The organism is Solibacillus daqui, assembly GCF_028747805.1.
Lineage (GTDB): Bacteria > Bacillota > Bacilli > Bacillales_A > Planococcaceae > Solibacillus > Solibacillus daqui.
In genome coordinates, this window is sequence record NZ_CP114887.1 from 1 (window position 1) to 112,500 (window position 112,500).

92 protein-coding genes, 3 tRNA genes, 11 rRNA genes, 1 other RNA gene, 2 riboswitches and 1 other annotated feature (1 of these 110 only partly in view) are annotated in these 112,500 nt (G+C 40.1%); of the genes, 93 read left to right on the plus strand and 14 right to left on the minus strand.

The genetic code is table 11. From position 1 onward, the window contains the following. Positions 1-18 precede the first annotated feature (18 nt). The 11 genes from dnaA to O7776_RS00055 all read left to right on the plus strand — a co-directional run bounded on the left by dnaA (position 19) and on the right by O7776_RS00055 (position 16,200). The gene (dnaA, locus tag O7776_RS00005) at positions 19-1,362 is read left to right on the plus strand and encodes a chromosomal replication initiator protein DnaA (RefSeq protein ID WP_274308667.1); all 1,344 of its coding nucleotides are present in this window, start codon (positions 19-21) and stop codon (positions 1,360-1,362) included. A 170-nt stretch (positions 1,363-1,532) separates the two neighbouring features. Continuing rightward, positions 1,533-2,669, plus strand: coding sequence for a DNA polymerase III subunit beta (gene dnaN / locus O7776_RS00010; RefSeq protein ID WP_274308669.1), 1,137 nt, complete (start codon positions 1,533-1,535; stop codon positions 2,667-2,669). Between the two features lie 203 nt (positions 2,670-2,872). Beyond that, a complete protein-coding gene (gene yaaA / locus O7776_RS00015; protein ID WP_274308670.1) occupies positions 2,873-3,109 on the plus strand; it encodes a S4 domain-containing protein YaaA in 237 nt (78 codons plus the stop codon). Positions 3,110-3,112: 3 nt separating this feature from the next. Next, a complete protein-coding gene (recF, locus tag O7776_RS00020; protein WP_274308671.1) occupies positions 3,113-4,228 on the plus strand; it encodes a DNA replication/repair protein RecF in 1,116 nt (371 codons plus the stop codon). 74 nt (positions 4,229-4,302) lie between these two features. Further along, on the plus strand, positions 4,303-6,228 hold the full coding sequence (gyrB, locus tag O7776_RS00025; RefSeq protein WP_274308672.1) for a DNA topoisomerase (ATP-hydrolyzing) subunit B: 1,926 nt from the start codon (positions 4,303-4,305) through the stop codon (positions 6,226-6,228). Between the two features lie 20 nt (positions 6,229-6,248). Further along, positions 6,249-8,714 carry a DNA gyrase subunit A gene (gyrA, locus tag O7776_RS00030; RefSeq protein ID WP_274308673.1) on the plus strand — a complete coding sequence of 822 codons (2,466 nt, stop codon included), beginning with the start codon at positions 6,249-6,251 and terminating at the stop codon, positions 8,712-8,714. A 226-nt stretch (positions 8,715-8,940) separates the two neighbouring features. Continuing rightward, positions 8,941-10,035, plus strand: coding sequence for an HD-GYP domain-containing protein (locus O7776_RS00035; RefSeq protein WP_274308674.1), 1,095 nt, complete (start codon positions 8,941-8,943; stop codon positions 10,033-10,035). 414 nt (positions 10,036-10,449) lie between these two features. Continuing rightward, positions 10,450-12,001: ribosomal RNA gene (locus O7776_RS00040) — 16S ribosomal RNA — on the plus strand. Positions 12,002-12,304: 303 nt separating this feature from the next. Further along, a 23S ribosomal RNA gene (locus O7776_RS00045) occupies positions 12,305-15,232 on the plus strand. 64 nt (positions 15,233-15,296) lie between these two features. Beyond that, positions 15,297-15,412, plus strand: a 5S ribosomal RNA gene (rrf, locus tag O7776_RS00050). Between the two features lie 491 nt (positions 15,413-15,903). Further along, positions 15,904-16,200 carry a hypothetical protein gene (locus tag O7776_RS00055; protein WP_274308675.1) on the plus strand — a complete coding sequence of 99 codons (297 nt, stop codon included), beginning with the start codon at positions 15,904-15,906 and terminating at the stop codon, positions 16,198-16,200. A gap of 203 nt (positions 16,201-16,403) precedes the next feature. Here the strand turns inward: O7776_RS00055 and O7776_RS00060 are convergent, their stop codons facing one another. After that, positions 16,404-16,784: a VOC family protein gene (locus tag O7776_RS00060; protein WP_274308676.1), complete on the minus strand. Its 381-nt coding sequence runs from the start codon at positions 16,782-16,784 to the stop codon at positions 16,404-16,406. Positions 16,785-17,229: 445 nt separating this feature from the next. Here O7776_RS00060 and O7776_RS00065 point away from each other — a divergent pair. From O7776_RS00065 to asnB, 6 genes are all read left to right on the plus strand, one after another. Beyond that, positions 17,230-18,782: ribosomal RNA gene (locus tag O7776_RS00065) — 16S ribosomal RNA — on the plus strand. A 303-nt stretch (positions 18,783-19,085) separates the two neighbouring features. Then, positions 19,086-22,012 (plus strand): 23S ribosomal RNA (locus tag O7776_RS00070). A 64-nt stretch (positions 22,013-22,076) separates the two neighbouring features. Further along, a 5S ribosomal RNA gene (gene rrf, locus O7776_RS00075) occupies positions 22,077-22,191 on the plus strand. The 16S, 23S and 5S rRNA genes sit together here, the layout of an rRNA operon. 385 nt (positions 22,192-22,576) lie before the next feature. Continuing rightward, positions 22,577-24,043, plus strand: coding sequence for an IMP dehydrogenase (guaB, locus tag O7776_RS00080; RefSeq protein ID WP_274308677.1), 1,467 nt, complete (start codon positions 22,577-22,579; stop codon positions 24,041-24,043). Positions 24,044-24,182: 139 nt separating this feature from the next. Continuing rightward, positions 24,183-25,517, plus strand: a complete 1,335-nt coding sequence (locus tag O7776_RS00085; protein WP_274308678.1) for a D-alanyl-D-alanine carboxypeptidase family protein — start codon at positions 24,183-24,185, stop codon at positions 25,515-25,517. A gap of 114 nt (positions 25,518-25,631) precedes the next feature. Next, positions 25,632-27,455, plus strand: coding sequence for an asparagine synthase (glutamine-hydrolyzing) (asnB, locus tag O7776_RS00090; protein WP_274308679.1), 1,824 nt, complete (start codon positions 25,632-25,634; stop codon positions 27,453-27,455). Positions 27,456-27,498: 43 nt separating this feature from the next. On the opposite strand, the gene pdxR is transcribed toward asnB, so the two are convergent. After that, positions 27,499-28,893 carry a MocR-like pyridoxine biosynthesis transcription factor PdxR gene (gene pdxR / locus O7776_RS00095; protein WP_274308680.1) on the minus strand — a complete coding sequence of 465 codons (1,395 nt, stop codon included), beginning with the start codon at positions 28,891-28,893 and terminating at the stop codon, positions 27,499-27,501. Positions 28,894-29,122: 229 nt separating this feature from the next. After that, positions 29,123-29,337, plus strand: a binding site (T-box leader). Positions 29,338-29,434: 97 nt separating this feature from the next. On the opposite strand from pdxR, the gene serS reads away from it, so the two are divergent. The 3 genes from serS (at position 29,435) to O7776_RS00110 (ending at position 32,168) form a co-directional block, all read left to right on the plus strand. Further along, entirely contained in the window at positions 29,435-30,727 is a 1,293-nt protein-coding gene (gene serS / locus O7776_RS00100; protein WP_274308681.1) for a serine--tRNA ligase, read from the plus strand. Between the two features lie 66 nt (positions 30,728-30,793). Continuing rightward, positions 30,794-31,228 (plus strand): GNAT family N-acetyltransferase, encoded by a 435-nt coding sequence (locus O7776_RS00105; RefSeq protein ID WP_274308683.1) that lies wholly within the window; start codon positions 30,794-30,796, stop codon positions 31,226-31,228. Positions 31,229-31,316: 88 nt separating this feature from the next. After that, positions 31,317-32,168 carry a hydroxymethylglutaryl-CoA lyase gene (locus O7776_RS00110; RefSeq protein ID WP_274308684.1) on the plus strand — a complete coding sequence of 284 codons (852 nt, stop codon included), beginning with the start codon at positions 31,317-31,319 and terminating at the stop codon, positions 32,166-32,168. Between the two features lie 189 nt (positions 32,169-32,357). Here O7776_RS00110 and O7776_RS00115 read toward each other — a convergent pair whose 3' ends face one another. Both O7776_RS00115 and tadA read right to left on the minus strand, forming a co-directional pair. Further along, the gene (locus O7776_RS00115) at positions 32,358-33,041 is read right to left on the minus strand and encodes a YwaF family protein (RefSeq protein WP_274308685.1); all 684 of its coding nucleotides are present in this window, start codon (positions 33,039-33,041) and stop codon (positions 32,358-32,360) included. A gap of 10 nt (positions 33,042-33,051) precedes the next feature. Then, the gene (gene tadA / locus O7776_RS00120) at positions 33,052-33,552 is read right to left on the minus strand and encodes a tRNA adenosine(34) deaminase TadA (RefSeq protein WP_274308686.1); all 501 of its coding nucleotides are present in this window, start codon (positions 33,550-33,552) and stop codon (positions 33,052-33,054) included. Positions 33,553-33,776: 224 nt separating this feature from the next. Here tadA and O7776_RS00125 point away from each other — a divergent pair, with 224 nt between their 5' ends. Together O7776_RS00125 and O7776_RS00130 are read left to right on the plus strand one after the other, a co-directional pair. Next, a complete protein-coding gene (locus O7776_RS00125) occupies positions 33,777-34,412 on the plus strand; it encodes a deoxynucleoside kinase (RefSeq protein WP_274308687.1) in 636 nt (211 codons plus the stop codon). Further along, a complete protein-coding gene (locus O7776_RS00130; RefSeq protein WP_274308689.1) occupies positions 34,412-35,080 on the plus strand; it encodes a deoxynucleoside kinase in 669 nt (222 codons plus the stop codon). The genes O7776_RS00125 and O7776_RS00130 overlap by 1 nt, the downstream gene beginning before the upstream one ends. Positions 35,081-35,128: 48 nt before the next feature. On the opposite strand, the gene O7776_RS00135 is transcribed toward O7776_RS00130, so the two are convergent. Next, positions 35,129-35,506 carry a sodium:proton antiporter gene (locus O7776_RS00135; protein WP_274308691.1) on the minus strand — a complete coding sequence of 126 codons (378 nt, stop codon included), beginning with the start codon at positions 35,504-35,506 and terminating at the stop codon, positions 35,129-35,131. 154 nt (positions 35,507-35,660) lie between these two features. On the opposite strand from O7776_RS00135, the gene O7776_RS00140 reads away from it, so the two are divergent. Next, positions 35,661-36,278, plus strand: a complete 618-nt coding sequence (locus O7776_RS00140; protein ID WP_420802165.1) for an RraA family protein — start codon at positions 35,661-35,663, stop codon at positions 36,276-36,278. Between the two features lie 51 nt (positions 36,279-36,329). Here O7776_RS00140 and O7776_RS00145 read toward each other — a convergent pair whose 3' ends face one another. The 4 genes from O7776_RS00145 to O7776_RS00160 all read right to left on the minus strand — a co-directional run bounded on the left by O7776_RS00145 (position 36,330) and on the right by O7776_RS00160 (position 40,103). Continuing rightward, positions 36,330-37,568 carry a cation:dicarboxylate symporter family transporter gene (locus O7776_RS00145; protein ID WP_274310421.1) on the minus strand — a complete coding sequence of 413 codons (1,239 nt, stop codon included), beginning with the start codon at positions 37,566-37,568 and terminating at the stop codon, positions 36,330-36,332. Between the two features lie 110 nt (positions 37,569-37,678). Next, the gene (locus tag O7776_RS00150; protein WP_274308693.1) at positions 37,679-38,557 is read right to left on the minus strand and encodes a response regulator; all 879 of its coding nucleotides are present in this window, start codon (positions 38,555-38,557) and stop codon (positions 37,679-37,681) included. Between the two features lies 1 nt (position 38,558). Then, positions 38,559-39,818 carry an ATP-binding protein gene (locus tag O7776_RS00155; RefSeq protein ID WP_274308694.1) on the minus strand — a complete coding sequence of 420 codons (1,260 nt, stop codon included), beginning with the start codon at positions 39,816-39,818 and terminating at the stop codon, positions 38,559-38,561. 192 nt (positions 39,819-40,010) lie between these two features. Beyond that, positions 40,011-40,103, minus strand: a tRNA-Ser gene (locus O7776_RS00160). 154 nt (positions 40,104-40,257) lie between these two features. On the opposite strand from O7776_RS00160, the gene ffs reads away from it, so the two are divergent. The 24 genes from ffs to thiW all read left to right on the plus strand — a co-directional run bounded on the left by ffs (position 40,258) and on the right by thiW (position 61,233). Beyond that, positions 40,258-40,525, plus strand: an RNA gene (gene ffs, locus O7776_RS00165) — signal recognition particle sRNA large type. Positions 40,526-40,723: 198 nt separating this feature from the next. Further along, positions 40,724-42,466: a DNA polymerase III subunit gamma/tau gene (gene dnaX / locus O7776_RS00170; protein WP_274308695.1), complete on the plus strand. Its 1,743-nt coding sequence runs from the start codon at positions 40,724-40,726 to the stop codon at positions 42,464-42,466. 27 nt (positions 42,467-42,493) lie between these two features. Further along, positions 42,494-42,808 carry a YbaB/EbfC family nucleoid-associated protein gene (locus O7776_RS00175; RefSeq protein ID WP_241371204.1) on the plus strand — a complete coding sequence of 105 codons (315 nt, stop codon included), beginning with the start codon at positions 42,494-42,496 and terminating at the stop codon, positions 42,806-42,808. Positions 42,809-42,877: 69 nt separating this feature from the next. Next, the gene (recR, locus tag O7776_RS00180; RefSeq protein WP_274308696.1) at positions 42,878-43,474 is read left to right on the plus strand and encodes a recombination mediator RecR; all 597 of its coding nucleotides are present in this window, start codon (positions 42,878-42,880) and stop codon (positions 43,472-43,474) included. A 16-nt stretch (positions 43,475-43,490) separates the two neighbouring features. Next, positions 43,491-43,706 (plus strand): YaaL family protein, encoded by a 216-nt coding sequence (locus O7776_RS00185; RefSeq protein WP_274308697.1) that lies wholly within the window; start codon positions 43,491-43,493, stop codon positions 43,704-43,706. Positions 43,707-43,770: 64 nt separating this feature from the next. Continuing rightward, positions 43,771-44,043 (plus strand): pro-sigmaK processing inhibitor BofA family protein, encoded by a 273-nt coding sequence (locus O7776_RS00190; RefSeq protein WP_274308698.1) that lies wholly within the window; start codon positions 43,771-43,773, stop codon positions 44,041-44,043. A 267-nt stretch (positions 44,044-44,310) separates the two neighbouring features. Then, positions 44,311-45,863 (plus strand): 16S ribosomal RNA (locus tag O7776_RS00195). A gap of 304 nt (positions 45,864-46,167) precedes the next feature. Continuing rightward, a 23S ribosomal RNA gene (locus O7776_RS00200) occupies positions 46,168-49,095 on the plus strand. Positions 49,096-49,159: 64 nt separating this feature from the next. Next, a 5S ribosomal RNA gene (rrf, locus tag O7776_RS00205) occupies positions 49,160-49,275 on the plus strand. A gap of 404 nt (positions 49,276-49,679) precedes the next feature. Next, the gene (locus tag O7776_RS00210) at positions 49,680-51,101 is read left to right on the plus strand and encodes an aminotransferase class I/II-fold pyridoxal phosphate-dependent enzyme (protein WP_274308699.1); all 1,422 of its coding nucleotides are present in this window, start codon (positions 49,680-49,682) and stop codon (positions 51,099-51,101) included. A gap of 20 nt (positions 51,102-51,121) precedes the next feature. Beyond that, entirely contained in the window at positions 51,122-51,748 is a 627-nt protein-coding gene (gene tmk, locus O7776_RS00215; RefSeq protein ID WP_274308700.1) for a dTMP kinase, read from the plus strand. A 69-nt stretch (positions 51,749-51,817) separates the two neighbouring features. Continuing rightward, on the plus strand, positions 51,818-52,147 hold the full coding sequence (locus O7776_RS00220) for a cyclic di-AMP receptor DarA (RefSeq protein WP_108711162.1): 330 nt from the start codon (positions 51,818-51,820) through the stop codon (positions 52,145-52,147). Between the two features lie 20 nt (positions 52,148-52,167). Then, positions 52,168-52,605, plus strand: coding sequence for a YaaR family protein (locus O7776_RS00225; protein WP_241371057.1), 438 nt, complete (start codon positions 52,168-52,170; stop codon positions 52,603-52,605). 120 nt (positions 52,606-52,725) lie between these two features. Then, positions 52,726-53,730 (plus strand): DNA polymerase III subunit delta', encoded by a 1,005-nt coding sequence (gene holB / locus O7776_RS00230; RefSeq protein ID WP_274308701.1) that lies wholly within the window; start codon positions 52,726-52,728, stop codon positions 53,728-53,730. Next, the gene (locus O7776_RS00235) at positions 53,723-54,538 is read left to right on the plus strand and encodes a PSP1 domain-containing protein (protein ID WP_274308702.1); all 816 of its coding nucleotides are present in this window, start codon (positions 53,723-53,725) and stop codon (positions 54,536-54,538) included. Before holB ends, O7776_RS00235 begins: the two co-directional genes overlap by 8 nt. 24 nt (positions 54,539-54,562) lie before the next feature. After that, positions 54,563-54,922: a DNA replication initiation control protein YabA gene (gene yabA / locus O7776_RS00240; protein ID WP_274308703.1), complete on the plus strand. Its 360-nt coding sequence runs from the start codon at positions 54,563-54,565 to the stop codon at positions 54,920-54,922. Between the two features lie 205 nt (positions 54,923-55,127). Further along, positions 55,128-55,877: a tRNA1(Val) (adenine(37)-N6)-methyltransferase gene (locus O7776_RS00245; protein WP_274308704.1), complete on the plus strand. Its 750-nt coding sequence runs from the start codon at positions 55,128-55,130 to the stop codon at positions 55,875-55,877. Then, positions 55,861-56,139 carry a GIY-YIG nuclease family protein gene (locus O7776_RS00250; protein ID WP_274308705.1) on the plus strand — a complete coding sequence of 93 codons (279 nt, stop codon included), beginning with the start codon at positions 55,861-55,863 and terminating at the stop codon, positions 56,137-56,139. The genes O7776_RS00245 and O7776_RS00250 overlap by 17 nt, the downstream gene beginning before the upstream one ends. After that, entirely contained in the window at positions 56,120-56,995 is an 876-nt protein-coding gene (gene rsmI, locus O7776_RS00255; RefSeq protein WP_274308706.1) for a 16S rRNA (cytidine(1402)-2'-O)-methyltransferase, read from the plus strand. The genes O7776_RS00250 and rsmI overlap by 20 nt, the downstream gene beginning before the upstream one ends. Positions 56,996-57,102: 107 nt before the next feature. Beyond that, a riboswitch (TPP riboswitch) is annotated at positions 57,103-57,190 on the plus strand. Between the two features lie 107 nt (positions 57,191-57,297). Next, a riboswitch (TPP riboswitch) is annotated at positions 57,298-57,385 on the plus strand. A gap of 95 nt (positions 57,386-57,480) precedes the next feature. Beyond that, positions 57,481-58,167, plus strand: coding sequence for a thiaminase II (tenA, locus tag O7776_RS00260; protein WP_274308707.1), 687 nt, complete (start codon positions 57,481-57,483; stop codon positions 58,165-58,167). Between the two features lie 24 nt (positions 58,168-58,191). Further along, entirely contained in the window at positions 58,192-58,929 is a 738-nt protein-coding gene (locus tag O7776_RS00265) for an ABC transporter ATP-binding protein (protein ID WP_274308708.1), read from the plus strand. Beyond that, a complete protein-coding gene (locus tag O7776_RS00270; protein WP_274308709.1) occupies positions 58,916-59,686 on the plus strand; it encodes an ABC transporter permease in 771 nt (256 codons plus the stop codon). Before O7776_RS00265 ends, O7776_RS00270 begins: the two co-directional genes overlap by 14 nt. A 14-nt stretch (positions 59,687-59,700) precedes the next feature. After that, entirely contained in the window at positions 59,701-60,705 is a 1,005-nt protein-coding gene (locus O7776_RS00275; RefSeq protein WP_274308710.1) for an ABC transporter substrate-binding protein, read from the plus strand. A gap of 21 nt (positions 60,706-60,726) precedes the next feature. Beyond that, positions 60,727-61,233: an energy coupling factor transporter S component ThiW gene (gene thiW / locus O7776_RS00280; RefSeq protein ID WP_274308711.1), complete on the plus strand. Its 507-nt coding sequence runs from the start codon at positions 60,727-60,729 to the stop codon at positions 61,231-61,233. Positions 61,234-61,352: 119 nt separating this feature from the next. On the opposite strand, the gene O7776_RS00285 is transcribed toward thiW, so the two are convergent. Then, the gene (locus tag O7776_RS00285) at positions 61,353-61,631 is read right to left on the minus strand and encodes a transition state genes transcriptional regulator AbrB (protein ID WP_420802140.1); all 279 of its coding nucleotides are present in this window, start codon (positions 61,629-61,631) and stop codon (positions 61,353-61,355) included. A 329-nt stretch (positions 61,632-61,960) separates the two neighbouring features. Between O7776_RS00285 and metG the strand changes: the two genes are divergently transcribed. The 17 genes from metG (at position 61,961) to mfd (ending at position 80,257) form a co-directional block, all read left to right on the plus strand. Next, the gene (metG, locus tag O7776_RS00290) at positions 61,961-63,934 is read left to right on the plus strand and encodes a methionine--tRNA ligase (protein WP_420802141.1); all 1,974 of its coding nucleotides are present in this window, start codon (positions 61,961-61,963) and stop codon (positions 63,932-63,934) included. A gap of 249 nt (positions 63,935-64,183) precedes the next feature. Beyond that, positions 64,184-64,960 carry a TatD family hydrolase gene (locus O7776_RS00295; RefSeq protein ID WP_274308713.1) on the plus strand — a complete coding sequence of 259 codons (777 nt, stop codon included), beginning with the start codon at positions 64,184-64,186 and terminating at the stop codon, positions 64,958-64,960. A 242-nt stretch (positions 64,961-65,202) separates the two neighbouring features. Then, positions 65,203-66,402 carry a G5 and 3D domain-containing protein gene (locus tag O7776_RS00300; protein WP_274308714.1) on the plus strand — a complete coding sequence of 400 codons (1,200 nt, stop codon included), beginning with the start codon at positions 65,203-65,205 and terminating at the stop codon, positions 66,400-66,402. 171 nt (positions 66,403-66,573) lie between these two features. Continuing rightward, positions 66,574-67,137, plus strand: a complete 564-nt coding sequence (rnmV, locus tag O7776_RS00305) for a ribonuclease M5 (RefSeq protein ID WP_274308715.1) — start codon at positions 66,574-66,576, stop codon at positions 67,135-67,137. Beyond that, positions 67,130-68,017, plus strand: a complete 888-nt coding sequence (gene rsmA, locus O7776_RS00310) for a 16S rRNA (adenine(1518)-N(6)/adenine(1519)-N(6))-dimethyltransferase RsmA (protein WP_274308716.1) — start codon at positions 67,130-67,132, stop codon at positions 68,015-68,017. The genes rnmV and rsmA overlap by 8 nt, the downstream gene beginning before the upstream one ends. Positions 68,018-68,157: 140 nt before the next feature. Beyond that, on the plus strand, positions 68,158-68,415 hold the full coding sequence (veg, locus tag O7776_RS00315; RefSeq protein WP_241371042.1) for a biofilm formation stimulator Veg: 258 nt from the start codon (positions 68,158-68,160) through the stop codon (positions 68,413-68,415). A gap of 107 nt (positions 68,416-68,522) precedes the next feature. Then, the gene (locus O7776_RS00320) at positions 68,523-68,714 is read left to right on the plus strand and encodes a small, acid-soluble spore protein, alpha/beta type (RefSeq protein ID WP_241371041.1); all 192 of its coding nucleotides are present in this window, start codon (positions 68,523-68,525) and stop codon (positions 68,712-68,714) included. A gap of 192 nt (positions 68,715-68,906) precedes the next feature. Next, positions 68,907-69,773 (plus strand): 4-(cytidine 5'-diphospho)-2-C-methyl-D-erythritol kinase, encoded by an 867-nt coding sequence (ispE, locus tag O7776_RS00325; RefSeq protein ID WP_274308718.1) that lies wholly within the window; start codon positions 68,907-68,909, stop codon positions 69,771-69,773. 69 nt (positions 69,774-69,842) lie between these two features. Continuing rightward, positions 69,843-70,670 carry a pur operon repressor gene (gene purR / locus O7776_RS00330; RefSeq protein WP_274308719.1) on the plus strand — a complete coding sequence of 276 codons (828 nt, stop codon included), beginning with the start codon at positions 69,843-69,845 and terminating at the stop codon, positions 70,668-70,670. 1 nt (position 70,671) lies between these two features. After that, a complete protein-coding gene (locus O7776_RS00335) occupies positions 70,672-71,046 on the plus strand; it encodes a RidA family protein (protein ID WP_241371038.1) in 375 nt (124 codons plus the stop codon). Between the two features lie 331 nt (positions 71,047-71,377). Continuing rightward, positions 71,378-71,677, plus strand: a complete 300-nt coding sequence (spoVG, locus tag O7776_RS00340) for a septation regulator SpoVG (protein WP_274308720.1) — start codon at positions 71,378-71,380, stop codon at positions 71,675-71,677. 285 nt (positions 71,678-71,962) lie between these two features. After that, a complete protein-coding gene (gene glmU, locus O7776_RS00345) occupies positions 71,963-73,333 on the plus strand; it encodes a bifunctional UDP-N-acetylglucosamine diphosphorylase/glucosamine-1-phosphate N-acetyltransferase GlmU (protein WP_274308721.1) in 1,371 nt (456 codons plus the stop codon). Between the two features lie 26 nt (positions 73,334-73,359). Then, positions 73,360-74,319 (plus strand): ribose-phosphate diphosphokinase, encoded by a 960-nt coding sequence (locus O7776_RS00350; protein ID WP_274308722.1) that lies wholly within the window; start codon positions 73,360-73,362, stop codon positions 74,317-74,319. Positions 74,320-74,453: 134 nt separating this feature from the next. Beyond that, the gene (locus O7776_RS00355) at positions 74,454-75,653 is read left to right on the plus strand and encodes an MFS transporter (protein WP_274308723.1); all 1,200 of its coding nucleotides are present in this window, start codon (positions 74,454-74,456) and stop codon (positions 75,651-75,653) included. A 160-nt stretch (positions 75,654-75,813) separates the two neighbouring features. Continuing rightward, positions 75,814-76,377 carry an aminoacyl-tRNA hydrolase gene (gene pth / locus O7776_RS00360; protein ID WP_241371033.1) on the plus strand — a complete coding sequence of 188 codons (564 nt, stop codon included), beginning with the start codon at positions 75,814-75,816 and terminating at the stop codon, positions 76,375-76,377. Positions 76,378-76,434: 57 nt separating this feature from the next. Beyond that, entirely contained in the window at positions 76,435-76,662 is a 228-nt protein-coding gene (locus O7776_RS00365; protein ID WP_241371032.1) for an anti-sigma-F factor Fin, read from the plus strand. 82 nt (positions 76,663-76,744) lie between these two features. Next, positions 76,745-80,257, plus strand: a complete 3,513-nt coding sequence (mfd, locus tag O7776_RS00370; RefSeq protein WP_274308724.1) for a transcription-repair coupling factor — start codon at positions 76,745-76,747, stop codon at positions 80,255-80,257. A 64-nt stretch (positions 80,258-80,321) separates the two neighbouring features. Here the strand turns inward: mfd and O7776_RS00375 are convergent, their stop codons facing one another. Beyond that, the gene (locus O7776_RS00375) at positions 80,322-80,648 is read right to left on the minus strand and encodes a hypothetical protein (protein WP_274308725.1); all 327 of its coding nucleotides are present in this window, start codon (positions 80,646-80,648) and stop codon (positions 80,322-80,324) included. 235 nt (positions 80,649-80,883) lie between these two features. On the opposite strand from O7776_RS00375, the gene spoVT reads away from it, so the two are divergent. The 8 genes from spoVT (at position 80,884) to O7776_RS00415 (ending at position 86,942) form a co-directional block, all read left to right on the plus strand. Then, a complete protein-coding gene (gene spoVT, locus O7776_RS00380) occupies positions 80,884-81,420 on the plus strand; it encodes a stage V sporulation protein T (protein ID WP_274308726.1) in 537 nt (178 codons plus the stop codon). A gap of 208 nt (positions 81,421-81,628) precedes the next feature. After that, positions 81,629-83,233: a putative polysaccharide biosynthesis protein gene (locus tag O7776_RS00385; RefSeq protein WP_274308727.1), complete on the plus strand. Its 1,605-nt coding sequence runs from the start codon at positions 81,629-81,631 to the stop codon at positions 83,231-83,233. Between the two features lie 9 nt (positions 83,234-83,242). Further along, the gene (gene yabN / locus O7776_RS00390) at positions 83,243-84,709 is read left to right on the plus strand and encodes a bifunctional methyltransferase/pyrophosphohydrolase YabN (RefSeq protein ID WP_274308728.1); all 1,467 of its coding nucleotides are present in this window, start codon (positions 83,243-83,245) and stop codon (positions 84,707-84,709) included. Between the two features lie 4 nt (positions 84,710-84,713). After that, positions 84,714-85,004, plus strand: a complete 291-nt coding sequence (locus tag O7776_RS00395) for an RNA-binding S4 domain-containing protein (protein WP_274308729.1) — start codon at positions 84,714-84,716, stop codon at positions 85,002-85,004. A gap of 84 nt (positions 85,005-85,088) precedes the next feature. Continuing rightward, entirely contained in the window at positions 85,089-85,388 is a 300-nt protein-coding gene (gene yabP / locus O7776_RS00400) for a sporulation protein YabP (RefSeq protein WP_241371025.1), read from the plus strand. Next, on the plus strand, positions 85,388-85,843 hold the full coding sequence (gene yabQ / locus O7776_RS00405; protein WP_337999458.1) for a spore cortex biosynthesis protein YabQ: 456 nt from the start codon (positions 85,388-85,390) through the stop codon (positions 85,841-85,843). The genes yabP and yabQ overlap by 1 nt, the downstream gene beginning before the upstream one ends. Positions 85,844-85,890: 47 nt before the next feature. Beyond that, on the plus strand, positions 85,891-86,328 hold the full coding sequence (locus O7776_RS00410; protein WP_274308730.1) for an FtsB family cell division protein: 438 nt from the start codon (positions 85,891-85,893) through the stop codon (positions 86,326-86,328). A gap of 185 nt (positions 86,329-86,513) precedes the next feature. Further along, positions 86,514-86,942, plus strand: coding sequence for a S1 domain-containing RNA-binding protein (locus O7776_RS00415; RefSeq protein ID WP_008408265.1), 429 nt, complete (start codon positions 86,514-86,516; stop codon positions 86,940-86,942). A 187-nt stretch (positions 86,943-87,129) separates the two neighbouring features. On the opposite strand, the gene O7776_RS00420 is transcribed toward O7776_RS00415, so the two are convergent. The 3 genes from O7776_RS00420 to O7776_RS00430 form a co-directional block, all read right to left on the minus strand. Next, on the minus strand, positions 87,130-87,351 hold the full coding sequence (locus tag O7776_RS00420; protein ID WP_241371023.1) for a sodium:potassium antiporter: 222 nt from the start codon (positions 87,349-87,351) through the stop codon (positions 87,130-87,132). A gap of 215 nt (positions 87,352-87,566) precedes the next feature. Beyond that, positions 87,567-87,638: transfer RNA gene (locus tag O7776_RS00425), tRNA-Glu, on the minus strand. Positions 87,639-87,647: 9 nt separating this feature from the next. Then, positions 87,648-87,724, minus strand: a tRNA-Met gene (locus tag O7776_RS00430). A 278-nt stretch (positions 87,725-88,002) separates the two neighbouring features. On the opposite strand from O7776_RS00430, the gene O7776_RS00435 reads away from it, so the two are divergent. The 21 genes from O7776_RS00435 to O7776_RS00535 form a co-directional block, all read left to right on the plus strand. Further along, the gene (locus O7776_RS00435; protein WP_274308731.1) at positions 88,003-90,363 is read left to right on the plus strand and encodes a SpoIIE family protein phosphatase; all 2,361 of its coding nucleotides are present in this window, start codon (positions 88,003-88,005) and stop codon (positions 90,361-90,363) included. A gap of 144 nt (positions 90,364-90,507) precedes the next feature. Beyond that, the gene (gene tilS / locus O7776_RS00440) at positions 90,508-91,914 is read left to right on the plus strand and encodes a tRNA lysidine(34) synthetase TilS (RefSeq protein ID WP_274308732.1); all 1,407 of its coding nucleotides are present in this window, start codon (positions 90,508-90,510) and stop codon (positions 91,912-91,914) included. 32 nt (positions 91,915-91,946) lie between these two features. Continuing rightward, entirely contained in the window at positions 91,947-92,489 is a 543-nt protein-coding gene (hpt, locus tag O7776_RS00445; RefSeq protein ID WP_241371020.1) for a hypoxanthine phosphoribosyltransferase, read from the plus strand. A 286-nt stretch (positions 92,490-92,775) separates the two neighbouring features. After that, positions 92,776-94,803 carry an ATP-dependent zinc metalloprotease FtsH gene (gene ftsH, locus O7776_RS00450; protein WP_274308733.1) on the plus strand — a complete coding sequence of 676 codons (2,028 nt, stop codon included), beginning with the start codon at positions 92,776-92,778 and terminating at the stop codon, positions 94,801-94,803. Positions 94,804-95,230: 427 nt separating this feature from the next. Beyond that, a complete protein-coding gene (locus O7776_RS00455; RefSeq protein WP_274308734.1) occupies positions 95,231-95,653 on the plus strand; it encodes a MarR family winged helix-turn-helix transcriptional regulator in 423 nt (140 codons plus the stop codon). A gap of 12 nt (positions 95,654-95,665) precedes the next feature. Then, positions 95,666-96,292, plus strand: a complete 627-nt coding sequence (locus O7776_RS00460; protein ID WP_274308735.1) for a nitroreductase family protein — start codon at positions 95,666-95,668, stop codon at positions 96,290-96,292. Positions 96,293-96,374: 82 nt separating this feature from the next. Beyond that, complete coding sequence (locus O7776_RS00465) at positions 96,375-97,142, plus strand: type III pantothenate kinase (protein ID WP_274308736.1); 768 nt, start codon at positions 96,375-96,377, stop codon at positions 97,140-97,142. Between the two features lie 17 nt (positions 97,143-97,159). After that, positions 97,160-98,041 carry an Hsp33 family molecular chaperone HslO gene (hslO, locus tag O7776_RS00470; protein WP_274308737.1) on the plus strand — a complete coding sequence of 294 codons (882 nt, stop codon included), beginning with the start codon at positions 97,160-97,162 and terminating at the stop codon, positions 98,039-98,041. After that, complete coding sequence (locus O7776_RS00475) at positions 98,025-98,981, plus strand: peptidyl-prolyl cis-trans isomerase (protein ID WP_274308738.1); 957 nt, start codon at positions 98,025-98,027, stop codon at positions 98,979-98,981. The genes hslO and O7776_RS00475 overlap by 17 nt, the downstream gene beginning before the upstream one ends. 167 nt (positions 98,982-99,148) lie before the next feature. Then, positions 99,149-100,084, plus strand: a complete 936-nt coding sequence (gene cysK, locus O7776_RS00480) for a cysteine synthase A (protein WP_274308739.1) — start codon at positions 99,149-99,151, stop codon at positions 100,082-100,084. A gap of 229 nt (positions 100,085-100,313) precedes the next feature. Next, a complete protein-coding gene (locus O7776_RS00485) occupies positions 100,314-101,723 on the plus strand; it encodes an anthranilate synthase component I family protein (RefSeq protein ID WP_274308740.1) in 1,410 nt (469 codons plus the stop codon). Next, positions 101,720-102,289 carry an aminodeoxychorismate/anthranilate synthase component II gene (gene pabA, locus O7776_RS00490; protein ID WP_274308741.1) on the plus strand — a complete coding sequence of 190 codons (570 nt, stop codon included), beginning with the start codon at positions 101,720-101,722 and terminating at the stop codon, positions 102,287-102,289. The genes O7776_RS00485 and pabA overlap by 4 nt, the downstream gene beginning before the upstream one ends. Before the next feature lie 11 nt (positions 102,290-102,300). Next, positions 102,301-103,164 (plus strand): aminodeoxychorismate lyase, encoded by an 864-nt coding sequence (gene pabC / locus O7776_RS00495; protein ID WP_274308742.1) that lies wholly within the window; start codon positions 102,301-102,303, stop codon positions 103,162-103,164. After that, on the plus strand, positions 103,148-104,008 hold the full coding sequence (folP, locus tag O7776_RS00500) for a dihydropteroate synthase (protein WP_274308743.1): 861 nt from the start codon (positions 103,148-103,150) through the stop codon (positions 104,006-104,008). The genes pabC and folP overlap by 17 nt, the downstream gene beginning before the upstream one ends. Positions 104,009-104,018: 10 nt before the next feature. Further along, on the plus strand, positions 104,019-104,387 hold the full coding sequence (folB, locus tag O7776_RS00505; RefSeq protein ID WP_274308744.1) for a dihydroneopterin aldolase: 369 nt from the start codon (positions 104,019-104,021) through the stop codon (positions 104,385-104,387). Next, positions 104,384-104,905, plus strand: a complete 522-nt coding sequence (gene folK / locus O7776_RS00510; protein WP_274308745.1) for a 2-amino-4-hydroxy-6-hydroxymethyldihydropteridine diphosphokinase — start codon at positions 104,384-104,386, stop codon at positions 104,903-104,905. The genes folB and folK overlap by 4 nt, the downstream gene beginning before the upstream one ends. Beyond that, positions 104,857-105,060 (plus strand): helix-turn-helix domain-containing protein, encoded by a 204-nt coding sequence (locus O7776_RS00515; protein ID WP_274308746.1) that lies wholly within the window; start codon positions 104,857-104,859, stop codon positions 105,058-105,060. The genes folK and O7776_RS00515 overlap by 49 nt, the downstream gene beginning before the upstream one ends. A gap of 21 nt (positions 105,061-105,081) precedes the next feature. Further along, entirely contained in the window at positions 105,082-106,101 is a 1,020-nt protein-coding gene (gene dusB, locus O7776_RS00520; RefSeq protein WP_274308747.1) for a tRNA dihydrouridine synthase DusB, read from the plus strand. Between the two features lie 171 nt (positions 106,102-106,272). Continuing rightward, a complete protein-coding gene (lysS, locus tag O7776_RS00525; RefSeq protein WP_274308748.1) occupies positions 106,273-107,775 on the plus strand; it encodes a lysine--tRNA ligase in 1,503 nt (500 codons plus the stop codon). A gap of 584 nt (positions 107,776-108,359) precedes the next feature. Next, positions 108,360-109,912, plus strand: a 16S ribosomal RNA gene (locus tag O7776_RS00530). Positions 109,913-110,215: 303 nt separating this feature from the next. Then, positions 110,216-112,500, plus strand: a 23S ribosomal RNA gene (locus O7776_RS00535); it runs 644 nt beyond the window's last position.

Here is a 112,500-nt window from a genome sequence, read left to right on the forward strand (position 1 = left end):
ATGAAAGGAAGAACGAGCTTGGAACATTTAGAAACTCTATGGAACGCAGTACTTTCCCAAGCTGAACAAAAAATTTCAAAACCGAGCTTCGATACGTGGCTAAAATCGACGAAATTATTGGCGCATAACGGCACAAATGTAACGATTTCAGCACCTAACTCTTTTGCCCGTGATTGGCTTGAGCAATACTATATTCATATGATTACAGGAATTTTAAACGAGTTAACTGGGGAAGATTTGGTCATTAAATTTGTCGTTCAGAAGGATCAAATCGCAGATGATTTTGAACTACCACCACCAATTACGCAAGTAAAACCAAATGAACATGCAGATAATTCACCGGGCATGCTTAACCCAAAATATACATTTGACACATTCGTTATTGGTTCAGGAAACCGCTTTGCACACGCTGCCAGCTTGGCTGTAGCAGAGGCACCTGCAAAAGCATATAATCCCTTCTTCATCTATGGGGGAGTTGGATTAGGGAAAACACACTTAATGCACGCAATTGGTCACTATGTAAAAGAACATAATCCTAATGCTAATGTCGTGTATCTATCATCTGAAAAATTTACAAATGAGTTCATTAACTCAATTCGTGACAATAAAGCAATCGACTTCCGTAACAAGTACCGCAACGTCGATGTTTTATTAATTGATGACATTCAATTTTTAGCTGGGAAGGAATCGACGCAAGAGGAATTTTTCCATACCTTTAATACATTACATGAAGAATCAAAACAAATTGTCATTTCAAGTGACCGTCCACCTAAAGAAATCCCAACATTAGAGGATCGTTTACGTTCACGCTTTGAATGGGGTTTAATTACAGATATTGCACCACCTGATTTGGAAACGCGTATTGCAATTTTACGCAAAAAAGCGAAAGCTGACGGTCTAGATATTCCAAATGAAGTAATGCTATATATCGCAAATCAAGTTGATACAAACATTCGTGAATTAGAGGGCGCATTGATTCGTGTAGTAGCTTATTCGTCTTTAGTAAATAGAGATGTATCACCAGAGCTTGCTGCAGAAGCATTAAAAGATATTATGCCAAACTCAAAACCGCGTATGATTTCAATTTTAGATATTCAAACAGCAACCGGCGAACACTTCAATATTCGTTTAGAAGATTTTTCCGCAAAGCGCCGGACAAAGTCTATTGCATTTCCACGCCAAGTGGCTATGTACTTATCGCGCGAGCTAACTGACTTCTCTTTACCTAAAATCGGTGAAGAATTCGGTGGTCGCGATCATACAACGGTTATTCATGCACATGAAAAAATTTCTTCATTACTTAAAACAGATCAACAATTACAGCAGGATATTAAACAAATCCGTAGTATGTTAGGTAAATAATGCTGTGTATAAGGTTCTTAGTTTTTCACACGATTACTCACAACTTATTAACATGTGAATAATCGTGTTTTAAAGCTCCGAACTATAGTTATCCACAAATCCACAGCCCCTATTACTATATCTATATATATCTTTTAATAAATAATTAATTATATAAGAGAGGTAAAACAATGAAATTTGATATTTTACGTGATCGTTTATTAGACGGTTTAAACGATGTTATGAAAGCAGTAAGTTCAAAAACTACAATTCCAATTTTAACGGGGATCAAAATTGATGTAACGAACGAAGGGATAAGCTTAACTGGTAGTGACGCAGACATTACCATTCAAACATTTATTCATGCAGAAGAAGATGGTCAACAAATCATTAACATTACACAAACAGGCTCAATCGTTTTACAAGCACGTATGTTCAACGAAATTATTCGTAAACTTCCAACAAACGAAGTAGAAATTGAAATTACAAATGGTTTTGCTACGATTATTCGCTCTGGTAAATCTGAATTTAATTTAATTGGCTTAGACTCAACAGAATATCCACAGCTGCCAGAAGTAGCAGCAGATAAACAATTTGCAATTCCTACAGATCTTTTAAAATCAATTATCCGTGAAACGGTTTTTGCAGTAGCTACTTCAGAAAGTCGTCCAGTGTTGACAGGTGTAAACTGGAAAGTAGAAGATAATGAATTAATATGCGTTGCAACGGATAGTCACCGTTTAGCTCGTCGAAAAGTAAATCTTGAAAATTTACCAACTGATATTACTTCAGTAGTTATTCCAGGGAAAAGTTTAAATGAACTAAACAAAATTTTAGAAGATACAAACAACCCAGTTCAAATTGTATTAACGAACCAGCAAGTACTATTTAAAACGGACGATGTGTTATTCTTCTCGCGATTGCTAGAAGGTAATTATCCTGATACGTCTCGTTTAATTCCTGATGAATTCAAAACAATGATTACAATCAACGGTAAATCATTATTACAAGCCATCGACCGTGCTTCTCTTTTAGCACGTGAAGATCGCAATAACGTTGTTCGTTTTGAAACATTAGAAAATCAAACAATTGAAGTTTCATCAAATTCACCTGAAATTGGTAAAGTGGAAGAACAAATTCAAGTAGAGAATCTTGAAGGTGAAACACTTAAAATTTCCTTCAGTGCGAAATACATGATGGAAGCTTTAAAAGCTATTGATAGTCAAGATGTTGTCATTGAATTTACTGGTGCTATGCGCCCATTCATCTTACGCTCTGCTCTAGACGATTCAATTTTACAATTAATTTTACCTGTACGTACGTACTAATTTTGTACAAAAATAAGTTAAGAACTGTGTAAAAAAACTTTCGCATAGTGCGCGCTTCTGCAGTGGGGAGAGTAGATTTCCACCATCCTCGAATCAAAGGGAGTGTCCCAGAATTATTTCTCGGACACTCCCTTTTTTACTTATGGACAATTTTTAGGTATGATAGAATGATAAGACTTTATTTTAGTGGAGGTAGGATTACGTTGAATGATTTAGTAATTGATACAGAATTTATTACGCTTGGTCAAGCTTTAAAAATGACAGATGCCATTAGTTCTGGTGGTATGGCAAAGTGGTTTTTAAGTGAACATGAAGTGTTTGTTAATGGTGAAGTAGAAGATCGCCGAGGAAAAAAATTACGTCATGGTGATGTCGTTAATATTCCAGGTGTTGGTCGATTTAAAATTGTTGATGCATTTATTGCAAATGGAGAAATGTAATTCATGAATATCGAGCGCTTGCAGCTAACAAATTACCGTAATTATGAATCGCTCGCATTAGATTTTTCAGACAAAATTAATGTTTTTATTGGGGAAAACGCTCAAGGAAAAACAAATGTTATGGAATCGATTTATGTTTTAGCGATGGCTAAATCTCACCGCACCGCGAACGATAAAGAATTGATACGTTGGGATGCGGATTATGGTAAAATAGAAGGTGTAATCAATAAGCGTTACGGTAGTGTTCCGATTGAATTAACGGTTTCCAAAAAAGGCAAAAAGGGCAAGATCAATCATCTCGAGCAAACGAAGTTAAGTAATTACATTGGCCAGATGAACGTTGTCATGTTTGCACCTGAAGATTTAAATATCGTCAAGGGAAGCCCGCAAATTCGTCGGCGATTTATCGATATGGAAATCGGGCAAATTTCGCCAGTTTACTTACATGACTTACTAACATTTCAAAAAATATTAAAGCAACGTAATCATTTATTAAAAAGTAATCAAGGAAAAGCATCACTCGCTAACGACGTGATGTTTGATATTTATACGGAGCAATATATTGGGGCGGCTGTACAAATTATCCGAAAACGATTTCAGTTTATGGAGTTACTGCAAGCTTGGGCAGAGCCGATTCACCATGGAATTTCACGCGGTTTAGAAAAGCTTGTTATTACATATCGTCCTGTATCAGGAATGGATGCAAGCTGGAGCGCAGAACAAATGAGTGATTATTTAAAACAAAAGCTCAATGAAATCAAGCAACGTGAAATCGATCGCGGCGTAACATTAATTGGGCCACATCGTGATGATTTGCAATTTTTTGTTAATGACTATGATGTGCAAGTGTATGGTTCGCAAGGCCAGCAGCGCACAACAGCACTGTCATTAAAATTAGCAGAAATAGAGCTCATCAAACAGGAAACAAAAGAAACACCGATATTATTATTAGACGACGTATTGTCAGAGTTGGATGATTATCGTCAATCGCATTTATTGAATACGATTCAAGGTGAAGTACAGACATTTGTTACGACTACAAGCGTTGAGGGCATTCATCATGATACAATTCAACATGCGAAACTTTTCCGTGTAAGACAAGGTACAATTGAACAATAATAGCGCATTTTTAATGCATGAAAATAATCAAAAAAGAAGCATACTAATCGTTATGAAAGAGTAGGTGAACTATAGTGACTTTAGAAGATAGTAAAGTCCAGCAATCTTATGATGCCGAACAAATACAAGTACTGGAAGGTTTAGAAGCTGTTCGTAAACGTCCAGGTATGTATATCGGTTCTACAAGCTCAAAAGGATTGCACCATTTAGTATGGGAAATCGTTGATAATAGTATTGATGAAGCATTAGCTGGTTTTTGTACAGACATTAAAGTAACAATTGAACAAGATAATTGGATTCGTGTAGAAGATAATGGCCGTGGAATCCCTGTAGATACGCAAGAAAAAATGGGTATGCCTGCTGTTGAAGTAATTATGACCGTATTACACGCTGGTGGTAAATTTGGCGGTGGGGGCTATAAAGTTTCAGGTGGTCTTCACGGTGTAGGTGCTTCTGTAGTAAACGCATTATCTATCGAGACAATCGTTCAAGTACACCGTGATGGAAACGTACACGAAATTAAATTCGAACGCGGTCACACAAAGCAAAAACTAACAGTAATCGGTGAAACAGATCGTACAGGTACGACAACACGTTTTAAAGCCGATGCTGAAATCTTTAAAGAAACACAAGTGTACGAATATGACATATTAGCAACACGTATTCGTGAATTAGCATACTTAAATCGTGGCATTCGTATTTCGATTGCTGATGAGCGTGAAGGTCAAGAGCGTGTAGAAGCATTCCACTTCGAAGGTGGTATTCGTGAATACGTTGAACACATTAACGAAAACAAAGAACCGATTCATGCACCAATCGATGTATTTGGCGAAAAAGACGGTATTTCAGTTGAAATCGCAATGCAATACAATGCAGGCTTCAATTCAACAATTATGTCATTTGCTAACAACATCAATACCTATGAGGGCGGTACTCACGAATCAGGCTTTAAAACTGCATTAACACGTGTCATTAATGACTACGCACGTAAAGCGAATATAATTAAAGAAGCGGATACCAACCTTACTGGAGAAGACGTGCGTGAAGGATTAATCGCAATTGTGTCGGTGAAACACCCAGACCCACAATTCGAAGGTCAAACAAAAACAAAACTTGGTAACTCAGAAGTTAGCCAGATTACGAACTCATTATTTTCAGATGGCTTTGAGCGTTTCTTATTAGAAAACCCAAGTGTGGCACGTCAAATAGTTGAAAAAGGAACAATGGCAGCGCGTGCGCGTGTTGCTGCGAAAAAAGCGCGTGAATTTACACGTCGTAAATCAGCGCTAGAAGTATCCAATTTACCTGGTAAATTAGCAGACTGTTCATCAACAAACCCTGCTGAGTCAGAAATTTACATCGTAGAGGGTGATTCTGCCGGTGGTTCTGCAAAATCTGGGCGTGACCGTCACTTCCAAGCGATCTTGCCACTACGCGGGAAAATATTAAATGTTGAAAAAGCACGTTTAGATCGTATTTTATCAAATGCTGAAATCCGTGCGATGATTACAGCATTCGGTACAGGTATCGGTGAAGACTTTAACTTAGAAAAAGCCCGTTATCACAAAATCATCATCATGACCGATGCCGATGTCGATGGTGCACATATTCGTGTATTATTATTAACATTTTTCTTCCGCTTCATGCGTCCATTAATCGAGGCAGGATATGTATATGCAGCTAAGCCACCGCTTTACCAAGTGAAACAGGGGAAACATGCGGAATACTGCTATTCTGATGCAGAATTAGATGAAATTTTAGAACGCCTGCCTAAATTACCAAAGCCAAATGTACAGCGTTACAAAGGGTTAGGAGAAATGAATGCAGAGCAATTATGGGATACAACAATGGATCCGGAGCACCGTACATTAATTCGAGTAGAATTAGATGATGCCATTGAAGCCGATAAAATATTTGACCACTTAATGGGTGATGAAGTAGGACCACGTCGTGACTTTATCGAGGAAAATGCAGTTTACGTGCAAGACTTGGATGTTTAAATTGGAAGGGGGTCCTTATTTTGTCTGACATTCAACATGGACATATTGAATCTAGAAATATTACATCCGAAATCAAAACATCCTTTTTAAGTTATGCGATGAGTGTTATTGTTTCACGTGCATTACCAGATGTACGTGACGGGCTTAAGCCTGTACACCGTCGTATTTTATACGGGATGCAGGAACTAGGAAACACTTCGGATAAACCATATAAAAAGAGTGCGCGTATCGTCGGGGACGTAATGGGTAAATACCACCCTCACGGTGACTCTTCAATTTATGAAGCGATGGTACGTATGGCGCAAAATTTCAGTTACCGCTATATGCTTGTCGATGGACACGGTAACTTTGGTTCTGTCGATGGCGATGGAGCGGCTGCGATGCGTTATACAGAATCGCGTATGTCAAAAATTGCAATGGAAATGTTGCGAGATATTAACAAAGATACAATTGATTTCGAACCAAACTATGATGGTAGTGAAAACGAGCCAAAAGTGTTACCAGCACGTTATCCGAACCTTTTAGTGAATGGAGCATCAGGAATTGCCGTTGGTATGGCCACGAATATTCCACCACATCAGCTTGGTGAAACAATCGATGGTGTATTAGCATTAGCAGATAACCCAAGTATTACAACTGAGGAGCTAATGGAAATTATTCCAGGACCAGACTTCCCAACAGGGGGGTTAATTTTAGGGCGCTCAGGAATCCGTCGTGCCTATGAAACAGGGCGCGGTTCATTAACAATTCGTGCAAAAGTAGAAATTGAGCAAGCTTCTAATGGGAAAGAAACGATTTTAGTTCACGAATTACCATACCAAGTAAACAAAGCAAAATTAATCGAAAAAATTGCCGAATTAGTACGCGACAAAAAAATTGATGGGATTACAAAACTTCAAGATGAATCAGACCGTAATGGGATGCGTATCGTTATTGAAGTTCGTCGTGATGCCAATGCCAATGTTGTGTTAAATAATTTATATAAGCAAACAACTATGCAATCTAGCTTCGGTGTGAACATGCTTGCATTAGTAGATGGTCAACCGAAAGTATTAGGCTTAAAAGAAGTGCTATATCATTACTTAGAACACCAAAAAGTAGTTATTAAACGACGTACTGCATTCGAGCTTCGAAAAGCAGAAGATCGCGCACATATTTTAGAAGGCTTACGTATTGCACTTGATCATATCGATGAAATTATTTCAATTATCCGTAGCTCTCGTAGCGGAGAAGAAGCAAAGCCGCAATTAATGGAGCGCTTCAATTTATCGGAACGCCAAGCACAAGCGATTTTAGATATGCGTCTTGTACGTTTAAGTGGTTTAGAGCGTGAAAAAATTGAAAATGAATACAATGAATTGCTAGTGTTAATTGCCGAGTTAAAAGCAATTTTAGCTGATGAAGCTAAAGTAGTAGAAATCATTCGTACAGAAATGACAGAAATTAAAGATCGCTTTAATGACGCACGTCGGACAGAAATTACTGCTGGTGGCTTAGAAATGATCGAAGACGAAGATTTAATCCCTCGTGAAAACTCAGTGTTAACATTAACGCATAATGGGTACATTAAGCGTTTAGCAGCGAACACATACCGCTCACAAAAACGTGGAGGGCGCGGTGTACAAGGTATGGGTACGAATGAAGATGACTTCGTAGAACATTTATTATTCACATCAACGCATGATACAATACTATTCTTTACTTCAAAAGGGAAAGTGTTCCGTGCGAAGGGGTATGAAATTCCGGAGTTTGGACGCCAAGCAAAAGGGTTACCAATCGTTAACTTATTAAATATTGATAAGGGCGAAAAAGTAACAGCGATGATCCGCGTTTCTGAATTTAAAGAAGATGCTTACTTCATTTTCACAACGAAAACGGGTGTAACAAAGCGTACTCCTGTTGATCAATTCGCCAATATCCGTACAAATGGGTTAATTGCCATTACTTTACGTGAAGATGATGATCTAATTTCTGTACATTTAACAGATGGCACGAAGGAAATTATTATTGGTACTGGTGAAGGGATGCTTGTTCGTTTCAAAGAGGATGATATTCGTTCAATGGGACGTTCGGCTGCTGGTGTTCGCGGAATTAAATTACGCGAAGGTGACCATGTTGTTGGGATGGAAATTATCGAACCAGGTCAGGAAATTTTAGTTGTAACAGAAAAAGGTTACGGTAAACGTACACCTGAAGCAGAGTACCGCTTGCAAAGTCGTGGTGGTCTAGGTCTAAAAACAATGCAAATTACTGATAAGAACGGTAAGATGTGCGCTATGAAGGCTGTAGATGGCACAGAGGATATTATGTTAATTACGATTAATGGTATGTTAATTCGTATGGATGTAAACGATATTTCTATAATCGGTCGTAGCACACAAGGTGTTCGTTTAATCCGTCTTTCAGAAGATGAGTCAGTAGCAACAGTTGCACGTGTGAAAAAAGACGAAGATACAGAAGATGAAGAAATAGAAGAAACTGAATAAATAGAGTAATAATTTTTCAAAAGTAGCCTAGGTTGAATTAACTACCTAGGCTACTTTTTTATATTTGTATTTTAGAGTGTATTCGTTATAATAGTATAAAAGACATTCGTATTAGGTTTAAATAACTATATTTATTGAAATATGTAGTCATTAGGGTGATTTTCTTCCCATCAATTGAAATTTTCGATACAATTATATTAATTCATTTACGCAAGGGGTTGTGAAGTTGGAAGCAATAGATATGAAGGTCGAAGAATTACGTTTAGGTAAAGTCATCGCAGAAGACATTTTTGCCAATACACAATATCCAATTATTTATAAGGATACAAAAATTAAGCCAGAGCATTTACGTGTATTTGAATTATTTAATTTAAATACAGTTTCAGTTTATAACGATGCAAGTATAGAAAACCTAATAGAAGACAACCTAGAAATTCAAGCAAAATCAGTTCCATTACCAAAATACACTTCATTTGAAAAGCATTATAATGATGCAATTGTTCAATTGAAAAAGGAATTTATAAATTGGGAGGCTGGAGGCAAGATTGATATTACGAAAGTTCGTGGTATGATCATCCCGTTAATCGAAATAATCTTAGAGGATCGCTCCTATATATTTGATTTAAACAGCTACTCCAACCCGAAAGATTACTTGTATCATCATTGTATTGCAACAGGTTTAATCGCTTCTATTATGGCTAAGAAATTAGGCTTCGAGCGTGGTATTACAATACAATTAGCAATTGCAGGAATGTTAGCAGATAGTGGAATGGCGCGCATTTCACCTCGTATTCGTGATAAAAAAAGTGCATTATTAAAAGAAGAATTTGATGAAGTAAAAAAGCATCCTTACCACAGTTATATGCTTGTAAAAAATGTACCTGCTATTAAAGAAGTGATGAAAGAGGCAATCTATCAACACCATGAGCGATTAGATGGCAGCGGTTATCCTAAAGGGGAACGCATCGGGTCCATTTCGAATTTCGCTCAAATTATAGCAGTCGCTGATGTATTCCATGCTATGACAAGTGAACGTTTATATCGTACAAAACAATCACCATTCAAAGTAATCGAAATGATTAAAGAAGAAGAGTTCGGTAAGTTTGATATAAAAGTTGTACAAGCTTTAATGGATATTGTTGTTGATTTACCGATTGGTACGAAAATTGAAATATCCAATTTCGAATTAGGTGAAGTTATGTTCATTAATAAATATTCTCCTACTCGTCCGCTTGTTAAATTAATAAGATCAGGTGAAATTATTGACCTTTCAACAAAACGAAGCTTTTATATATCTCGGGTTATTACAAAAAATAATTAGTTTATAATTGAAATGATTTTTAGTTGATTAGTTATCAATTAAAGGTCATTTATTTATTTGAACTTTTTTTATAAAAATGTATTGACGATATTTGATACATTTGTTAATATATTAAATGTCCTTAAGAGAATTGAGTTAAATCAAATGCAAATAAATGAATTTGAATTTCGAATTAAAGGATGCTATAATTTAGTGACTGTCATTTCAAATCGAGAATGAAAACTTTTTAAAATAAAGTATTGACTTCGGAATTTTAAAGTGATAAGATATAAAAGTTGTCACAAACGACAACAACATGAACCTTGAAAACTGAACAAGCAACGTTAATGAATATAGCTTCTTAAATGAAGCAAAAAAAGATTTCTAACTTAATTGTTAGAATCGCTAGCAAAGCAAATGAGCTTTCAAACTACTTTTATGGAGAGTTTGATCCTGGCTCAGGACGAACGCTGGCGGCGTGCCTAATACATGCAAGTCGAGCGAATGGATTTGGAGCTTGCTCCAATGACGTTAGCGGCGGACGGGTGAGTAACACGTGGGTAACCTACCCTATAGACTGGGATAACTTCGGGAAACCGGAGCTAATACCGGATAATACTTTGAACCACATGGTTGGAAGTTGAAAGATGGTTTCGGCTATCACTATAGGATGGACCCGCGGCGCATTAGCTAGTTGGTGAGGTAACGGCTCACCAAGGCGACGATGCGTAGCCGACCTGAGAGGGTGATCGGCCACACTGGGACTGAGACACGGCCCAGACTCCTACGGGAGGCAGCAGTAGGGAATCTTCCACAATGGACGAAAGTCTGATGGAGCAACGCCGCGTGAGTGAAGAAGGATTTCGGTTCGTAAAACTCTGTTGCAAGGGAAGAACAAGTAGCGTAGTAACTGGCGCTACCTTGACGGTACCTTGTTAGAAAGCCACGGCTAACTACGTGCCAGCAGCCGCGGTAATACGTAGGTGGCAAGCGTTGTCCGGAATTATTGGGCGTAAAGCGCGCGCAGGTGGTTCCTTAAGTCTGATGTGAAAGCCCCCGGCTCAACCGGGGAGGGTCATTGGAAACTGGGGAACTTGAGTGCAGAAGAGGATAGTGGAATTCCAAGTGTAGCGGTGAAATGCGTAGAGATTTGGAGGAACACCAGTGGCGAAGGCGACTATCTGGTCTGTAACTGACACTGAGGCGCGAAAGCGTGGGGAGCAAACAGGATTAGATACCCTGGTAGTCCACGCCGTAAACGATGAGTGCTAAGTGTTGGGGGTTTCCGCCCCTCAGTGCTGCAGCTAACGCATTAAGCACTCCGCCTGGGGAGTACGGTCGCAAGACTGAAACTCAAAGGAATTGACGGGGGCCCGCACAAGCGGTGGAGCATGTGGTTTAATTCGAAGCAACGCGAAGAACCTTACCAGGTCTTGACATCCCATTGACCACTGTAGAGATACAGTTTTCCCTTCGGGGACAACGGTGACAGGTGGTGCATGGTTGTCGTCAGCTCGTGTCGTGAGATGTTGGGTTAAGTCCCGCAACGAGCGCAACCCTTGTTCTTAGTTGCCATCATTTAGTTGGGCACTCTAAGGAGACTGCCGGTGATAAACCGGAGGAAGGTGGGGATGACGTCAAATCATCATGCCCCTTATGACCTGGGCTACACACGTGCTACAATGGACGGTACAAACGGTTGCCAACCCGCGAGGGGGAGCTAATCCGATAAAACCGTTCTCAGTTCGGATTGTAGGCTGCAACTCGCCTACATGAAGCCGGAATCGCTAGTAATCGCGGATCAGCATGCCGCGGTGAATACGTTCCCGGGCCTTGTACACACCGCCCGTCACACCACGAGAGTTTGTAACACCCGAAGTCGGTGAGGTAACCTTTATGGAGCCAGCCGCCGAAGGTGGGATAGATGATTGGGGTGAAGTCGTAACAAGGTAGCCGTATCGGAAGGTGCGGCTGGATCACCTCCTTTCTAAGGATATTTTCGGAATTCATTCCTAGGGAATGAAACATTAACGGTTGCTGTTCAGTTTTGAAGGTTCATTCTTAATTGAATGGAATACTTCAAAAAATATTTGCTCCTGCCGCTAGCGCTTTTGTCGCAAGATTGCATGAAGCAAATTCAGTGAAGCTTAGTCACGATGTGATGGAAGTTCGCTGTCTTGTTCTTTGAAAACTGGATAAAACGACATTGATAAGTAATAAACAAACATAGATCAAGAAATTGATCGTGCAATATCCTTAAAATCTTACTTTTTAAGTAAGTTTAACTTTTGGTTAAGTTAATAAGGGCGCACGGTGGATGCCTTGGCACTAGGAGTCGATGAAGGACGGCACTAACACCGATATGCCTCGGGGAGCTGTAAGTAAGCTTTGATCCGGGGATTTCCGAATGGGGGAACCCACTATCTTTAATCGGATAGTATCTACACGTGAATACATAGCGTGATGAGGACAGACGCAGGGAACTGAAACATCTAAGTACCTGCAGGAACAGAAAGAAAATTCGATTCCCTGAGTAGCGGCGAGCGAAACGGGAAGAGCCCAAACCAAAGAGCTTGCTCTTTGGGGTTGTAGGACACTCTATACGGAGTTACAAAAGATTGGATTAGACGAAGCGACTTGGAAAGGTCCGCGAAACAAGGTAAAAGCCCTGTAGTCAAAAGTTCAGTCCCTCCAGAGTGGATCCTGAGTACGGCGGAACACGTGAAATTCCGTCGGAATCCGGGAGGACCATCTCCCAAGGCTAAATACTACCTAGTGACCGATAGTGAACCAGTACCGTGAGGGAAAGGTGAAAAGCACCCCGGAAGGGGAGTGAAATAGATCCTGAAACCGTGTGCCTACAAGTAGTTAGAGCCCGTTAATGGGTGATAGCGTGCCTTTTGTAGAATGAACCGGCGAGTTACGATTACGTGCGAGGTTAAGTTGATAAGACGGAGCCGCAGCGAAAGCGAGTCTGAATAGGGCGAATTAGTACGTGGTCGTAGACCCGAAACCAGGTGATCTACCCATGTCCAGGATGAAGGTGAGGTAACACTTACTGGAGGTCCGAACCCACGCACGTTGAAAAGTGCGGGGATGAGGTGTGGGTAGCGGAGAAATTCCAATCGAACTTGGAGATAGCTGGTTCTCTCCGAAATAGCTTTAGGGCTAGCCTCGTGATTGAGAATACCGGAGGTAGAGCACTGTTTGGACTAGGGGGCATCTCGCTTTACCGAATTCAGACAAACTCCGAATGCCGGATATTTATACACGGGAGTCAGACTGCGAGTGATAAGATCCGTAGTCAAAAGGGAAACAGCCCAGACCACCAGCTAAGGTCCCAAAGTAATCGTTAAGTGGAAAAGGATGTGGCGTTGCTTAGACAACCAGGATGTTGGCTTAGAAGCAGCCATCATTTAAAGAGTGCGTAATAGCTCACTGGTCGAGTGACGCTGCGCCGAAAATGTATCGGGGCTAAACGATTCACCGAAGCTGTGGATGCATACCGTTGGTATGCGTGGTAGGAGAGCGTTCTAAGGGCGTTGAAGTCAGACCGGAAGGACTGGTGGAGCGCTTAGAAGTGAGAATGCCGGTATGAGTAGCGAAACATGGGTGAGAATCCCATGCACCGTATGACTAAGGTTTCCTGAGGAAGGCTCGTCCGCTCAGGGTTAGTCGGGACCTAAGCCGAGGCCGATAGGCGTAGGCGATGGATAACAGGTTGATATTCCTGTACTACCTCCCCACCGTTTGAGAAATGGGGGGACGCAGTAGGGTAGGGTAAGCAGAGCGTTGGTTGTCTCTGTTCAAGCAGTAAGGTGTGTGCGTAGGTAAATCCGCGTACTTTAACATTGAGCTGTGATGACGACTCCGTATGGAGGAAGTTCCTGATCTCACACTGCCAAGAAAAGCCTCTATCGAGGTGGGAGGTACCCGTACCGCAAACCGACACAGGTAGTCGAGGAGAGAATCCTAAGGTGTGCGAGAGAACTCTCGTTAAGGAACTCGGCAAAATGACCCCGTAACTTCGGGAGAAGGGGTGCTCTGGTAGGGTGTATAGCCCGAGAGAGCCGCAGTGAATAGGCCCAGGCGACTGTTTAGCAAAAACACAGGTCTCTGCAAAACCGTAAGGTGACGTATAGGGGCTGACGCCTGCCCGGTGCTGGAAGGTTAAGAGGAGTGGTTAGCGCAAGCGAAGCTGCGAATTGAAGCCCCAGTAAACGGCGGCCGTAACTATAACGGTCCTAAGGTAGCGAAATTCCTTGTCGGGTAAGTTCCGACCCGCACGAAAGGCGTAACGATCTGGGCACTGTCTCAACGAGAGACTCGGTGAAATTATAGTACCTGTGAAGATGCAGGTTACCCGCGACAGGACGGAAAGACCCCGTGGAGCTTTACTGTAGCTTGATATTGAATTTTGGTACAACTTGTACAGGATAGGTAGGAGCCAGAGATCTCGGAGCGCCAGCTTCGAAGGAGGCGTCGGTGGGATACTACCCTGGTTGTATTGAACTTCTAACCCATGCCCCTTAGCGGGGTAGGAGACAGTGTCAGGCGGACAGTTTGACTGGGGCGGTCGCCTCCTAAAAGGTAACGGAGGCGCCCAAAGGTTCCCTCAGAATGGTTGGAAATCATTCGTAGAGTGTAAAGGCATAAGGGAGCTTGACTGCGAGACCTACAAGTCGAGCAGGGTCGAAAGACGGGCTTAGTGATCCGGTGGTTCCGCATGGAAGGGCCATCGCTCAACGGATAAAAGCTACCCCGGGGATAACAGGCTTATCTCCCCCAAGAGTCCACATCGACGGGGAGGTTTGGCACCTCGATGTCGGCTCATCGCATCCTGGGGCTGTAGTCGGTCCCAAGGGTTGGGCTGTTCGCCCATTAAAGCGGTACGCGAGCTGGGTTCAGAACGTCGTGAGACAGTTCGGTCCCTATCCGTCGTGGGCGTAGGAAATTTGAGAGGAGCTGTCCTTAGTACGAGAGGACCGGGATGGACACACCGCTGGTGTACCAGTTGTCTTGCCAAAGGCATCGCTGGGTAGCTATGTGTGGACGGGATAAGTGCTGAAAGCATCTAAGCATGAAGCCCCCTCAAGATGAGATTTCCCATTACGCAAGTAAGTAAGACCCCTGAAAGACGATCAGGTAGATAGGTTCGAGGTGGAAGTGTGGCGACACATGTAGCTGACGAATACTAATCGGTCGAGGACTTAACCACATGTTTATGAATATCAATGAAACGTTTATCCAGTTTTGAAAGAACAATCTTTCAATTGAATAAGTGAAGTGATGATGGCAAAGAGGTCACACCTGTTCCCATACCGAACACAGAAGTTAAGCTCTTTAGCGTCGATGGTAGTTGGGGGTTTCCCCCTGTGAGAGTAGAACGTCGCTTCGCACGAATAAAAACCACTGAGTAATCAGTGGTTTTTTTGTGTCTTATATTAAACATTAAAACGCATTTTAGTTATAATTAAATCGAAATTTATACTCATTAGGATGACTTATCTAATAATATAATGGGTGTTAAAGTAGATTAATTAATGGATGAGTGAACCATTACGAAGAAATTGAGTTGATAAAGTCAAAGGAAATTGATTAAGTACATAATTTTATTGTAATTATTATTATTTTTATTATTAAGTATTACAGGATGATTTGGAATTTCGTACACCTGTAATCCTTTAAATGAAATCGATAGTTTAGGAAGAGATTCAGACAGGATTAGCTATTATTGTAATAATAGTTGGTTTTTATTTTGTAATTAATTTCAAACCACCCAAACCAAACATAACCATTGAAAATAAGAAAGTAGAAGTAATACAAGGGTCTTATTGTTGGGATGGGCTTATTTATGGGCAATGCATTGATAAGATTTCTCCGCCAGATATGATATTACATAAGAAACTAAAACCTGTTGTTGTATCGCCTGGTGCTAAATTAAAAATAGAATTTAACCGTGAGCTTCAAGAAAATTCTTTGTATTTGAGTGTATGGATGGATAATGATGAATTAGAGGGTGTCTTGTTAAAAGATAATACGTATTTAGTATCAAAAGAAAATGGGATTTATGTTTATAGTGTTTCTGCACATTGGGAAAAAGGAAGCTCAAGTTATAATTTTTTAGTTGAAGTTAAGTCATTCATTATATTAAGCTTACTTAACTTTTTTAAATTGTTTTTATAAGTCATTAAATAAGATCATACTAAAATGAGTATCTTGAGGAATTTAATACTATAAGCCAATTTAATAATTTTTTAAGAGAGAAGAAATTTTTAATTACTTTAAATAAAAAGTTTAATTTAATAGGAGATTAATAGTAAAGGCACTGAAACAAAACTTTAATATCGAATAGTTTGTTTCAGTACTATATTTTGTAAGAGTAAATATCAGATTTCTGAACAAATCTCAATGAAATGACCGTCTGGATCTGCGATATATGCTACGGTTTGTCCCCAAGGTTTTGTAATAGGTTCTTTTATAATTATGACGCCCTGTTGTTTTAATTCATTAATAGTAGATTGTACGTCTTCTACAACAAAGCCAACTTCAAAGGTTTGTGTCGTAAAAGCTGACTCTGGTATGTTTAACCCAGTGATTTCTTTAACGGATTTACGAGTATTAATTGCAAGAATAGTGTTACCTGTGTCAAATTCAACATATGTATCTTGCTGCATTTTAATAGGTAATTTTAAGACAATATTATAAAACTGCATTGCTTTATCAAAATCATTAACATATAGAATAATATACTTCATTGAAAACTTCATTGTTCAGTCCTCCTCAAAATAATATTAGTAAGATTATTTTAACACATTAAAATTTGGGGACCATTAAAAATTTATATGGGTAGATCAAATATTAGTATTAATAAGGATGGCCATGATATAGTAATTTAATCGTAGGAGTAAAAATTACTAGATATCTAATTTAAACAAAAAAAGATTAAAATTTATGTTGCCAAAATGATAATATAGTGATATATTATTATAAGTCGCAAGGGCGACAAACAATATCGAAAATATCATCTAAATAAAATGTTGACATAACGTTATAAAGATGGTAAGATATAAAAGTTGTCACAAACGACAACAACATGAACCTTGAAAACTGAACAAGCAACGTTAATGAATATAGCTTCTTAAATGAAGCAAAAAAAGATTTCTAACTTAATTGTTAGAATCGCTAGCAAAGCAAATGAGCTTTCAAACTACTTTTATGGAGAGTTTGATCCTGGCTCAGGACGAACGCTGGCGGCGTGCCTAATACATGCAAGTCGAGCGAATGGATTTGGAGCTTGCTCCAATGACGTTAGCGGCGGACGGGTGAGTAACACGTGGGTAACCTACCCTATAGACTGGGATAACTTCGGGAAACCGGAGCTAATACCGGATAATACTTTGAACCACATGGTTGGAAGTTGAAAGATGGTTTCGGCTATCACTATAGGATGGACCCGCGGCGCATTAGCTAGTTGGTGAGGTAACGGCTCACCAAGGCGACGATGCGTAGCCGACCTGAGAGGGTGATCGGCCACACTGGGACTGAGACACGGCCCAGACTCCTACGGGAGGCAGCAGTAGGGAATCTTCCACAATGGACGAAAGTCTGATGGAGCAACGCCGCGTGAGTGAAGAAGGATTTCGGTTCGTAAAACTCTGTTGCAAGGGAAGAACAAGTAGCGTAGTAACTGGCGCTACCTTGACGGTACCTTGTTAGAAAGCCACGGCTAACTACGTGCCAGCAGCCGCGGTAATACGTAGGTGGCAAGCGTTGTCCGGAATTATTGGGCGTAAAGCGCGCGCAGGTGGTTCCTTAAGTCTGATGTGAAAGCCCCCGGCTCAACCGGGGAGGGTCATTGGAAACTGGGGAACTTGAGTGCAGAAGAGGATAGTGGAATTCCAAGTGTAGCGGTGAAATGCGTAGAGATTTGGAGGAACACCAGTGGCGAAGGCGACTATCTGGTCTGTAACTGACACTGAGGCGCGAAAGCGTGGGGAGCAAACAGGATTAGATACCCTGGTAGTCCACGCCGTAAACGATGAGTGCTAAGTGTTGGGGGGTTTCCGCCCCTCAGTGCTGCAGCTAACGCATTAAGCACTCCGCCTGGGGAGTACGGTCGCAAGACTGAAACTCAAAGGAATTGACGGGGGCCCGCACAAGCGGTGGAGCATGTGGTTTAATTCGAAGCAACGCGAAGAACCTTACCAGGTCTTGACATCCCATTGACCACTGTAGAGATACAGTTTTCCCTTCGGGGACAACGGTGACAGGTGGTGCATGGTTGTCGTCAGCTCGTGTCGTGAGATGTTGGGTTAAGTCCCGCAACGAGCGCAACCCTTGTTCTTAGTTGCCATCATTTAGTTGGGCACTCTAAGGAGACTGCCGGTGATAAACCGGAGGAAGGTGGGGATGACGTCAAATCATCATGCCCCTTATGACCTGGGCTACACACGTGCTACAATGGACGGTACAAACGGTTGCCAACCCGCGAGGGGGAGCTAATCCGATAAAACCGTTCTCAGTTCGGATTGTAGGCTGCAACTCGCCTACATGAAGCCGGAATCGCTAGTAATCGCGGATCAGCATGCCGCGGTGAATACGTTCCCGGGCCTTGTACACACCGCCCGTCACACCACGAGAGTTTGTAACACCCGAAGTCGGTGAGGTAACCTTTATGGAGCCAGCCGCCGAAGGTGGGATAGATGATTGGGGTGAAGTCGTAACAAGGTAGCCGTATCGGAAGGTGCGGCTGGATCACCTCCTTTCTAAGGATATTTTCGGAATTCATTCCTAGGGAATGAAACATTAACGGTTGCTGTTCAGTTTTGAAGGTTCATTCTTAATTGAATGGAATACTTCAAAAAATATTTGCTCCTGCCGCTAGCGCTTTTGTCGCAAGATTGCATGAAGCAAATTCAGTGAAGCTTAGTCACGATGTGATGGAAGTTCGCTGTCTTGTTCTTTGAAAACTGGATAAAACGACATTGATAAGTAATAAACAAACATAGATCAAGAAATTGATCGTGCAATATCCTTAAAATCTTACTTTTTAAGTAAGTTTAACTTTTGGTTAAGTTAATAAGGGCGCACGGTGGATGCCTTGGCACTAGGAGTCGATGAAGGACGGCACTAACACCGATATGCCTCGGGGAGCTGTAAGTAAGCTTTGATCCGGGGATTTCCGAATGGGGGAACCCACTATCTTTAATCGGATAGTATCTACACGTGAATACATAGCGTGATGAGGACAGACGCAGGGAACTGAAACATCTAAGTACCTGCAGGAACAGAAAGAAAATTCGATTCCCTGAGTAGCGGCGAGCGAAACGGGAAGAGCCCAAACCAAAGAGCTTGCTCTTTGGGGTTGTAGGACACTCTATACGGAGTTACAAAAGATTGGATTAGACGAAGCGACTTGGAAAGGTCCGCGAAACAAGGTAAAAGCCCTGTAGTCAAAAGTTCAGTCCCTCCAGAGTGGATCCTGAGTACGGCGGAACACGTGAAATTCCGTCGGAATCCGGGAGGACCATCTCCCAAGGCTAAATACTACCTAGTGACCGATAGTGAACCAGTACCGTGAGGGAAAGGTGAAAAGCACCCCGGAAGGGGAGTGAAATAGATCCTGAAACCGTGTGCCTACAAGTAGTTAGAGCCCGTTAATGGGTGATAGCGTGCCTTTTGTAGAATGAACCGGCGAGTTACGATTACGTGCGAGGTTAAGTTGATAAGACGGAGCCGCAGCGAAAGCGAGTCTGAATAGGGCGAATTAGTACGTGGTCGTAGACCCGAAACCAGGTGATCTACCCATGTCCAGGATGAAGGTGAGGTAACACTTACTGGAGGTCCGAACCCACGCACGTTGAAAAGTGCGGGGATGAGGTGTGGGTAGCGGAGAAATTCCAATCGAACTTGGAGATAGCTGGTTCTCTCCGAAATAGCTTTAGGGCTAGCCTCGTGATTGAGAATACCGGAGGTAGAGCACTGTTTGGACTAGGGGGCATCTCGCTTTACCGAATTCAGACAAACTCCGAATGCCGGATATTTATACACGGGAGTCAGACTGCGAGTGATAAGATCCGTAGTCAAAAGGGAAACAGCCCAGACCACCAGCTAAGGTCCCAAAGTAATCGTTAAGTGGAAAAGGATGTGGCGTTGCTTAGACAACCAGGATGTTGGCTTAGAAGCAGCCATCATTTAAAGAGTGCGTAATAGCTCACTGGTCGAGTGACGCTGCGCCGAAAATGTATCGGGGCTAAACGATTCACCGAAGCTGTGGATGCATACCGTTGGTATGCGTGGTAGGAGAGCGTTCTAAGGGCGTTGAAGTCAGACCGGAAGGACTGGTGGAGCGCTTAGAAGTGAGAATGCCGGTATGAGTAGCGAAACATGGGTGAGAATCCCATGCACCGTATGACTAAGGTTTCCTGAGGAAGGCTCGTCCGCTCAGGGTTAGTCGGGACCTAAGCCGAGGCCGATAGGCGTAGGCGATGGATAACAGGTTGATATTCCTGTACTACCTCCCCACCGTTTGAGAAATGGGGGACGCAGTAGGGTAGGGTAAGCAGAGCGTTGGTTGTCTCTGTTCAAGCAGTAAGGTGTGTGCGTAGGTAAATCCGCGTACTTTAACATTGAGCTGTGATGACGACTCCGTATGGAGGAAGTTCCTGATCTCACACTGCCAAGAAAAGCCTCTATCGAGGTGGGAGGTACCCGTACCGCAAACCGACACAGGTAGTCGAGGAGAGAATCCTAAGGTGTGCGAGAGAACTCTCGTTAAGGAACTCGGCAAAATGACCCCGTAACTTCGGGAGAAGGGGTGCTCTGGTAGGGTGTATAGCCCGAGAGAGCCGCAGTGAATAGGCCCAGGCGACTGTTTAGCAAAAACACAGGTCTCTGCAAAACCGTAAGGTGACGTATAGGGGCTGACGCCTGCCCGGTGCTGGAAGGTTAAGAGGAGTGGTTAGCGCAAGCGAAGCTGCGAATTGAAGCCCCAGTAAACGGCGGCCGTAACTATAACGGTCCTAAGGTAGCGAAATTCCTTGTCGGGTAAGTTCCGACCCGCACGAAAGGCGTAACGATCTGGGCACTGTCTCAACGAGAGACTCGGTGAAATTATAGTACCTGTGAAGATGCAGGTTACCCGCGACAGGACGGAAAGACCCCGTGGAGCTTTACTGTAGCTTGATATTGAATTTTGGTACAACTTGTACAGGATAGGTAGGAGCCAGAGATCTCGGAGCGCCAGCTTCGAAGGAGGCGTCGGTGGGATACTACCCTGGTTGTATTGAACTTCTAACCCATGCCCCTTAGCGGGGTAGGAGACAGTGTCAGGCGGACAGTTTGACTGGGGCGGTCGCCTCCTAAAAGGTAACGGAGGCGCCCAAAGGTTCCCTCAGAATGGTTGGAAATCATTCGTAGAGTGTAAAGGCATAAGGGAGCTTGACTGCGAGACCTACAAGTCGAGCAGGGTCGAAAGACGGGCTTAGTGATCCGGTGGTTCCGCATGGAAGGGCCATCGCTCAACGGATAAAAGCTACCCCGGGGATAACAGGCTTATCTCCCCCAAGAGTCCACATCGACGGGGAGGTTTGGCACCTCGATGTCGGCTCATCGCATCCTGGGGCTGTAGTCGGTCCCAAGGGTTGGGCTGTTCGCCCATTAAAGCGGTACGCGAGCTGGGTTCAGAACGTCGTGAGACAGTTCGGTCCCTATCCGTCGTGGGCGTAGGAAATTTGAGAGGAGCTGTCCTTAGTACGAGAGGACCGGGATGGACACACCGCTGGTGTACCAGTTGTCTTGCCAAAGGCATCGCTGGGTAGCTATGTGTGGACGGGATAAGTGCTGAAAGCATCTAAGCATGAAGCCCCCTCAAGATGAGATTTCCCATTACGCAAGTAAGTAAGACCCCTGAAAGACGATCAGGTAGATAGGTTCGAGGTGGAAGTGTGGCGACACATGTAGCTGACGAATACTAATCGGTCGAGGACTTAACCACATGTTTATGAATATCAATGAAACGTTTATCCAGTTTTGAAAGAACAATCTTTCAATTGAATAAGTGAAGTGATGATGGCAAAGAGGTCACACCTGTTCCCATACCGAACACAGAAGTTAAGCTCTTTAGCGTCGATGGTAGTTGGGGTTTCCCCCTGTGAGAGTAGAACGTCGCTTCGCACGAATAAAAACCACTGAGTAATCAGTGGTTTTTTTGTTTTCTTATAACTAAGTTACATAATGTACTTAGACAAATATGACTTTTTACTATAATAGATGTACACGCTTACACTTTTTATAGTAGAATTAATAAATCAGAATTATTATTGTAAGTAAAATAATAAATTTTTATAAAATAATAGTAATATTTTGATTATACTCTAAGTTCTAACTAGAAAATCGTGAATTAATATAAAAGAGTCTTGGTTGTTGCTTTTTAAAATGTAAATGTAAAATACGACGGTAATATTCCGAATTATTTTACTTCTTTTAGATTCTTGACAGTCGAGGTTTACGTTGTTAACCTTACAATAATATTCTTTTCTAATAGGAGGCATTCTCAAAAATGTGGGAAACAAAATTCGCTAAAGAAGGTTTAACATTTGATGACGTATTATTAGTACCAGCACATTCTGAAGTATTACCGAAGGATGTTAATTTATCTGTACAATTAACTGGTAACATTAAGTTAAACATTCCAATGATCTCTGCAGGTATGGACACAGTTACAGAAGCAAAAATGGCGATTGCAATGGCACGTCAAGGTGGTATTGGGATTGTTCATAAAAACATGAGCATTGATGAGCAAGCAGAAGAAGTAGAAAAAGTAAAACGCTCTGAGAACGGTGTTATTACAAATCCATTCTTCTTAACGCCAGAACATCAAGTGTTCGATGCAGAGCATTTAATGGGCAAATACCGCATTTCAGGTGTTCCTATTGTTAACAACATGGAAGACCAAAAATTAGTAGGAATAATTACAAACCGTGATTTACGCTTCATTTCAGATTATTCTTTAAAAATTGATGACGTTATGACAAAAGAAGATTTAATTACAGCACCAGTAGGAACGACTTTAGAAGATGCTGAAAAAATTCTTCAACAATACAAAATCGAAAAATTACCAATCGTTGACGATGAAGGTAAATTAAAAGGTTTAATTACAATTAAAGATATCGAAAAAGTAATTGAATTCCCAAATGCCGCAAAAGACAAGCATGGTCGATTAGTGGTTGGCGCAGCAGTAGGCGTTTCTAAAGATACAATGTTACGTATTGCAAAACTTGTAGAAGCACAAGTAGATATTATCGTAATCGATACAGCACACGGCCACTCTCAAGGTGTATTAAACACAATTAAAGATATCCGCTCTGCTTATCCAAATTTAGATATTATTGCAGGAAATGTAGCAACTGCTGAAGGCACTCGTGCATTATTTGAAGCAGGCGCAGACGTAGTAAAAGTAGGTATCGGACCAGGATCTATTTGTACAACACGTGTTGTTGCAGGTGTAGGTGTTCCACAAATTACAGCCGTATACGATGCAGCTTCAGTAGCTCGTGAATATGGTAAAACTATTATCGCTGATGGCGGTATTAAGTATTCAGGTGATATCGTAAAAGCATTAGCAGCTGGTGGGCACGTAGTAATGCTTGGTTCACTTTTAGCAGGTACTTCTGAATCTCCTGGTGAAACTGAAATCTTCCAAGGTCGTCGTTTCAAAGTTTACCGTGGTATGGGTTCACTAGGCGCAATGGAAAAGGGTTCAAAAGACCGTTACTTCCAAGAAGATGCAAAAAAATTAGTGCCAGAAGGTATTGAAGGGCGTCTTCCTTACAAAGGACCTTTAGCAGATACAATTCACCAGTTAATTGGTGGTATTCGCGCTGGTATGGGTTACTGCGGTGCACCGGATTTAGAGTATTTGCGTGAAAAATCACAATTCATTAAAATGACAGGTGCCGGCTTACGTGAATCACATCCACATGATGTACAAATTACAAAAGAAGCACCAAACTATTCACTCCAATAATTACTAGGCAACTTTCAAACGTTACTATCGTCACAATTGATGATAGTAACGTTTTTTTTATTTATAACAGGGCACATTCATCGAGATATGTATGATAAAATGACGTAGACAAGAATTTAATAATTTTGGAGGTAGCTTTGTGAAAAAAGTAAGTAAACAAACGATGTTAAGCTTGATGTTGATTCCGATGTTATTACTGAGCATGTTGACGTTAGCACCTGCTACGACAAATGCAGCGGATGACTTAGGTTTAACAGTAGATGCGGCAATTTTAATTGATGCAGACACAGGAAAGATTTTATATGAGCAAAATGCAGAAACAGCTTTAGGTATCGCAAGTATGACGAAAATGATGACGGAATACTTATTATTAGATGCCATTAAAGAGGGTTCAGTGACTTGGGATCAGCAATATAATGTAACTGAATATACACATAAAATTTCGCAAAATCGTTTATTAAGTAATGTTCCACTACGTGCGGATGGTACATATTCGATTAAAGAGTTATATGAAGCCATGGCAATTTATTCGGCAAACGCAGCGACAATTGCTATTGCTGAAACAATTGCGGGTACTGAAACAGAATTTATAAAGTTAATGAATAAAAAGGCAGAAGAGCTTGGATTAGAAAATTATAAATTCGTAAACTCAACAGGTTTAAATAACTCAGACTTGTTAGGAATGCACCCAGCAGGTACAGGAGAAAATGATGAAAATGTAATGCCAGCTCGTTCAGTGGCAAAGTTAGCGTATCATTTATTAAAAGATCATCCTGAGATGTTAGAAACAGCGAAAATCCCGAAAAAAGTATTCCGAGAAGGTACATCGGATGCAATTAACATGTCAAACTGGAACTTCATGTTACCAGGACTTGTATATGCATACGAGGGCGTTGATGGGTTAAAAACAGGGACAACGGATTTTGCAGGTCATACATTCACTGGTACGGCAAAACGTGGGGATACACGTTTAATCGCCGTTGTAATGAAAGCGGTAGACTCAAAAGGTGTAGGTTCATATAAAGCACGCTTTGATGCAACAGCAAAATTATTTGACTATGGTTTCGGTCAATTCTCGAAACAAGAAATTATTCCAGCAAACTATAAATTTAAAGACCAAAAAACAATTGCTGTTACTAAAGGGAAAGCAGATGAAGTAAACATCGCTGTGAAAGAACCAATTACAGTAATGGTAAAAACAACAGACAAAGAAGCGTATACACCATCATTAGTGTTAGATACAGAAGAGCTTGAAGCTGGTGTTGAAAAGGATCAAGTAGTTGGTCAAGTCATCGTTGAGCGAACAGAAGGCACAGATTACGGCTATATCGACGGTTCTGAAATTACAGCAGAAGTAGTTACAACAGAAGCTGTAGAGCGCGCAGGTAAGGTGTCATTATTCTTCCAAGGAATCGGTAATTTCTTTAGCAATTTATGGAACGGCGTATTTGGCTTTGTAAATCCAACTTTATAATTTAAAAAGGGCGTTTTTATAAGTGAGTAGCTTATAAAAATGCTCTTTTTTTTCGGACAAATTTTATTCGTGGCATCTAGTTCATACATTATTGTTATGGAGGGATGTATATACATGTGTGGTATTACAGGCATCGTTGATTTTTCGCAAGATCTTTCGAAGCAACGTGCACTCATTACAAATATGACGGAAACAATAGCACATCGTGGACCTGATAGTGATGGTCATTTTCTATCACGGCACGCACTTTTAGGTCATAAACGGCTAGCGATTATTGATTTGGTGACAGGTGCGCAACCTATGACAAAGGGCGCCTATACAATTGTTTATAATGGTGAGGTTTATAATGCGAATGAGCTTCGCGCACAGTTACAACAATTAGGCTATCACTTTTCTTCGACATCGGATACAGAAGTAATTTTAGTCTCTTATATCCAATGGAAAGAACATTGTGTTGATTATTTAAATGGTATTTTTGCCTTTGCAATCTGGGATGAAGAAAAGGATCAATTATTTTTGTGTAGGGATCGTCTAGGTGTGAAGCCGCTGTTTTATGTAGAGCTTAGTACAGGACTGTTATTTGCTTCAGAAATAAAGGCACTGCTCGTACATCCTTCTGTAAAAGCAGAAGTCGATAGTGATGGTCTGGCGGCGCTATTTAGTTTAGGACCATCACGGATACAAGGACATGCAATTTTTAAAGGCATCAAGGAGTTAAAGCCGGGGTATATATTATGTATGAACCGTGAAAAAATGGTGAGTTGGCGCTACTGGGATATTGAAAGTAAGGAGCATATGGACAATGAACAACAAACGATTGAGCAAGTACGACAACTAGTAACAGATGCAGTATGTCGGCAGCTAGTAAGTGATGTCCCGATTTGTACAATGCTTTCAGGCGGACTAGATTCAAGTATATTAACAGCTATCGCAGCAAAGCAGCTTGCATTTCATGATAAAACATTAGCAACATACTCAGTAGCCTATGAGGACAACAATAAACATTTTCAAACGAATGCCTTTCAAACAACGCAAGATGAATATTGGATAGAAATAATGCAAAAGCGTTATGGTACGAAGCATATGCAAATTGAATTACAGCAAAGGCAGCTTGTCGATGCCTTAACGGATGCGATGCGTTTAAAGGATATGCCGAGTATGGCGGATGTCGATAGTTCACTCTATTTATTTTCTAAGGAAATAAAAAAGAATCATGTTGTCGCATTATCAGGTGAATGTGCAGATGAAGTATTCGGAGGTTACCCATGGTTTTATTCACAACAACAAGCATCATTTCCTTGGTTGCGTGCAACAAGTGAGCGTGAAGGATTGTTGAAAAAGAATTGGCAAAAGCAATTACGGTTAGCAGATTATTTACAAAATACCTATGAGGAAGCAGTCGCACAAATGCCGTCATTTGTAGGGGATGAAGAGCAACGTAAACGTCAGCAATTATTTTATTTAAACAATCAATTCTTTATGCAAACATTATTAGAACGCAATGACCGGATGTCGATGGGAGCAGGTGTAGAGGTGCGCGTTCCATTTGCGGACCATACTATTATTGAGTATGTGTGGAATATTCCTTGGGAAATGAAAAATAGTGGTGCAATGGAGAAAGGTATATTGCGCCAAGCATTTCGTGAAGTGTTACCGTTAGAAGTCGTAGAACGTAAAAAAAACCCGTACCCGAAAACATACCACCCACTTTATACAAAGTTGGTGTCTCAACGTTTAACTGAAAATTTGCAGCAAAAAGACTCCGTACTTCATGAGCTATTTGAACGCGATCAACTTGAACAGTTAATCGCAAGTGGTGGCAAGTCGTTTCAAGTGCCTTGGTTTGGTCAGTTGATGGCTGGGCCACAATTATTAGCATACTTAAATCAAGTACATGAATGGGTGGAGCATTACCGAATTAATATTATTTCCACATAAAGGATCACCTATTGTGCAATATCAATAGGTGATCGAGGCTATGCTATTTTTTGGGAATCATCCAAACGGCCATTAAATGATGTAATTTTATTTCAATTTCATCAAGAGGTAAATAGCCAAAGCCTAATAAAAAGGAGCGCTTAGAAGGTCGTTTTGCAGTTAAAAAATAGTTTGATAACGGCAAAATATTAATCCCCTTTTCGTTAGCGATTGTTTGTAATGTTAATTCGGTATGTTCATGATCAAATGAAATTAGTATGTTCGTCCCAGCTGCATCACCTGAAATGGTTATTTGCGGATAGTAGTTTGTGAACACATCAATGCATTTATCGTGCTTTTTACGATAGGTTTTACGCATGCGATTTAAGTGTTTTGCAAAATGCCCATCTTTCATAAATTTCGCCAAAATATGCTGTTCAAAGCGTGGCACGGTGGATGAATAATAATTAAAATGCTCCTGATAACGATAAACAAGTGTCGGGGGTAACACAAAATAGGCAACACGCATTGAAGGCATAAGTGATTTTGTGAATGTACTTAAATAAATGACTCGATCATGCCGATCCAAGCCTTGCAGTGCAGGAATTGGTTTTCCGATATAACGAAATTCACTGTCATAATCATCTTCAATAATATAGCGGTTTTCACCTTTAGCCGCCCATTTTAAAAGTTGTGTACGTCGGTTAGCTGAAAGTACAGCTCCGGTAGGGAATTGATGAGATGGTGTGACATACACAACGTTGGCATTCGTAGTTTGAAGTTGTTCAATAATGAGCCCGTCTTGGTCAACATCAATAGGGATTGCTACTTGTTCAAGTTGTGTTCTTGGTATGGGTGAGTAGCCTGGATTTTCGAGTGCCAATAGCATATCATCGCCAAGTAGTTTTAAAATCATAGGTAAAAGCTGCTCCGTACCAGAGCCGATGACGATTTGTTCAGGCTGACACTTTATGCCGCGTGATTGATGGAGATAGTTTGCGATTTCAATGCGCAGTGCAAGTTCCCCTTGGCGTTCACCGGTTTGGAGTAAATGCTTAAAAGGGATATCAAGTACATCTTTTGCGTACTTACGCCAAATTGTAAACGGAAAGGCATCTTCGTCAATTTTTGCCGTAGAGAAATCCGTCGCAAATGAAGTTTGTGTTACGGATTGCTGTGGAGGCAATACCGATGTGATTTCGCGGATTGGTAATGTATCTACTTCTTCAACGAAGTAGCCGACGCGTGGTTTGGACATTATATACCCTTCAGCAAGTAATTGCGCATAGGCGAGTTCAACAGTTGTTTGGCTAATATTAAAAAATTCAGCTAGCTCGCGTTTGGAAGGTAGGCGTGCACCGACATGGAGCTGTTTATTGGTAATGGCATTTTTTATACCAATATAAAGTTGTTCGTATAGTGGAATTGTTTGTTCTTTATCTAGTTGAAAAAATAGCATGAACAGTCCTCCTTAACTGGCATGGTTAAAATATTAAATTTAATGATAATGAACAATGTTAGAGATGTATACTATTTTATTTAAATTAGATGAATTTGGCAGTGAAATGATGAAGGTGTTATTTTGTTTGAAATCAACAATTTGACTACATTATTGTGAACAACATGCGTTTTCTAAGCAAAACTTGCATTAACGTATGGTTTATAGTACAGTAAGTTTAAATTTATAAATGAATTCGATGATAGGAAGTAGTAGCAAGCTCGTTTTTCCAAAGAGAGTCAGCGGCAGGTGGAAGCTGATAAAAGCACTTGTGAATCCGTCCTTGAGATGCCTTTTTCGAAATTAAGTAGGTTAAGGCCGGCTTACCAAAGTCGTTATTATTTAAGTGGAATAGAGTTTTTCTATTCAATTAGGGTGGCAACGCGGGTAGCTCTCGTCCCTTTTATGGGGATTGAGGGCTTTTTTGTGTTCACTACGCTAATAGATTAACGTGCGAAAGTGCTCGGGATCATCAATTTCATAAACTTTAGGAGGAATAAACATGTTAGATATTAAACGTGTCCGTGAAAATTTTGACGGCGTAAAGAAAATGCTTCTTACACGTAACGAGGATTTAGGGAACTTAGATAACTTCGAAAACCTTGATACGAAGCGTCGTGAGTTAATCGCTAAAACAGAGGAATTAAAAGCTGAGCGTAACAAAGTGTCTGAACAAATTTCTGTTATGAAACGTAATAAAGAAGATGCAACAGAGGTCATCGCTCGCATGCGTACAGTAGGTGATGAAATCAAAGCGTTAGATGCCGAATTAAACGCCATCGAAGAAGAATTCAATGATATGATGATGCGTCTACCAAACATTCCACATGAGTCTGTGCCAGTAGGTATGGAAGAAGATGATAATGTTGAGGAATATACTTGGGGTAACGTGCCACAATTTGATTTCGAAACAAAAGCACACTGGGATATCGCAAAAGAATTAGATATCGTAGACTTCGAACGCGGCGCAAAAGTTACGGGCAGCCGTTTCTTATTCTATAAAGGTTTAGGTGCCCGTTTAGAGCGTGCGTTAATTAACTTCATGATGGACTTACATGCCGACAAACACGGTTATACAGAAATGTTACCACCACAAATCGTTAACCGCGATTCATTAACAGGTACAGGTCAATTACCGAAGTTTGAAGAGGATGTATTTAAGCTAGTGCGTGAAGAGGATGAAATGGATTACTTCTTAATTCCAACAGCTGAAGTACCTGTAACGAACTATTACCGGGATGAAATTTTAGCAGCCGATGTGTTACCACAGGCATTTTCTGCATATAGCGCAAACTTCCGTTCAGAGGCAGGTTCTGCAGGTCGTGATACACGTGGTTTAATTCGTCAGCACCAATTCAACAAAGTAGAATTAGTACGCTTTGTTAAACCTGAAGAATCTTACGAGCAATTAGAGCTTTTAACAGGTCATGCTGAAAAAGTATTACAACTTTTAGGTTTACCTTACCGCAAATTAAAAATGTGTACAGCTGATTTAGGTTTTACTGCTGCGAAAAAATACGATTTAGAAGTATGGATTCCAGCACAAGCTATGTACCGTGAGATTTCTTCTTGTTCAAACTTTGAAGATTTCCAAGCGCGTCGTGCCAACATCCGTTTCCGTCGTGAAGCAGGTGCAAAACCAGAATACGTACACACTTTAAATGGTTCAGGCCTTGCAATTGGTCGTACAGTGGCAGCGATTTTAGAAAACTACCAACAGGCTGATGGATCAGTAGTAGTTCCAGAAGCGTTACGTCCATATATGGGTGGCGTAGAAGTGATTGCTGCAAAATAAGGAATATAAACACCAACTTGTTTTTTAGCAAGTTGGTGTTTTTTCCTAATACTGGGAGGTAGGAGCTTGAGGTATTTATTATTTGAACAGCTGTTTCCAGAAAACTATTTAGCAAGCTTTCAAGAGGTGCATAAAGCAGTATTTGAAGGCGATGAATTTAAATTTGAAAAGCTACAGCATAAACAAAATTTACTCGCCATTCTAGCGGTGGATGGTTCACGAGTGGCTGGATTTAAGCTAGGGTATGAGCATCCTGATGGCGTATTTTATAGCTGGCTTGGCGGGGTACATCCGGATTATCAAAAGCAGGGTATTGCAGCAACTTGTATGGAAATGCAGCATTTTTGGTGTAAGCAGCAAAGCTATACACGTGTTCGCACATATGGCCGCAATGAAAAAAAGGGGATGTTGATTGTCAATATAAAAGCGGGATTTGATATTGTGAAAACATTCGTTGATGATAAAGGTCGCCATAAAATTGTATTTGAAAAGGAACTGTAAGGATGTTTATTTTACGTGCTCAATAAAATTTGTTATATTCTAGAAAATTATTGTATTTTTGAATAGATTTTGGTGAGGAGTGTATAACATGCATTTTCCGAGGCAAGTAGAAATCATTGAAGTGGGTCCTCGTGACGGCTTGCAAAATGAAGCAACATTTGTCGCAACTGAACAAAAAAAACAGTTCATTGAAAAGCTTGCGCAAGTTGGGTTTAAGCGAATAGAAACAGCGTCATTCGTACACCCCAAAGCAGTGCCACAAATGGCGGATGCTGCTGAAATTGCGGCATTTAGCACTGAGCTTGGCCTAACATTTTTAGCGTTAACACCAAACGTAAAGGCATTAACCCGTGCAACTGAAAAAGGCGTTCCACAAATTGCTGTTTTTGTTGGTGCAAGTGAAACATTTAACGAAAAGAATATTAAACGCTCGATAGCAAAGTCATTAGAGGAATGTGTGGAAGTATTTCAACTGGCAAAGACGCATCGTTTATTTATTCGCGGTTATGTGTCAATGTGTTTTAGTTGCCCGTATGAAGGGGATGTTTCATATGAACAAGTGAAGCGTGTTGTTGGTCATTTTGTAATGCACGGAGTCGATGAAATATCAATTGGGGATACAAATGGGCAAGCTAATCCCAAAATTGTTTATGAGCGCTTCTCGCAACTTAAAAAGGATTTCCCAGAAGCAACATTTGTCGCACATTTTCATGATACAAATGGCTTTGCCTATGCGAATATCCTTGCTGCATTGCAAGCGGGGGTAACTAAATTTGATAGTTCGGTAGCAGGGCTTGGCGGTTGTCCCTTTTCACCTGGAGCAACGGGTAATGTTGCGACAGAAAAAGTCGTACAGCTATTTCATGAAATGGGGATTGCAACTGGGGTTAATGAGGAGAAGCTAAAAGAAGCCGTACAGTTTGCAAAAACACTTCGATAAAGACGAAGGTATTTTCTAAAAAGTGTTCACATTTAGGACAGTGCGTATCTCATGTATTACTAATCAGCTTACGGCAGTGCTTCTACGGTGTTCGCAAATAAAGAACATATGCAAAAGTAATAACGCATTTGTGACCAGCGTCGCACGGGCCTCCATCCTCTGCACAAAAGGAATGACCCAGAATTATTTCTAGGTCATCCCCTTTTTCATCCCTTTTAATAGATAAAGAACGATCCAAATACTAAAGATAACTGTGGCTAAACTAACTAAATACCCCGATGCACCAAACGTATCATACAGCCATTGCAGCGGGGTATGTTTAACCGGCATATTCAAAAACATAAAGTTCGTGTTAAGGGCGGCATTATAGGCATAAATAATCGGTACAGTTAATGCTAAAAAAACAACAGCACGCCAGCAATCTTTAAAAGCTGTTTGTAGTTGGCGTACAAGTACTAACACAAATACAATAAGTAGCGTATGGAACACAAAGCTATGAACATGTAAAAAGCCACCAACCACGTCATTTGTCCAACCAGGGAAAATTAGGGCAATCGCAGCACCAGGCAAAGTCAATGTAAATAGCAAAGTCGCAGATGTACGGTCAGGAAAATAAGCATGCCAACCGATAATAAAGATACCGAGTCCACATAAATGGAGTGGCGGACTCCAATAGGAATATTGATTTGTGCTTACTAAGTAAACTTGTTTTGCAAGTTCTAAAAACAGTAGTAGCCAAAAGATGGTCTTTTGAAAAAGTAGTTGCTGTTTGTAAGAAAAATAACGATAGAAATAGAGTGAAATAATAAAAAACAAACTAATGGCAATAAGCCATGTGAGATGTACAGAATCAAAAAGGGTAAATCCATTCATGTAAAATCACCTACTTGTTTTGCTGTTGTTGTCTTAATAATTTCTCCTGTTTTTTACGTTCGCGTAAGGCGCGGAAAAAGTCTGTTAAAATTTGACCGCATTCATCTGCTAACACACCTTCTGTTACCTCGCATTCGTGGTTGAAGCGTGGGTCATTTAATAAACGATATAACGAATCGACGCATCCGGCTTTTATATCGCGCGCTCCGTACACAACTCGTGGTACGCGTGATTGTAAAATGGCACCTGCACACATAGGGCAAGGTTCTAATGTTACATAAAGTGTTGTCTCCTCTAAACGCCAGCTACCTATTTTCTCGCATGCCTGTTGGATTGCCATACTTTCCGCGTGAGTTAATGCGTTTTGTGTTGTTTCTCGTAAGTTATGAGCACGTGCAATAATTTCGTCGTTGTATACTATAACGGCACCAATCGGAACTTCGCCAAGAGCGGCTGCTTTTTGTGCTTCTTCTAATGCATATTGCATGTAATATTGATCTTTTGTGAGCATGAATTTATCACTCCTTAACATTAGTGTAGCATGATTTGAAATACGCGGGCGACTTTCTATTGAATCATACTATGAACAAGCACTAGCCTTGTTTGACTAAAGTATTCTAGTAAAAGAAGTGTTCTTTCGTGAATTCGGCTAAATGGAATTGTTTATTTTGTTGTATAAAGGGCGTTATGATAAAATGAAACCCATTGACTATAAAAAGAGAAGGAGCACTTCTAATGTCTGTGCCATTTATAACAGTAGAAGGTCCGATAGGTGTCGGGAAGACCTCATTATCTAAGGCCGTTTCACAAATGTTTAATTATCATTTATTAAAAGAGATTGTAGATGAAAATCCATTTCTAGGAAAGTTCTATGAAAATATCAATGAGTGGAGCTTCCAAACGGAAATGTTTTTCCTGTGCAATCGTTATAAGCAACTGTCTGATATCCATCATATATTAGAGGAGCAGCACCCAGTTGTGGCAGATTATCATATATTTAAAAATTTAATTTTTGCAAAGCGTACGTTAAAGCCTGCTGAGTATGAAAAGTACGAAGCGATCTATAAAATTTTAACGGATGATATGCCAAAGCCAAATATGGTCATTTATTTACATGCAAGCTTAGATACGTTAATGCAGCGAATTGCAATGCGTGGTCGTGAGTTCGAAAAAAACATTACACGAGAATATATGGAGCAACTATCAAGCGACTATCATGAGTTTATTGGTCATTTTGAAAAGATGCACCCTGAAATTCCGGTAATTCAGCTAAATGGTAATGAGCTTGATTTTGTAAAAAACGAAGAAGATTTACAGTACGTTCTACAGTTAGTAGAGAAAAAGTTACAACAAAGGAGTTTGCATCAATAATGAATTTACGAGAGAAATATAATATTCCTGCCAACGCGGTGATTACGATTGCAGGAACAGTTGGTGTTGGGAAGTCCACAATGACTAAGGCACTAGCAGACGCATTAAAATTCCGCACGTCTTATGAAAAGGTTGATACAAATCCTTATTTAGATAAATTTTACGATGACTTTGAAAAATGGAGCTTCCATTTACAAGTGTACTTTTTAGCAGAGCGCTTTAAAGAACAAAAACGTATTTTTGAATATGGCGGTGGTTTTATTCAAGATCGTTCCATTTATGAAGATACAGGGATTTTTGCCAAAATGCATTTCGATAAAGGTACAATGACCCCAACAGATTACGAAACGTATACGAATCTATTCGATGCGATGGTGATGACACCATACTTCCCACATCCTGATTTACTTGTGTACTTAGAAGGTCCAATTGATGATGTCATTGGCCGAATTCAAGAGCGTGGACGTGAGATGGAGCAGCAAACACCACATACATACTGGGAGGAAATGCACGGTCGTTATGAAACATGGATTAACAATTTTAATGCATGTCCCGTATTACGAATCGATATTAACGACTATGACCTATTGAAAAACCCAGATCAAGTGGAGGATGTTGTAGCACGCATTGGTCATATGCTAGAGCAAACAACTCACTTACGTAAATGATAAAAAGGGCACCATTCTATGATACAACTTCATAAAATGGTGTCCTTTTTATTTTATCCATAATATGATAAACACCGGGGTCATAATAAGTAAGAATACGAAGAAGCTCCACAAAATTTGCTTCCCAGGTGACATATTTTTAGGCTTTATGCTAATTGATTCATAGAGTGCATTAATGGCGTGTTGCTCTTTTTGATAGAGCATTGTTTGAAAGTCTGCATAATTTTCAATATAGGACGCAGGATTTTCGAAATGAAAACGAATGGCACGAATATCATCAGTGATATCTTGATCCTTATGCATGTATGTTATCGTTGGGGCGATCCCACCTGTTAAGCGTGCAATAACATCGATGTCGAGTGTTTTCATTTGGTATATTGTTTCGCCTGCATCATTGATAGTGTGTTCAATGAGTGGATTGTTCATCGAAATTCCCCCTTTTTTTCATTGTAGTATGCCCTTAACGGATATATTTGTAACGTTTTAGGAAAAAAATATTGCGAGAGAAAAGTTGTATCACGTATGCTAAAACTGTCTATAAGTTTAGACAGTATAGTCAAAAGGGGATGAGATTATGACAATGGCAACGATAGAACATCGCTTATTAGAACTACCAACAACGGCGATTTCTGATGCAACAGGGGGACATACAAATGTTACTGCAAATATTCGTCCATTGGCGGATCATTTTAAAATTGCGGGTCGCGCATTAACAGTGCGCTTACCAGACGGGGAAAATGGCGCGGTGCTAGAAGCAATCAGCAAGGCAAGTAAAGGGGATATTTTAGTTATTGATGCAAAAGGAAATACCAATCGTGCAGTAGCAGGGGATTTTGTTATGCAGCTTGCACAAGGGGTTGGCGTGCAAGGTTTTGTAGTAGATGGGGTAATCCGTGATTTAGCAGCAGCGCGTCTGATTGATTTCCCGGTATTTTCATTAGGTACAACAGTCGCTGCAGGGAATAAAAACGGCGGCGGTGCGGTAGGTGTATCAGTGGCAGTTGGTGGTGTAGTTGTACAATCAGGTGACTATGTAATTGGGGATATTGATGGGGTGATTATCGTGCCACAAGCAGATATTGAGCACGTTATCGAAATTGCAGAAGCAAAAGTACAAAAAGACGAAGCACGCGAACAAGAGGCACTACATAATGGGGAAGAATCAATTCGTACCTATTTAGCAAAAGTCGTAAAATAATTAAAACGCCGAGTGTAGAGGCCTCACCTCATACACTCGGCGTTTTGTAATTTACTTTAAGTTAGCTGCTTGGTATTCAGCAAATTGCTTCTCGTCGAAACGTTTTTCCCATTTTGCGATAACAAGGGTTGCTAATGTGTTTCCTACTACGTTTACAGCTGTACGAGCCATATCTAAAATACGGTCAATACCTGCGATAAACGCTAAACCTTCAACTGGAATTCCTACAGAGCCTAATGTTGCAAGAAGTACAACGAATGATACCCCTGGAACACCAGCAATCCCTTTAGATGTCACCATTAATACAAGCATTAATGTAATTTGTTCCATAATTGAAAGGTCAATACCATACATTTGCGCAATGAAGATGGCCGCGATTGCTTGGTAAAGTGTCGAACCATCTAGGTTGAATGAGTAACCTGTTGGAATAACGAACGATACGATATCCTTTGGTGCACCCATTTTTTCTGTTTTTAACATAATGCGAGGCAATACCGTCTCTGATGAAGAAGTAGAATATGCCAGTAATAACTCATCTTTAATCATACGTATTAATTTGAAAATATTAATACCGAAAATACGTGCTGTGATACCTAGTACAACGATTACGAAGAAAATCATCGTTGCATATACTAATACTGCTAATTTCCCTAACGGTACTAGCGAAGATAAACCAAATTTGGAAACGGTTACACCAATCAGTGCAAAAACCCCGATTGGAGCAAACTTCATGACTAAGTTTGTAACCCAGAACATCGCATCTGCTGTACCTTGGAAGAATGCGAGTACAGGTTTTCCTCGTTCTCCAATTGCTGCTACCCCTAAACCGAAAATAACAGAGAAGAAGATAATGGCAAGCATATCACCTTCAGCCATTGCATTTATAATGTTTTTCGGTACGATATCCACGAGGATTTGTAAGTGACCTTTATCTTCCTGGGCTTCAGTAGTTTCTACATAAGAAGAAATATCCGTTTGCTGTAGCTCGGTCATATCGATGCCAGCACCAGGTTGGAAGATATTCGCCGATAATAAACCAACAACAATTGCCACTGTTGTAATGACTTCAAAATAAATAAGTGTTTTACCGCCAAGACGACCTAGTTGTTTCATATCGCCCGTTCCAGCAACACCAACAATTAATGTCGAAATAATAATCGGTACAACGATCATCTTAATTAAGTTTAAGAAAATATCGCCAAGTGGTTGTAGGTAAGTTTGTACGTTTGTGTTGCCATAAAACACAGCACCTACAATAATACCTAGAACTAAACCAATTAAAATTTGCATAGCTAAACTAATTTTAATCTTTTTCAATAGTAGTACCTCCTAGAAAGTGATAGTTAGGTCAAGCCTAGTATTAAGTTTATAGCATGGTTACAAAATCCGACAAAATCCGACTAATTTACTTTACTAATAATTTCTGAATATAAGACTTGAATGAATTTTTTAATATTTACCTTCGCTTTCCGCTGGTCATTATTTTCGATTTGCTGCATTAAATAACGGATATCGGTTAAGTCGAAATAGCGCGGTGTATAATATTCAAATTCTGCATTCGTATAGTCCACGATACCAAGGTTTGCTAAGTTAATCATCGCGGCTAAAATCGTTCGGCGCACTCGTTGCTCAATCGCTTTAATTTCTTTTGCGATATCATCAGGTGTTGTTTTTGTGAGCATCGCTACTTTTTCATATACCTCTTTTAAAGGAGGGAGAGGCGCAATTTTATGCTTTTCAATTAATAGCTGTTCAATAATATTTATAATCTCTTCACTGCCGACCTCTGCGACGATGCCCATGTCATTTAAAATCGATTGAATATGTTCGCGTGTTGTCTTTTTTGAATGTTCTATTTCAGGAACTTCAAAATTATTTAAGGATTGGCGAATGATCTGGAGTGAACTTTTTAAGCGAAATTGTTCTGCCGTGCGCTGCAAAACCATTTGTACTTCCACTTTATTAATGGGTTTATGAATAAAAAACTCGATGCCTTTTGCGTAGCTTTCTGCAACCATGTCCTTATTAACAACTTGCGAAAGCATAATGAAAAGCCCTTTAAAGCCGTTTTGATGTAGTCGCTCAATCGTTTCAATCCCATCTAAATTTGGCATTAATAAATCAATAAGCACAAAATCTGGATGCATCATTAAAATTTGAGGGATGGCTTCGGCACCATCAACTGCTTCACCAATAACGGTACCTAATTCACAATCATTAATAATAGCACTTAACATAACACGGCTTGCTCGATCATCATCTACAATAAAATAGCGCATGTTAAAACCCCTTTCTTAAATTAATCGTTGGGATATTGATGACAAAGCACGTTGTATTATCACTTGCAACAGTAATCGTACCCTCTAGGTTTTCAATAATTGTTTTTGTATGAGATAGGCCAATTCCTGTAGATGCCTGGCCTTGCTCGTTAAATTTCGATGTATAACCAACATCAAAAATAATCGGTAGTAATGTAGGTTCAATTCCGACGCCGTTATCTTCTATTACAAAGTTTGTAATGTTTTCTTGAATTAATACGCTTAGTGTAATGAAACCTTGCTTTGGAATGGCTTCGACCGCATTGGCCATGATGTTATTTAATACAGCTAATAGCGCGATATGCTCCTTCGTAATGAAGTCATCTGGACAAATGAGCGTAAATGAAATGTTTTTCTTCAAATGAATTGCGTAGTTTTCGTTTGCCTCTACAATAAAACTTAGTAAATCTGACAAATAAAAATGTGTTTTATACTCGGTATCCGTTATTTTAGCAAGCCCTGCGTATATGCGTTCATGATCCTTTTTTATTTCATGTATTTCCTGCGCGATGGTCAGTGCTTCTTTACTAAGTGCACTATCCAGGGGCATTAGTTTTTTGTATAACTGATAACTATTGGCGGTTAGCTGCTCGACTTGGTTCATCGATTTTTGAATATAAAGTGTCTCTACATAAAGCTCAGAATGAATTGCCATTAATTGCTGTAGCTGCTTTTTTTGTTCACTTAGTGTAATCATGCTATAAACGCCGACAACGAAGAAGCTACGTAGTAATCCGACGATAATAAAAATTAATAACGAAGAAAAGGTCTCTTGTTCAGTTGTGAGTAGAAGTTCTGTTGTGACATGTTCCAATGTATTAGATATTACTTCAAAAGCCGTTCCACAAAGACCAAGTAAAATTGGTTGCTTCTTTAAATCGTCTAACTGAATAAATTTAAAGCATAAAGCATAGGTCAAATAAAATACGCCTGCAGGTAAATGCTCAATAACTTGGGTACTAAATGAAGCATTATGTAATAATACATCTAAAAAAGAGCGTTCAATGATGACAAAAAGTGCTGTAAAGATGCCAGTCCACAAAATTGGTAAAGAATAGACTAGCAATGCAAAGAAGAAAATAACACTCCCTAAACCAAAGCGGAAGGGCACATTTTCAAACGGAATAATTTTGATTTCGCCACCAAGTGCTGTTAATAAGGCAATGAGTAACATAAATAATAAAGATTTCGTTGTTTTTATGCGCGGTTGTGATGTTTCCAAAAAATAACCACCTTATCATTGTTGACTGAATAACTAATTGTACAAGAAAAGCCTCAAGAAATACAAAAAAGTACTACTTCTCTGAGATAGAAATAGTACTTTTTGATTTATATTAAAAGGATACTTTAGCGTATTTGAATTTGAAGACATAAAAAAAACCGTTACATCGTTGTAACGGGTTAAAATCAAAAATGGAGGAGGTAGAGGGATTCGAACCCCCGCGCGGTGTTACCCGCCTGTCGGTTTTCAAGACCGATCCCTTCAGCCAGACTTGGGTATACCTCCAAAATATAAAATGTCTTTTCGACAAGATTTAATTTATCACGAATCAAAACCAGCGTCAAGACGATTTTTTAATAATGTCGTTGTTTTTACAAACTTAAAAATTATAAGGACAATTCGTTGCATTTTATGATGGTGCTTAGTATACTAATAATTGCCGTGCTAGATGGGGAGGTAGCGGTGCCCTGTAACTTGCAATCCGCTCTAGCAAGATTGAATTCCTTTTCTGAGGCTGTCCGTATTGTTTGGTCTGCCTTCTGCACGTAGTGTTGACGGTTGGGTCCTGCGCAATGGGCATCCATGAACCATGTCAGGTCCGGAAGGAAGCAGCATTAAGTGGTCCCGCCCATGTGCCGCGGGGTAGCCTAACTTGAGCTGTCGACAGGAGTAACGCTTATGTGCGGCAGTCGAAGAAAGGTGCACGGTATATATTTTCTAATAATCACGCATTCACTTTTAGGAGTGAATGCGTTTTTTCTATTTTAAGCGTGTTTGTAGTCTCGAATTAATAGAGATACAAGTGCTCTTTTTAATTTGTATTCTGTGCGTTATATTTCAAAGAGTTTCGTATGACTTTATGCTATACTTATTGTATGAATTTTTAACGAAGGGAGAGGGAAAGGTTGACATATCAAGCGTTTTATCGTGTGTATCGGCCACAGTCATTTCGTGAAATGTCAGGGCAAACACATGTAAAGAGAACCCTTCAAAATGCTCTCCTTGCTAGCAAGACTACGCATGCCTACTTATTTTCTGGCCCACGTGGTACCGGAAAAACGAGTACAGCTAAAATTTTTGCCAAAGCATTAAACTGCGAAAATGCACCTGCCAAAGAACCATGTAATGAATGTGCGACATGTATAAGTATTACAGAGGGCTCCCATACAGATGTCATCGAGTTTGATGCGGCATCGAACTCACGTGTAGAAGAAATGCGTGACATCATTGAAAAAGTCCGCTTCGCACCGGCTGACGCACGCTTTAAAGTGTATATTATCGACGAGGTGCATATGCTTTCTACAAGTGCCTTTAACGCGCTATTAAAGACGTTAGAGGAGCCACCTGAGCATGCAGTCTTTATATTAGCGACAACCGAACCTCATAAACTTCCAGCGACGATTATTTCTCGTTGTCAACGTTTTGACTTTAAGCGACTTTCTTCTATAGATATTGTAGAACGTATGAAGGTTGTGTTAGAGGATATCGAAATGGGTTATGATGAACAAGCATTAAAGTCGATTGCGCAGGCTTCTGCAGGGGGAATGCGTGATGCGTTAAGCTTACTTGATCAAGTCGTTTCATTTAGTAACGAAACGGTACAGCTTGAAGATGTACTACTTGTCACAGGTTCAGTTAGCCAAGACGCATTTTATGAAATCACATTGTCACTTCAACAAAAAGAAGTTGCACAAGTATTAAGTCGTGTGGAAGAACTGATTTCAGATGGTAAGGAGCCGCTACGTTTAGCAGAAGACTTTATTACTTTTTTCCGAGACTTACTACTATTAAAGACAGATGGAACACTAGAAGATTTATTAGAATTTATTTCACCTGAAGAAAAGTTTGTTATATTAGCACAAGATTTTGATGCAGATACATTATACGGATTTATTGATATTTTGGCTAAGACGCAGCAAGAAATGCGTTTTTCACATCATACAAAAATCTATTTAGAAACAGCGCTATTAAAAATGGCCCAGTATAAAGCGAGTGGTAATACACAAGGTGTAGCCCTTGCCCCGGAATTAGAAGGAAAGGTAGCCTCACTTGAAAATCGTTTAGGTCAGCTTTCTCAGCAACTACAAAATGGTGGAGGACCAGCTGTAGCTAAAGAGCAACCTCGCCAGCGCGTACGTCCACAAGGCAATCAGTACAATGCACCAACTGGTCGTATTCAAGAAGTACTAAAAACAGCAACAAAATCTGATTTACAAAAAATAAAATCGACTTGGGCGCTCGGCTTATCGAGCTTACAAAAGTCACAGGCGGCTTTACTTGCTGATGCAGAGCCTGTAGCGGCAAATGCGAGTGCTTTTGTGGTAAAATTCAAGTATGATATACATTGTCAAATGGTAGCAGATAACAATGCGCTTGTGGCGTCATTTACTGGCCGTATCGCTTCAGAAGCGGGTGTACAGTATGAGTTATTATGTATTCCAGAACCAGCATGGGGCACATTGCGTGAAAATTTCATTCGCGATAACGGTTTAGATCAAAAAAATCCAACGCAAGATGAATCAGCCGATGGATTAATAGAAGAACCTGCTTTTGCCGATGAAGCCGAGCTTAATGCAGCACTAGATCCGCTAGTTATAGAAGCAGAACAGCGCTTCGGAAAAGACTTTGTTGATGTTGTCGAAGAATAATTTCAAATTTAAAGGAGGAATTTTAATATGCGTGGTATGGGTAATATGCAAGGCATGATGAAAAAAATGCAAAAAATGCAAAAAGAGATGGTTGAAGCACAAGAGGCTTTAAACGCTCAAACATTTGAAGGTGCTGCTGGTGGCGGTATGGTGAAAGTGGTAATGAACGGTCAACGTGAAATGTTAGAAATTAACTTAGATGATTCTGTAGTAGACCCAGAAGATATCGAAATGTTACAAGACCTAATCGTAATCGCAACAAACGAAGCGTTGAAAAAAGTTGAAGAAACAACAAATGCGACAATGGGTAAATTCACACAAGGAATGAACCTTCCTTTCTAATTTGAATCGTGTCATAAGTAGTGCACATCTCAACATTTTGGGGTGTGCCTTTTTAAAGGAGGGAAATGGATGCACTATCCAGAGCCAATATCAAGACTAATTGATAGCTTTATGAAACTACCGGGAATCGGACCCAAAACGGCTGCTCGCTTAGCCTTTCATGTATTAACGATGAAGGAAGATACAGTCACAACATTTGCAAAGGCCTTAGTCGATGCAAAACGTAATTTAATGTACTGCTCGCAATGCGGTCACATCACAGATATTGACCCATGTCATATTTGTTCCGATAAACAGCGTGACGTAACTACGATTTGTGTTGTACAAGATCCAAAAGATGTTATCGCTATGGAAAAAATGCGCGACTATCAAGGTTTATACCATGTATTACATGGGGCAATTTCACCGATGGATGGCGTAGGTCCTGAAGATATTAATGTCGCTTCATTGTTAGGGCGCTTACATGATGAGCGTGTTCAAGAGTTAATATTAGCGACAAACCCAACAATTGAAGGGGAAGCAACGGCTATGTATATTTCACGTCTTGTAAAACCATCAGGCATTCGTACGACACGTATTGCTCACGGCTTACCAGTAGGTGGAGACTTAGAATATGCAGATGAAGTAACATTATCAAAAGCATTGGAAGGCCGTCGCGAATTATAACCAGGAGGCTACATAGATGTTTTTTTCGCGTAAAGGGAAACTTAAAAAAGAGTTTGATGATAAACTAGTTTCTTCTTTTAAAGAAACAAAAGAAGCATTACACAGTGCAAAAGTAATTGAAGAATTAATGGATGACTATAGCTTAGATGTCATTGCAGAACGGAAAAAGGCCGAAAGCATTCACTTCTACTTGTATAAAGAAGCGCGCTTACGTCGTGTGTTAATTAAATAAATATTATTGAAATAAGAAACAAGCCAGTCGCATAAGCTACCATTAAAAAAACAAGGATGGTGCTGTGCGTTACATAGTAATCGCGATATGTTTTGTTTTCTTATTTCTTTTTTTTATGAATAAAGAAGCTCGTGGGAAAGTAATTGAATATTTAGCGTGGTTTTGGTTTAAATTCGCCGCAGTCATTGCTTTATTGTTTGTTATTAATTATATTTTTAGTTTTGTAAAATGGGGGGTACAGCTTCCAATTAACCTATTTTCAGTAGCAACAATCACAATTTTAGGACTTCCAGGAATCATTTGTGTGAGTTTTTTAATGATAATGAAAAAAATTTAACAAAAAGTGTTGCAGCATTTAAAAAATAATGTTATATTATTTTAAGTCGCAAAGGGCGACAAACAATATCTGAAAAATCATCGAAATAAATTATTGACACAATACTTTAAAGGTGATATGATATAAAAGTTGTCACAGAAGATAACAACATGAACCTTGAAAACTGAACAAGCAACGTTAATGAATACAGCTTCTTAATTGAAGCAAAAATGATTTCTAACTTAATTGTTAGAATCGCTAGCAAAGCAAATGAGCTTTCAAACTACTTTTATGGAGAGTTTGATCCTGGCTCAGGACGAACGCTGGCGGCGTGCCTAATACATGCAAGTCGAGCGAATGGATTTGGAGCTTGCTCCAATGACGTTAGCGGCGGACGGGTGAGTAACACGTGGGTAACCTACCCTATAGACTGGGATAACTTCGGGAAACCGGAGCTAATACCGGATAATACTTTGAACCACATGGTTGGAAGTTGAAAGATGGTTTCGGCTATCACTATAGGATGGACCCGCGGCGCATTAGCTAGTTGGTGAGGTAACGGCTCACCAAGGCGACGATGCGTAGCCGACCTGAGAGGGTGATCGGCCACACTGGGACTGAGACACGGCCCAGACTCCTACGGGAGGCAGCAGTAGGGAATCTTCCACAATGGACGAAAGTCTGATGGAGCAACGCCGCGTGAGTGAAGAAGGATTTCGGTTCGTAAAACTCTGTTGCAAGGGAAGAACAAGTAGCGTAGTAACTGGCGCTACCTTGACGGTACCTTGTTAGAAAGCCACGGCTAACTACGTGCCAGCAGCCGCGGTAATACGTAGGTGGCAAGCGTTGTCCGGAATTATTGGGCGTAAAGCGCGCGCAGGTGGTTCCTTAAGTCTGATGTGAAAGCCCCCGGCTCAACCGGGGAGGGTCATTGGAAACTGGGGAACTTGAGTGCAGAAGAGGATAGTGGAATTCCAAGTGTAGCGGTGAAATGCGTAGAGATTTGGAGGAACACCAGTGGCGAAGGCGACTATCTGGTCTGTAACTGACACTGAGGCGCGAAAGCGTGGGGAGCAAACAGGATTAGATACCCTGGTAGTCCACGCCGTAAACGATGAGTGCTAAGTGTTGGGGGGTTTCCGCCCCTCAGTGCTGCAGCTAACGCATTAAGCACTCCGCCTGGGGAGTACGGTCGCAAGACTGAAACTCAAAGGAATTGACGGGGGCCCGCACAAGCGGTGGAGCATGTGGTTTAATTCGAAGCAACGCGAAGAACCTTACCAGGTCTTGACATCCCATTGACCACTGTAGAGATACAGTTTTCCCTTCGGGGACAACGGTGACAGGTGGTGCATGGTTGTCGTCAGCTCGTGTCGTGAGATGTTGGGTTAAGTCCCGCAACGAGCGCAACCCTTGTTCTTAGTTGCCATCATTTAGTTGGGCACTCTAAGGAGACTGCCGGTGATAAACCGGAGGAAGGTGGGGATGACGTCAAATCATCATGCCCCTTATGACCTGGGCTACACACGTGCTACAATGGACGGTACAAACGGTTGCCAACCCGCGAGGGGGAGCTAATCCGATAAAACCGTTCTCAGTTCGGATTGTAGGCTGCAACTCGCCTACATGAAGCCGGAATCGCTAGTAATCGCGGATCAGCATGCCGCGGTGAATACGTTCCCGGGCCTTGTACACACCGCCCGTCACACCACGAGAGTTTGTAACACCCGAAGTCGGTGAGGTAACCTTTATGGAGCCAGCCGCCGAAGGTGGGATAGATGATTGGGGTGAAGTCGTAACAAGGTAGCCGTATCGGAAGGTGCGGCTGGATCACCTCCTTTCTAAGGATTTTTCGGAAATCTTCTCTTGGAGAAGATACTCATTAACGTTTGCTGTTCAGTTTTGAAGGTTCATTCTTAATTGAATGGAATACTTCAAAAAATATTTGCTCCTGCCGCTAGCGCTTTTGTCGCAAGACTGCATGAAGCAAATTCAGTGAAGCTTAGTCACGATGTGACGGAAGTTCGCTGTCTTGTTCTTTGAAAACTGGATAAAACGACATTGATAAGTAATAAACAAACATTGATCAAGAAATTGATCGTGCAATATCCTTAAAATCTTACTTTTTAAGTAAGTTTAACTTTTGGTTAAGTTAATAAGGGCGCACGGTGGATGCCTTGGCACTAGGAGTCGATGAAGGACGGCACTAACACCGATATGCCTCGGGGAGCTGTAAGTAAGCTTTGATCCGGGGATTTCCGAATGGGGGAACCCACTATCTTTAATCGGATAGTATCTACACGTGAATACATAGCGTGATGAGGACAGACGCAGGGAACTGAAACATCTAAGTACCTGCAGGAACAGAAAGAAAATTCGATTCCCTGAGTAGCGGCGAGCGAAACGGGAAGAGCCCAAACCAAAGAGCTTGCTCTTTGGGGTTGTAGGACACTCTATACGGAGTTACAAAAGATTGGATTAGACGAAGCGACTTGGAAAGGTCCGCGAAACAAGGTAAAAGCCCTGTAGTCAAAAGTTCAGTCCCTCCAGAGTGGATCCTGAGTACGGCGGAACACGTGAAATTCCGTCGGAATCCGGGAGGACCATCTCCCAAGGCTAAATACTACCTAGTGACCGATAGTGAACCAGTACCGTGAGGGAAAGGTGAAAAGCACCCCGGAAGGGGAGTGAAATAGATCCTGAAACCGTGTGCCTACAAGTAGTTAGAGCCCGTTAATGGGTGATAGCGTGCCTTTTGTAGAATGAACCGGCGAGTTACGATTACGTGCGAGGTTAAGTTGATAAGACGGAGCCGCAGCGAAAGCGAGTCTGAATAGGGCGAATTAGTACGTGGTCGTAGACCCGAAACCAGGTGATCTACCCATGTCCAGGATGAAGGTGAGGTAACACTTACTGGAGGTCCGAACCCACGCACGTTGAAAAGTGCGGGGATGAGGTGTGGGTAGCGGAGAAATTCCAATCGAACTTGGAGATAGCTGGTTCTCTCCGAAATAGCTTTAGGGCTAGCCTCGTGATTGAGAATACCGGAGGTAGAGCACTGTTTGGACTAGGGGGCATCTCGCTTTACCGAATTCAGACAAACTCCGAATGCCGGATATTTATACACGGGAGTCAGACTGCGAGTGATAAGATCCGTAGTCAAAAGGGAAACAGCCCAGACCACCAGCTAAGGTCCCAAAGTAATCGTTAAGTGGAAAAGGATGTGGCGTTGCTTAGACAACCAGGATGTTGGCTTAGAAGCAGCCATCATTTAAAGAGTGCGTAATAGCTCACTGGTCGAGTGACGCTGCGCCGAAAATGTATCGGGGCTAAACGATTCACCGAAGCTGTGGATGCATACCGTTGGTATGCGTGGTAGGAGAGCGTTCTAAGGGCGTTGAAGTCAGACCGGAAGGACTGGTGGAGCGCTTAGAAGTGAGAATGCCGGTATGAGTAGCGAAACATGGGTGAGAATCCCATGCACCGTATGACTAAGGTTTCCTGAGGAAGGCTCGTCCGCTCAGGGTTAGTCGGGACCTAAGCCGAGGCCGATAGGCGTAGGCGATGGATAACAGGTTGATATTCCTGTACTACCTCCCCACCGTTTGAGAAATGGGGGGACGCAGTAGGGTAGGGTAAGCAGAGCGTTGGTTGTCTCTGTTCAAGCAGTAAGGTGTGTGCGTAGGCAAATCCGCGTACTTTAACATTGAGCTGTGATGACGACTCCGTATGGAGGAAGTTCCTGATCTCACACTGCCAAGAAAAGCCTCTATCGAGGTGGGAGGTACCCGTACCGCAAACCGACACAGGTAGTCGAGGAGAGAATCCTAAGGTGTGCGAGAGAACTCTCGTTAAGGAACTCGGCAAAATGACCCCGTAACTTCGGGAGAAGGGGTGCTCTGGTAGGGTGTATAGCCCGAGAGAGCCGCAGTGAATAGGCCCAGGCGACTGTTTAGCAAAAACACAGGTCTCTGCAAAACCGTAAGGTGACGTATAGGGGCTGACGCCTGCCCGGTGCTGGAAGGTTAAGAGGAGTGGTTAGCGCAAGCGAAGCTGCGAATTGAAGCCCCAGTAAACGGCGGCCGTAACTATAACGGTCCTAAGGTAGCGAAATTCCTTGTCGGGTAAGTTCCGACCCGCACGAAAGGCGTAACGATCTGGGCACTGTCTCAACGAGAGACTCGGTGAAATTATAGTACCTGTGAAGATGCAGGTTACCCGCGACAGGACGGAAAGACCCCGTGGAGCTTTACTGTAGCTTGATATTGAATTTTGGTACAACTTGTACAGGATAGGTAGGAGCCAGAGATCTCGGAGCGCCAGCTTCGAAGGAGGCGTCGGTGGGATACTACCCTGGTTGTATTGAACTTCTAACCCATGCCCCTTAGCGGGGTAGGAGACAGTGTCAGGCGGACAGTTTGACTGGGGCGGTCGCCTCCTAAAAGGTAACGGAGGCGCCCAAAGGTTCCCTCAGAATGGTTGGAAATCATTCGTAGAGTGTAAAGGCATAAGGGAGCTTGACTGCGAGACCTACAAGTCGAGCAGGGTCGAAAGACGGGCTTAGTGATCCGGTGGTTCCGCATGGAAGGGCCATCGCTCAACGGATAAAAGCTACCCCGGGGATAACAGGCTTATCTCCCCCAAGAGTCCACATCGACGGGGAGGTTTGGCACCTCGATGTCGGCTCATCGCATCCTGGGGCTGTAGTCGGTCCCAAGGGTTGGGCTGTTCGCCCATTAAAGCGGTACGCGAGCTGGGTTCAGAACGTCGTGAGACAGTTCGGTCCCTATCCGTCGTGGGCGTAGGAAATTTGAGAGGAGCTGTCCTTAGTACGAGAGGACCGGGATGGACACACCGCTGGTGTACCAGTTGTCTTGCCAAAGGCATCGCTGGGTAGCTATGTGTGGACGGGATAAGTGCTGAAAGCATCTAAGCATGAAGCCCCCTCAAGATGAGATTTCCCATTACGCAAGTAAGTAAGACCCCTGAAAGACGATCAGGTAGATAGGTTCGAGGTGGAAGTGTGGCGACACATGTAGCTGACGAATACTAATCGGTCGAGGACTTAACCACATGTTTACGAAAATCAATGAAACGTTTATCCAGTTTTGAAAGAATAATCTTTCAAATTAATATGTGAAGTGATGATGGCAAAGAGGTCACACCTGTTCCCATACCGAACACAGAAGTTAAGCTCTTTAGCGTCGATGGTAGTTGGGGGTTTCCCCCTGTGAGAGTAGAACGTCGCTTCGCACGAATAAAAACCACTGAGTAATCAGTGGTTTTTTTGTTTTGTTAATCTTCGCTAAAACGCCATTAACTAAAAACAGTTTTACTTTTGTGAATTATGAAATGAAATATACCTTAACTCTAAAGTTAGTAAGCATCATGATCTTATTACTACATTTTCAAGTGCAGTAGATGATCCAACGGTAAACGATGAAAATAGTGTCGTAAATGATATCATATTGAAGTATGTATAATAAATCAGAAGTTTTTTAGTAGATAGGGAAACAAAATTGGCATAATAGGAAACATCAAAACGAGTTATTTAGGAGTAATTTGAGCTTTTCTAATAATTATTTCGACGTTTCACCGTAGTCGGATGTCTTGAGCCACCTTATAATAGAAGTACAATCACAAATGAGGTGAACAAAATGAAAAACGATCGACCAATCGTCCAAGCATTGAAAAAATTTATAGCAAATGAACCACTATCACTTCATGTGCCAGGTCATAAAAATGGTTTGCTTTCACAATTACCAAATGAAATAAAACGCGCGTTAACATATGATGTAACAGAACTAACAGGACTTGACGATTTTCATCATCCAGAAGAGGCGATCTTACAGGCAGAACAACTACTTGCACAAACGTATGGTGCCAATCGTAGTTTCTTTTTGGTGAATGGTTCAACGGTAGGAAATTTGGCGATGATTTATGCTACGTGTAGACAAGGTGATACGGTGCTTGTTCAACGTAATGCGCATAAATCCATTTTCCATGCGCTGCAGCTTGTAGGTGTGAAGCCTATATATATCGCACCAAAATGGGATGAAACAAGTGGAACGGCAGGTTGTATTGAACTAGAAACGTTAGCAAATGCAATTGAACGTTATCCATATGCTAAGGCAGTGATTTTTACATATCCAACGTATTATGGTTTGACTGCTCACGATTTCAAACAGCAAATTGAAATCTGCCATGCAGCTAAAATCCCAGTGTTAGTTGATGAAGCGCACGGTGCACACTTAACGGTTACAGAAAAACTGCCAACTTCGGCACTAGATTTAGGAGCGGATGTTGTTGTGCAGTCCGCGCATAAAACATTACCTGCTATGACGATGGCCTCTTTTTTACACGTGAAATCACAGTTTGTGAGTGAAGAAAAGATCAATCACTATTTACGTATGCTACAATCAAGTAGTCCGTCGTATTTACTACTAGCGTCATTAGATGATGCACGAAGCTATGTGGCGAATTATACGGAAAGTGATTTTGCCTATTTGATGGATAAGCGTAAGCAATTTATCGAATCATTAACGGCATCAACGCAACTACAAGTAATCGAAGTAGACGATGCGTTGAAACTATTAGTACGTGCACCAGGATATACAGGTTTTGAATTGAAAGATGCACTCGAAAAGATGAATGTCTATGTAGAGTTGGCAGATACAATGCAAGTACTCCTTATTTTACCGTTATTAAAGCATGGGGATAGTTATCCATTTGCTGATTTACGTATTCGTATGAAAGAAGCGTTTATTCAATTGAAGGATCAACCATATAAAGAGCAAGTAGAGCAACGTGCGAATTATGAAATGGCGGCCATTACTAGCCCAGGTTACACATTTGAGGAAATTGAACAGGCCCAAAAAGAATGGATACCCTATATGCGTGCGATTGGACGTACTGCAGCATCGACGATTATCCCGTACCCACCAGGTATTCCACTATTTGTACCAGGTGAGAAAATTACCGTTGCAAAATTAAGTCAGTTAGAAGAATTATTAGCCATAGGCGCAACATTTCAAGGTGAGCATCGATTACTAGAGAAATTGATATATGTCATAAAATAAGTGCTAGGAGAATACTATATATGCAAAGAAGTTTATTTATTACATTTGAAGGCGGCGAGGGAGCTGGTAAAACAAGTGTATTACAGGCGATTGGTGAACGATTAAACAACCGCACAGATATTTTATTTACACGTGAACCAGGTGGTATTGAAATCGCCGAAAAAATTCGTTCGATTATTTTAGATCCAGCACATACAGCAATGCATGAACGTACAGAGGCGTTACTTTATGCAGCAGCGCGTTCGCAGCACTTTTATCAGAAGGTAATTCCAGCGTTAGAAAGTGGTCAACATGTATTATGTGACCGTTTTATAGATTCGTCATTAGCGTATCAAGGCTATGCGCGAGGAATTGGTGTTGATGATGTATTGGCGATTAATGAATTTGCAATTGGCAAGCGTATGCCAGATGTGACGATTTTCTTTGATATCAAACCGGAAAAAGGTTTGGCACGTATTCAAGCGACACGTGCCGATGAAATTAACCGATTAGATGCAGAGGGATTAGCATTCCACCATAAAGTATATGAAGGATATGAATATGTCATGGAGCGTTATCCGGAGCGTTTTAAAGTTGTCAATGCCGATCAGGCACTAGAGCAAGTAATTGAGGATGTGTGGATGATTTTAAATCCAATATTAGGGTAAAAGTAAATGAAGTGTAGCTTTTATTTATGATATAATAAAGGCACCAATTCAATGAAGGGGTGAGTGCGGATGAAATTAGTAGTAGCTGTGGTGCAAGATCAAGATAGTAATCGTTTATCAAATGCATTAACAAAAAACAACTATCGTGCGACGAAATTAGCGAGTACAGGTGGTTTTTTACGATCTGGAAATACGACATTTTTAATTGGTACGGATGATTCTCTTATCCCAAGATTATTAGATATTATTCGTGAAAACTGTCGATCACGTGAGCAAATGGTTGCTCCTGTGTCGCCAATGGGAGGAAACGCCGATTCCTATATTCCGTACCCTGTGGAAGTTGAAGTTGGAGGAGCAATTGTCTTTGTTTTACCAATCGAACAATTCCACCATTTCTAGTTTGTGGAGGCGAGCGGTAAATGAAAATTAATCAAGATCTTCGTATGAATTTAAACTCGAATCAAAACGTACGTCAAAATAACCAAGCAAATAATCGCTTCGGTGAAATGGTCGTGAAACAAGGTTCGAAAATGCAAACGGAGCAACTAACGAGACTAATAGGTGATATTTCAGCGGCTGGTGATCGTGTCGCCCGCTCGCGCAATTTACGCGAATTAGCGCGCTTTAAAATGCTTGTGAAACGCTTTTTACAAGAGGCAGTTGATTATGGTCTAGAAATGAAGCAATCGCATACATGGAATCGTTTCGGTGAAGGACGTCGCTTAAAAATTGTCGAAACAATTGATGAGCATTTAGTCGAACTAGCTGAAGATATTTTAAATGAAGAAAAAGAGTCTATTGAGTTATTAGCCAAAATTGGCGAAATTAAAGGACTTTTAATTAATCTTTATATGTAAAATGCGCCCGTGTCTTTGTTGTGCACTAGACACGGGCTTTTTTATAACAGATAGTATAGATTTGAATTGTACATAACACTTTTCAAATAAACTTTAGCAACAAACGAAAAGGTGAAGGAAATGACACGAAAAATAGAACAGCTAACGAAGCTACAGCCTGTTGTAATGAAGCAGCTACAAACGATTGTCGAAAAAAATCGGTTAGCGCATGCATACATTTTTGAAGGCGAAAAGGGCACGGGTAAACGCGATGTTGTCTCGTTTTTTATGAAACTTCTCCTTTGTGGAAATTTGTCAAAAAATGTTCCATGTGAAACATGTCGAAATTGTCGAAGAATCGATTCAGGCAATCATCCAAACATTAAGCAAATTGAGCCGGATGGACAATTTATTAAAATTGACCAAGTGCGCGATTTAATTGCTGAGATGAAGATGACTGGTGTCGAAGAAGGTAAGAAAATTTATGTGTTACATCATGCCGATAAATTAAATGTTGCCTCAGCGAATATGCTTTTAAAGTTTTTAGAAGAGCCAGATGGACAAGTTGTTGCAATTCTATTAACCGAGCAAATTCAAGCGATTATCCCGACAATTCGTTCGCGTTGTCAGCATATAAAATTTGCTAAGGCACCGAGAGAAGCATTGATTGAAAGCCTAGAAAATCTAGGTGTTACAGCTTCGATGGCAGCGACATTAAGCATGGTAACTAATGATATAGATATTGCATTTGAGCTCTCAAAAGATGAGCAATTTTTACTTGCACGAAAAACAGTGTTAAAATTAGTAGAGATCGTTCATCAAAATGTTCATGAAGCATTATTATTTGTACATGACGAATGGTTGCCTCTATTTAAAGAAAAGGAGGCAATGGAACAGGCACTCGATTTGTTATTGTTTGCATATCGTGATATGGTAGCGATTAAAGCAAATCGAAATTCGACGTGCACATATCCTGATATGTATCAACGCTTTAATGACATCACATTGACATTAACGTATGATAAACTATCACGCCAAATGCAGTCTGTATTACAAGCGCGTGCGAATTTAAATCGTAATATGAATCGTACGTTATTGGTGGAACAGCTAATGCTGAATCTTCAGGAGGGGTACACATTTGTATAATGTAGTCGGAGTTCGCTTTAAAAAAGCGGGTAAAATATATTATTTTGATCCAGCAGCTTATATTTTAGAGGTTGGAGAATATGTCATCGTAGAAACTGCACGCGGTATTGAATATGGAAAAGTAGTCGTGCCAATGCGTCAAGTCGGAGAAAATGACGTTGTTTTACCATTAAAGCAAGTTGTTCGTCCTGCCGATGAGCGCGATCGTTTCCAAGTAGAAGAAAACGCAATTGAGTCCAATCGGGCGTTTGAATTAGCGAGTACTAAAATTATTGAGCACTCGTTGGAAATGAAGCTTGTTGACGTAGAATATACATTTGATCGTAATAAAATTATTTTTTACTTTACAGCAGAAGGACGTGTCGATTTTCGGGAGCTTGTAAAAGATTTAGCGAGTGTTTTCCGTACACGTATCGAACTGCGTCAAATTGGTGTCCGAGATGAAGCGAAGTTACTAGGTGGAATTGGCCCATGTGGAAGGATGCTTTGCTGTTCGACATTTCTAGGTGATTTCGATCCAGTGTCGATTAAAATGGCAAAAGATCAAAACCTATCACTGAATCCAACGAAAATTTCAGGCTTATGCGGTCGTTTAATGTGCTGCTTAAAATATGAAAATGATGATTATGAAATTGCCAAAGAAGGAATGCCAGATGTTGGTGAAATGACAATGACTCCAGAAGGTGAAGGAAAAGTTGTCGGCTTAAATGTATTAGAACGATTAATTCAAGTATATTTAACGAAGCACGAGCGTATGGTTGAATATACCCTTGATGAGTTATTGCAAGGTGAGAAAAATCTTATTTAGATAGAAATTAATGGGGTGGCTTGCGTGAAGGACCGTAATTTTTTAGATACTGTTATGGAGTTCGAACAACAGCTTGAATCAATGCAGCAACAGTTTAACGCGTTAAAGCAATTTGTTGCGCATATGATGGAGGAGCATCAGACGCTTCAAACAGAAAACCTTCACCTACGAACGCGTTTAGAGGAGCTATTAGCCAAAGAAGTAAGTGTAGATCCACAAAAAGCGGAACTAAAAAAGGAACCTGTGGATATTGGAGAAGGCTATGACAATTTAGCAAGGCTTTATAATGAAGGCTTCCATGTATGTCATGTGCATTTTGGTGGCTCACGTAAAGGTGAAGATTGTTTGTTCTGTCTATCGTTTTTAAATAAACAAAATGGTTAACGAAGGAGGTGTCCGAGAAATATTTCTGGGACACCTCTTTTGCGCCGAAGATGGAGGTCAGCACGATGCTGGTTATGAATGCTTTGTCACAGGGCGTGACAAAGCATTCGTTCCTCTTTATTCTGACCACCGCCTTAAGTAGTTAATTGATACATGAGGGATAGCTCTCTTGTTAATAGGAAATCAATTCATGGAGGATATAAAAGTGGAACAATGGTTAAAAGATGATGAACGCTTAGATTATTTACTTGCGGAAAACTTGCGAATTATTCAAAGCCCATCTGTTTTTTCTTTTTCATTAGATGCCGTGTTATTATCGCGTTTCGTGCAAATTCCAAAGAGTAAAGGGCATATTGTCGATCTTTGCTCAGGAAACGGGGTTATTCCGTTATTCTTAAGTGCAAGAACAAAGGCAAAAATTACTGGGGTTGAATTGCAACCACGTTTACATGATATGGCAACACGTAGTATTGCCTACAATAAATTAGAGCACCAAATTGAAATGAAGTTAGGCGATGTTAAGGATGTACCAAAAACGTTAGGAATTGAAAAATACGACGCAGTTACATGTAACCCACCGTACTTCTTAGCGCATGAACTAAGCGAAAAAAATACGAGTGAACATTATGCGATTGCGCGACATGAAATACATTTAACGTTAGAACAAGCGGTAGAAGCATCAAGTCGCTTATTAAAGCAAGGTGGTAAGGTTGCGTTTGTGCATCGTCCAGGCCGTTTATTAGATATTGTAACGGCAATGCGTGCAAATCGATTAGAGCCAAAGCGTATACAATTTGTGTATCCGAAGCGTGGTAAGGAAGCGAATACACTGTTGATTGAAGCAATTAAAGACGGTAAGCCGGATTTAAAAATTTTACCTCCGCTTTATGTATATGAAGACAATAACGAATACACGCCAGAAGTGAGGGCGTTATTATATGGCGACGAAAACTGAGCATTATTTTTATGTGTTGGAGTGTAGTGATGCCTCGCTGTATGCGGGTTATACGAATAATTTGGACAAGCGAATAACAGCGCATAATACTGGCAAGGGTGCAAAGTATACACGCGCACGTGGTCCAGTAAAATGTGTGTATTATGAAACATTCGATACAAAACAGCAAGCAATGTCGGCAGAATATGCCTTTAAACAATTAACACGAGCAAAAAAGTTTGAATATATGAGGAGGGCGAATGATGAAATCGCAGAAGAGTAGTCAGCATGAACAGGGGAGTTGCTTATATTTAGTTGCAACGCCGATTGGCAATTTAGAAGATATGACAATGCGTGCGCTGCGCATTTTAAAAGAAGTGGATATTATTGCAGCAGAAGATACGCGTAATACGAGAAAACTTTGTAACTATTTTGATATTCAAACACCTTTAATTAGTTATCATGAGCACAACTTAGAAGTAGGTGGCGAAAAATTATTAGCATTTTTACGTGAAGGAAAATCAGTAGCACTTGTTAGTGATGCTGGGTTACCGTGTATTTCAGACCCAGGCGCGGATATTGCAGCAAAAGCCATCGCAGAAGACTTTGCTGTTGTGCCAATTCCTGGGGCAAATGCTGCTTTGACAGCACTTATTGCATCAGGCATTACACCGCAGCCATTTTATTTCTTCGGCTTTTTGAATCGCAACAAAAAAGGGCGTCGTGAGCAGCTTGAAAAATTAAGTAAACGAGAAGAAACGCTTTTATTTTATGAAGCACCTCATCGCTTAAAGGATACATTAAAGGATTTACAACTAGTTCTTGGCAATCGACAAATTACATTAGCACGTGAATTAACAAAGAAATTTGAAGAGTTTTTACGGGGTTCAATGGAGGAAGCGATTACTTGGGCTAATGACAATGAAATTCGTGGTGAGTTTTGTGTAGTAGTTGAAGGCAATACATCAGGCGAAGTGGAAGAAGAAGAAAACTATTGGACTGATATGACGTTAGATGAACATGTAAACTATATAATAGAAGAAACTCAAATATCGTCGAAAGAAGCGATAAAGGAAGTAGCAAAATTGCGTGGACTTTCGAAAAGAGATGTGTATAATGAGTATCATCAAGGGCATTAAGAAAAGGTCCGTGGTGGATTATAAGTTGGACAAAAATGTATTGTTCACTTGAAATCACTTGCGTAAATTGTAAGTCATGTTATGATATAGAAGAAAATAAATATTACTAAAAGCACTAGGGGCGCCACTGGCTGAGAAGAACCCTTTGAACCGGATCTAGTTAGGACTAGCGTAGGGAAGTGAGGCATGTTGATAGGACACATGTACATTCCCCCGCTCTCTAAAAAGAGTGGGGTTTTTATTTTTAGTGGGTAAGAAGATTATAAGTTATCCATGGATTTCATAAAGAATTGAATAAGTAGATAAACTGCTAGGGGCGCCATTGGCTGAGAAGAACCCTTTGAACCGGATCTAGTTAGGACTAGCGTAGGGAAGTAGTTTCGAGTGTATGTGTGTACAACTTATGCGACGAAACCATTTCCTATTTTAGGAAGTGGTTTTTATTTTTTTTAAATTACTTGTTATAAAAAAAGGAGGAAACAACAATGAATGTGAAAACAGAAAAATTTACTGATCGACTTTTTAGAAATGTGCAACCTATTTGGGACGCAAATCATAGCCATCCATTTGTGCAAGAACTAGGGAAGGGAACACTTGATAAGGATAAATTTATCCAATACATGAAGCAGGATTATGTGTATTTAATCGATTATGCCAAACTATTTGCCATTGCCTCTGTCAAATCAACGGATCTCGATATGATGGGGAAGTTTGCTGCGATATTAAATGATACACTCCATTTTGAAATGAATTTACATCGTCAATTTGCTGCGGAATTTGGAATTACATCAGAAGAGTTGGAGGCAACCAAACCAACGCCTGCGAATTTAGCATATACGAATTATATGTTAAATGCTGCGCAAAGTGGTAGCCTGGCGGAAGTAGTGGCCTGCCTATTACCCTGTGCGTGGGATTATTGGGAAATTGGAAAGCTGCTAAGAGCACAGTTTGGTCATGATTTAGCAAATAATCCTTATGCCAAGTGGATAGAAACATACGATTCAGAGGAATTTGGCAACGGTGCAAAATGGTTAATTGGTGTAATGAATGAATTAGCAGATGGGAAGCCCGAGCGAGAGCTAGCCCAGTTAGAAAAACATTTCCAAATGACGTCAAAGTATGAATATTTATTCTGGGATATGAACTATTACAATCAGGATTGGCCGATTTAGTTTATTTAAGAAGGTGTTGAAAAAATGGTAGTTAGCTTGCAAAATGTGACCTATGCTTTTGAGAAACATTCCCCTCCTGTAATCTTAAAATTGAATATGGAAATTAAGCAGGGGGAATTCGTATCAATAATTGGCAGAAGCGGTACAGGAAAAAGCACGATTTTTAAACTGATGACGGGACTACTTACACCCGATGAGGGGAGTATTGTTATTGATGATCGTCAAGTAGCCCCTGGTGATGTGGGTTTTATGCCACAAAAGGATTTGCTGCTGCCATGGCGTACAATTTTGGAAAATGTCATGATCGCAGCAGAGATTCAAAAGAACGTATTGCTAACAAAAGAGGAAGCAATTGTCTGGATTGAGCGAGTTGGTTTAAAGGATTATGTACAAGCTTATCCGAAGGAACTATCAGGTGGAATGAGACAGCGCGCAGCTTTTTTAAGAGCACTCTTAACAGGTAAAGATGTGTTATTACTTGATGAACCATTTGGGGCATTGGATGCTTTTACGAAAAAAGAAATGCAGAGTTGGTTATTGTCGATGTGGCAACAATTAAAGAAAACAGTGCTCTTTATTACCCATGATTTAGAGGAAGCGATTTTACTAAGTGATCGCATTTTAATCTTGCATCAAGATAAAAGCGTAGAGGAAATCATCGTGGATTTGCCAAGACCACGTGCCAATGAAATGAGCTATTCAGAAGCTGGTATAGCTCTAAGAAGAAAGCTAGAAAGGAAGATTTCTAGTGAAACAGATTAGAAGTTGGTTTCAACAATACGCTTTATTCCTACTGTTTTTTATAATCGTTCTTGTTGTACTTGAAGTGCTCGTAAGGCAAGGCATTGTGCCGAGCTTTATTATACCAGCACCAACAGGAGTTCTGCAGATGATTATCGATAATTGGCGAGTCCTCATTTTCGTGCATTTAAAGGCAACCACAATCGAGTTTTTCATCGGCTTTTTGATAACCGTCCTATTGGGGGTGTCTCTTGCTATCGGGATGTTTTGCTTTAAACCTATAGAAAAAGTAATGTATCCGGCTGTCATCATTTCGCAAATGATTCCAATCATTGCACTATCTCCTATTTTTGTACTTTGGTTTGGTTATTCTATTTGGAGTAAGGTGGCAGTAACGGTGCTTATCTCATTTTTCCCTGTTGTGGTGAGCACCTATGATGGTTTAAGAGCATGCGATAAAGATTATATCGAACTATTTCGTTCGATGGGTGCTTCCCGCAAGCAAATCTTTCTAAAGCTACATATTCCAATGGCATTACCTTCATTCTTCTCAGGTTTTAAAATGGCTATTGTATTTGCATTAGTAGGGGCAACCATTGGGGAATGGCTAGGTGCAAGTGAAGGGTTAGGTTATTATAGCCGAAGAATGTCTGGGAATTTGAATGCGGAAGGTGTATTCGCTGCAATTACGATATTAACTTTTTTAGGAATCCTACTGTTTGCGTTCGCCACATGGATTGAGAGAATCGTTCTTAGAAAATGGAAATATGAAAATTAGAGGAGAAACAGAAAATGAAAAATTGGAAAATTCCTGTTGTATTTCTATTGCTGGTCATCATGTTGGTCGGCTGTAGTAATGATAAAAGTTCACAAGAAAACGGGCAATCAGAATTAGAGAAAATATCGATTATGCTTGATTGGTATCCGAACGCGGTACACTCTGCGTTTTATGTTGCAAAGGAAAAAGGTTATTTTGAGGAGCAAGGATTAGATGTCGAAATCCAAATGCCTGCAGACACAAATGACCCGTTAAAGCTTGCTGCAACTGGGAAGGTCGATTTGGCAATTAGCTATCAAAGCCAAGTCGTACAATCAAGAGCTGAGGGAATACCGGTTGTATCGGTAGCTGCTTATGTTCGCCATTCACTTGATTCCATTATGATGAAAAAAGAAGCAGGGGTTAATTCACCAAAGGATTTAGAAGGTAAAAGCGTGGGTTATCCATCTACCGTGATAACTGAAGCAGTTATAAAAACGATGGTAGAACATGATGGTGGAGATTTTAGCAAAGTGAAAATGACAGATGTAGGTTGGGATTTAATTCCTGCAGTTGCAACAGATAAAGTAGATGCAATCGGTGGTGGCTATGTAAACCATGAACTGGTGTTACTCAATAAAGAAGGCTACGAGATGGAAGCTTTACGATTAGATGATTATGGTGTACCAGATAATTACGAGCTTGTTATCGTAGCGGGTGAAAAAACATTTAATAAGAAAAAGGCTTCAATTGAAAAGTTTTGGCAGGCTGTTACAAAAGGGCAACAGTTTGTAAAGGAAAATCCAGAAGCAGGATTACAAATTCTATTGGCAAATGAAAATGCAGACTCTTCATTAGATGCTGAAGTTGAAAAAGAAAGCTTAAAAATACTTCTACCATTAATGGAGGACAAAGGAGTGCCGTTTGGCTACCAAGAGGAAGAGAGTTGGCAAAACGTAGCGAATTGGCTATACGAAGCCGGTGTAATTGATACAAAGGTTGAACCGCAACAGTTTGTGCAAAATATCGTTTCAAAATAACAACAGATAGGGAACAATAAAATGAATCAAACAAGAAAGTTAACGTACACAGCGATTCTTGCAGCTATTACCACTGCATCGAGTAGTGTTGTCTACATTCCATTAGGTTTTGCAAAAATTTTTCCTATTCAGCATTTTGTCAATATACTAGCAGCTGTAATGCTTGGTCCATGGTATGCGGTAATGAGTGCTTTTCTTACTTCAACAATGCGTAATCTTCTAGGCACAGGTTCTATCTTTGCTTATCCAGGTAGTATGATCGGTGCATTTCTTGCAGCCTTTCTTTATCAGAAAACAAAGAAGCTAAGCTTTGCAGCTATCGGTGAAGTGATTGGCACGGGAATTCTTGGAGCATTGGCAACTTACCCCATAGCAATCTTGCTATTAGGTCAGGAGGCAACTTTATTAGGCTTTATTCCAGCCTTTACAATGAGTTCTTTAGCGGGTGCCCTGTTAGGATTTGTTATGTTAAAGGTAATGGTACAAAACAAATCATTTAGCGGTATGCTGCAGATGAAAATAAAATAGCAAAAAAAGGGCAATCAAAAGTCTAACGTAGATTTTTGATTGCCCTTTATTTCAATCAAGAGTGCATATTGTGAGACTCTTGATTATTTTATTTTAAAGCACCTAAAAAAGTGGTAAACTTATTTTTTTAAGTTTGCTTGGATTTCTCTAACTAATGTTTCTGCACCTTCAGAAGATAAAATTAATTTACCGCCTACTAAGCGCATGTTGTCATCCGAAACTTCACCAGTTACTGCACAAGTCATGTTAGGCATATATTTTTTTAAGATAATCTTATCGTCATCTACATAAATTTCTAATGCGTCTTTTTCTGCAATTCCTAATGTACGGCGTAATTCGATTGGAATTACTACACGTCCTAATTCGTCTACTTTACGTACGATACCTGTTGATTTCATAATGATATTTCCTCCTATATTATAAAAGTTATTTATATTCGTCAAAATTCGACATTATTTCTTTGTCTATTTAGAATCATACCAACTAATGCCATAAACGTCAATAAATTAGCATTAGTATTTCCTTTGATTTAGAAAATTATTTGTTATATTTGTACTTTATGGTGATAATATTAAAGATTTTTATCATAGAAAAAAGTTATTAGTCAAAAAGTTTCAGATTATTCCCAAAGTTTTGTAACGTTTTTTCGACAAATGCTAATTACAACAAACTTTCATTGAAACAAATTTCGTACTTCGTTAGAATAAAGAAGATACTTAGCAAGCAAATGGAGGCTACATTCGTGAGTGAACAACAAACATTCTATATAACTACCCCAATTTATTATCCAAGTGGGAAATTCCACATTGGTACTGCGTATACAACTGTTGCGACAGATGCGATCGCTCGTTATAAACGTTTAAAAGGATTTGACGTGCGCTTCTTAACTGGAATGGATGAACACGGTCAAAAAATTCAAGAAAAAGCACAGGAAACAGGTATGCATCCCCAAGATTACGTAAATGAAATCGCAGAGGGTGCAAAAAAATTATGGGCTACTATGGATATATCCTATAATGATTTTATTCAAACTACCCAAAAGCGCCATATTGATGCTGTAGAGAAAATTTTTCAAAAGTTTTTAGATAATGGCGACATTTATAAAGGCGAATATGAAGGCCTTTACTGTGTTCCATGTGAGTCATACTATACTGAGACGCAATTAGTTGATGGAAAGTGCCCAGATTGTGGTCGTGAAGTGCGAAAAGTAAAAGAAGAGTCCTACTTCTTTAATATGAAGAAATACGCCGATCGATTACTAGAATATTATGAAAATAATTTAGAATTTATTGAACCAGAATCTCGCAAAAATGAAATGATCAATAATTTTATTAAACCAGGCTTGGAAGATTTATCAGTTTCTCGTACATCATTCGATTGGGGCATTAAAGTTCCTGGGGATGCCAAACATGTTATATACGTATGGGTAGATGCATTATCAAACTATATTACAGCTTTAGGCTATGGTTCAGATAACGAAGAGCTATTCAACAAATACTGGCCAGCAGATGTACATGTTGTTGGTAAAGACATTGTACGCTTCCATACAATTTACTGGCCAATTTTCTTAATGGCATTAGATTTACCATTACCGAAGAAAATTTTCGCACACGGTTTTATTATGATGAAAGACGGTAAAATGTCGAAATCAAAGGGGAATGTTGTATACCCAGAAATGCTAATCGAGCGTTACGGCTTAGATGCAACACGTTACTTCCTATTACGTGAATTACCATTTGGCCAAGACGGCGTGTTCTCACCAGAATCATTTGTAGATCGTACGAATTTTGACTTAGCAAATGATTTAGGGAATCTTTTAAACCGTACTGTTTCAATGATGAACAAGTATTTTGATGGTGTCATTCCTACTGATAACTTAGAAACAACGGAGTTTGATACAGCATTAAAAGCCCATGCAGAAAACGTACGCGTTAAATATGAAGAAAGTATGGAAAAAATGCAATTTAGTGTTGTATTATCAGAGCTCTGGTCATTAGTATCACGTACAAATAAATATATCGACGAAACAGCACCATGGGTATTAGCAAAAGAAGAGGCAGACAAGCCAAAATTAGCAGCGGTTATGAACAACTTAGCAGAGAGCTTACGTCATATTGCGGTCATGATTCAACCTTTCATGACAAACGCGCCAAAACAAATTTTTGAGCAATTAGGTTTCGATGAAAAATTATTAGCATGGGACACAATTGAAACATTCGGTAATATTATTCCACAAAATATAAAAGTGGCAGAAAAAGGAACACCAATTTTCCCACGCTTAGATGTAGAAGTAGAGGTTGAATATATTCGTGAGCAAATGAAGGGCTCAGTAAAATCTGTTGAAGAAGAAACGCCTACAGTTGAAGCACCACAAACAGAAGAAATTACGATTGATGATTTCATGAAAGTAGATTTACGTGTGGCGACTGTATTAGCTTGCGAACCAGTAGCAAAAGCCAAAAAATTATTAAAGTTACAAGTAGACCTTGGCTATGAACAACGCCAAGTTGTTTCAGGTATCGCAGAGCACTACAAGCCAGAAGAATTAATCGGCAAAAAAGTCGTTGTTGTAGCGAACTTAAAGCCAGTAACATTACGTGGCGAGCTTTCTCAAGGAATGATTTTAGCAGGATCACATGATGGTGTATTAACATTAGCAACAGTCGATCCAAAACTTGCGAATGGTGCACAAGTAAAATAATTTGGAAAGTCTGTTGAACAGCGATAAAGTTCAACAGACTTTTGTTATTGTTTAAATATTAATCAAAAACGATATTTTACAATAATATATACATGGTTATAAAAGGGTATTCAGTATGCGAATAGAACTAAAATCATATTTTCCATCTATTCAAGTGACAGAACAATAGAAATTTGTAATACACACGTAATAATTCTGAAAACTAAGAAATATTAGTAATGAGTACAATACACGATAGGAGAATTAAATATGAGCACATATATTGATACACACGTTCACTTAAATGCAGATCAGTATGATGAAGATTTACAGGAAGTTATTGATAGAGCACTTGCAGCTAATTTAGAAAAAATGATTGTTATTGGCTTTGATAAAAAAACGATTGAACGTGCGATACAGCTAATAGATACCTATGATTTTATTTATGCTGTTATTGGTTGGCATCCGGTTGATGCAATTGATTGTACAGATGAGTATTTAGTTTGGATTGAAGAATTGGCAAAGCATCCCAAAGTAGTTGGTATTGGTGAAACTGGACTAGATTATTATTGGGACAAGTCACCCAAAGATGTGCAACAGTATTGGTTCCGCAAACAAATTCACTTAGCACAAAAATTAAATTTACCCATTATTATCCACAACCGTGACGCAACAGCGGATGTAGTACGTATTCTAAAAGAAGAAAGTGCGGCTTCGGTTGGTGGAATTATGCATTGTTTCGGTGGAAGCGTCGAAACAGCACGTGAATGCATAAAGATGAATTTCATGATTAGCCTTGGAGGACCAGTCACGTTTAAAAATGCACGTCAGCCAAAAGAGGTAGCTACAGAAATTCCGTTAGAACATTTATTAATTGAGACGGATGCACCATATTTAGCGCCACATCCATATAGAGGGAAGCGTAATGAGCCAGCCTATGTCACATTAGTGGCTGAGGAAATTGCTCGATTAAAAGAAATTGCGGTAGAAGAAGTGGCGCAAAAAACGACAGAAAATGCAAAGCGCTTTTTTAAAATTGAACAGTAAGCTTCGTTAAAAATCACTATAATTTATCATTTTATTTAAAGAAATTTTCCAAATAATTTTATTGCAAAGTATATTTTTTGAGCGTTATTTTAGCTGGACATGTTTAAAAAATTTATACGCTTCCAATACTAGTTGTAACAAGATTTTGAGCAAAAAATGCATTTTTAAAGAAAATCATTTCTGTTGACAGTTTGAAATCAAGTCCGTATAATCCAACTTTGTATTAAGGAGGCGTTATTTTCATGTCAAAGCAAACCATGAAAAGCCAGTTCTTAGGATCATTGAGGAGTAAGCAAACAGGTGTAAGGATTTTATCGCTCGTCCTGTTTGTTACAGTAATTGCATTCGTTCTCTATCACGGAACGAAAAATCCCGTTATGCTAGAAGCAAACGGTGAGACAACAAAAGTTTATACACACGCAACTACGGTTGAAGAGTTTATAGAAACTCAAGATTTAGATATATCACAGTATGATAAAGTCACCCCCTCACTGAGTACCGAGATTGACAGTGGAATGTCGATTCATTGGGAACAGGCAAAAGAAATAGTAATTTCAGTTGATGGAAATCAGTCAAAAGTTTGGACAACTGAAAATGTAGTGAAGAACATTTTGGAAGAAGCAAATATAGAAGTAACAAAGCATGATTTAGTATCACAAAGCTTAGATACAGAAGTAGGAGCAGATAACAAAATCGATATTCAAAAGGCGTTTCAGTTAACGCTTGTCGATGGCTTAGAAAAGAGACAAGTATGGTCCACTTCGACTACGGTCGCTAACTTTTTAAAACAACAAGAGATTCAATTAGCTGAATCTGATCGTGTCGACAAAAATTTGGAGGATGTTATCACTCCAAATGATAAAATCGCAGTTGTTCGCGTAGAAAAGGTTACCGATGTAGTGGAAGAATCAGTAGATTTCGCAGTTGAAAAGAAAAATGATTCTTCTTTATTGAAGGGCAATGAAAAAGTTGTTACAGAGGGTAAAAAAGGTAAGGTTGAACGTACGTACAACATCGTAAAAGAAAACGGTAAAGTTGTGTCGAAAGAAATTGGTGCAGAAAATGTCGTAGAGAAACCGACGACTAAAGTGGTCGCAGTTGGTACGAAAGTTGTTACAGCAAGCGTATCTCGTTCAGCAGAGCCGGCAACAGGTAAGGAATTTTATGTAGAGGCTACAGCGTATACACCATATTGTACAGGTTGCTCAGGTATTTCAGCAGCTGGTGTTAACTTACGCGAAAATTCCGATTTAAAATTAGTCGCAGTTGACCCAAGTGTTATTCCATTAGGGTCAAAAGTATGGGTTGAGGGCTACGGCTATGCTGTTGCAGGAGACACAGGCGGTGCAATTAAAGGGAAAAAAATTGATATATTAGTACAAACAAAAGCCCAAGCAAATAGCTGGGGCCGTAAAAAAGTACGTATTAAAGTTTTAAATTAGTTTTAGGTTGTTATTAAGTTAGCTAACAACCACTTCCAAAATGTATATAGCTTTCTCGCTTTGTTGACTGATAGCGAGAAAGCTTTTTTCGTGCACAATCACGTACACAAGTAACCAAGCGTAATCTATGGTAAAATAACGAAAGACTATGTTAGAAAAGAGGAGCATTTCTTGGATATACAAGAGATTATCGTTGTTGAAGGAAAAGACGATACAACGGCAGTTAAGCGCGCAACTGGTGCAGATACAATCGAAACGAATGGTTCAGCGATATCTGATGAAACACTTCGTCGGATTGCTCATGCACAAAAAAAGCGTGGTGTAATTGTATTTACCGATCCAGATTATCCCGGTCGTCGTATCCGGGCTATTATTGAAGAGCGCGTACCTGGAGTAAAGCATGCATTTTTAGCCAAAGCTAAAACAATCGCAAAAAACGGGAAAGGTTTAGGGATTGAACATGCGTGCGACGCGGATATTCGTGAAGCATTAATCAATGTATATACATTAGCCGATTCAAAGATAGAAGAACAAATTACATTAGAAGATTTAATGACAGCTAAATTAATCGGTCATCCGCAATCAAAAATGCGACGCGACCGATTAGGTGAAATTTTAAATATAGGTATGACAAATGGCAAGCAGCTGCACAAAAGATTAATGATGTTTCAAATTACAACCTTGCAGTTTGCACAAGCGATTCAAGCATTAGATCAGGAGGACACGCATGTATAAAGACATCGCCACACCGATTCGTACGAAAGAGATTTTAGAAAAGTACGGATTTTCATTTAAAAAGAGTTTAGGCCAAAACTTCCTAATTGACCCAAATATTTTACGCAATATCGTAAGTCATGCACATTTAACAGAAATCAGTGGGGCAATTGAAGTTGGCCCTGGTATTGGTGCATTAACAGAGCATTTAGCACGTGAAGCAAAGAAGGTTGTGTCATTTGAAATTGACCAACGCCTTTTACCAGTATTAGAAGACACATTAAGCCCGTATGAAAACGTAACAATTGTGCATTCAGATATATTAAAAGCGGATGTTGTAAAGGTTATAGAAGAGGAAATGCCAGGTATCGATGATATTATGGTTGTTGCAAACTTGCCTTACTATGTGACAACACCGATTTTAATGAAATTATTAAATGACCGCCTGCCAATTCGTGGTTTTGTTGTAATGATGCAAAAGGAAGTAGCGGATCGTATTACCGCGCAGCCGGGAACGAAAGCGTATGGTTCCCTTTCGATTGCGATTCAATATTATTGCACAGCAGAAGTGGCGATGGTAGTACCAAAAACCGTGTTTATGCCACAACCAAATGTTGACTCAGCGGTAATTCGCTTAATTAAACACGATACACCACCAGTACAAGTCATTGATGAAGACTTCTTATTTGAAGTATCACGTGCTTCTTTTGCACAACGTCGTAAAACGATTTTAAACAATTTACAAACAGGTCTTGTAAATGGTAAGCAAAACAAAGAATTCATTATCAAAGCACTAGAAGAGGCAGGCATTGATCCAACTCGTCGTGGTGAAACACTGTCTATTCAGGAATTCGGCAAATTGGCAGACTGCTTACACCCACAATTTTGTGTTCGACAATAATGTGAAAAACGAACTAAAAAAAGTTAAAAAAATTAAATAAAAAATGTTGACGGCTATGTATCGTGGTGATAAAATAATATATTTTGTTGACGATTTTATTGGTTTGTGATACACTATTTTACAGTGAGGTGTATGCGAAAATGCCAAAAACGTTAGCAGACATTAAAAAGTCGTTAGATGGTCATTTGGGTAAACGTTTGCAATTAAAAGCAAATGGTGGTCGCAAGAAAACAGTTGAATGCGAAGGTATTTTAAGTGATACTTACCATGCCGTTTTCGTTATTGAACTGCAAGAAAAGGATAATGCGTGTAAGCGCGTATCTTACAGCTATACAGATATACTTACCGAAGCAGTAGAGATTACTTTTTTAGATGATGCAGTAGCAGCCATCAAATAGTTTTTCTAGTACTTATTTTTATATTTTGAAAAAGCGCTCCTTTTTGTGAGTGTTTTTTTATTTTTCGCACATACTAAATGCGTCAACGAAAAAAGGAGGTTTTTTGCATGGCAAAACAAAAAATCATGTCGAGTCGTCTAAAGGAAGAGATTGCAAAGGAACTTGGATTTTATGACGTAGTAGAACGTGAGGGTTGGGGCGGTATTAAAGCCCGTGATGCAGGAAACATGGTCAAGCGTGCGGTTGAAATGGCTCAACAAAACTTAGCCAATCAATCTGCACAAAATAACCAAAAATAAGTTGACGCGAATCAGCACCTCCGTAAACAAAATCTACGGGGTGCTGATTTTGTTTTTTGAAACACAAAATTAATTTTTAGTCATAATAAATTACCTTTCGCTCAATGTTCGTGCGTTTCGTATGTTAAAATAAAAACTAATAAAATTGATCGCGTAACAAATGCGTGCCTTACAAGTAGGAGGAAATTTTCAATGTTATATGTAAAAGCACCTGCTAAAATAAATTTAACACTCGATGTACTATATAAGCGCCCAGATCATTACCATGAAGTCGAAATGATTATGACAACGGTTGATTTAGCAGACCGCATTGGACTGGAATCGCGAGCGGATGGACTAATTAAAATTGTTTCAACAGATAATTTTGTACCCGACGATCAGCGCAACTTTGCATATCAAGCGGCAGAGTTGTTAAAAAATACATACGGCATCACGGAAGGCGTAACGATTACAATTGAAAAGCAAATTCCGATTGCTGCAGGTTTAGCTGGTGGAAGTAGTGACGCGGCGGCCACCTTGCGTGGATTAAATGAGCTATGGGAACTAAATTTAACACTCGATGAATTAGCAGAGCATGGGGCAAAAATTGGTTCGGATGTTTCGTTCTGTGTTTATGGCGGGACAGCATTAGCGACAGGTCGTGGTGAAAAAATCAAGGAACTTCCGGCACCACCAACAAGCTGGGTTGTATTAGCGAAGCCAAAAATTGGTGTTTCAACGGCCGATGTCTACGGCGGTTTAAAAATTGATGGCCTTGAACATCCCAATACAAAACAGATGATTACAGCCATTGAAAATAATGATTATGATTTAATGTGTAAGTCATTAGGCAATGTTTTGGAAACGGTAACTTTTAAGTTGCATCCTGAAGTTGTCATGATTAAAGAGCAAATGCACCGCTTTGGCGCGGATGCTGTACTGATGAGCGGCAGTGGTCCAACGGTGTTTGGCTTAGTAGAAAATGAAGCACGTGTTAGTCGTATTTATAATGGCTTGCGTGGTTTTTGTGAAGAAGTATACGTAGTTCGAATGTTAGGGGAGCGAAATCCACTTGCATAAATACGTATAATTATGGTAATTTGACTATTAAATATTCGTAAATATAAAACATGTTTAGGAGAGGGTCGCATGAAATGGAAGCGTAGTGAACGCCTTGTAGATATGACATATTATCTGCTTGAGCATCCACATCAGTTGATCCCGCTAACTTATTTTTCTGAGCTTTACAGTTCTGCAAAGTCTTCAATTAGTGAAGATTTAACAATTGTGAAGGAAACATTTGAAGAAAAAGGAATCGGGCTTTTAATTACCGTACCTGGGGCAGCGGGCGGTGTTAAATATATCCCTAAAATGGCTGAGCAAGAAGTGCGTGAAGTTATTGGGGAATTTATGACAGAGTTAGGGCAATCAGATCGCTTATTACCTGGTGGCTATTTATTTATGACGGATCTTTTAGGAAATCCAGATTTAATGAATCGTGTAGGGAAGGTATTTGCGAGCGTGTTTGCTGATCAGAAAATTGACGTTATAATGACAGTTGCAACGAAAGGGATTTCAATTGCCCATGCGATTGCAAGACATTTAAACGTACCAGTTGTTGTTGTAAGACGTGACAGCAAAGTAACGGAAGGCTCAACAGTAAGTATTAATTATGTTTCTGGATCTTCTCGTCGTATTCAAACGATGGTGTTATCTAAACGTAGTATGAAGAGTGGTCAACGTGTTCTAATTACTGACGATTTTATGAAAGTCGGCGGTACAATGAACGGCATGAAAAATTTACTTGAAGAATTTGATTGTGAATTAGCAGGCATTGCGGTATTAGTAGAAGCCGAGCATGCCGATGAAACATTAGTAGATGATTATTATTCTTTAGTAAAATTACATGAAGTAAACGAGAAAGATCGTACTATTGCATTAAGTGAAGGTAATTTTTTCCAAAAGGAGAGAAGTTAAAATGAAAACTGTTTCAACAACAAATGCACCAGCAGCAATCGGTCCATACGCACAAGGGATTATCGTCAACAATATGTTCTATTCTTCAGGTCAAATCCCACTAAATTCTGCAGGCGAATTAGTGGATGGCGATATCGAAGCACAAACAAATCAAGTATTTGAAAACTTAAAAGCTGTTCTTGCAGCAGCAGGTTCCTCATTAGACCAAGTTGTCAAAACGACAGTGTTTATGAAGGATATGAACGACTTTGTTGCAATGAACGAAGTCTATGCTTTACACTTTGGTGACCATAAGCCAGCGCGCTCAGCAGTAGAAGTCGCACGCTTACCAAAAGACGTAAAAGTAGAAATCGAAGTCATTGCGTTAGTAAAATAATGTATTTGCACCACTTTCCTGTAGAGGAGGGTGGTTTTTTTATGAAAAATCCCCATTAGCTCACCAATAGCATAGTAAACTTAAATTTCATAGGCAGTCCTCTTTCAAAAAACCTCTAAATTATGACTAATTCGTCATCTAACCGACCGAATTTTTAGTTTATTTTAATAATTATAAAAATTGTAGATAGAAAAAAATTACATTTTATTGTATTCTATTGATAAATGATGCAAATTTAAGAAATTGGGTGATTTGAGGATGAGGAAAAGACAGCATTTCTTGAATCATACATCATTATTATGCGCATCTAAGTATAGGGAGGTAATTCTTTATGGAAGTAACAGACGTAAGATTACGCCGTGTTCAAACAGACGGACGTATGCGTGCCATTGCATCGATTACATTAGACGATGAATTTGTAATTCATGATATTCGAGTAATTGATGGCAATACGGGTTTATTTGTAGCAATGCCGAGCAAGCGAACGCCGGATGGAGAGTTCCGTGATATCGCGCATCCAATCAATTCGAATACGCGCAATAAAATTCAAGAAATCGTTTTAGAGGCATTTCATGCATCGACTGATGAAAATACGGAAGACGTAGTAGCGTTAGAAGAAGCAAATGTGTAATAAAACAATTAGGGGTCACTCAACAAAATGAGGGGGCTCTTTTTTTTATTAATCTTTAATAAGGATTTCATGTTCTATAACAGAAAAAAAGGGAATAATGTCGATAAAGTAGTAATAGAAAGGTTCGGGTATCAAAAGCGGCATTTTTGAAGTAGCTCATAAAAGTAGTTAAACCTATATAATTATTTTAAATTCAAACTTTTGTCAAGTCTGAATACCTTGAAAAGATAGTGAATTTACTATATAGTCATAAGAGAAAATGAGCTAAAATGGAGGACTTATAAGATGTCAAATATTTTTGCAGTTATTTTGGCTGCTGGTCAAGGTACGCGCATGAAGTCCAAATTATATAAAGTGTTACATCCAGTTTGTGGGAAAACAATGGTAGAACATGTGATTGATCATATTGGCTCTCTAAATGTTGAACGTGTCGTTACGGTTGTAGGTCACGGTGCAGAGCTTGTAAAAGAAACACTGGGAGACAAGAGTGAGTATGTTTTACAAGCAGAGCAACTAGGTACAGCACATGCCGTTCAACAGGCTGAACCGATTTTAGGCAGCTTAGAAGGCACTACACTTGTTGTATGTGGTGATACACCGCTAATTCGCCCGGAAACGATGCAAGCATTATTTGCACATCATGAGGCTAACAATGCGAAAGCAACGATTTTAACAGCGGTTGCAGAAAATCCAACTGGCTACGGACGCATTATTCGTGATGCAGATGGTCAAGTGGCACAAATTGTTGAGCAAAAGGATGCTTCAGCAGAACAACAACTAGTAAAAGAAATTAACACGGGTACGTATTGCTTTGATAACAAAGCATTATTCGAAGCATTAAAGCAAGTAAAAAATGACAACGCACAAGGTGAATACTACTTACCAGATGTCATCGAAATTTTACAAAAGCAAGGAGAAGTAGTAGCAGCCTATGTTACGGAGAACTTCGATGAAACGCTTGGTGTAAATGATCGATTTGCTTTATCACAAGCCGAAGAACTAATGCGTGCACGTATTAATGAGCGTCATATGCGTAATGGTGTAACAATCATTAACCCAGCCTCAACACATATTAGTGCAGATGCTGTTATCGGAAGTGATTCGGTTCTTTTACCGGGTGTAATCATCGAAGGCAAAACAGTAATTGGAGAAGATTGTAAAATTGGTCCAAACAGTCATATCGTGAACAGCAAAATCGGTAACAGCACAACGATTCATAGTTCGGTTGTGTTAAACAGCCAAGTGGGTAACGAAACAGCTGTAGGTCCGTTCGCGCACTTACGTCCAGAATCAACATTAGGCGACCACGTAAAAATTGGTAACTTTGTTGAAGTGAAGAAGAGCACGCTAGGTGATGATACAAAAGTTTCGCACTTAAGTTATATTGGAGATGCAGAAATTGGCAGCAACGTAAATATTGGCTGCGGTTCAATAACTGTAAACTATGACGGTAAAAATAAGTTTAAAACAACAATAGAAGACGATGTATTTGTTGGTTGTAATTCCAACTTAGTTGCGCCAGTGACGCTGAAAAAAGGGTCATTTATTGCAGCTGGATCGACAATTACAAAAGAAGTACCTGAAGAGGCACTAGCAATCGCACGTGCTCGTCAAGAAAATAAGCTAGGCTATTTAAGCAAAAATAAATCAAAATAAAACTATTCAAAATACAGGAGGCCATCATGCCGTATCAATACGCTGACTCAAAATTAAAAATCTTCTCATTAAATTCTAACAATCCACTTGCTAAAGAGATTGCTGATGAAATGGGTGTAGAACTAGGGAAATCATCTGTAAAACACTTCAGTGATGGGGAAGTTCAAATTAGCATTGAAGAAAGTATTCGTGGAATGGATGTATTTATCGTTCAATCTACTTCTGCACCTGTTAACGAGCATTTAATGGAACTTTTAATTATGGTTGATGCTGTTAAACGTGCATCTGCTCGTACAGTAAACGTTGTAATGCCTTACTATGGCTATGCTCGCCAAGACCGTAAAGCAAAAGCACGTGAACCAATCACTGCTAAATTAGTTGCAAACTTACTTGAAACTGCTGGTGCTACACGTGTAATCGTTTTAGATTTACACGCACCTCAAATTCAAGGTTTCTTCGATATTTTAATCGATCACTTAGTAGCAGTACCTTTACTTGCAGAACATTTCGGTTCAAAAGGGTTCAATGAAGACGAATTAGTAATTGTTTCTCCAGACCATGGTGGTGTAACGCGTGCTCGTAAAATGGCAGAACGTTTAAAAGCACCGATTGCAATTATTGATAAACGCCGTCCAAAACCTAACGTAGCGGAAGTAATGAACATTGTTGGTAATGTAGATGGTAAAGTATGTATCTTAATCGATGATATTATCGATACGGCAGGTACAATTACAATTGGTGCAGAAGCATTAATTAAGAGCGGTGCAAAGGAAGTTTACGCTTGTTGCTCACACCCAGTATTATCTGGTCCAGCAATCGAACGTATTGAAAATTCTTCTATTAAAGAATTAGTTGTAACAAATACAATTCAATTAAGCGAAGATAAGCTTTCTCCAAAAATTAAGCAATTATCAGTTGCAAAATTAATGGCAGATGCAATCTCTCGTGTTTACGAAAACAAATCAGTAAGTACTTTATTTGATTAATTTATAGCCTAGAGCAGCTTAGGAATGCATTTCCTAAGCTGCTTTTTTATTTTTCTAAAAAAACTTCGACTTACGAAAGAAAATCAGTATAATGAGATTGATAAGAGTAAATATTATGAAAATTAGGGGTCGAAATGAAAACATATAATGAAAAAATGAGTATTTATCATGGCATGGCGTCGGCTGTGGCACAAAATACTTCCAATAGCTATGTGCCGATTTTTGCAATGACGATTCTTGGAGCAACGAATTACCAAGTCGGATTAATTAGCTCTTTACCGCCGCTTGTGACACTAATTATGACGTTGCCGGCAGCAATTTTATTGAATCGCGCTATTGAGCAAAAAAAATTAGTTGCCTTCTCGGTTGTCGCGGCACGATTTATCTTTTTATTAATCGCTTTTGTAAGTTATGTACCGGGCAGCTTTGGTTCGTGGCTGTTATTGGGACTAATTGCCGCGATGAGTGTTCCCAATACGATGGCTAATATGGGATGGCAATCGTTTATTGGCAATCTGATTGAAGAAAATCGCCGAGCGCAGTTTTTTAGTGATCGCAATCGTTTATTAACGATTGTTGGGCTAATTGTAACTCTAATAATTGGTGTAGTCATGAAAGATATGACAACTAATAAATTAGCGTATCAAATTTTATTTATGTTTACTTTTTTCGTTGGGCTAGTGGAATTGTATTTCCTCATGAAGCATGATGAGCCTGTACGTGAATTGCAGCAACAAAAGAAGCGTGCAATGGATTGGTCGATTTTTAAAAATAAACAGTATGTGCTCTTTTTAGTTGTGGCACTCGTTTTTAATTTCGGATGGCAAATGGCTTGGGGGCTTTTTAATATTTATAATGTTCGGTATGCAGAGGCAACAATTTTTTGGATTAGTATGTTTAACGTGGCCAATATGCTTGCACAAATATTTTCATTTAATCTATGGAAGAATTGGTCGCAAAAATATGGCAATATGGCGGTATTTGTTTGGGTAGCATTTGGCATGTCGACAGCGCCATTATTAATGGTTTTATCAACAGATCTGTATTACTTAACGGCGATGTCGATGTTGTCAGGTTTCTTTGTATCGGGGACCGTTCTAATTTTGTTTAACTTATTATTAGAAAACTCACCACAAGAAGTGCGTACGTATTGTATTACATCCTATAATGTGTTGCTAGCGATTATTGCCTTTATCTCTCCACAAATCGGCATTTGGCTACTTGAAACCTATTCAATGGATATAGCGATGTATTTATCAACGGCAATGCGATTTTTAGCGGCAGTCGGTTTCTTTGTTCTATATTATGTACGTAAAAAGCGCGAACAAGTTTAAAGCAATGCACATCACTTTTCATTGGTAAATAGCAACGAATCAATTTTCCAATGAAACCTACAGAAGAAAAGACATCCTTTTGAGCTACTTGGCGCGAAATGTGTTTTCTAACGATGTATGGTAGAATAAAGTCGATTAGAGAAAAAGGATGCGATATGTAGTGAAATTAATTATTGGTTTAGGAAATCCAGGAAAACCATATGAGCATACACGCCATAATATTGGGTTTGATGTCATTGATGAATTAGCAAATCGTTGGAATGCACCATTAAATCAAAGTAAGTTTAATGGTATGTATGCAAGCGTGCATCGTCCTGAAGGCAAAGTCATTTTATTAAAGCCATTAACATATATGAATTTATCGGGTGAAAGTGTGCGCCCGCTAATGGATTATTTTGATATTGATATAGAAGATATTATCGTAATTTATGATGATTTAGATTTAGAAACAGGGAAATTACGCTTACGTGCAAAAGGGAGTGCGGGTGGCCATAATGGCATTAAATCACTGATTCAGCACCTTGGTACGCAAGAATTCAATCGTATCCGTGTAGGGGTAAATCGTCCGCCAGCAGGCATGAAAGTGGCTGATTATGTACTATCGAAGTTTTCAAAAGACGATCAGCCAGTTGTGACAGAAGCGATTGATAAAAGTTGTGATGCGGTAGAAACGGCATTAAAGAAACCATTTTTAGAAGTAATGAATCAATTTAACGGCGCATAATTTAGTGCCAATACGGCTATACTTTACCATATACGACGTATAAAGGGGGCATACTACATGCCGATTCGTTATCGCTGTCGACATTGTAAAGTAGAGATGGGAAGTTTACCATTTGATGCGGAAAAAACGATTCATAAGCTGCATTTATTTGAAATCGGTGAAATGGACGAATTCGTTGAAAAAAATGCGCAAGGTGAAACAATTGTACACAGTATCTGTGAGCATTGTGAGCAGTCATTGCGCCAGTTCCCAGATTATTATGCACTAAAAAAATGGTTACAGTAAGGGAGTTGCTTTGGTCGCGATTGTTCGCGCCAAGGCTTTTTCCGTTTTTAAATTCGTGATTTAAATAGAAAGGAGCTTGAATGTGAGTACAATTCACCAAATATTTTTGCAAGATAAGCAGATTCATAATTTTTTACAACAAGTAAAATCTGGTGCTGCGAATGATAGTCTCATAACAGGGTTAACAGGTAGTGCGAGACCAGCATTAATTCATTCCATGTTTGAAGAAACGAATAAATCGATTTATATTTTGTCATCGAATTTATTGCAGGCACAAAAGCTCGTGGATGACTTAAGTGCACTCGTTGGTGAAGAAGTTGTTCATTACTATCCAGCGGAAGAATTTATTGCGGCGAATGTGACAGTTTCATCGCCTGAATTGCGTGCACAGCGTATTGCCACATTAGGGCGCTTAGTGAATAAGGAGCGTGGCATTTATATTATCCCTGTGGCCGGAATGCGAAAAGTGCTCAATGCACCGACAGATTGGGCTGGTCATGAATTACAAACTGCTGTAGGACAGGATATCGTCGTGGAAGATTGGCTACATATGTTAGTGGAAACAGGTTATACACGTAGCGAAATGGTCACATCACCAGGTGAGTTTGCATTGCGCGGAGGTATTTTAGATGTGTATCCTCCGTATATGGAAAATCCGGTTCGTTTAGAGTTATTTGATACAGAGGTAGATTCAATTCGTACGTTTTCAGCAGATGACCAACGTTCGATTGGGAAATTACAAGAGTTGACGATTTTACCAGCGACGGAATTACTTATTACAAACGAGCAGCGTGTAATACTAGCAGAGCGTTTAGAGGTATCCCTTGCAGCAAGTTTAAAAAAGGTACGTAAAAAGGAAACACAAGAGCTATTACTCGAAAATATTGGGCAAGATATTGAGCTACTGCGCCAAGGGCAATTGCCAGATTATATTGCAAAATATGGATCGTTGTTATTTGAGAAGCCTCATTTTTTAGGGGATTACTTTACACAGGATGGCATTGTGTTATTTGATGAGCTTGGGCGTATTCAAGAAGTGATGGAAGCGTGGGAACGCGAGGAGCATGAATGGTTTATTTCAATGATTGAAGATGGCAAAACACTACATGATGTAAAACCATCGTATTCATTAAAAGAAGTGCTCTCGATGTTAAAGCAAACAAAGCTTTATTTTGCATTATTTACACGGACATTTGCTGGGGTGACATTGAAAAAAACAATCAGTTTTTCGTGTAAGCCAATGCAGCAATTCCATGGACAAATTGCGTTATTACAAAATGAAATTGCTCGTTGGACGCAAGAAAAGTTCAGCGTGCTATTTACAGCTGATTCTGCTGAGCGCATGAATGCCATTCAAAATTTGATGGATGACTATCATATTCAAGCAACAATTGGTTACGCCAACGCACCGGGTGTTTATATCGTCAATGCTGCATTGTCAGCCGGATTTGAATTGCCACAACAACGTTTAGCTGTTGTAACAGACGATGAATTATTCAAACAGCAGGCGAAGAAAAAATCAAGACCGCAGCAAATGACCAATGCCGAGCGTATTAAATCCTATACAGAAATCAAACCCGGTGATTATGTTGTACACGTGCATCACGGGATCGGAAAATACATTGGTATTGAAACATTGGTTGTGAATAATACACATCAAGACTACTTACATGTACGCTACCGTGAAGATGATAAGTTATATGTGCCAGTCGATCAAATCGAGCTGATTCAACGTTATGTACCATCAGGTGAAAAAGAGCCGAAGCTACATAAGCTAGGTGGTACAGAGTGGAAAAAGACGAGAACAAAAGTATCAAAAGCAGTGCAGGATATTGCCGATGACTTAATCAAGCTCTATGCCAAGCGTGAAGCAGAGAAAGGTTTTGCGTTTGCACCTGACTCTGATGAACAGCGTAGCTTTGAAGCAGCTTTTCCATATGAAGAAACTGAAGACCAATTACGAACAATTGTTGAAGTGAAGAAGGATATGGAACGCGAACGCCCGATGGATCGCCTTGTGTGTGGCGATGTAGGCTATGGCAAAACAGAAGTAGCCATTCGCGCGGCCTTTAAAGCAATTTTAGATGGCAAGCAAGTAGCATTTTTAGTGCCGACAACGATTTTAGCACAACAGCATTATGAAACGATTGCGAAGCGTTTTGAAGACTATGCCATGAATGTTGGTCTATTGAGTCGTTTCCGTTCGAAAAAGCAGCAAACCGAAACGTTAAAAGGTCTACGTGAGGGTACCGTGGATATCGTCATTGGTACGCATCGTATTTTATCAAAAGATGTAGAGTATCAAGATTTGGGCTTACTTATTGTTGATGAAGAACAGCGATTTGGTGTAACACATAAAGAAAAAATTAAGCAGCTACGCACAAATGTTGATGTATTAACGTTAACAGCAACACCGATTCCACGAACGTTGCATATGTCGATGGTAGGGGTGCGTGATTTATCAGTAATCGAGACACCACCACAAAATCGTTTCCCTGTACAAACGTATGTGATGGAGCATAACGGTGCGTTAGTGCGTGAAGCAATTGAACGTGAAATGGCTCGTGGTGGGCAAGTGTTTTACTTGTATAACCGCGTCGAAGATATTACCCGCCGCGTCGAAGAGATTCAAATGCTAGTACCAGATGCCCGTGTAGCATTTGCACATGGTCAAATGACAGAGGCAAAACTAGAATCGGTTATTTTATCATTTATTGATGGAGAATATGATGTCCTTGTGACAACGACAATTATTGAAACTGGTGTCGACATTCCGAATGTAAATACGTTAATCGTTCATGATGCGGATCGTATGGGTTTATCGCAGTTGTATCAATTGCGTGGACGTGTTGGTCGTTCAAATCGTATTGCCTATGCGTACTTTATGTATGAGCGTGATAAAGTGCTAACAGAAGTCGCAGAGCAACGTCTGCAAGCAGTGAAAGAATTTACTGAGCTTGGTTCAGGCTTCAAAATTGCTATGCGTGATTTATCGATTCGTGGTGCGGGCAATTTACTTGGTGCACAGCAGCATGGCTTTATCGATTCAGTCGGCTTTGATTTATATTCACAAATGTTAGAAGAGGCTGTTGAGGAGCGTCGTACAGGTGTGAAAAAAGAAGAGAAGCAAGAAATTGAAGTAATTCTGCATGTTGATGCCTATATTCCAGATGCCTATATCCCAGATGGCTATCAAAAAATCCAAATGTATAAGCGTATCAAAGCGATGGAGCATTTAGAAGATTATTATGAAATTATTGACGAAATGCAGGACCGCTTTGGCGATGTACCTGTTGAAACGGAGCGCTTAATGCGTGTGGCACGTATGAAAGTGTGGGCGGCACAGGCTGGCGTTGTTTCAATTAAAGAAAAACAGCAGGTCGTATCGATTACACTTTCAGAAGAAGGCACACAATACGCAGATGGTGCGAAAATTGTGGAGCAGTCAATGAACTTTGGGCGCGCGATCGGCTTTGGTATGGAAGGCACTCAGCTTGTTATTACCGTAGATTATCATAAATGTGGCAATCACTTACCGTTTGATGTCGTAGAAAAAATGATGGAAGTCATTGCAGGAGCAAAAAAGGGAAGTTAAAAGTAAAAGAAGGATACGAACAAGTAAATGACTTCTTCGTATCCTTCTTTTTATATCGAGAAAATTATAATTCTAACATCGATTTAATAGAATGCTGAACGCTATAGTGAACACCGTTCTGATAATTTAATCTCTGTAATAGCTCCTCGCGGTTACGATGTTCTTGGCGTAACGCTAAAAATTGTTTTTCACGTGTTGTGGAAGTCATTGTAAGATCACGTTGGCCGTTTGGTTTTTCTAAATAACGTTTAAAAATACCATTTTCAAATTTTGAAATAACCTCTGCACGTTCTGTTGCATAATTCGGATAATGCACCAAATGTGTTCCTGCATAGTATTGTTGCTGACGATATGCATCGGGCGTAGAGACAATAGCATCTACTCTTAACAATTCCAACACCTCCTATGGACGTTCCTAGATGTTTTGTTTTCGTTTTTAAAAAACAGAAATAAATCTAAAAATAAAACAAATTCCCAAATGTAGTTAATCTGATCAATTTGAAATGCCAAAAAAAAGTGTGTAATTTTAAAAATTTGGTTATGAACCCATGCATAGGTTTATTTCTTTTAAGCCAAACTAGTAGCATCTTGATGTAAAAAGAGATGAAAGCGAGGGAACATAAACGATGAAAGCAACAGGAATAGTTCGTCGCATCGATGATTTAGGTCGTGTTGTCATCCCGAAGGAAATCCGTAGAACATTGCGTATTCGTGAAGGCGATCCGTTAGAAATTTATACTGACCGAGAAGGTGAAGTCATTTTAAAAAAATATTCACCGATTAATGATTTAAGTGAATTTGCACAGCAATATGTGGAGAGTTTATTTGAAACAATAGGTACACCAGCATGTATTAGCGACCGAGATGAAATGATTGCCGTTGCAGGTGCATCTAAAAAAGATTACTTAGCAAGACGATTGACAATGTTTTCTGAAGATCATATTAAAAATCGAACAGCTACAGTTGAAAAACTCGAGCAATCGATTGAGCTCGTTACAGGACAACATGAACAAGTAAAGTCTTATTGTATTGTGCCTATAATTGCGCATGGTGATCCTATTGGAGCCGTTTATTTATTTTCAAAGGTGCATTTCATAGGAGATGTTGAACAGAAGGCAGCCGAAGCAGCAGCCAATTTTTTAGCGAAGCAAATGGAAAATTAAATCTTTGAAACAACGTCCATGTAAAGTGGACGTTTTTGTTTGTGGATAGGAAAGGATCATCTTACTTCATGGAAATCCACATAAGATAAGACATCATTTCGCGTTATTTGTCGCGAAATGTGTTTTTCTAATGGCACAACGTCTAATTTTACAAATAGTTTTTCATGTTATACTAAATACATTGTATGTAGTAGAGGAAGGAAATAGAATGTCTTCGCAAAATTTTGGAATGAAAAATTATATGAAAGGTGCGTTATTACTAACGATGGCAGCACTTATTGTTAAAATTTTAAGTGCTATTTACCGAGTGCCTTATCAAAATTTGGTAGGCGATCAAGGCTTTTATGTCTATCAGCAAGTGTATCCGTTTATTTCGTTTTTTGTCGTTTGGACATCAAGTGGTTTTGCGGTAGCCATTTCCAAAATGCTAGCAGATATTGAAGCACGTGGTGGTACGGCCATAGAAAAACGTGCCGTGTCTTGGGCAATTTTTAAATATTTAACGGTGCTATCACTAATATTTTTTAGTTTACTATTTTTCGGAGCAGATGCCCTTGCCGCTTTAATGAATGATGCCGAACTTGCAGGATTATTGAAGATGGGGTCTTTCATTACATTGTGCATGCCGTTACTAGCCTTATTAAAAGGGACGTTTCAAGCGAATAGTTATATGCAACCAGTTGCCTATGCACAAGTGTTTGAACAAACGATTCGTGTAGCAATTATTTTAGTTGGTACGATTGTGTTGCTACATTTTACGTCCTCTGTATATACTGTTGGGAAAATGGCAGTATTAGGAACCGTCATTGGTGAAGTAGCAGGAATCATATTGTTATTCTTGTTTTTAAAACGTGAACAACAGCCCATTGCGAAAAAAAAAGTGGTGGTGTGGCCGATTTTGAAAGAAGTAACGCTCTATAGTATCGCGATTAGCATGAGTGCGTTACTACTGTTATGTTTCCAACTGGTTGATTCATTTACGATTTTTAAAATGCTTGTGACTTCTGGTGTGGAAACTGTCCAAGCAATGGAAATGAAGGGGATTTATGATCGCGGACAGCCGCTTGTGCAGCTAGGAATTGTCATTGCAACGTCACTTTCGTTAGCTATTGTACCGCTCGTCGCATTAAAAGCAAAGGCAAAAAACGGACGTGGAGCAAAACCATTTATTCAATTGACGTATCGTAGCTCGCTCTTATTTGGCGTGGCGGCAGCGCTGGGACTCGTACTGGTTATGCCTTATGCGAACACGCTCTTATTTAAGACCGATAGCTATTCCAATATGCTACGATTATATGTAGTACAAATTGTTCCGTTATCGATAATACTGACGTTTATGGCGGTATTACAAGGCTATAGTAAATTAAAAATGCCGGCACTATTTTTGCTGATAAGTATTGCGTTAAAATATATTGGAAATGTGGTGCTTATACCGCATTTAGATGTACTGGGTGCTGCGATTGCGAGTACAGTGGGGTTAATTTTTGCAGCAATCGCATTAGTCATTTATATGAAAAAAATAGCAGTAAGTCGCTTAGCCACGGCAATGTTTTACCGAAAGCTAATTGTCGCAAGCTTCGTAATGATTGTGACAGTCATGTGTGCAGTGTTACTTTTAGATATTGTATTTACAGCTCCTGAGATGCGTCGTTCGGTAGCACTTATTTATAGTGGGATCCTCGTATCACTTGGGGCATTTAGTTTTATTACCGTTGTAGCGAAATTACGTGTGTTGACGGAAAAGGATTGGTTTTTAATTCCGTTTGGTCGTCGTATGGCTATGTATCAATTATGGTTAAATCGAAAGAAGTAGGTGTATCGTGTGAATCAATTAACAGTCATCGGTTTAGGTGCAGCCGATTTTGAACAAATGCAAATGGGTGTTTATAAAAAAATTAAAGCTGCAAAAAATTTATATGTACGTACAGAGGATCATCCTGTACTACAAGATTTAAAGCAAGAAGGTATCGAATTTAAGAGTTTTGACGAAGTGTATATGAAACACGGTACATTCGGTCCAGTATACGAGGAAATTGCAGAACGCTTAATTGAGGCTGTAGAAGTAGAAGATATAATGTATGCAGTACCAGGGCATCCGTTAGTAGCTGAGCAAACGGTACAGCATTTAATCGAAGCTGACAGTCAAGGAAAGATTAAACTTGTTATAGAAGGTGGTCAAAGCTTTTTAGACCCAATTTTCGGCGCGTTAAAAATTGACCCAATTGAAGGTTTCCAACTATTAGATGGCACAAGCATGTCGATGCATGATATTAATATGCGCCAGCACATTTTAATTGCGCAAGTGTACGATTCGTTCAGTGCGTCTGAAGTAAAGCTCACATTAATGGAAAAATATCGTGATGATTATCCAGTAACAATTGTCACAGCAGCGGGTTCTTCACAAGAACAATTACGTACTGTACCGTTATATGAGTTAGATCAGTCGGCAGAAATCAATAACTTAACGACAGTATATGTACCACCTGTCACGGCAGATGAAGATGCACTACGTGATTGGGTAACATTCCGTCAGATTATTGCGAAATTGCGCGGTCCAGAAGGTTGCCCTTGGGATCAAAAGCAAACGCATGAATCATTGAAGAAGTACTTATTAGAAGAGGCGCATGAATTTTTAGCTGCGGTTGATGCAGAAGACGATTTCGCAATGGTTGAAGAGCTTGGCGATGTTCTATTACAAGTATTCTTACATGCTCAAATTGGTGAGGATAATGGTTACTTCACACTAGAAGAAGTATTAGCGTCAATTAGTGAAAAAATGATTCGCCGTCACCCGCATGTGTTTGGGGATGTATCAGTAGAAGATGCCGATACAGTTGTAGCAAACTGGGAAGCGATTAAAAAAGCAGAAAAGGGCGAAACAGGGGACGAGCCGTTATTAAAAAATGAATATCGGCCTGAATCAGCACTCCAAACATCATATAACTACCAGAAAAAAGCGGCGGCAGTTGGCTTTGATTGGCCAAATGTAAAAGACGCGTGGGATAAGTTAACAGAAGAATGGCAAGAGTTCCGCGAAGAAATTTCAAGTGGTGAAGCGACAAGCCGCATGGACGAGTTTGGTGATGTACTGTTCACATTAGTAAACTTGGCGCGCTTCTACAAAATTTCACCAGAAGAAGCAATGCTACATGCCAATGAAAAATTCGCGCGTCGTTTTAACTTTGTCGAAAACAGTGTGAAAAATAGCGGTAAAACATTTAGTGATTTTACGTTAGATGAATTAGATAGCTTTTGGGATGAAGCAAAACGTTTAGAAAAAGGAGAGTAATTTTATGCGCTTAGATAAATTTTTGAAAGTTTCACGTTTAATTAAACGTCGTACATTAGCAAAAGAAGTAGCCGTACAAGGTCGTATTTCTATTAACGGTAAAGTTGCAAAGGCCAGCAGTACTGTCAAAGTAGGCGATGAGCTAGCGATTCGCTTCGGGCAAAAAATCGTCACAGCACGTGTAGAAGAGCTGCGCGAAACTGTGAAAAAAGAAGATGCATTAAAAATGTTTACCATTCTTAAAGAAGAGCGTCTTGAAAAAGTCGACCCAGAATTTATTGATGATGAAGAATAGAATGATGGCATGGCAGAAAAATCTGTCATGCTTTTTTTTTAGCAAGCATATAGTGTACAACTATGAAGGATAAGGGGGACTGGCATGACAATTCATCAAGAAAGTACACGCTATACAATTTCTTCAGGAGATCATTTAGTAACGGTACGCAATCGAAAACGAATGGACATGACATCAGTAAAAAGCATTGAACGCTTCGATCAAGAGGAATTTTTTGTTAACACATCACAAGGACATCTACTCATCCGCGGTGAAGAATTACGCATTGTGCATTTAGATGTGGACAAAGGCTTACTGACATTAGAAGGAGAAGTCAAACAACTGCAGTACGATGAAAGTGATAGCGGATTATCGAAAAGCTTCCTCCATAAATTATTTGGATGATGAGTGCGCAGCTTGTAAGCATCATCGTCATGTTTATAAGCGGAATTGCCGTGGGTATGGTTATTGATGGGACAAGAATAATCACAAGACAATTTCCGATAAAATTTATTCGCGATATAGCACGATATTTAGAAGGGCTTGTATGGCTTCTTTTAGCCATTAGCACATTTTATTTATTATTTTTAATAAAGGGAGGACAATGGCGATTTGTCGACCCGCTGGCACAAATATTAGGAATTATTAGTTATGAGCTATTTTTCCAAAATATTGCGCGTTTTATCGGAAGGCTTTTTGTGAACATAGTGATTAAGCCCATTTATTTTATTGGACATGTCTTTGTGGTGATTATTCGTAAAATAATTCAGTTTGTAATAGCACTTTGTTTATTAATAATAAATCCAATTTTTAAATTTTTTAAGAAATATTTGTTAAAAAACTTTAAATCGAAGAAATGAACTCGTATAATGATAATAACTTTTTTAAAACAAAGGAGGAGACGGCAGTGGGGAAACGAGATATTCAAGATGAGCTACATAATAATGTTCAACCACTTGATAACGAATTTGTCCGTTCAAATCCGAACGCCAAAATAGCAAAACAAAAAGCGAAAAAAGCCGTATTGCTTCGCCGAAGGCTGGCCATCTTTTTAATCATCGCTGTTGCTTCAATTGTTGGTTTAGCACAATTTTCAAGCATGCAAAATGAACGACTTGCTGACAAACAAATTAAAAAAGCCGAAGTAAACGCACAATTAGAAGAATCCTTAGAAAAACAAGAAATGTTAAATTTGCAAATTGCAAAATTAGAAGATGATGAATATATTGCGAAGTTAGCACGAAAAGAGTTTTTCCTTTCTGAAGAAGGCGAGATTATCTTTACAATTCCAAAAACATCAGATAATAAAGATGAAAAAACAGATTCGGATAAAAAGGATGAATAATGACACAAAAGTAGTATAGGTTATAAGGAAAATGTCATTTTTTACCTTTTAGAAGAGTGTCTTGTTGACACTCTTTTTATGTTAGCTATAATTAGAAGAGAAACTATTGAACAAAAGTTTCATTATTAATTGATAAACGACTTTTATTAGAAGTCTCTTAAAATTTAAGGAGGAGCATTTTTTTTATGTCAATTGAAGTAGGCAGCAAAGTACAAGGTAAGGTAACAGGCATCACAAATTTCGGTGCATTCGTTGAGCTTCCAGATGGAAAAACAGGTTTAGTTCATATTAGTGAAGTAGCGGACAACTATGTAAAAGATATTAACGAACACCTTAAAGTCGGCGATGAAGTCGAAGTAAAAGTGATGAATGTTGAAGCGGATGGTAAGATTGGTCTCTCAATTCGTAAAGCAAAGCCTCAAGCTGAGCGACCAGAGCGACCACAACGTCCTCGTCGTGAAAACAATCGTTCAAATGATCGTAACGATCGTCAACCAAAAGAAAACTTTGAACAAAAAATGGCGCGCTTCTTAAAAGATAGCGATGAACGTTTAACTACATTAAAACGTGCAACTGAATCAAAACGTGGTGGACGAGGAGCTCGCAGAGGATAATTTTGCTGGCTATTTGAAACTTAGAAAAAGTGTCATATAGATGAAAAAGCAGATTTACACAGAGGAAGCCCTGTGTGAATCTGCTTTTTGTTTGTGCGTAGCAGGAAAGCATAAATTTTTAGTGTAATCCGTAAAAGAAAAATAACAACTTGTGCTATTTTCGCCAGAGCTATGCTTTCAAATAAAATTAACGTTTTTGTTCTGGTGATGATTTATTCGCATTTTCGGCATTATGTTTAATAAGAACACGAATTAATGTGATAAAGCAAAAAATACCGCCAATTAAGCCAATCGCAATCATAATAATTTGTAATGGCAATGGTAAGTTTGTTAAAACAACACCACCGACGACTAAAAGCATACTAACGCCACACAGAAAAGCTAAATATGTAAAGTTTTGTATCAACATCAACGCCACCTCCTTTTCCATTATAAAGTGAAACGTACTATTATTTCCATTAAATGATAAAGAAAAAAGAGATTGCCTAGGAAATAATTCCAAGACAATCCCTTTGCGCCGAGGGTGGTGAGAATTTATTCTTACCATCGCCTATAGCGGATTATTAATACATGATACGAGTGTTGTCCAAAAAGTAAACACTTTTAGGATAGCACTTCCTAAGATGACCCGTACGGGATTCGAACCCGTGTTACCGCCGTGAAAGGGCGGTGTCTTAACCACTTGACCAACGGGCCAAACAAATATGGTGGCGGCAGAGGGAGTCGAACCCACGACCTTTCGGGTATGAACCGAGTGCTCTAGCCAACTGAGCTACACCGCCAATTTAACAACAAAACTAATAATACAAGGCTACGTTAAAAGTGTCAACACTAATTTCATAAATTTAAATAAGAATAATTTATACTTATCTTTTTTGGGAAAGATAGTTAAAATACTTTAATTTGGAGAGGGATTATGCATGAAATAGGGATAAAATATTACAATTTTCACTGTTATGTAAAAAAATCGTCGAACGTTTTTTTTATGAGGCTACTATAAACAGACAAAATTCTAATTGCATCTTTTCTATAATAGCGACAAAAAGAAAAGGTGAGTATAGTGGTTACAATCAATCGTCAGCAAGAAGAAAAAATGTTTCCTAGTTTAAAACTCGATGAATTAAACAATAGAAAGCAGTTGTTTGCGGTAAGTATTTTATTTATTGCCTTTTGCTTTGCGCAGGCAGTATTTTTTGAAACGATTGCTCCATTATTTTTACCACTTTGGCTCGTCCTAAGGGAAAAGTTACCGAACTCTCAAAAATTCGTATTAATCGGCGGACTTTTAGGGACGTTTTTATTAGGGTTTGGTCAAGGGATGTTGGTTCTCTTACAATTGTTATGGCTAGAGGGATTACACCGTTTTCCATATGTAAAAATTTCAGTCTATGCACAGTTACTAACAGCGGTTTTGGCTGTGCAAATGCTTTGGCAAATAGTGCTTAATGGTGGGTTGCCGACGGTGTTGGTAATCGCTTCAATTGTTTATGAAAGCTTGTTTGCCCTTATGATTTTATTTTTTTTAAATCAACTTGTACCAATTAAAGGTGCGCGTAATGATGAATGGACAAAACATAAAATGGTTGCAGCTGTTTTCATTTTAGCCAGTTTGATTGTTGGTATGAAGGAACTTGTCGTAGTATATTTTTCGTTACCACAAATTATGCTGCAATTATTGATTTGTATTGTGGCGTTTACATCCACAATTGGGGCGACTGTTGTTTTGACGTTAGCCCTTGGGTTTTTAATTGGTTTGGCAGATTTATCATTTACAGGGATGATGATATTGTATGCGTGTAGCGGGTTAGTTGCGAGCTTTGTCCAACTTTATGGGCGTGTAGTTCTTGCGGTTTTTAGCTTGCTGCCGAGTGTATTTTTCTTTTACTACGATGCTACGTTACCACTCGATAGTGTGTACTTTTTATCAAGTATAACGGGTGTGATTTTATTTTTGCTTTTGCCAAAGAGCTTTTTGCAAGAGTGTCGAGATTACTATACGCAACAAACAACACCTGTTGTTCGTATTCATCGTAATGAAATGGTGGAGCAACAATTACAACAATTTCAACATTTTGCGTTTTTTATGAATGAACTTGTATTCGAGCGATTTACAAAAGATGTAGCAGCAACAACAAATCAACCTACACATAATGAGCCATTTTTAATTTGTTCAAGCTGTTTTCGCCGTGCGCAATGCTTTGGTGGCGAGCAAGAAATGGTGCCAATTATAGAAAATTGGCGTTTAGCAAGACGTAGTTCGAAGCCCGTGACATGGTTGCGTGCAGAAGAACAATTGAAAAGCAAATGCATCAAATCTGGAAAATTACTAGAGGAGCTCCAAGCGGCATTACAAAAAGAGCAAATGGAGCGTCAGTTTTATCATGGTAAAAAGATGATTGCGCTTCAATTACGCGATTTAACGGAGCATTTACAACAATTACTACAGCATCAGCAAAAAGAGCTAGATGCTCCAGAAACATCGAATCAATTACAGCAGTTTTTAATAGAGCAAGGCTTAAAGTGCTTGCATATTGAATGGCAAAACAATGAAATCGGTGAGCGTGAAATCAATTTTTATATGGCTGATGAAGGCGATTTGCAAGGGTTGATGCAAGCACTTGAAAAGCATTTGTTTGAATGGCTTCACGAACCAATGCAAGGGGAGCTTATAAGTGAACAACGTCATCCAATTTTTTACCGACAATTAAAGTTTCGTTCAGCAATTCGCTATCAATTGGAGTATGATGTATATACGTATTCTTATAAAGACCATGCTATTTCGGGCGACTCCTATCGCGTGTTTCCACTGCATAAAGGCTTAATGGCAATGATGCTATCGGATGGAATGGGGAGAAATCAGTCAGCGCAAGAAGAAAGCGAACGTTTAATTCATATGTTGCAGCAATGCTTAGCTTATAATCTAGACCCAGAAACGGCAATGCATACGATGCACTACGTTTTATCGCTTAAAAATGATTCGGATATGTATGCCACGATGGATTTTGCGCTTGTTGATTTACAGTTTGGTAATTTGTGGTGTTGGAAAGCGGGCGGTATGACGACGTATGTGCTGCGTGGGGACGAATTATTTAAAGTAGAAAGTACATGTGCCCCAATAGGATTTTTACCAGACTTTGCTGTCGATACAGAAATGGTGAAACTCCGTGCAGAAGATGTTATTTTAATGGTATCAGACGGCTTATTCACGGCATTAGAGCAATGGGATGTGCAGGAAAAGCGATTTATATCAGCGATTCGTGAAAGTTTAGCACAAGGTGCATCGATTCAAGTCGCATTATTTGATTGTATGACGCATTATAAGCAGAAGTATGAAATAACTGACGATTGTACTGTCATGCTGTTTCGTTTGCAACATGTAGCAAAGCCGTGGCATGTTTTTCGACCGACCAATGTCGTTTAAATTGATTCAGCGGGGGGGAGAATCCCAACTGAATCAATTTGAGCCCCGGTGGATGTTACAGATTTTTTAGGGGGATTTTTCAAGCGGGTTTAAAAAATCTGGACATAAGTTAGCCGTGGCGTAATTGAAAATGAGGTGAATTTGATGCATAGTTTAGAGCATCGTGTATTAGCATATATGAAAGAACTTCAGCTCATACAGCAAGGAGATAAATTATTGATAGCTTGTTCGGGAGGCGTTGATTCAATGGCGCTTCTCTCTTTTTTTCAGCGCTTTCGCCATTATCTGCAGATTGATATAGCAGTCGCACATGTGGATCATATGCTGCGTGGAGAGGTTTCAGCTCAAGATCGTTTATTTGTGGAACAGTATTGTAATGATTTTGCGATACCGGTTTATAGCTGTGCCATTCCTATTGCATCGATTTACGAACAGGAGGGCGGCAATACACAAGCTATTTGCCGCCGAGAGCGCTATCAATTTTTTGAACAGCTAATGCAAGAGCATGCATTCACAAAGCTCGTAACGGCACATCATGCGGATGACCAATTAGAATCAATGCTCATGGCTTTAACAAAGGCTAGCTCGTTAAATGGCTTAAAGGGAATTTTGCCGATTCGTTCATTTGCACAACAATTTGTTATTCGCCCATTTTTAGGGGTTACAAAAGCGCAAATAGGGGAATATTTACATAGCGAAGCACTTACGTATCGTGAAGATGCAAGTAATGCAAAAGATGCGTATACGCGGAATCGTTTTCGCCATCATATTGTCCCGTTATTAAAACAGGAAAATGCATTGGTATCAGAACATGCAGTACAGATTTCGCAGCAGCTTATTGCCGATGATTTATTATTAATGCAACTTGCACAAGACCGTTTTTCACATCTTTTTGAAAGAATTGATGGAAATTGTTATAAAGTATCGGTTTCTACGTTACAAAATGAACCACTTGCTTTACAAAGAAGGCTCATTTTAATACTATTAAATTATCTTTATAACGAATCGAATACAATTCAAAGCTATGCACTTTGTACGGCCATTTTGGCGTTATTTGATACGTCTGAAGGTAGCCGTTCAGTCGATTTACCTGAGAATTTTATTGCACGCCGTCATTACGATGAAATTGTATTTGAACAAAAGCAAAGAAATAGTTCGCTCGAAAAGCAGCAGCTTACATTCAATAAATGGTATACATTTGGATCTATTCGAATGTTTATCGGGGAGCTTGCACAATGCGATGATGCGTTTCTACAACAGCATCAACCAAAATATTTCTCTGCTTCCTCGATGGCAATTCCGCTCATTGTAAGAGCTCCTGAAAAAGGGGATCGCCTTGCACTACAAGGTATGCAGCAAAAGAAAAAAGTATCTCGCATTTTTATTGATGACAAGATTCCTTTCATTAAAAGAGCCAATTGGCCGTTATTAGTCGATTCAAATGACGAGCCGATAGCTTTATTAGCTGTACGCTTAAACAATAAATTTTCCAACGTAAAATTGGCCAAGCATGATTGTGTACTTATTGTGGAAAGCGATGAATGTTATTAGAAAGTTGAAATAATCTAAGGAGGAATCTACCCATGATTCAAAATGATATTGAAAAAATAGTGATTTCAGAAGAACAAATCCAGGAGCGTATTAAAGAACTAGGCGCACAATTAACAGAAGAGTACAAAGATAGCTTCCCATTAGCGGTAGGTGTATTAAAAGGGGCTATGCCTTTCATGACAGATTTAATGAAACGTTTTGATTCTTACGTTGAGTTAGATTTCATGGATGTATCTTCATATGGTAATGCAACGGTTTCGTCTGGAGAAGTAAAAATTTTAAAAGACTTAAATACAAGCGTTGAAGGCCGTGACGTTATAATTATCGAGGATATTATCGATAGTGGTTTAACATTGAGCTATTTGGTGGATTTATTTAAATACCGTAAAGCAAAATCAATTAAAATCGTAACATTATTAGATAAGCCATCTGGTCGTAAAGTAAACTTAGAGGCAGATGTTGTTGGCTTCGAAGTACCAGACGGATTTGTAGTAGGATATGGTCTAGATTACGCAGAGAAATATCGTAACTTACCATACATCGGAATTTTAAAACGCGAAGTATACTCATTTTAACTTGATTCAGCGGGGGCAAACCCCAGCTGAATCAAGTTAAGCCCCGGCGGATGTCACAGATTTTTTAGGGGAATTTTTCAAGCGAGCTTGTAAAATCTGGACGCAATTACGCCGAGGCGTAATTGATTAATTTGGACGAATTTGGGAGTTCGGTTGGTAATTGAGCGGATTTTGTCATAATTCACTTGAACATTTAAAATACTTGGTGCTTTTCATTGTATCAATTTTTCAACGTATGTTAAGATTTTACTTATAGTTTTTCTGTAACGTTGTGAGGAGGCTGGGGATGAATCGAATATTTCGATACACCATATTTTATTTACTAATTTTTCTCGTGATTATCGGGATTTTTGGAACATTTAGTGGTGGTAAAAAGACAACTGAAAACCTAGAATATTACGCATTTTTTGAGGCGCTTGAAAGTGATAAAGTGGATTCCATCACAATTCAGCCTGAACGAGGCGTGTATAAAATCGTAGGTCAAATGAAGGGCGCTGAAGATGGCGAAACATTTACAGTAAATATTCTGCAAAATGACCAAACTTCGGTAGATCGCATCACACAAATTCAAGCCGGTAAATACCCAGGTGTTGAAGTTTTAGAAGCGGCCCAAACAAGTGGATTCGTAACGTTCCTTACGAGCATCATTCCATTTGTCATTATTATTATTCTGTTCTTCTTCTTATTAAGCCAGTCACAAGGTGGCGGTAATAAGGTAATGAACTTCGGTAAATCAAAGGCGAAGCTATTTGATGACTCGAAGAAAAAAGTTCGCTTCAATGATGTAGCGGGTGCTGATGAAGAAAAGCAAGAGCTTGTTGAAGTAGTAGACTTCTTAAAAGATCACCGCAAATTCACAGATATCGGTGCGCGTATTCCTAAAGGGATTCTACTTGTAGGTCCTCCAGGTACGGGTAAAACATTACTTGCACGTGCGGTAGCTGGTGAAGCAGGCGTACCATTCTTCTCGATTTCAGGTTCTGACTTCGTAGAAATGTTCGTTGGTGTCGGTGCATCTCGTGTTCGTGACTTATTCGAGAACGCGAAGAAAAATGCACCATGTATCATTTTCATCGACGAGATTGATGCAGTAGGTCGTCAACGTGGTGCTGGTCTTGGTGGTGGTCACGATGAGCGTGAACAAACATTAAACCAATTACTAGTTGAAATGGATGGTTTCGGAGCTAACGAAGGTATTATTATCATCGCGGCAACAAACCGCCCAGATATTCTAGATAAAGCATTATTGCGTCCTGGTCGTTTTGACCGTCAAATTACGGTAGGACACCCTGATGTAAAAGGCCGTGAAGCAATTCTTAAAGTACATGCACGCAACAAGCCGTTATCAGATTCAGTTGATTTAGCAGCTGTTGCACAACGTACACCAGGATTCTCGGGTGCTGATTTAGAAAACTTATTAAACGAAGCTGCTCTTGTTGCTGCTCGTAAAAACAAAAAAACAATTAACATGGCAGACATCGACGAAGCCTCTGACCGCGTCATCGCTGGTCCAGCAAAAGCAAGTCGCGTTTACTCTCCAAAAGAGAAAAAACTTGTGGCATTCCACGAAGCGGGTCACGTTGTTGTTGGTTTAGAATTAGACGAAGCAGATACTGTTCACAAAGTAACAATCGTACCACGTGGTCAAGCAGGTGGTTACGCGATTATGTTACCGAAGGAAGAGCGCTTCTTTACTACAAAACAAGAATTACTGGATCGTATCGCTGGTTTATTAGGTGGACGTGTTGCGGAAGAAATCGTACTGGGTGAAGTTTCAACAGGCGCACACAATGACTTCCAAAAAGTAACGAGTATTGCACGTGCAATGGTAACAGAATATGGTATGAGCAGTAATTTAGGGGCAGTTCAATACGGCTCAAATCAAGGCGGTAACCCGTTCTTAGGTCGTGATTTTGGCTCAGATCAAAACTACTCTGATACAATTGCTTATGAAATCGATAAAGAAGTGCAACGTATCGTTGACGAGCAATATGCACGTACAAAACGTATCCTAACTGAGAAACGTGAATTGCTAGATTTAATTGCCAATACGTTAATGACGAAAGAAACATTAAACGCGCAAGAAATCGAGCATTTACGTGATCATGGTACACTTCCAGAAGTTGAAGCAGAAGCAACATCTGCACCTCAGGGAGAAACGAAAGAAGCAACACCAACAGTTGAAACTGCTGGCAATGCTTCCATCAACCAAGAGGTAACAGGTGAAGTGAAATTTCCAACAGTAGAAGATTTACCGAAAGATGAGTCATCTGAACGCACACAAGGCATCAATGAAGACCGTCCAAAACAATAACGCATGAACACAAACGAGCTCCTTGAATTATTCAAGGAGCTCGTTTTTTATATCAAAAAAGCATATGATTTGCGTTCTACAATATTTCTTTTATAATTGACTAGTCAACAGTTGATTAGTCTTGTGTTAAACTTGCTCCAGCAAAAGTCCTCCACTTCTATAAATGGGGGATGACTGCTAAGTATAATCTTCATTCAGTGGGGGCAAATCCCGGATGACTAGAGTAACAAAGGCTAAAAGCGTCACGTCCTGTGACAATGCCTTTGTGATCAACTTCATGTTGACCTAAATTCTCTGGCAGATGTCACAGTTTTTAAAAGGTTTTTCGAGAGAGCTCGAAAAACATCTGGACGCAATTACGTTGGTGCGTAATTGATATCCTACCGAGCTGTTGTAATTGGTGAGGAAAGGAGTTCTTCAAGCAACTATGGAGCAATTGAAACAAATTATTTTATTAATGAAGGCAATTGATCGGCAAGTAACCAAACAGTTTGAACAACAAACAGACATTAGTATGACACGCTATGAGCTTTTGTTCACACTTATCAACAAAGGAACGGTATCTCAGCAAATTTTAAAACAAGCACTGCAAATCGACCAAGCAGCGATTACAAGACATTTAAAACTGCTAGAAGATGAACAGCTTGTTGAACGCAACCGTAATGAAAAAAATAATCGAGAAGTGCTCGTAAGTATTACTGAAGCGGGACGGAACCAATTAATGTACTGTCAAAAAGGAAAAAATTATTATTTAGATCAATTGGCGAGCAACTTTTCACAGCAAGAATTAGAGCTACTAAATAACTTGCTACAGCGTTTACAACAAAATAGTGACCAATACGAAAGATAAGAGGGATTACTCATGACAACGACAATAACATCAGCAAAAAACATTATGTATGCAAGAAAATCTGTTCGTAAATATAAAGAGGGTGTAACGATTCCACAAGAAGTATTGCACCAATTAATTGAAGATGCGATTTCAGCACCTTCATCAAGCAATATGCAGCCTTGGCGCTTTTTAGTAATCCAAGACCAAGACGTAAAAAATGAACTGTTACCGATTGCAAATAATCAACAACAAGTTGCAACGTGCTCGGCATTAATTGCGGTGTTAGGTGATTTAGAAATGTATGAGCGTTCGGAGGAAATTTATCAAGCGAATGTAGAGTTAGGTGCTATGCCACAGAACGTTGCGGATATGATGATTGCTAATTCTCGCAAACTGTATAGCTCATTGCCACAAGATGTATTAAAAAGTATTATTTCGTTTGATGCAGGGCTTGTATCGATGCAGTTAATGCTATTAGCAAAAGAAATGGGCTATGACACAGTAACAATGGGTGGCTTCAATAAAGTACAATTTGCACAATATTTTAATTTACCAGCCAACGAAATACCGATTGTATTAATCGCTTTAGGTGAAGCGGAAATTCCAGCACACGGCACTTCACGTATCGCAGCTGAAAAAATTACGCGCTTTATTTAAGGAAGCGTATTAGTGACTATAATCGAAGCGTTCAACTATGGTATCATTTTTGCATAGAATACTTTAAAAGTAGGTGACGAACGTGATATTAGTAATGGATGCAGGAAATTCTAACATCATTTTAGGTGTATATGAGCAAGATCAACTTCGTTACCATTGGCGTATGGAGACCGACCCGCGAAAAACAGAAGATGAATATGCAATGCAGATAAAGGCTTTTTTTACGCATGAGGGATTAGCGTTTGAACAAATGACGGGGATTATTATATCATCAGTAGTACCCCCGATTATGTTTGCACTAGAAGCAATGTGTCACAAGTATTTTCATATTGCACCACTTGTAGTAGGACCAGGGGTAAAAACCGGTTTAAACATTAAGTATGAAAACCCACGTGAAGTCGGGGCAGATCGTATCGTCAATGCAGTGGCAGCGCTCGCTCAATATGGTGGTAAGCCGCTAGTTGTCGTAGATTTTGGGACGGCCATTACGTATTGTTATTTAAATGAACAAGGCACGTATATGGGAGGAGCGATTGCACCAGGTATCGCAATTTCTACGGAAGCCTTATATGCCCGTGCATCAAAGCTACCACGTATCGAAATCATGAAAACTGAGCAAGTCGTTGGCAAAAATACAATTGCTGCGATGCAGGCAGGAATTTTTTATGGATTTATTGGCCAAGTAGAAGGTATCGTTAATCGCATGAAAGCTCAAAGTAATATCGAGCCACTTGTTGTCGCAACAGGCGGGCTAGCGAAATTTATTGCGCAAGAAACACAAGCTATTGATATTGTCGATCCGTTTTTAACGTTAAAGGGCTTGCATATTATTTATAAAAGAAATCAGTAGAAAAGAGGAATTTCAACATGAAAGACTACTTAGTAAGAGCAATTGCATTTGACGGACAAGTACGTGCATTTGCAACGAAAACAACAGAAACTGTAAGCGAAGCACAACACCGTCATAACACATGGCCAGTCGTTTCAGCAGCATTAGGTCGTTCAATGACTGCGGCTGTTATGATGGGTGCAATGTTAAAAGGTGAGGATAAAATTACAGTTAAAATTGAAGGGAACGGTCCAATCGGTCCGATGGTAATCGATGCGGATGCAAAAGGTGATGTGCGTGGTTTCGTAACAAACCCACATGTACACTTTGATTTAAACGAACATGGAAAATTAGATGTACGTGCTGGTGTAGGGAGTGAGGGTACATTAACAGTTGTAAAAGATTTAGGGCTACGTGATATGTTCTCAGGTCAAACACCAATCGTTTCAGGGGAGGTTGCCGAAGACTTCACATACTACTTCGCATCATCTGAACAAGTGCCTTCATCAGTAGGCTTAGGGGTTTTAGTAAACCCAGACAACACCATTTTAGCTGCGGGTGGCTTCATTGTGCAATTAATGCCAGGTTGTGAAGACGAAACAATTAATGAAATTGAAAAACGTTTATCTTCCATTGAGCCCGTTTCAAAAATGATTGAAAAAGGATATTCACCAGAGCAAATTTTAACTGCCGTATTAGGTGAAGGAAATGTGCAAATTCTTTCAACATTACCTGTTCAATTTCAATGCCAATGTTCAAAGGAGCGTTTCGGTGCAGCAATTATCGGTTTAGGTGTCAATGAAATTCAAGAAATGATTGATGAAGATGGCGGAGCAGAAGCGCAATGTCACTTCTGTTTAGAAAAATATCACTTCGATCAAAAAGAACTTGAAGGTTTCATCGATGAAATCCAATCGTAATTTACACCAAACACCAGAAAATGTACCGTATACACAACGACGCTTAAAAACCAAACCAACGTTATTACTATTACTTATCTTGTTTATCGGAAATATATTATGGTTTGTGGTATGGTTACTCCCTTCTGACAATCCGTCATTAGAAAACGGTAGCGAGTCTATCGCTACCGTTGACGGAGATGCCATTACACGCCAGCAATGGCTTGCCGCAATGGAAAGCCGCTTTGGGAAAGAAACGCTTCGAGATTTAGTCAATGAGGCGGTCATGGAAAAAGCCGCAGATAAATATAAAATTAAAGTGAGCGAAGAAGAAATTGATTTAGAAATCGCATTGCAACGTTCGGTACAAGATGCAAACGACACGACTTTACATAGTTTATCAACTGACCAATTACGACAAAAAATACGTGCACAGCTAATTTTAGATAAAGTGCTGACAAACGATGTTGTTGTAGAAGACAAGGAAGCGGAGAGCTACTATGAAGAAAACCAGTCTTTCTATAATATCCCAACAACATTTCGTACCAGTCTAATTGTTGTGAATTCTAAAGAAGATGCTGAACGCGTTGAAAAGGAATTAAAAAACGGCTCGGAATTTGATGTTTTAGCACGTGAGCATTCAACGGATGCTGCATCAGCGAGCTTAGGTGGAGATATTGGCTTTGTCTCTTCTGAGCAATCTTCATTAGACACAGCTATTTCTAAAGAGGTACAACAATTAAAAGAGCAAGAAACATCAAAACCATTTGTGTTACAAGATGGCCGATATGCGATTGTAACTGTTTCAGAAATCGTTGAGGGGCACTCATTCTCTTATGATGAGGTATCTCAACACGTAAAACGTCAATTAGCTCTAGAACAACTTCCACCTTCCATTACACCAGAGGCTTTCTGGGCAGAATTTGAAGCTGAGTGGATTTACGGCGAAGCAAAAAAATAACTCCAAATACGACATACCTAAAAAGGTGTGTCGTATTTTTTCGAGTAAGGGTAAGAATAATTTTCGAAAAATTTATGCAAATAATTGACAACATTTCACGAGACTGATAAGATTAAAATTAAGTAAAACCTATTAACTTGGTAGGGATTGAGAGGGGATATTAAATTATGAGTAAATTAGTAAACTCTGTGGCTGAATTAGTTGGTCGCACACCAATCGTAAAACTAAACAATGCAACAGGTGAAAACGACGGGAATGTATACGTAAAATTAGAATACTTCAACCCAGGTTCATCAGTAAAAGACCGTTTAGCTTTAGCGATGATCGAAGCAGCTGAAAAAGACGGTACATTAAAACCAGGTGGCACAATCATCGAGCCAACTTCAGGTAACACAGGTATCGGCCTTGCAATGATCGCAGCGGCAAAAGGCTACAAAGCGATTTTAGTAATGCCAGAAACAATGTCATTAGAGCGTCGCAACCTTTTACGTGCTTACGGTGCAGATTTAGTATTAACACCTGGTCCAGAAGGTATGAAAGGTGCTATCGCAAAAGCAGAGGAATTATCAGCTTCTGAGGGCTACTTCTTACCACAACAATTTAAAAACGAAGCAAATGCTGAAATTCACCGTTTAACGACAGGTCCAGAAATCGTAGAGGCATTTGAAGCGGATGGCTTACGAGTAGACGCATTCGTTGCTGGTGTTGGTACGGGTGGTACAATTACTGGCGCAGGTGAAGTACTAAAAGAAAAATTCCCAGCAATTGAAATTATCGCAGTGGAGCCAAAAGATTCACCAGTACTTTCTGGTGGTAACCCTGGGCCACACAAAATTCAAGGTATTGGTGCTGGCTTCGTACCAGACGTATTAGATACAGAAATATACACATCAGTATTCCCGGTAGAAAACGAAGTAGCATTCGAAAACGCACGTAAAGTGGCACGTGAAGAAGGTATTTTAGCGGGGATTTCATCTGGTGCAGCGATTTATGCAGCGATTGAAACAGCTAAACGTTTAGGTAAAGGGAAAAACGTAGTAGCGATCATCCCATCAAATGGTGAGCGTTACTTATCAACTCCTTTATACCAATTCGAAGACTAACTAATAGCAAACAAATAGCCATTCTAGTAGAGATATTTTACTAGGATGGCTTTTTTCAATGGGCGGAAAAATATGAATCATTTAAGGGGATTTGTTTAAGAAAAGCCATTAAATCGTGTTACTTTGGCGGATTTTGCGTTTTTCTAATGTGGAAAATCGCATTTCTCTAGCAATTTTCAGTACTTTCAAGTTTAATTAAAGCAAATAGTTAAAAGAAGGTGGATATAATATGCAGCAACTTGCAACGCACGTATTTCCAATGACGAAAGATGAGTTTTTTTATAGCTTTAAACAACAGACCGCAGATGTAAAACAACGCGTATTTTTAGAAAGCGGGCGCGGTGGCCATTATTCAATTGCTGCATGGGGTCCATTTGCGACAGCGCAATCTATAGAAAATGGTTTACAGATTACCTGGGAAAATGACGAAAAAGAAGTCAGATACGGGGAAGCGTTATCGCAACTTGAACAATTTATTAAGCAATATGAAATCGAAGCGAATGTGGAACTACCAGATTTTCAAGGTGGGGCGATTGGCTTTATTTCATATGATTATGCGCGCACGATTGAAGTGTTTGAAGAAGTAGCGATAAATGATTTACATGTGCCAGACATTTATTTTTATTTATTCGACCATTGGGCAGTTCATAATGTTGCGACAAATGAAGTCACTCTGATGAAGTTTGCGACGAGCGAAATGGATTTACAACAGTGGCAACATAAATGGGAACAAGCAGCTACTACGGGAATGACATTGCGCAACTTTAATCAAGAGGCCGCAACAAATGTAATACAAGATGAAAGTGAATTACAAGTATCATTTGCTGGGGCAGACTTTGAGGCAGCAGTAGGGAAAATTCAAGACTATATCGGACAAGGTGATGTATTCCAAGTGAATTTATCGGTACGTCAGGCAAAAAAACTATCGGCAACACCCATTACAATGTACGAGGCAGTCCGCTCGTTTAATCCATCACCGTATATGGGGTATATCGAAAGTGATCATTTTGCTGTTGTCAGTGGGTCACCAGAATTACTCGTAAAGAAAAAAGGTACAGAATTATCAACGCGTCCGATTGCGGGTACGCGTCCACGTGGAGCATCAGAATCGGAAGATTTAGCCCTTGCCAATGAGCTGATCGAGCACGAAAAAGAGCGAGCTGAACATGTGATGCTCGTAGACTTAGAACGAAATGACTTAGGACGAGTGAGCGCGTACGGCACAGTGGAAGTTAATGAGTTCATGGTCATTGAGTATTACTCGCATGTCATGCATATCGTGTCCAATGTACGCGGCCAAGTAGCACCTAACAAATCAAATGCCGATGTGATTCGTGCGATGTTCCCGGGTGGCACAATTACCGGTGCGCCGAAAATTCGTACGATGGAAATTATTGAGGAGCTTGAGCCCGTGCGACGAGGACTTTATACTGGTTCGATTGGATGGATTGGCTATACAGGTGACTTAGAATTAAATATCGTAATTCGAACAGCGTTTATTCAAGATGATGTAGCATATATTCAAGCGGGTGCGGGAATTGTTATCGATTCGATTCCGGGAAATGAATATGTGGAATCAATGAATAAAGCAAAGGCAATATGGCAAGCAAAAGCGATGGCAGAAGAGGTGAGCAAATGATTTTAATGATTGATAATTATGATTCGTTTACGTATAACTTAGTGCAATATTTCGGGGAGTTTGGCTATGAATTAGTCGTTAAGCGTAATGATACCGTTACTATTGAAGAAATTAAGCAGTTAAATCCGAAGATGATCGTTATTTCGCCAGGGCCATGTACACCAAATGAAGCGGGGCAAAGCCTAAATATCATTGAATATTTTGCTGGGAAAGTTCCAATTCTAGGAGTTTGCTTAGGACATCAAGCGATTGCACAAGTATTTGGTGGTGATGTTGTTCGCGCCAAACGTTTAATGCACGGTAAAACATCTCCAGTGCATCATAAAGAAATCGGCTTGCATGCTAAAAATAATAATCCCTTTTTAGCAACAAGATATCATTCGCTTATTGTAGAACCAACAACATTACCGGATTGTTTAGAAGTAACAGCCTGGACCGAAGAAGGCGAAATTATGGGATTGCGCCATAAGGAGTTTGCGATTGAAGGGGTACAGTATCACCCAGAGTCGATTATGACGGAGGATGGTAAGCTACTTTTAAAAACGTTTATTGAAAACTATTGCTAGGAGGAATGAGGATGCTTTGTTGGATGAACGGACAATTTATCGAAGAACAGGATTTACGCATTTCACCGTTTGATCATGGTTTTTTATATGGGCTTGGCTTTTTTGAAACATTTCGTACATATAAGGGAAAAGCGGTATTTTTACCACTCCATTTCGGACGTTTACTAGAGGCGTTAAAGGAGTATCGTATTCAATTTCCTTATAGCTTACAAGAAATAGAACAAATTATTGAACAGTTGAATGTACAAGATGGAAATGAAGGCTATTTCCGTTTAAATGTTTCGGCAGGACCGCATGCAATTGGGTTAGCACCTTCAGAATATGTGGAGCCAACTGTTATTTTGTTTCGTAAGGAGCTTCCACAAGTAAAACGTGGTACTGAAAAAGAGGCGGTTTGGTTAAAAACTTTGCGTAATTCGCCTGAACAAGAACAGCGTCACAAAAGTCATCATTATGGAAATAACGTACGTGCGCGCATGGAACTGCCAAGCCTAGCAGCACATGAAGGCTTTTTTACGGATGCACGTGGTGTTGTAGCTGAGGGGATTACGTCAAATATTTTTTGGATAAAAGACGGTATACTATATACGCCTTCCACAAAAATAGGTATTTTACCTGGTATTACGCGTGCGCTTGTCATTGAGCTTGCATCGCTAATAGGAATTCAAGTAAGAGAAGGTAGCTTTTTAAAGTGGGAGCTTGAGCAGGCAGATGAATGCTTTATTACAACTGCTGTGCAGGAACTTGTGCCGATATCATGCATAGGTAATGTTCGGTTTGCAGGTAGTGAAGGGCATATTTATCAAAAGCTGCATAATGCCTATATCGAAAAAATTGTAACCAATTTAGGAGAGCGCAATGCTAGAAAATTATAAAACGTTAACACTGAATAATATTGAATTAGATTTTTATAAAGAAACATTTGTAATGGGAATTCTAAATGTTACGCCAGATTCGTTTTCAGATGGTGGCCAGTATAATTCGATCGACAAGGCTGTAGGCCAAGCGAAAAAGATGGTTGCTGATGGAGCAAAAATTATTGATGTAGGCGGCGAATCGACGCGTCCAGGCTATACACGTATTTCTGATGAAGAAGAAATTGCACGAGTGGTACCGGTCATTGAAGCACTAGTGAAGGAAGTACCGGCAATTATTTCAATTGATACGTATAAATCAAATGTAGCACGCGCGGCGATTAAAGCGGGTGCACATATGATTAACGATATTTGGGGAGCAAAGGCCGATCCACACATGGCACAAGTTGCAGCGGAGCTAAATGTGCCAATTTTTTTAATGCATAACCGTGATAATGATGTGTATGGGGATTATTTTAATGACTTTTTACAAGATATGAAGGAAAGTATTGAAATCGTTAAAAAAGCCGGTGTACCAGCTGAGCACATTATGCTAGATCCGGGCATTGGTTTTGTCAAAAACTTAGCGCAAAGTATCGAAACAATGCAGCGTTTAGATGAACTTGTTGCGCTGGGCTATCCGGTACTGCTTGCAACATCGCGTAAACGTATGATCGGCGCGGTATTGGATTTACCTGTAGCTGAGCGTGTTGAAGGAACTGCCGCTACATGTGCATTCGGTGTACAAAAGGGTTGTCATCTTATGCGGGTGCATGACGTAAAAGAAATTGCGCGCACTGTCAAAATGATGGACGCTCTAGTAGGGAAATTAGAAGTACAAGGTGAATTAGCACCAAGACATTAAGGAGTTCTGTATGGATTATATTCATTTAAGAGAAATGCAGTTTTTTGGTTATCATGGGGTATTACCAGAGGAAAACGTATTAGGCCAACGCTTTCGTGCCAATGTGTCATTAGCGGTAGATATCAAAGGTGCAGGTGAAACCGATGAGTTAGACGATACCGTTAGCTATGTAGGTGTGTACGATATATGTAAGGAAGTAATAGAAGGAAAGCCTTATAAATTAATTGAAGCTGTTGCCGAAGCAATTGCGAAACAGGTACTAACGAAATATGAGGGACAAGTGTTTGGCTGCCGCGTGGAAGTTGTAAAGCCGGACCCACCAATTCCAGGGCATTATAAGGAAGTGGCTGTTGAGATTACGCGAGGGCAATTCGTATGAAGGTAGCGTATTTATCGATTGGCACAAATATAGGTGAGCGCGAACAAAACTTACAAGATGCCGTACGTATGCTATTGGCACATGAAGCAATTACCGTAACAGAAGTGTCATCGATTTACGAGACAGCGGCGGTAGGCTTTACGGAGCAGGCGGATTTTTTAAATATCGCGTTAAGCTTACAAACAAATTTGTCAGCGCATGAGTTACTTTTAGTGTGTCAACAAATTGAAAATGATTTAGGCCGCGTACGTGAATTCCGCTGGGGCCCTCGTATTATTGATTTGGATATTCTATTGTACAATAACGAAACGTACAACACAGAAACGCTTATAGTACCACACCCTCGCATGTACGAACGTGCTTTTGTACTCGTACCATTAAAAGAGATTATAGTAGAAAATTGTGATATGCTAGTAAACGTACAAAAAGCATTTCAAGCATTCGACATAGAGAAAGAGGGCGTCAAGCTGTGGAAGACGATCGCTACGGTCGACGAATTCGTGCCTTCCGAAAGCTAAAGCGAATTCAGCAAACCGAACTAGCAAAACGTATTGGTATATCTGTAACGATTTTAGGACGGATCGAACGAGGTGAAAAATCGCCTAGTAGGGAGCAACTTCAATCAATTGCGGATGTATTTAACATAGATATTCAGGAATTGAAAGGTGACTAACACTTAAAGGAGGGACAAACGTTGTCAAACATCGAACAAAAACCGTTCCAAATTGGCGACATCGTCATGGATAACCGCGTCGTACTTGCCCCGATGGCAGGTGTATGTAACTCAGCATTCCGTTTAACAGTAAAGGAATTTGGTGCGGGTTTAGTTTACGCAGAGATGATTAGCGATAAAGCGTTAAACATTCGCAATCAAAAAACGATGGACATGCTTTATATCGATGAGCGTGAAAATCCAATGACACTTCAAATTTTCGGAGGAGACAAAGAAAATTTAGTGGAGGCGGCAAAATTTGTAGATAAGCATACAACAGCGGATATTATCGATATTAATATGGGCTGCCCTGTCAATAAAATCATCAAATGTGAAGCGGGTGCCAAGTGGTTACTTGACCCGAACAAAATTTATGAGATGGTGTCAGCGGTAGTGGACGCAGTGGATAAGCCGGTATCGGTAAAAATGCGTATCGGCTGGGATGACGAGCATGTTTTTGCTGTAGAAAACGCGCTTGCTGCTGAACGCGCAGGTGTATCTGCTATTGCGATGCATGGTCGTACACGTGCGCAGATGTACGAAGGCAAAGCCAACTGGGATGTACTTGCAGAAGTGAAGAAGCATATTTCTGTACCGTTTATTGGTAACGGGGATGTGGAAACACCTCAAGATGCCAAACGTATGCTCGATCATACAGGTGCGGATGCGGTGATGATTGGTCGCGCGGCATTAGGTAATCCGTGGATGATGTATCAAACGGTGCGTTATTTAGAAACAGGGGAGCTATTACCAGAGCCATCCCTTCGCGAAAAGATGGACGTTTGCTTATTACACTTTGAACGTTTAAAGGCGTTAAAAGGAGAAAAGGTAGCGGTACGTGAAATGCGTAGCCATGCATCATGGTACTTAAAAGGTCTTCGTGGTAATGGGAAAATCCGAAACGCCATTAACACGGCTGAAACAGAAGTGGAATTACGTACGATTATTAACGGTGTAGTAGCAGAATATGAGGCAAATGGTAAAATATTAGAAGAAGTATAAAACGAGAAAGGCATCTATTATTAGGTGCCTTTTGTTGTATAATAATAATCATTTAACAGAATTATTAAACATTTCGAATTAATTCGAAACAGATGAATCGACAAACGAAATGCTGTACAATAGAAACATTATGGACAATTGTGCCGTTTTGGAGCGCAAAAATATTAAGGAGTGATACACGTGTCAAATATCGAAGAATTAAACGACCAACTTTTGGTGAGACGCCAAAAGATGACGGATATTCAAGAAAACGGTATGGACCCATTCGGTAGCCGTTTTGAACGTACACATTTATCGAATGAAGTAATTGCAGAAAATGAACAATTTGATAAAGAACAATTAGAAGAAAATCCACGCGAAGTTGTAATTGCCGGTCGAATCATGACAAAGCGCGGTAAAGGGAAAGCTGGTTTTGCCCACATTCAAGATTTAGGTGGTCAAATTCAAATTTACGTGCGTAAAGATGCAATCGGAGAAGAAGCGTACGAATTATTCAACAAAGCTGATCTTGGTGATATCGTAGGTGTAAAAGGGAATGTATTCCGCACTCAAGTTGGGGAGTTATCAGTAAAAGCTACTGAATTCACATTCTTAACAAAAGCATTACGCCCATTACCAGACAAATTCCACGGTTTAACTGACGTAGAACAACGCTACCGTCAACGTTATGTGGACTTAATGACAAACGATGAATCAAAAACGACATTCATCTTACGTTCAAAAATTATCCGTGCAATCCGCAACTACTTAGATAATAACGGTTATTTAGAAGTAGAAACACCAATGCTACACACAATCGCTGGTGGTGCTGCGGCGCGTCCGTTCATTACACACCACAATGCATTAGATATGGAATTATATATGCGTATCGCAATCGAGCTACATTTAAAACGTTTAATCGTTGGTGGCTTAGAAAAAGTATATGAAATCGGCCGTGTATTCCGTAACGAGGGAATTTCAACTCGTCACAACCCGGAGTTCACAATGATTGAGTTATATGAAGCATATGCAGATTATAAGGACATTATGGACTTAACAGAAAACCTAATCGCACACGTTGCGCAAGAGGTACTAGGTTCTACTTCTGTACAGTACGGTGAAGATACAATTGAATTAGGTGTCGGTTGGAAACGTGTACACATGGTTGATGCGGTTAAAGAAGCAACAGGTGTAGACTTCTGGGCAACAATGACTGTAGAAGAAGCACGTAAGCACGCTGCTGAGCACGGCGTAGAAATTAAAGATGCTCATGAAGTAGGTCACATCATTAATGAATTCTTTGAGCAAAAAATTGAAGAAACATTAGTTCAACCTACATTTGTAACAGGTCACCCAGTGGAAATTTCTCCATTAGCGAAGAAAAACCCTGAGGACCCACGTTTCACTGATCGTTTCGAGTTATTTATTGTTCGTCGTGAGCATGCTAATGCCTTCACTGAATTAAATGACCCAATCGATCAACGTGAACGTTTTGAAGCTCAAATGGCTGAAAAAGCAGCAGGTAATGATGAAGCGCACGAAATGGATAACGATTTCATTGAAGCATTAGAATATGGTATGCCTCCAACGGGTGGTTTAGGAATCGGTATTGACCGTCTTGTTATGTTATTAACTAATTCACCATCAATCCGTGATGTACTATTATTCCCAACAATGCGCCATACTTCAAAATAGAATTCGCAATTAAAAAGGAGAATCCGTAAAAGGGTTCTCCTTTTTTAGTTTGAAACTAAACATAGAATTTAAATGTAAGTGTTAAATAATAGAATGTTTGATAAGTTTTTAAATGTATGATTGGCTCGTTGTTGTAAAACGTACTAATTTTTGTACATTCATTTAAATTAGTCATGCAGAGTTAGTATAGTTGGTAAGATTATGAGACGTTTAAAAGGAATTAAAATTAATTAATATTTTTCTAATAAAACTATTGCAATATAACTTGGTGTGTGATAAATTATTACTTGTCGCTAAAACAGAACGACGATATTTAAAAAACTTTACTTTCCGTGTTGGAAATGATAAAGTATTAAAGTTATTAATTTTAGATAACATGTCCGAAACAACTTTTTCAAAAAAAGTTGTTGACAAGGAAAAACTAAAATGATAAGATATAAAAGTTGTCACAAACGACAACGATATGAACCTTGAAAACTGAACAAGCAACGTTAATGAAACAAAGCTTCTTAAATGAAGCAAACAATAGATTTCAACTTTAATTAGTTGAATCGCTAGCAAAGCAAATGAGCTTTCAAACTACTTTTATGGAGAGTTTGATCCTGGCTCAGGACGAACGCTGGCGGCGTGCCTAATACATGCAAGTCGAGCGAATGGATTTGGAGCTTGCTCCAATGACGTTAGCGGCGGACGGGTGAGTAACACGTGGGTAACCTACCCTATAGACTGGGATAACTTCGGGAAACCGGAGCTAATACCGGATAATACTTTGAACCACATGGTTGGAAGTTGAAAGATGGTTTCGGCTATCACTATAGGATGGACCCGCGGCGCATTAGCTAGTTGGTGAGGTAACGGCTCACCAAGGCGACGATGCGTAGCCGACCTGAGAGGGTGATCGGCCACACTGGGACTGAGACACGGCCCAGACTCCTACGGGAGGCAGCAGTAGGGAATCTTCCACAATGGACGAAAGTCTGATGGAGCAACGCCGCGTGAGTGAAGAAGGATTTCGGTTCGTAAAACTCTGTTGCAAGGGAAGAACAAGTAGCGTAGTAACTGGCGCTACCTTGACGGTACCTTGTTAGAAAGCCACGGCTAACTACGTGCCAGCAGCCGCGGTAATACGTAGGTGGCAAGCGTTGTCCGGAATTATTGGGCGTAAAGCGCGCGCAGGTGGTTCCTTAAGTCTGATGTGAAAGCCCCCGGCTCAACCGGGGAGGGTCATTGGAAACTGGGGAACTTGAGTGCAGAAGAGGATAGTGGAATTCCAAGTGTAGCGGTGAAATGCGTAGAGATTTGGAGGAACACCAGTGGCGAAGGCGACTATCTGGTCTGTAACTGACACTGAGGCGCGAAAGCGTGGGGAGCAAACAGGATTAGATACCCTGGTAGTCCACGCCGTAAACGATGAGTGCTAAGTGTTGGGGGGTTTCCGCCCCTCAGTGCTGCAGCTAACGCATTAAGCACTCCGCCTGGGGAGTACGGTCGCAAGACTGAAACTCAAAGGAATTGACGGGGGCCCGCACAAGCGGTGGAGCATGTGGTTTAATTCGAAGCAACGCGAAGAACCTTACCAGGTCTTGACATCCCATTGACCACTGTAGAGATACAGTTTTCCCTTCGGGGACAACGGTGACAGGTGGTGCATGGTTGTCGTCAGCTCGTGTCGTGAGATGTTGGGTTAAGTCCCGCAACGAGCGCAACCCTTGTTCTTAGTTGCCATCATTTAGTTGGGCACTCTAAGGAGACTGCCGGTGATAAACCGGAGGAAGGTGGGGATGACGTCAAATCATCATGCCCCTTATGACCTGGGCTACACACGTGCTACAATGGACGGTACAAACGGTTGCCAACCCGCGAGGGGGAGCTAATCCGATAAAACCGTTCTCAGTTCGGATTGTAGGCTGCAACTCGCCTACATGAAGCCGGAATCGCTAGTAATCGCGGATCAGCATGCCGCGGTGAATACGTTCCCGGGCCTTGTACACACCGCCCGTCACACCACGAGAGTTTGTAACACCCGAAGTCGGTGAGGTAACCTTTATGGAGCCAGCCGCCGAAGGTGGGATAGATGATTGGGGTGAAGTCGTAACAAGGTAGCCGTATCGGAAGGTGCGGCTGGATCACCTCCTTTCTAAGGATATTTTCGGAATTCATTCCTAGGGAATGAAACATTAACGGTTGCTGTTCAGTTTTGAAGGTTCATTCTTAATTGAATGGAATACTTCAAAAAATATTTGCTCCTGCCGCTAGCGCTTTTGTCGCAAGATTGCATGAAGCAAATTCAGTGAAGCTTAGTCACGATGTGATGGAAGTTCGCTGTCTTGTTCTTTGAAAACTGGATAAAACGACATTGATAAGTAATAAACAAACATAGATCAAGAAATTGATCGTGCAATATCCTTAAAATCTTACTTTTTAAGTAAGTTTAACTTTTGGTTAAGTTAATAAGGGCGCACGGTGGATGCCTTGGCACTAGGAGTCGATGAAGGACGGCACTAACACCGATATGCCTCGGGGAGCTGTAAGTAAGCTTTGATCCGGGGATTTCCGAATGGGGGAACCCACTATCTTTAATCGGATAGTATCTACACGTGAATACATAGCGTGATGAGGACAGACGCAGGGAACTGAAACATCTAAGTACCTGCAGGAACAGAAAGAAAATTCGATTCCCTGAGTAGCGGCGAGCGAAACGGGAAGAGCCCAAACCAAAGAGCTTGCTCTTTGGGGTTGTAGGACACTCTATACGGAGTTACAAAAGATTGGATTAGACGAAGCGACTTGGAAAGGTCCGCGAAACAAGGTAAAAGCCCTGTAGTCAAAAGTTCAGTCCCTCCAGAGTGGATCCTGAGTACGGCGGAACACGTGAAATTCCGTCGGAATCCGGGAGGACCATCTCCCAAGGCTAAATACTACCTAGTGACCGATAGTGAACCAGTACCGTGAGGGAAAGGTGAAAAGCACCCCGGAAGGGGAGTGAAATAGATCCTGAAACCGTGTGCCTACAAGTAGTTAGAGCCCGTTAATGGGTGATAGCGTGCCTTTTGTAGAATGAACCGGCGAGTTACGATTACGTGCGAGGTTAAGTTGATAAGACGGAGCCGCAGCGAAAGCGAGTCTGAATAGGGCGAATTAGTACGTGGTCGTAGACCCGAAACCAGGTGATCTACCCATGTCCAGGATGAAGGTGAGGTAACACTTACTGGAGGTCCGAACCCACGCACGTTGAAAAGTGCGGGGATGAGGTGTGGGTAGCGGAGAAATTCCAATCGAACTTGGAGATAGCTGGTTCTCTCCGAAATAGCTTTAGGGCTAGCCTCGTGATTGAGAATACCGGAGGTAGAGCACTGTTTGGACTAGGGGGCATCTCGCTTTACCGAATTCAGACAAACTCCGAATGCCGGATATTTATACACGGGAGTCAGACTGCGAGTGATAAGATCCGTAGTCAAAAGGGAAACAGCCCAGACCACCAGCTAAGGTCCCAAAGTAATCGTTAAGTGGAAAAGGATGTGGCGTTGCTTAGACAACCAGGATGTTGGCTTAGAAGCAGCCATCATTTAAAGAGTGCGTAATAGCTCACTGGTCGAGTGACGCTGCGCCGAAAATGTATCGGGGCTAAACGATTCACCGAAGCTGTGGATGCATACCGTTGGTATGCGTGGTAGGAGAGCGTTCTAAGGGCGTTGAAGTCAGACCGGAAGGACTGGTGGAGCGCTTAGAAGTGAGAATGCCGGTATGAGTAGCGAAACATGGGTGAGAATCCCATGCACCGTATGACTAAGGTTTCCTGAGGAAGGCTCGTCCGCTCAGGGTTAGTCGGGACCTAAGCCGAGGCCGATAGGCGTAGGCGATGGATAACAGGTTGATATTCCTGTACTACCTCCCCACCGTTTGAGAAATGGGGGGACGCAGTAGGGTAGGGTAAGCAGAGCGTTGGTTGTCTCTGTTCAAGCAGTAAGGTGTGTGCGTAGGTAAATCCGCGTACTTTAACATTGAGCTGTGATGACGACTCCGTATGGAGGAAGTTCCTGATCTCACACTGCCAAGAAAAGCCTCTATCGAGGTGGGAGGTACCCGTACCGCAAACCGACACAGGTAGTCGAGGAGAGAATCCTAAGGTGTGCGAGAGAACTCTCGTTAAGGAACTCGGCAAAATGACCCCGTAACTTCGGGAGAAGGGGTGCTCTGGTAGGGTGTATAGCCCGAGAGAGCCGCAGTGAATAGGCCCAGGCGACTGTTTAGCAAAAACACAGGTCTCTGCAAAACCGTAAGGTGACGTATAGGGGCTGACGCCTGCCCGGTGCTGGAAGGTTAAGAGGAGTGGTTAGCGCAAGCGAAGCTGCGAATTGAAGCCCCAGTAAACGGCGGCCGTAACTATAACGGTCCTAAGGTAGCGAAATTCCTTGTCGGGTAAGTTCCGACCCGCACGAAAGGCGTAACGATCTGGGCACTGTCTCAACGAGAGACTCGGTGAAATTATAGTACCTGTGAAGATGCAGGTTACCCGCGACAGGACGGAAAGACCCCGTGGAGCTTTACTGTAGCTTGATATTGAATTTTGGTACAACTTGTACAGGATAGGTAGGAGCCAGAGATCTCGGAGCGCCAGCTTCGAAGGAGGCGTCGGTGGGATACTACCCTGGTTGTATTGAACTTCTAACCCATGCCCCTTAGCGGGGTAGGAGACAGTGTCAGGCGGACAGTTTGACTGGGGCG

Bases quoted from the DNA above. Each gene is read 5' to 3' on its own strand.
- dnaN (WP_274308669.1), top strand. From the start codon at position 1,533: ATGAAATTTGATATTTTACGTGATCGTTTATTAGACGGTTTAAACGAT.
- recF (WP_274308671.1), top strand. From the start codon at position 3,113: ATGAATATCGAGCGCTTGCAGCTAACAAATTACCGTAATTATGAATCG.
- O7776_RS00055 (WP_274308675.1), top strand. From the start codon at position 15,904: ATGATATTACATAAGAAACTAAAACCTGTTGTTGTATCGCCTGGTGCT.
- O7776_RS00060 (WP_274308676.1), bottom strand. From the start codon at position 16,784: ATGAAGTTTTCAATGAAGTATATTATTCTATATGTTAATGATTTTGAT.
- guaB (WP_274308677.1), top strand. From the start codon at position 22,577: ATGTGGGAAACAAAATTCGCTAAAGAAGGTTTAACATTTGATGACGTA.
- asnB (WP_274308679.1), top strand. From the start codon at position 25,632: ATGTGTGGTATTACAGGCATCGTTGATTTTTCGCAAGATCTTTCGAAG.
- pdxR (WP_274308680.1), bottom strand. From the start codon at position 28,893: ATGCTATTTTTTCAACTAGATAAAGAACAAACAATTCCACTATACGAA.
- serS (WP_274308681.1), top strand. From the start codon at position 29,435: ATGTTAGATATTAAACGTGTCCGTGAAAATTTTGACGGCGTAAAGAAA.
- O7776_RS00110 (WP_274308684.1), top strand. From the start codon at position 31,317: ATGCATTTTCCGAGGCAAGTAGAAATCATTGAAGTGGGTCCTCGTGAC.
- O7776_RS00115 (WP_274308685.1), bottom strand. From the start codon at position 33,041: ATGAATGGATTTACCCTTTTTGATTCTGTACATCTCACATGGCTTATT.
- tadA (WP_274308686.1), bottom strand. From the start codon at position 33,552: ATGCTCACAAAAGATCAATATTACATGCAATATGCATTAGAAGAAGCA.
- O7776_RS00125 (WP_274308687.1), top strand. From the start codon at position 33,777: ATGTCTGTGCCATTTATAACAGTAGAAGGTCCGATAGGTGTCGGGAAG.
- O7776_RS00130 (WP_274308689.1), top strand. From the start codon at position 34,412: ATGAATTTACGAGAGAAATATAATATTCCTGCCAACGCGGTGATTACG.
- O7776_RS00135 (WP_274308691.1), bottom strand. From the start codon at position 35,506: ATGAACAATCCACTCATTGAACACACTATCAATGATGCAGGCGAAACA.
- O7776_RS00140 (WP_420802165.1), top strand. From the start codon at position 35,661: ATGGCAACGATAGAACATCGCTTATTAGAACTACCAACAACGGCGATT.
- O7776_RS00145 (WP_274310421.1), bottom strand. From the start codon at position 37,568: ATGCAAATTTTAATTGGTTTAGTTCTAGGTATTATTGTAGGTGCTGTG.
- O7776_RS00150 (WP_274308693.1), bottom strand. From the start codon at position 38,557: ATGCGCTATTTTATTGTAGATGATGATCGAGCAAGCCGTGTTATGTTA.
- O7776_RS00175 (WP_241371204.1), top strand. From the start codon at position 42,494: ATGCGTGGTATGGGTAATATGCAAGGCATGATGAAAAAAATGCAAAAA.
- recR (WP_274308696.1), top strand. From the start codon at position 42,878: ATGCACTATCCAGAGCCAATATCAAGACTAATTGATAGCTTTATGAAA.
- O7776_RS00185 (WP_274308697.1), top strand. From the start codon at position 43,491: ATGTTTTTTTCGCGTAAAGGGAAACTTAAAAAAGAGTTTGATGATAAA.
- O7776_RS00210 (WP_274308699.1), top strand. From the start codon at position 49,680: ATGAAAAACGATCGACCAATCGTCCAAGCATTGAAAAAATTTATAGCA.
- tmk (WP_274308700.1), top strand. From the start codon at position 51,122: ATGCAAAGAAGTTTATTTATTACATTTGAAGGCGGCGAGGGAGCTGGT.
- O7776_RS00220 (WP_108711162.1), top strand. From the start codon at position 51,818: ATGAAATTAGTAGTAGCTGTGGTGCAAGATCAAGATAGTAATCGTTTA.
- O7776_RS00225 (WP_241371057.1), top strand. From the start codon at position 52,168: ATGAAAATTAATCAAGATCTTCGTATGAATTTAAACTCGAATCAAAAC.
- holB (WP_274308701.1), top strand. From the start codon at position 52,726: ATGACACGAAAAATAGAACAGCTAACGAAGCTACAGCCTGTTGTAATG.
- O7776_RS00250 (WP_274308705.1), top strand. From the start codon at position 55,861: ATGGCGACGAAAACTGAGCATTATTTTTATGTGTTGGAGTGTAGTGAT.
- rsmI (WP_274308706.1), top strand. From the start codon at position 56,120: ATGAAATCGCAGAAGAGTAGTCAGCATGAACAGGGGAGTTGCTTATAT.
- tenA (WP_274308707.1), top strand. From the start codon at position 57,481: ATGAATGTGAAAACAGAAAAATTTACTGATCGACTTTTTAGAAATGTG.
- O7776_RS00265 (WP_274308708.1), top strand. From the start codon at position 58,192: ATGGTAGTTAGCTTGCAAAATGTGACCTATGCTTTTGAGAAACATTCC.
- O7776_RS00275 (WP_274308710.1), top strand. From the start codon at position 59,701: ATGAAAAATTGGAAAATTCCTGTTGTATTTCTATTGCTGGTCATCATG.
- thiW (WP_274308711.1), top strand. From the start codon at position 60,727: ATGAATCAAACAAGAAAGTTAACGTACACAGCGATTCTTGCAGCTATT.
- O7776_RS00285 (WP_420802140.1), bottom strand. From the start codon at position 61,631: ATGAAATCAACAGGTATCGTACGTAAAGTAGACGAATTAGGACGTGTA.
- metG (WP_420802141.1), top strand. From the start codon at position 61,961: ATGGAGGCTACATTCGTGAGTGAACAACAAACATTCTATATAACTACC.
- O7776_RS00295 (WP_274308713.1), top strand. From the start codon at position 64,184: ATGAGCACATATATTGATACACACGTTCACTTAAATGCAGATCAGTAT.
- O7776_RS00300 (WP_274308714.1), top strand. From the start codon at position 65,203: ATGTCAAAGCAAACCATGAAAAGCCAGTTCTTAGGATCATTGAGGAGT.
- rsmA (WP_274308716.1), top strand. From the start codon at position 67,130: ATGTATAAAGACATCGCCACACCGATTCGTACGAAAGAGATTTTAGAA.
- veg (WP_241371042.1), top strand. From the start codon at position 68,158: ATGCCAAAAACGTTAGCAGACATTAAAAAGTCGTTAGATGGTCATTTG.
- O7776_RS00320 (WP_241371041.1), top strand. From the start codon at position 68,523: ATGGCAAAACAAAAAATCATGTCGAGTCGTCTAAAGGAAGAGATTGCA.
- ispE (WP_274308718.1), top strand. From the start codon at position 68,907: ATGTTATATGTAAAAGCACCTGCTAAAATAAATTTAACACTCGATGTA.
- purR (WP_274308719.1), top strand. From the start codon at position 69,843: ATGAAATGGAAGCGTAGTGAACGCCTTGTAGATATGACATATTATCTG.
- O7776_RS00335 (WP_241371038.1), top strand. From the start codon at position 70,672: ATGAAAACTGTTTCAACAACAAATGCACCAGCAGCAATCGGTCCATAC.
- spoVG (WP_274308720.1), top strand. From the start codon at position 71,378: ATGGAAGTAACAGACGTAAGATTACGCCGTGTTCAAACAGACGGACGT.
- glmU (WP_274308721.1), top strand. From the start codon at position 71,963: ATGTCAAATATTTTTGCAGTTATTTTGGCTGCTGGTCAAGGTACGCGC.
- O7776_RS00350 (WP_274308722.1), top strand. From the start codon at position 73,360: ATGCCGTATCAATACGCTGACTCAAAATTAAAAATCTTCTCATTAAAT.
- O7776_RS00355 (WP_274308723.1), top strand. From the start codon at position 74,454: ATGAAAACATATAATGAAAAAATGAGTATTTATCATGGCATGGCGTCG.
- O7776_RS00365 (WP_241371032.1), top strand. From the start codon at position 76,435: ATGCCGATTCGTTATCGCTGTCGACATTGTAAAGTAGAGATGGGAAGT.
- spoVT (WP_274308726.1), top strand. From the start codon at position 80,884: ATGAAAGCAACAGGAATAGTTCGTCGCATCGATGATTTAGGTCGTGTT.
- O7776_RS00385 (WP_274308727.1), top strand. From the start codon at position 81,629: ATGTCTTCGCAAAATTTTGGAATGAAAAATTATATGAAAGGTGCGTTA.
- O7776_RS00395 (WP_274308729.1), top strand. From the start codon at position 84,714: ATGCGCTTAGATAAATTTTTGAAAGTTTCACGTTTAATTAAACGTCGT.
- yabP (WP_241371025.1), top strand. From the start codon at position 85,089: ATGACAATTCATCAAGAAAGTACACGCTATACAATTTCTTCAGGAGAT.
- yabQ (WP_337999458.1), top strand. From the start codon at position 85,388: ATGAGTGCGCAGCTTGTAAGCATCATCGTCATGTTTATAAGCGGAATT.
- O7776_RS00415 (WP_008408265.1), top strand. From the start codon at position 86,514: ATGTCAATTGAAGTAGGCAGCAAAGTACAAGGTAAGGTAACAGGCATC.
- O7776_RS00420 (WP_241371023.1), bottom strand. From the start codon at position 87,351: ATGTTGATACAAAACTTTACATATTTAGCTTTTCTGTGTGGCGTTAGT.
- tilS (WP_274308732.1), top strand. From the start codon at position 90,508: ATGCATAGTTTAGAGCATCGTGTATTAGCATATATGAAAGAACTTCAG.
- hpt (WP_241371020.1), top strand. From the start codon at position 91,947: ATGATTCAAAATGATATTGAAAAAATAGTGATTTCAGAAGAACAAATC.
- ftsH (WP_274308733.1), top strand. From the start codon at position 92,776: ATGAATCGAATATTTCGATACACCATATTTTATTTACTAATTTTTCTC.
- O7776_RS00455 (WP_274308734.1), top strand. From the start codon at position 95,231: ATGGAGCAATTGAAACAAATTATTTTATTAATGAAGGCAATTGATCGG.
- O7776_RS00460 (WP_274308735.1), top strand. From the start codon at position 95,666: ATGACAACGACAATAACATCAGCAAAAAACATTATGTATGCAAGAAAA.
- hslO (WP_274308737.1), top strand. From the start codon at position 97,160: ATGAAAGACTACTTAGTAAGAGCAATTGCATTTGACGGACAAGTACGT.
- O7776_RS00475 (WP_274308738.1), top strand. From the start codon at position 98,025: ATGAAATCCAATCGTAATTTACACCAAACACCAGAAAATGTACCGTAT.
- cysK (WP_274308739.1), top strand. From the start codon at position 99,149: ATGAGTAAATTAGTAAACTCTGTGGCTGAATTAGTTGGTCGCACACCA.
- O7776_RS00485 (WP_274308740.1), top strand. From the start codon at position 100,314: ATGCAGCAACTTGCAACGCACGTATTTCCAATGACGAAAGATGAGTTT.
- pabA (WP_274308741.1), top strand. From the start codon at position 101,720: ATGATTTTAATGATTGATAATTATGATTCGTTTACGTATAACTTAGTG.
- pabC (WP_274308742.1), top strand. From the start codon at position 102,301: ATGCTTTGTTGGATGAACGGACAATTTATCGAAGAACAGGATTTACGC.
- folP (WP_274308743.1), top strand. From the start codon at position 103,148: ATGCTAGAAAATTATAAAACGTTAACACTGAATAATATTGAATTAGAT.
- folB (WP_274308744.1), top strand. From the start codon at position 104,019: ATGGATTATATTCATTTAAGAGAAATGCAGTTTTTTGGTTATCATGGG.
- folK (WP_274308745.1), top strand. From the start codon at position 104,384: ATGAAGGTAGCGTATTTATCGATTGGCACAAATATAGGTGAGCGCGAA.